The organism is Mangrovibacter sp. MFB070 (genome assembly GCF_000705335.1).
GTDB lineage: Bacteria > Pseudomonadota > Gammaproteobacteria > Enterobacterales > Enterobacteriaceae > Mangrovibacter > Mangrovibacter plantisponsor.
Map to the genome: position 1 here is coordinate 173015 of NZ_JJMI01000053.1, position 104239 is coordinate 277253.

94 protein-coding genes (1 of these 94 only partly in view) are annotated in these 104239 nt (G+C 50.5%); 28 read left to right on the forward strand and 66 right to left on the reverse strand.

What is annotated here, in order from left to right; all coding sequences use genetic code 11:
* The 3 genes in view from DT73_RS23920 to DT73_RS23930 are tightly spaced (at most 29 nt apart) and all read left to right on the forward strand, a layout consistent with a single transcriptional unit that may run on beyond the window.
* Positions 1-103, forward strand: partial view of an ArsC family reductase gene (locus DT73_RS23920; RefSeq protein ID WP_036116278.1) — the end only. The gene continues 278 nt to the left of window position 1, outside the view; the window shows 103 of its 381 coding nt (coding positions 279-381); its start codon lies beyond the left edge, outside the window; its stop codon occupies positions 101-103.
* Between the two features lie 3 nt (positions 104-106).
* On the forward strand, positions 107-1234 hold the full coding sequence (dapE, locus tag DT73_RS23925; protein ID WP_036116280.1) for a succinyl-diaminopimelate desuccinylase: 1128 nt from the start codon (positions 107-109) through the stop codon (positions 1232-1234).
* A 29-nt stretch (positions 1235-1263) separates the two neighbouring features.
* The gene (locus tag DT73_RS23930) at positions 1264-1458 is read left to right on the forward strand and encodes a YpfN family protein (protein WP_036116284.1); all 195 of its coding nucleotides are present in this window, start codon (positions 1264-1266) and stop codon (positions 1456-1458) included.
* Between the two features lie 57 nt (positions 1459-1515).
* On the opposite strand, the gene ypfH is transcribed toward DT73_RS23930, so the two are convergent.
* The 6 genes from ypfH to dapA form a co-directional block, all read right to left on the reverse strand.
* Positions 1516-2223, reverse strand: a complete 708-nt coding sequence (gene ypfH, locus DT73_RS23935; protein ID WP_036116290.1) for an esterase — start codon at positions 2221-2223, stop codon at positions 1516-1518.
* 72 nt (positions 2224-2295) lie between these two features.
* On the reverse strand, positions 2296-4287 hold the full coding sequence (locus DT73_RS23940) for a tRNA(Met) cytidine acetyltransferase TmcA (RefSeq protein ID WP_036116467.1): 1992 nt from the start codon (positions 4285-4287) through the stop codon (positions 2296-2298).
* Positions 4288-4341: 54 nt separating this feature from the next.
* Positions 4342-5214 (reverse strand): neutral zinc metallopeptidase, encoded by an 873-nt coding sequence (locus DT73_RS23945; RefSeq protein ID WP_036116293.1) that lies wholly within the window; start codon positions 5212-5214, stop codon positions 4342-4344.
* Between the two features lie 167 nt (positions 5215-5381).
* Positions 5382-6095, reverse strand: a complete 714-nt coding sequence (gene purC, locus DT73_RS23950) for a phosphoribosylaminoimidazolesuccinocarboxamide synthase (protein WP_036116295.1) — start codon at positions 6093-6095, stop codon at positions 5382-5384.
* Positions 6096-6209: 114 nt separating this feature from the next.
* Positions 6210-7241, reverse strand: coding sequence for an outer membrane protein assembly factor BamC (bamC, locus tag DT73_RS23955; protein ID WP_036116296.1), 1032 nt, complete (start codon positions 7239-7241; stop codon positions 6210-6212).
* Positions 7242-7256: 15 nt separating this feature from the next.
* A complete protein-coding gene (gene dapA, locus DT73_RS23960; protein ID WP_036116298.1) occupies positions 7257-8135 on the reverse strand; it encodes a 4-hydroxy-tetrahydrodipicolinate synthase in 879 nt (292 codons plus the stop codon).
* A 145-nt stretch (positions 8136-8280) separates the two neighbouring features.
* Here dapA and DT73_RS23965 point away from each other — a divergent pair, with 145 nt between their 5' ends.
* Together DT73_RS23965 and bcp are read left to right on the forward strand one after the other, a co-directional pair.
* Positions 8281-8838 carry a glycine cleavage system transcriptional repressor gene (locus DT73_RS23965; protein WP_036116300.1) on the forward strand — a complete coding sequence of 186 codons (558 nt, stop codon included), beginning with the start codon at positions 8281-8283 and terminating at the stop codon, positions 8836-8838.
* A gap of 15 nt (positions 8839-8853) precedes the next feature.
* Positions 8854-9324 (forward strand): thioredoxin-dependent thiol peroxidase, encoded by a 471-nt coding sequence (bcp, locus tag DT73_RS23970; protein ID WP_036116302.1) that lies wholly within the window; start codon positions 8854-8856, stop codon positions 9322-9324.
* 104 nt (positions 9325-9428) lie between these two features.
* Here bcp and DT73_RS23975 read toward each other — a convergent pair whose 3' ends face one another.
* Complete coding sequence (locus DT73_RS23975) at positions 9429-10499, reverse strand: AI-2E family transporter (protein WP_036116305.1); 1071 nt, start codon at positions 10497-10499, stop codon at positions 9429-9431.
* A gap of 236 nt (positions 10500-10735) precedes the next feature.
* On the opposite strand from DT73_RS23975, the gene bepA reads away from it, so the two are divergent.
* On the forward strand, positions 10736-12199 hold the full coding sequence (bepA, locus tag DT73_RS23980; protein WP_036116307.1) for a beta-barrel assembly-enhancing protease: 1464 nt from the start codon (positions 10736-10738) through the stop codon (positions 12197-12199).
* Between the two features lie 9 nt (positions 12200-12208).
* The gene (gene arsC / locus DT73_RS23985) at positions 12209-12562 is read left to right on the forward strand and encodes an arsenate reductase (glutaredoxin) (RefSeq protein WP_036116309.1); all 354 of its coding nucleotides are present in this window, start codon (positions 12209-12211) and stop codon (positions 12560-12562) included.
* Between the two features lie 169 nt (positions 12563-12731).
* Here arsC and DT73_RS23990 read toward each other — a convergent pair whose 3' ends face one another.
* The 3 genes from DT73_RS23990 to upp form a co-directional block, all read right to left on the reverse strand.
* Positions 12732-13433: a DnaA inactivator Hda gene (locus tag DT73_RS23990; protein ID WP_072007010.1), complete on the reverse strand. Its 702-nt coding sequence runs from the start codon at positions 13431-13433 to the stop codon at positions 12732-12734.
* A gap of 96 nt (positions 13434-13529) precedes the next feature.
* The gene (uraA, locus tag DT73_RS23995) at positions 13530-14825 is read right to left on the reverse strand and encodes a uracil permease (protein ID WP_036116313.1); all 1296 of its coding nucleotides are present in this window, start codon (positions 14823-14825) and stop codon (positions 13530-13532) included.
* An 87-nt stretch (positions 14826-14912) separates the two neighbouring features.
* Positions 14913-15539 carry a uracil phosphoribosyltransferase gene (gene upp / locus DT73_RS24000; protein WP_036116314.1) on the reverse strand — a complete coding sequence of 209 codons (627 nt, stop codon included), beginning with the start codon at positions 15537-15539 and terminating at the stop codon, positions 14913-14915.
* A 302-nt stretch (positions 15540-15841) separates the two neighbouring features.
* Here upp and purM point away from each other — a divergent pair, with 302 nt between their 5' ends.
* The 4 genes from purM (at position 15842) to ppx (ending at position 21374) form a co-directional block, all read left to right on the forward strand.
* Positions 15842-16879 (forward strand): phosphoribosylformylglycinamidine cyclo-ligase, encoded by a 1038-nt coding sequence (gene purM, locus DT73_RS24005; RefSeq protein ID WP_036116470.1) that lies wholly within the window; start codon positions 15842-15844, stop codon positions 16877-16879.
* Complete coding sequence (purN, locus tag DT73_RS24010) at positions 16879-17520, forward strand: phosphoribosylglycinamide formyltransferase (RefSeq protein ID WP_036116316.1); 642 nt, start codon at positions 16879-16881, stop codon at positions 17518-17520. The genes purM and purN overlap by 1 nt, the downstream gene beginning before the upstream one ends.
* A 245-nt stretch (positions 17521-17765) precedes the next feature.
* Positions 17766-19826 (forward strand): polyphosphate kinase 1, encoded by a 2061-nt coding sequence (gene ppk1, locus DT73_RS24015; RefSeq protein WP_036116317.1) that lies wholly within the window; start codon positions 17766-17768, stop codon positions 19824-19826.
* A 3-nt stretch (positions 19827-19829) separates the two neighbouring features.
* Entirely contained in the window at positions 19830-21374 is a 1545-nt protein-coding gene (gene ppx, locus DT73_RS24020; protein ID WP_036116318.1) for an exopolyphosphatase, read from the forward strand.
* 74 nt (positions 21375-21448) lie between these two features.
* Here the strand turns inward: ppx and DT73_RS26895 are convergent, their stop codons facing one another.
* Together DT73_RS26895 and DT73_RS26900 are read right to left on the reverse strand one after the other, a co-directional pair.
* Positions 21449-22483 carry an EAL domain-containing protein gene (locus tag DT73_RS26895; protein WP_235234589.1) on the reverse strand — a complete coding sequence of 345 codons (1035 nt, stop codon included), beginning with the start codon at positions 22481-22483 and terminating at the stop codon, positions 21449-21451.
* A gap of 28 nt (positions 22484-22511) precedes the next feature.
* Complete coding sequence (locus DT73_RS26900) at positions 22512-23702, reverse strand: MASE1 domain-containing protein (protein WP_235234593.1); 1191 nt, start codon at positions 23700-23702, stop codon at positions 22512-22514.
* A gap of 343 nt (positions 23703-24045) precedes the next feature.
* Here DT73_RS26900 and DT73_RS25755 point away from each other — a divergent pair, with 343 nt between their 5' ends.
* Positions 24046-24231: a YfgG family protein gene (locus tag DT73_RS25755; RefSeq protein ID WP_369792679.1), complete on the forward strand. Its 186-nt coding sequence runs from the start codon at positions 24046-24048 to the stop codon at positions 24229-24231.
* Here DT73_RS25755 and DT73_RS24030 read toward each other — a convergent pair.
* Both DT73_RS24030 and DT73_RS24035 read right to left on the reverse strand, forming a co-directional pair.
* Positions 24220-24444: a hypothetical protein gene (locus tag DT73_RS24030; protein WP_152552563.1), complete on the reverse strand. Its 225-nt coding sequence runs from the start codon at positions 24442-24444 to the stop codon at positions 24220-24222. The genes DT73_RS25755 and DT73_RS24030 overlap by 12 nt on opposite strands.
* 185 nt (positions 24445-24629) lie before the next feature.
* Positions 24630-25862, reverse strand: a complete 1233-nt coding sequence (locus tag DT73_RS24035; RefSeq protein ID WP_036116320.1) for a DUF711 family protein — start codon at positions 25860-25862, stop codon at positions 24630-24632.
* Positions 25863-26464: 602 nt separating this feature from the next.
* On the opposite strand from DT73_RS24035, the gene DT73_RS24040 reads away from it, so the two are divergent.
* A complete protein-coding gene (locus DT73_RS24040; protein WP_036116322.1) occupies positions 26465-27154 on the forward strand; it encodes a hypothetical protein in 690 nt (229 codons plus the stop codon).
* A gap of 666 nt (positions 27155-27820) precedes the next feature.
* Here the strand turns inward: DT73_RS24040 and DT73_RS24050 are convergent.
* The 4 genes from DT73_RS24050 to guaB all read right to left on the reverse strand — a co-directional run bounded on the left by DT73_RS24050 (position 27821) and on the right by guaB (position 31783).
* On the reverse strand, positions 27821-28153 hold the full coding sequence (locus DT73_RS24050) for a hypothetical protein (RefSeq protein WP_036116323.1): 333 nt from the start codon (positions 28151-28153) through the stop codon (positions 27821-27823).
* 30 nt (positions 28154-28183) lie between these two features.
* Positions 28184-28417 carry a type II toxin-antitoxin system Phd/YefM family antitoxin gene (locus tag DT73_RS24055; RefSeq protein ID WP_036116324.1) on the reverse strand — a complete coding sequence of 78 codons (234 nt, stop codon included), beginning with the start codon at positions 28415-28417 and terminating at the stop codon, positions 28184-28186.
* Between the two features lie 260 nt (positions 28418-28677).
* Positions 28678-30255, reverse strand: a complete 1578-nt coding sequence (gene guaA / locus DT73_RS24060) for a glutamine-hydrolyzing GMP synthase (RefSeq protein ID WP_036116326.1) — start codon at positions 30253-30255, stop codon at positions 28678-28680.
* A gap of 61 nt (positions 30256-30316) precedes the next feature.
* Positions 30317-31783, reverse strand: coding sequence for an IMP dehydrogenase (gene guaB, locus DT73_RS24065; RefSeq protein WP_036116328.1), 1467 nt, complete (start codon positions 31781-31783; stop codon positions 30317-30319).
* Between the two features lie 169 nt (positions 31784-31952).
* Between guaB and xseA the strand changes: the two genes are divergently transcribed.
* Entirely contained in the window at positions 31953-33338 is a 1386-nt protein-coding gene (gene xseA / locus DT73_RS24070; RefSeq protein ID WP_036116330.1) for an exodeoxyribonuclease VII large subunit, read from the forward strand.
* Here the strand turns inward: xseA and DT73_RS24075 are convergent.
* The 11 genes from DT73_RS24075 to DT73_RS24130 form a co-directional block, all read right to left on the reverse strand.
* The gene (locus tag DT73_RS24075; protein ID WP_036116474.1) at positions 33335-33556 is read right to left on the reverse strand and encodes a zinc ribbon domain-containing protein; all 222 of its coding nucleotides are present in this window, start codon (positions 33554-33556) and stop codon (positions 33335-33337) included. The genes xseA and DT73_RS24075 overlap by 4 nt on opposite strands.
* Positions 33557-33703: 147 nt before the next feature.
* Positions 33704-35182, reverse strand: coding sequence for a ribosome biogenesis GTPase Der (der, locus tag DT73_RS24080; protein WP_036116476.1), 1479 nt, complete (start codon positions 35180-35182; stop codon positions 33704-33706).
* Between the two features lie 124 nt (positions 35183-35306).
* Positions 35307-36488: an outer membrane protein assembly factor BamB gene (gene bamB / locus DT73_RS24085; RefSeq protein WP_036116332.1), complete on the reverse strand. Its 1182-nt coding sequence runs from the start codon at positions 36486-36488 to the stop codon at positions 35307-35309.
* A gap of 10 nt (positions 36489-36498) precedes the next feature.
* Positions 36499-37122 (reverse strand): YfgM family protein, encoded by a 624-nt coding sequence (locus DT73_RS24090; protein ID WP_036116333.1) that lies wholly within the window; start codon positions 37120-37122, stop codon positions 36499-36501.
* Between the two features lie 24 nt (positions 37123-37146).
* Complete coding sequence (gene hisS, locus DT73_RS24095; protein WP_036116335.1) at positions 37147-38430, reverse strand: histidine--tRNA ligase; 1284 nt, start codon at positions 38428-38430, stop codon at positions 37147-37149.
* Between the two features lie 114 nt (positions 38431-38544).
* The gene (gene ispG / locus DT73_RS24100; protein ID WP_036116336.1) at positions 38545-39663 is read right to left on the reverse strand and encodes a flavodoxin-dependent (E)-4-hydroxy-3-methylbut-2-enyl-diphosphate synthase; all 1119 of its coding nucleotides are present in this window, start codon (positions 39661-39663) and stop codon (positions 38545-38547) included.
* 22 nt (positions 39664-39685) lie between these two features.
* Complete coding sequence (gene rodZ, locus DT73_RS24105) at positions 39686-40708, reverse strand: cytoskeleton protein RodZ (RefSeq protein ID WP_036116338.1); 1023 nt, start codon at positions 40706-40708, stop codon at positions 39686-39688.
* Between the two features lie 404 nt (positions 40709-41112).
* Positions 41113-42285 carry a bifunctional tRNA (adenosine(37)-C2)-methyltransferase TrmG/ribosomal RNA large subunit methyltransferase RlmN gene (locus tag DT73_RS24115; RefSeq protein ID WP_036116343.1) on the reverse strand — a complete coding sequence of 391 codons (1173 nt, stop codon included), beginning with the start codon at positions 42283-42285 and terminating at the stop codon, positions 41113-41115.
* A gap of 161 nt (positions 42286-42446) precedes the next feature.
* Positions 42447-42878, reverse strand: a complete 432-nt coding sequence (gene ndk, locus DT73_RS24120; RefSeq protein ID WP_036116345.1) for a nucleoside-diphosphate kinase — start codon at positions 42876-42878, stop codon at positions 42447-42449.
* Positions 42879-43039: 161 nt separating this feature from the next.
* On the reverse strand, positions 43040-45376 hold the full coding sequence (gene pbpC / locus DT73_RS24125; RefSeq protein ID WP_036116346.1) for a peptidoglycan glycosyltransferase PbpC: 2337 nt from the start codon (positions 45374-45376) through the stop codon (positions 43040-43042).
* 3 nt (positions 45377-45379) lie between these two features.
* Positions 45380-50320 (reverse strand): alpha-2-macroglobulin, encoded by a 4941-nt coding sequence (locus DT73_RS24130; protein WP_036116348.1) that lies wholly within the window; start codon positions 50318-50320, stop codon positions 45380-45382.
* Between the two features lie 179 nt (positions 50321-50499).
* Here DT73_RS24130 and sseA point away from each other — a divergent pair, with 179 nt between their 5' ends.
* Positions 50500-51339: a 3-mercaptopyruvate sulfurtransferase gene (gene sseA, locus DT73_RS24135; RefSeq protein WP_036116350.1), complete on the forward strand. Its 840-nt coding sequence runs from the start codon at positions 50500-50502 to the stop codon at positions 51337-51339.
* Between the two features lie 41 nt (positions 51340-51380).
* Here sseA and sseB read toward each other — a convergent pair whose 3' ends face one another.
* The 11 genes from sseB to trmJ form a co-directional block, all read right to left on the reverse strand.
* Positions 51381-52175, reverse strand: a complete 795-nt coding sequence (gene sseB, locus DT73_RS24140; protein WP_036116352.1) for an enhanced serine sensitivity protein SseB — start codon at positions 52173-52175, stop codon at positions 51381-51383.
* Between the two features lie 71 nt (positions 52176-52246).
* Positions 52247-53536: an aminopeptidase PepB gene (pepB, locus tag DT73_RS24145; RefSeq protein ID WP_036116354.1), complete on the reverse strand. Its 1290-nt coding sequence runs from the start codon at positions 53534-53536 to the stop codon at positions 52247-52249.
* Positions 53537-53631: 95 nt separating this feature from the next.
* On the reverse strand, positions 53632-53832 hold the full coding sequence (gene iscX / locus DT73_RS24150) for a Fe-S cluster assembly protein IscX (RefSeq protein WP_036116357.1): 201 nt from the start codon (positions 53830-53832) through the stop codon (positions 53632-53634).
* Between the two features lie 12 nt (positions 53833-53844).
* The gene (gene fdx / locus DT73_RS24155; protein WP_036116360.1) at positions 53845-54180 is read right to left on the reverse strand and encodes an ISC system 2Fe-2S type ferredoxin; all 336 of its coding nucleotides are present in this window, start codon (positions 54178-54180) and stop codon (positions 53845-53847) included.
* Between the two features lies 1 nt (position 54181).
* Positions 54182-56032: a Fe-S protein assembly chaperone HscA gene (hscA, locus tag DT73_RS24160; protein WP_036116363.1), complete on the reverse strand. Its 1851-nt coding sequence runs from the start codon at positions 56030-56032 to the stop codon at positions 54182-54184.
* A gap of 64 nt (positions 56033-56096) precedes the next feature.
* On the reverse strand, positions 56097-56612 hold the full coding sequence (gene hscB / locus DT73_RS24165; RefSeq protein WP_036116365.1) for a co-chaperone HscB: 516 nt from the start codon (positions 56610-56612) through the stop codon (positions 56097-56099).
* A 78-nt stretch (positions 56613-56690) separates the two neighbouring features.
* Positions 56691-57014 (reverse strand): iron-sulfur cluster assembly protein IscA, encoded by a 324-nt coding sequence (gene iscA / locus DT73_RS24170; protein WP_036116367.1) that lies wholly within the window; start codon positions 57012-57014, stop codon positions 56691-56693.
* A gap of 48 nt (positions 57015-57062) precedes the next feature.
* The gene (gene iscU, locus DT73_RS24175) at positions 57063-57449 is read right to left on the reverse strand and encodes a Fe-S cluster assembly scaffold IscU (protein ID WP_036116369.1); all 387 of its coding nucleotides are present in this window, start codon (positions 57447-57449) and stop codon (positions 57063-57065) included.
* 30 nt (positions 57450-57479) lie between these two features.
* Positions 57480-58694 carry an IscS subfamily cysteine desulfurase gene (locus tag DT73_RS24180; RefSeq protein WP_036116372.1) on the reverse strand — a complete coding sequence of 405 codons (1215 nt, stop codon included), beginning with the start codon at positions 58692-58694 and terminating at the stop codon, positions 57480-57482.
* Between the two features lie 111 nt (positions 58695-58805).
* Complete coding sequence (gene iscR, locus DT73_RS24185; RefSeq protein WP_036116374.1) at positions 58806-59297, reverse strand: Fe-S cluster assembly transcriptional regulator IscR; 492 nt, start codon at positions 59295-59297, stop codon at positions 58806-58808.
* Positions 59298-59422: 125 nt separating this feature from the next.
* Entirely contained in the window at positions 59423-60157 is a 735-nt protein-coding gene (gene trmJ / locus DT73_RS24190; RefSeq protein ID WP_036116376.1) for a tRNA (cytosine(32)/uridine(32)-2'-O)-methyltransferase TrmJ, read from the reverse strand.
* 119 nt (positions 60158-60276) lie between these two features.
* Between trmJ and suhB the strand changes: the two genes are divergently transcribed.
* Entirely contained in the window at positions 60277-61080 is an 804-nt protein-coding gene (gene suhB, locus DT73_RS24195; RefSeq protein WP_036116379.1) for an inositol-1-monophosphatase, read from the forward strand.
* Between the two features lie 46 nt (positions 61081-61126).
* Here suhB and DT73_RS24200 read toward each other — a convergent pair whose 3' ends face one another.
* Both DT73_RS24200 and DT73_RS24205 read right to left on the reverse strand, forming a co-directional pair.
* Positions 61127-62131, reverse strand: a complete 1005-nt coding sequence (locus DT73_RS24200) for a nickel/cobalt transporter (protein ID WP_036116381.1) — start codon at positions 62129-62131, stop codon at positions 61127-61129.
* Positions 62122-62712, reverse strand: coding sequence for a DUF1007 family protein (locus DT73_RS24205; protein WP_036116478.1), 591 nt, complete (start codon positions 62710-62712; stop codon positions 62122-62124). The genes DT73_RS24200 and DT73_RS24205 overlap by 10 nt, the downstream gene beginning before the upstream one ends.
* 156 nt (positions 62713-62868) lie before the next feature.
* Between DT73_RS24205 and csiE the strand changes: the two genes are divergently transcribed.
* Positions 62869-64152, forward strand: coding sequence for a stationary phase inducible protein CsiE (gene csiE / locus DT73_RS24210; RefSeq protein WP_036116384.1), 1284 nt, complete (start codon positions 62869-62871; stop codon positions 64150-64152).
* Here the strand turns inward: csiE and DT73_RS24215 are convergent.
* Positions 64149-65294, reverse strand: a complete 1146-nt coding sequence (locus DT73_RS24215; protein WP_036116386.1) for a 3-phenylpropionate MFS transporter — start codon at positions 65292-65294, stop codon at positions 64149-64151. The two genes, csiE and DT73_RS24215, sit on opposite strands and share 4 nt — an antisense overlap.
* Before the next feature lie 137 nt (positions 65295-65431).
* Entirely contained in the window at positions 65432-66685 is a 1254-nt protein-coding gene (glyA, locus tag DT73_RS24220) for a serine hydroxymethyltransferase (protein ID WP_036116387.1), read from the reverse strand.
* Between the two features lie 319 nt (positions 66686-67004).
* Here glyA and hmpA point away from each other — a divergent pair, with 319 nt between their 5' ends.
* Positions 67005-68195: an NO-inducible flavohemoprotein gene (gene hmpA / locus DT73_RS24225; protein WP_036116388.1), complete on the forward strand. Its 1191-nt coding sequence runs from the start codon at positions 67005-67007 to the stop codon at positions 68193-68195.
* A gap of 72 nt (positions 68196-68267) precedes the next feature.
* Here the strand turns inward: hmpA and glnB are convergent, their stop codons facing one another.
* From glnB to purL, 5 genes are all read right to left on the reverse strand, one after another.
* Complete coding sequence (glnB, locus tag DT73_RS24230) at positions 68268-68606, reverse strand: nitrogen regulatory protein P-II (protein ID WP_036116390.1); 339 nt, start codon at positions 68604-68606, stop codon at positions 68268-68270.
* Between the two features lie 108 nt (positions 68607-68714).
* Complete coding sequence (gene glrR, locus DT73_RS24235) at positions 68715-70055, reverse strand: two-component system response regulator GlrR (protein WP_036116392.1); 1341 nt, start codon at positions 70053-70055, stop codon at positions 68715-68717.
* Positions 70052-70768, reverse strand: coding sequence for a hypothetical protein (locus tag DT73_RS24240; RefSeq protein WP_051691531.1), 717 nt, complete (start codon positions 70766-70768; stop codon positions 70052-70054). Before DT73_RS24240 ends, glrR begins: the two co-directional genes overlap by 4 nt.
* Positions 70769-70817: 49 nt before the next feature.
* On the reverse strand, positions 70818-72272 hold the full coding sequence (locus DT73_RS24245; protein ID WP_036116394.1) for a HAMP domain-containing sensor histidine kinase: 1455 nt from the start codon (positions 72270-72272) through the stop codon (positions 70818-70820).
* A 741-nt stretch (positions 72273-73013) separates the two neighbouring features.
* Entirely contained in the window at positions 73014-76895 is a 3882-nt protein-coding gene (gene purL / locus DT73_RS24250) for a phosphoribosylformylglycinamidine synthase (protein ID WP_036116395.1), read from the reverse strand.
* Between the two features lie 268 nt (positions 76896-77163).
* Here purL and mltF point away from each other — a divergent pair, with 268 nt between their 5' ends.
* Positions 77164-78609: a membrane-bound lytic murein transglycosylase MltF gene (gene mltF, locus DT73_RS24255; RefSeq protein WP_084172353.1), complete on the forward strand. Its 1446-nt coding sequence runs from the start codon at positions 77164-77166 to the stop codon at positions 78607-78609.
* 3 nt (positions 78610-78612) lie between these two features.
* Here mltF and tadA read toward each other — a convergent pair whose 3' ends face one another.
* From tadA to murQ, 3 genes are all read right to left on the reverse strand, one after another.
* A complete protein-coding gene (gene tadA / locus DT73_RS24260; RefSeq protein WP_036116397.1) occupies positions 78613-79125 on the reverse strand; it encodes a tRNA adenosine(34) deaminase TadA in 513 nt (170 codons plus the stop codon).
* Between the two features lie 218 nt (positions 79126-79343).
* Positions 79344-80015, reverse strand: coding sequence for a phosphatidylglycerophosphatase C (yfhb, locus tag DT73_RS24265; protein WP_051691532.1), 672 nt, complete (start codon positions 80013-80015; stop codon positions 79344-79346).
* Positions 80002-80901, reverse strand: a complete 900-nt coding sequence (gene murQ / locus DT73_RS24270) for an N-acetylmuramic acid 6-phosphate etherase (protein WP_036116399.1) — start codon at positions 80899-80901, stop codon at positions 80002-80004. Before murQ ends, yfhb begins: the two co-directional genes overlap by 14 nt.
* Before the next feature lie 122 nt (positions 80902-81023).
* Between murQ and DT73_RS24275 the strand changes: the two genes are divergently transcribed.
* Entirely contained in the window at positions 81024-81872 is an 849-nt protein-coding gene (locus tag DT73_RS24275) for a MurR/RpiR family transcriptional regulator (protein ID WP_036116400.1), read from the forward strand.
* A gap of 46 nt (positions 81873-81918) precedes the next feature.
* Positions 81919-82179: a YfhL family 4Fe-4S dicluster ferredoxin gene (locus tag DT73_RS24280; RefSeq protein ID WP_036116401.1), complete on the forward strand. Its 261-nt coding sequence runs from the start codon at positions 81919-81921 to the stop codon at positions 82177-82179.
* Here the strand turns inward: DT73_RS24280 and acpS are convergent.
* From acpS to rpoE, 11 genes are all read right to left on the reverse strand, one after another.
* Positions 82176-82556 (reverse strand): holo-ACP synthase, encoded by a 381-nt coding sequence (gene acpS / locus DT73_RS24285; protein WP_036116404.1) that lies wholly within the window; start codon positions 82554-82556, stop codon positions 82176-82178. The genes DT73_RS24280 and acpS overlap by 4 nt on opposite strands.
* Positions 82556-83287 (reverse strand): pyridoxine 5'-phosphate synthase, encoded by a 732-nt coding sequence (gene pdxJ, locus DT73_RS24290; RefSeq protein ID WP_036116406.1) that lies wholly within the window; start codon positions 83285-83287, stop codon positions 82556-82558. Before pdxJ ends, acpS begins: the two co-directional genes overlap by 1 nt.
* A 70-nt stretch (positions 83288-83357) precedes the next feature.
* Positions 83358-84098 carry a DNA repair protein RecO gene (recO, locus tag DT73_RS24295; protein ID WP_036116408.1) on the reverse strand — a complete coding sequence of 247 codons (741 nt, stop codon included), beginning with the start codon at positions 84096-84098 and terminating at the stop codon, positions 83358-83360.
* Positions 84099-84109: 11 nt separating this feature from the next.
* Positions 84110-85015 carry a GTPase Era gene (gene era, locus DT73_RS24300; protein ID WP_036116411.1) on the reverse strand — a complete coding sequence of 302 codons (906 nt, stop codon included), beginning with the start codon at positions 85013-85015 and terminating at the stop codon, positions 84110-84112.
* A complete protein-coding gene (gene rnc, locus DT73_RS24305; protein ID WP_036116412.1) occupies positions 85012-85692 on the reverse strand; it encodes a ribonuclease III in 681 nt (226 codons plus the stop codon). The genes era and rnc overlap by 4 nt, the downstream gene beginning before the upstream one ends.
* A 166-nt stretch (positions 85693-85858) precedes the next feature.
* Positions 85859-86833: a signal peptidase I gene (gene lepB / locus DT73_RS24310; protein ID WP_036116414.1), complete on the reverse strand. Its 975-nt coding sequence runs from the start codon at positions 86831-86833 to the stop codon at positions 85859-85861.
* Between the two features lie 12 nt (positions 86834-86845).
* A complete protein-coding gene (gene lepA / locus DT73_RS24315) occupies positions 86846-88645 on the reverse strand; it encodes a translation elongation factor 4 (RefSeq protein ID WP_036116416.1) in 1800 nt (599 codons plus the stop codon).
* A 202-nt stretch (positions 88646-88847) separates the two neighbouring features.
* Entirely contained in the window at positions 88848-89327 is a 480-nt protein-coding gene (rseC, locus tag DT73_RS24320) for a SoxR-reducing system protein RseC (protein ID WP_036116418.1), read from the reverse strand.
* Positions 89324-90280 carry a sigma-E factor regulatory protein RseB gene (gene rseB, locus DT73_RS24325; RefSeq protein WP_036116421.1) on the reverse strand — a complete coding sequence of 319 codons (957 nt, stop codon included), beginning with the start codon at positions 90278-90280 and terminating at the stop codon, positions 89324-89326. Before rseB ends, rseC begins: the two co-directional genes overlap by 4 nt.
* On the reverse strand, positions 90280-90939 hold the full coding sequence (gene rseA, locus DT73_RS24330) for an anti-sigma-E factor RseA (RefSeq protein WP_036116423.1): 660 nt from the start codon (positions 90937-90939) through the stop codon (positions 90280-90282). Before rseA ends, rseB begins: the two co-directional genes overlap by 1 nt.
* Positions 90940-90972: 33 nt before the next feature.
* Positions 90973-91548, reverse strand: a complete 576-nt coding sequence (gene rpoE / locus DT73_RS24335; RefSeq protein WP_036116426.1) for an RNA polymerase sigma factor RpoE — start codon at positions 91546-91548, stop codon at positions 90973-90975.
* Between the two features lie 424 nt (positions 91549-91972).
* On the opposite strand from rpoE, the gene nadB reads away from it, so the two are divergent.
* Positions 91973-93592, forward strand: coding sequence for an L-aspartate oxidase (gene nadB, locus DT73_RS24340; RefSeq protein WP_036116427.1), 1620 nt, complete (start codon positions 91973-91975; stop codon positions 93590-93592).
* On the opposite strand, the gene DT73_RS24345 is transcribed toward nadB, so the two are convergent.
* Positions 93577-94314, reverse strand: a complete 738-nt coding sequence (locus DT73_RS24345) for a tRNA1(Val) (adenine(37)-N6)-methyltransferase (protein ID WP_036116429.1) — start codon at positions 94312-94314, stop codon at positions 93577-93579. The two genes, nadB and DT73_RS24345, sit on opposite strands and share 16 nt — an antisense overlap.
* A 129-nt stretch (positions 94315-94443) precedes the next feature.
* Here DT73_RS24345 and srmB point away from each other — a divergent pair, with 129 nt between their 5' ends.
* A complete protein-coding gene (gene srmB / locus DT73_RS24350; protein ID WP_036116430.1) occupies positions 94444-95793 on the forward strand; it encodes an ATP-dependent RNA helicase SrmB in 1350 nt (449 codons plus the stop codon).
* 135 nt (positions 95794-95928) lie between these two features.
* On the opposite strand, the gene grcA is transcribed toward srmB, so the two are convergent.
* Positions 95929-96312: an autonomous glycyl radical cofactor GrcA gene (gene grcA / locus DT73_RS24355; RefSeq protein ID WP_036116431.1), complete on the reverse strand. Its 384-nt coding sequence runs from the start codon at positions 96310-96312 to the stop codon at positions 95929-95931.
* A 316-nt stretch (positions 96313-96628) separates the two neighbouring features.
* Here grcA and ung point away from each other — a divergent pair, with 316 nt between their 5' ends.
* Complete coding sequence (ung, locus tag DT73_RS24360) at positions 96629-97321, forward strand: uracil-DNA glycosylase (protein ID WP_036116432.1); 693 nt, start codon at positions 96629-96631, stop codon at positions 97319-97321.
* 61 nt (positions 97322-97382) lie between these two features.
* Here the strand turns inward: ung and DT73_RS24365 are convergent, their stop codons facing one another.
* Positions 97383-98405 carry a tRNA/rRNA methyltransferase gene (locus tag DT73_RS24365; RefSeq protein WP_036116433.1) on the reverse strand — a complete coding sequence of 341 codons (1023 nt, stop codon included), beginning with the start codon at positions 98403-98405 and terminating at the stop codon, positions 97383-97385.
* A 204-nt stretch (positions 98406-98609) separates the two neighbouring features.
* On the opposite strand from DT73_RS24365, the gene trxC reads away from it, so the two are divergent.
* The 4 genes from trxC to pssA all read left to right on the forward strand — a co-directional run bounded on the left by trxC (position 98610) and on the right by pssA (position 103954).
* Positions 98610-99041 carry a thioredoxin TrxC gene (gene trxC, locus DT73_RS24370; RefSeq protein WP_036116436.1) on the forward strand — a complete coding sequence of 144 codons (432 nt, stop codon included), beginning with the start codon at positions 98610-98612 and terminating at the stop codon, positions 99039-99041.
* 59 nt (positions 99042-99100) lie between these two features.
* Positions 99101-99802, forward strand: coding sequence for a tRNA-uridine aminocarboxypropyltransferase (locus DT73_RS24375; RefSeq protein WP_036116438.1), 702 nt, complete (start codon positions 99101-99103; stop codon positions 99800-99802).
* A 33-nt stretch (positions 99803-99835) separates the two neighbouring features.
* A complete protein-coding gene (locus DT73_RS24380; RefSeq protein ID WP_036116439.1) occupies positions 99836-102496 on the forward strand; it encodes a bifunctional acetate--CoA ligase family protein/GNAT family N-acetyltransferase in 2661 nt (886 codons plus the stop codon).
* Positions 102497-102598: 102 nt separating this feature from the next.
* On the forward strand, positions 102599-103954 hold the full coding sequence (gene pssA, locus DT73_RS24385) for a CDP-diacylglycerol--serine O-phosphatidyltransferase (protein WP_036116441.1): 1356 nt from the start codon (positions 102599-102601) through the stop codon (positions 103952-103954).
* Positions 103955-104239: the final 285 nt, after the last annotated feature.

Sequence of the window (104239 nt, forward strand, 5' to 3'; positions counted from 1 at the left end):
AATGCCTGCCATCATTAAACGCCCATTGCTCTGCGCCCCCGGTAAGCCTATGCTGCTGGGCTTTAGTGAAGAAAAATATCAGCAGTTTGTGAGTGAGGTGTAGTGTATGTCCTGCCCGGTTATTGAACTGACTCAGCAACTTATTCGTCGCCCTTCCCTGAGCCCGGATGATGCCGGTTGCCAGGCGCTACTGACGGAAAGGTTGCGGGCAATTGGTTTTACAGTTGAGCCTATGAATTTTGGCGATACCGAGAATTTTTGGGCCTGGCGTGGCGAAGGTGAAACGCTGGCTTTTGCAGGGCACACCGATGTAGTGCCAGCAGGCGATTATGACCGCTGGATTAACCCACCGTTCGAACCAACCATTCGTGATGGCATGCTGTTTGGCCGCGGTGCGGCAGATATGAAAGGCTCACTGGCGGCAATGGTTGTTGCGGCTGAACGTTTTGTCGCCCAGCACCCCAATCATAAGGGCCGCCTGGCATTTATGATTACATCTGATGAAGAAGCCAGTGCCACAAATGGCACAGTGAAAGTTGTTGAGGCACTAATGGCGCGTAATGAGCGCCTGGATTACTGCCTGGTCGGTGAACCCTCAAGTAGCGAAGTGGTTGGTGACGTCGTTAAAAATGGCCGCCGTGGTTCCCTGACCTGTAACCTGACAATCCATGGCGTTCAGGGCCATGTTGCCTATCCGCATCTTGCGGACAACCCGGTACACCGAGCTGCGCCCATGCTCAATGAGCTGGTGAACATTCGCTGGGATGAAGGTAATGCGTTTTTTCCGCCCACCAGTATGCAGATTGCCAATATTCAGGCTGGTACAGGCAGTAACAACGTTATTCCGGGCGATTTGTTCGTGCAGTTCAACTTCCGTTTCAGCACTGAACTGACAGATGAAGACATCAGGCAACAAGTAACAGCACTGCTGGATAAACACCAGTTGCGCTACACCACGGATTGGTGGCTGTCCGGGCAACCGTTCCTTACCTCACGCGGTAAACTGGTGGATGCAGTAGTTAATGCAGTTGAACACTATAATGAAATTAAACCGCAATTGCTGACCAATGGCGGTACATCTGACGGGCGTTTTATTGCACGTATGGGTGCCCAGGTTGTTGAACTGGGGCCGGTCAACGCGACCATTCATAAAATTAATGAATGTGTAAAAGCTTCAGACCTGCAGCTTCTTGCCCGCATGTATCAACGCATTATGGAACACCTGGTTGCCTGACCGCGCCAGCACTGAAAGAGGAACAAGCAATGGAATGGTTATCAAAATACTGGTGGATACTGGTACTGGTATTTTTACTTGGAGTGTTCATCAACGTTATCAAAGATTTGATGCGTGTTGATCACAAAAAATTCCTCGCCAATAAGCCTGATTTGCCACCACATCGTGATTGCAATGACAAGTGGGACGATGACGATAACTGGCCGGGTAAAAAAAGCAAATAACGTTATCAGCCCCTGTTCCGGCAGGGGCTGATGTTTTTTGCAGGCAACAATTTTGTGTCAACGCAACCCAATAACATCACTTTTACCGGGCGAAACGCTTAACGCATCGTCAAAGTAGCGGCGTGGGATGGTATAACGCAAATGATCCAGCGCGAACTTCATACTGCGTTCATCAATAGCGTGCCCAAGGTCATCAACAATATCCAGCGTCACATCGCCACCAGCATGCAGCAATGCGACATAGCCTTGCTGTGCGGTACGGACTTCAACCACATCATCATATTCCCCATGAATAAGGTGGATGGTAGCCTGCGTCGTTGCATGTTCAGGAAGTGAAGCGAAGCGCCCACTGAAACTGATAACCCGGCTGGCAAGCCCCGGGCTCGCCTTAATAGCTTCCAGTGCTATGGTTGCGCCCTGGGAAAAACCAATCAGGGCTGTTGCTCCCGCATCCACACCACTTTCACGTTGCCAGTATTTCACTTCGTCAACCACACCAGGCATCACTGCATCAATCTTGCCCTGTAGTTCCTGTTCATCGGGTTCATTTGGCTCACCCGTTGGTACGAACCATGCTCTGCCTGGCGCAGGGCCACTGGCTAACGGACCGGCAAGGCTGACGACCAGGGCATCCGGAAAGACAGGAGCGAACCAGCGGCCAATTTCCGCCATAGAGACCGGGTTATCGCCCGCCGTGTGAAACAACAGCAACAGTTGCTTTGCCGGTAACGCGGGGCTTTGTACAACGACATGTTGGTGTCTCATCAGGTCCTCCTTCGTCAATATGCTGAGTTTACGCCACTCTCAGACGATAACCATGGCTCTCTCTTGAAGGACTTAGTCGAAAAATTGCAATTGCGCCAGCCAGGCTTTCAGAGTGTGGGCCTGGTTTTCGTCATGCCAGACGAGTATTTGCCCGGCCTCCAGCCGCTGCCGGGACAGCAAAGCTTTGCGCCCGGCCAACCCCAGGTTACCGCACAGCACAGCAGTTGGCTGGCGCGACTGCAACTCACCTCGCAAAGCGGGCAATTCTAACGGGCAGATAGCAAGCACCCGCACCAGGCTCGCAAGGCAGGACATTAACGGCCGGTATCCCCAGGCAAAGCCAGCAAGCTCGCGCCAGTCACCAGGTAACAGGTTGCGACCGGTATCCGGCTCACCGGGTAGCGGAAATGGCAGCCAGGGCTGCAAACAGGATAAATTGCGCGACAAGTGCCGGGCTTCATTTGCGGCCAGTGCTTCTCCTTCCTGCGTGAGCGGCAAAAGCGCCATTGCCGTATAACACCCACTACTGGCTTCAAGACTGGTTCCCATCCGCACCAGCCGGAAACCACAACGTTCCCAAAAGCGCCACAACGCCTGGGTATACCCAAAGCTGACAGACAGGTAATCACAACCGGCAGGTGCCTGGCGTTTTACTTCAGCAATCAATGCCTGCCCTACACCTTTACGCTGAGCACCGGGATAAACAGCGATACGAGATACCCGCCAGCCCGTTAACATTGCAGCCCGGGGAGAGCCACCATGTGCCGCCAGAGACTGCGCGACCAGGTTCCCGCGTGGGCGGCGGAATCCGGCCCATACCGCTTCACTTAGTTTTTGAGTTAACCCCCCTTCTGTAACCAGCCAGGCTGCTGCAATGGGTTTACCACCAATTTTTGCGGCAACCACGTGCTGGCCCGGTGCATCCAGTAACCGGCGTAAATCGAGGGGGGAAGTGCGGTAATGCGCACTGGACAATAACCGGTATACATCTGTCAGCTCGCCGGGTAAAACAGTGCCAAAAGCTGGCGCAGGAAGCATCTCGCCAGAAACTGGCGTTGTACCTGTGCCCGATTCATCAAACAGCAACAGGCTGGAGACAAACAGCTCCAGGGGGCAATCAGGAGCCCAGCGTACCGGCGTGTTCAGCACATAGCGGCGAGATACCGGCAACTGGCTACAGAGTTTGAGGATAAAGCCCTGCCCGGTTCCTTCGTACCCCTGAACCGTACTGATTAGTAATACCCGTGAAAAACCGTCAATCATGGCGGCCAGTTGAGGCAAGGGAATGGCTGCGGCTTCATCCACCACCAGCCAGTCGGCATGCGGAGTTTTACCAGAATGCATTTGTTCCAGTAAGGCATCCGGGGCAATAAACGCCAGTGGTTTATGAGCGTGCTCAGCCATAACATCCGTTGCCACCCGCGCCGGGGCAGTAACTAACACCGTGCCATTCCAGGCACGAATCAGCATACCGGCAAGTGCCGATTTTCCCCGCCCCCGCCCGGCGGTCACAACAGCGATACCTGATGCCATCGCCAGTAATTCATCACGAATAGCCGCCTGCTCTTGCAGAGGCTCACCCTGTACAGGGTGCCAGCAGGCCTGCGGGAACTGAGCCGGGAACGCAGGAGCCTTCCCCTGCTGCCACACCAGCATCTCTGCCGACTGGCTTTGCAGCGCAGCAAGAAAACGGGCAACAAACTGTGGCGAAGCGGTGGGCTGCTGTTGGTCGTTCCAGCGCAGGCTGTCACAGTCAGGCCGGTTTGGCCAATCAGCAAAAGGTGGGGTCATCATGACCAGCCAACTGCCTGCACGCAAAGTACCGGCAAGAATAGCGAAGGCTTCGGCATCGAAACCCAAACGGGCGTCAAAGACCGCATGGTGAAATTCCCGCCCTAATAACGCCCGGGCATTACGGGGGGTACAGGCCTGCGCCTGATTAGCTTTATCACTCACCCATAGCCAGTCACCCGGAAGGCAATGTTGCAGGTGAGCCGCCTGGCTTTCACTCCAGGCATTATCTCCTGCCAGCAACAGTAAACGGCGCTGGCCAGCACGCGCCATATGTTGTGTCAAAGCCAGCCAGTTATCTGTGGGAAAAAGATGTGCCACGAGCGATTATATCCGGGTGTTGCCGAATGTATTACATGTCGCGGGGTCACCACTTTTAAAACCGCGGTTAAACCAGGTATAACGCTGCTCAGAAGTACCATGAGTGAAGCTGTCAGGAATTACTCGCCCCTGGCTTTGCTGCTGCAGGCGATCATCACCAATAGCTTCGGCTGCGTTCAGCGCTTCCTGGAGGTCTCCGGCTTCCAGAACACCTTCTTTTTGCATCGCATGGCCCCAAACGCCTGCAAAGCAGTCTGCCTGCAACTCCATTTTCACCGACAGGCGGTTTGCCTCAACTTTTGTGGCGTGCTGCTGCAACTGGCGCACTTTAGCTTCCACACCCAGTAGTTTCTGCACATGGTGGCCTACTTCATGAGCAATAACATACCCCTGAGCAAAATCCCCTCCGGCACCCAGTTTATGTTTCATATCGTCATAAAACGAGAGATCGATATAAACAGTGGTATCTGCCGGGCAGTAAAACGGCCCCATAACTGACTGCCCGGTCCCACAACCAGTGTGTGTGGCCCCCCGGTACATCACCAGGCGCGGCGGTTGCCAGTTTTTACCCATTTGTTTGAACAGGCCTTGCCATGTATCTTCTGTGGTAGCCAGAATAACCGAAGTAAATTTTGCGGCTTCATCCTGTTTGGCACTGGGGCGTGTTGTTTGCTGTTGAGCCGGTTGATACACCGGTTCACCGGTTATCAATGCAGTAAGATCGACACCGTAATACCCTGCAACACCGACCAGTACCAAAATAACCAGGCCGCTTTTCCCCCGGGGCAAACGCATGCCCCTGCGCTGATATGCAGAACTGCGTTGTTGATTACGCCTGTCTTCTACGTTATCGCTCTCGCGACGCCCTTGCCAACGCATAACATCTCCTTTTGGTGCGTGTGAGATAACAAGATCCTGGATTATTTGGCCGGTGATTACCACTGAAAATAGACCAGGAAAAGGAAATGAACGGAGGGAAGAGCGCGGCAGGCAAAGCAGGCCAGTACAAAACGGTGTACCAGCCTGCAACGGAAACGATTGCGTGGTTAGTCTAAATTAACACCCAGACGGTGTGCGACTTCTTCATACGCTTCAATCAAACCACCCAGGCTTTGGCGGAAACGGTCTTTATCCATTTTGTCCAGAGTATTTTTGTCCCACAGACGGCTACCATCTGGTGAAAACTCATCACCCAGTACAACCTGGCCTTTGAACAAACCGAATTCCAGTTTGAAATCGACCAGAATCAGCCCGGCGTCATCAAACAGCTTTTTCAGGACGTCGTTAGCTTTGTAAGTCAACGCTTTCATCTGAGCCAGATGTTCTTTGCTCACCCAACCAAATGTTTCGCAATAAGATTCGTTCACCATCGGGTCATGCATGGCGTCATTCTTAAGAAACATGTCGAACAGCGGTGGGTTCAGTTCAATGCCTTCTTCAATCCCAAGGCGTTTTACCAGAGAGCCAGCGGCACGGTTACGCACAACACATTCAACAGGAACCATATCCAGTTTTTTCACCAAACACTCAGTGTCGGACAACAGCGCTTCCATCTGGGTTGGAATGCCCGCTTCTGCCAGTTTGGTCATAATGAAATGGTTGAATTTGTTATTCACCATACCTTTACGATCAAACTGTTCAATACGCGCGCCATCCCCTGCTGACGTATCATTGCGGAACTCGAGTACCAACAGATCCGGATTCTCGGTGCTGTATACGGTCTTCGCTTTGCCACGATACAACTCAGCTTGCTTTTGCATCTTTAATTACTCCAGGTTTAACGACCACTGAGTGGCCTGATGATGTTGAGCCAGGTAGCCAGACTCTTAACGCGAAATCAAGATACAAAGGGCCGGATAAACCGGCCCTGTGAATTACTTATTAAATGCGGCCTGGAAAACCGCCACCAACGCATCGTTTTGCGACTGCGTAAGTATGTGCCCTTTCGGGTCAGTAAACTGCAGGCTGCTGCGGTTATCTAAATCACCCACCTGGAGTTTGTAATCCCCGGAAGGCAAGTTTGGATCCCGTGCACCCAGTTCACTCCATGCGCTGTCAGAAACAGGTTTATACGTCACAGACAGGTTCCCCTGGGAACGCGTTCTGTCTGTTACTTTCATCCCTATTTTTTCCAGTGCGGCGGGCAGTTTATCCCAGACCATGTTGAATGGCGCACGTACCACCAGCATCGGTAACCCGGTATCATCGGCGCCGCTCTGGACATCGATTTCCCGAATCCCATGGTTGTTGGCATCCAATTGCGCATTCTGAGATTTATCAACACCTTCAGCGATATTGTTCAGCATTTCAGTGCTGTAACGCTGCATAGATGCGGCATCTGCAACTGGCTTTTCATTTTGCTCAAGGCTAAGCAGGCGGACAACAACAGCCTGTTGGTAACCTTGTGGTTTCACGCTGATTTGATAGCGACCACGATATTGTTCGTCTTCATCGGCACGATTCCACTGAACCCAGTCAGTAGTCAGGGTCTTGCTCGCATCATCACGCTTCATAACCGGGTAATTATGAGCCTGAACCGCGCTGACTACCTGCGCCCACAGTGCGTTATCGCTACCACGTTCCACTAATAATGTGGCTGTATCACCCGTAAACTGAGTACGCGCACCATTCACCAGCGCCAGTGGCTGTGCCGGTGGGCGAATATCCAGAGCCAGGCCTACGGCCCCTTTGCCACCACCTGGAGGAATGGTGTAATCACCGCTTTCAATCGGCAAAATCATGCCCGATGGCGCGTGCAATTCAGCAAGTGGCGTGGCGGAGAGGTAAGCCTCATTGCCATTTACCTGGCGTTTATAACGGGAATCGGAACTACAGGCTGCCAACAGCATAACCAGCGAAAGGCTGACAACTTTGGCGACCTGCGATTTCTGTACTGAATAAGCCATCAAATCTCCCTAACGTTACAGCAAACCGGCATGTTTGAGTGCGTTGGTAATGACCGGGACACTGGCATCTGTCAGTGGTGTCATTGGCAAACGCATCGTGTCGGTTGCTACAAGCCCCAACTCCTTACAGGCCCATTTCACCGGGATTGGATTGGGTTCTACAAATAATTTATGGTGCAACGGCATTAAACGTTTATTGATTTCGCGCGCCTGCGCAAAATGACCTTCGGCAGCCAGACGGCAAACATCCGCCATCTCGCGCGCCGCAACGTTAGCTGTTACGGAAATCACACCATCACCACCAAGTTGCATAAAATCCAGTGCGCTGGCGTCATCACCACTTAACAGGATGAAATCATCCCGAACCAGGTCTTTGATCTGGTTAACGCGACTTAAGTTCCCGGTTGCTTCTTTAATCCCGATGATATTTTTTATTTTAGACAAACGCGCTACCGTCTCTGGCAACATGTCGCTCCCGGTACGGGACGGCACATTATACAGAATTTGCGGCAAACTCGTATTTTCAGCGATAGCTTTAAAATGCTGGTACATACCTTCCTGAGTAGGACGGTTGTAATAAGGCGTGACTGTCAGGCAGCCAACAACGCCAGAATCGTTAAAGCGTTGCGTTAAAGAGATGGCTTCAGAAGTGGCATTGGCACCTGTACCTGCAATAACCGGTATACGGCCATCAGCCAGTTCCAGTGTCAACATGACGACATCACCATGCTCATCATGACTCAGTGTGGCAGATTCGCCAGTCGTCCCTACTGAAACAATCGCCGACGTTCCGTTATCGACATGATAATCAACCAGTTTTTTCAGGCTTGACCGACAGACATTACCTTTAGCATCCATCGGTGTAATAAGCGCAACAAGACTTCCCGTGAACATTGCCCATCCTCTCCGCAAACAAGTGCGTCAATGGTACGTTTTGTAATGTCAGAAAAGCAAGCGCACAAAGGCTTATGCGCGGTTGTACACAGGTTTTTTTTGTGCTTTCCTAATGTAACTCCATCGTTTCGCAGGAAGATTCCGTTTGACGCCTTCATCACAACATTATCTGGTCATCACAGCATTGGGTACGGATCGCCCAGGGATCGTGAACACAATCACCCGCCATGTCAGCAGTTGCGGCTGTAATATTGAAGACAGCCGGCTGGCAATGCTGGGCGAAGAGTTCACTTTTATCATGCTGCTTTCTGGCTCCTGGAACGCCATTACGCTCATTGAGTCAACCCTGCCGTTGAAAGGGGCCGAGCTGGATTTACTGATTGTGATGAAGCGAACGGTCGCTCACGACCGCGAAGCGATGCCATCAACCGTGTGGGTTCAGGTGGAAGTAGAAGACTCACCGCATATTATTGAGCGCTTCACCGCTTTATTTGATGAATGGCACATGAATATTGCTGAACTGGTCTCCCGCACCCAACCTGCACAGGATAATTTGCCGCCACAGTTATATATTCAAATTACGGCGCACAGTCCGGCGTCGCAAAATGCATCAGAAATCGAGCAGGCATTCAAAGACCTGTGTACAGAACTCGATGCACAAGGCACTATTAACGTGGTGAATTACCAACAGCAAGATGAATAAAGACGGAGAGTCGTAATGAACCCACTGAAAGCCGGTGATACCGCACCGAAATTTAGTTTGCCTGATCAGGATGGCGAACAAGTAAATTTGACCGACTTCCAGGGACAGCGTGTTCTGGTCTACTTCTACCCCAAAGCAATGACACCAGGATGCACCGTTCAGGCCTGTGGCCTGCGCGATAACATGGATGAATTAAAACAATTCAATGTTGAAATTTTGGGCATCAGTACAGATAAACCAGAGAAGCTTTCACGCTTCGCAGAGAAAGAACTTCTGAACTTTACGCTGCTCTCTGATGAAGACCACCAGGTTTGTGAGCAATTTGGCATCTGGGGAGAAAAGAGTTTCATGGGGAAAACCTATGACGGCATACATCGCACCAGTTTCCTGGTTAATGCCGACGGTATTATTGAGCATGTATTTGATGATTTTAAAACCAGTAATCACCACGACATCGTGCTGGGCTGGTTGAAAGCCAATAGCTGATAGCTGCCTTCGGGCTCTGAATAATATAAAGCCGGCGGTATGCCGGCTTTTATCATAGTTAGGCGAACGTGCAGCTATGCGAGCCCTGCTCACCCGTTGCTGTTTCAGGACAACCTGTCCTCACGGCTGACACTTTCCGGCCACGCATGGACAACCGCTTTAATTAACGTTGCCAGCGGAATGGCGAAAAATACGCCCCAGAAGCCCCACAACCCACCAAAAATAACCACCGAAAGAATAATAACCAGTGGATGTAAGTTCACCGCTTCTGAAAATAATACCGGCACCAGTAAATTACCATCGAGCGCCTGAATAATCAGGTAAGCAACGAAACAACTCCAGAACTCTGTGCCCAGGCCAAACTGGAACATCGCCACCCCAACCACTGGCACAGTAACAACAAACGCGCCGATATAAGGGATCAGCACAGATACCCCAACCAACACAGCGAGGAGCAGCGAATAATTCAGCCCAAATAACAGGAAGCAAATATAAGACACCACCCCGACAATCACCATTTCCACCACTTTACCGCGAATGTAATTGGTGATTTGCTGGTTCATTTCTATCCATACCTGGCCTGCCAGCCCACGGTTTTTTGGCAGAACCCGGCGTACCGCGTTAATCATCTGGTCTTTATCTTTCAACAGGAAAAAAACCATTAACGGCACCAGTACCAGATAAATGGATAATGTGAGTAACCCCACTAATGAAGCCAGCGAAAATTTCACGACAGAATCGCCCACCGTAATCATCCTGGCTCGCAAGTTTTCCGCCATCGCATCAATAATACCGGCATCCATTAACGCCGGATAACGCTTGGGCAATGTCGCCGCGTAGTCCGACAACTTATTGAGCATGCCAGGCATGTCGCGGATCAGGTTTATACCTTGCTGCCATGCCACCGGCCCAACAAAAAAGACCATCAGCAGCAAAATCCCGGCAAAGAGAATCAGCACCACAGAGGTAGCCAAACGGCGTGAACACCCCATGCGTTCAAGGCGTGTTGTGGGCCACTCCAATAAATAGGCGAGCACAATGGCAACCAGTAGAGGTGCCAGCAAACTATGAAAAAAGAATAAGATCCCAAAACCGAAAACCAGAATTACCAGCAATGCAATCGCTTCCGGGTCACTGAACCGGCGCCGATACCACTGCATTAACATTTCGAGCATAGTTTTCTTCCCTGTCCTCATTAGCAAAGCATCTGGCGAATTGTATCTAAATGTCACAAAAAAGACTTCGTTTTTTGTTTCTTTGCGCGGCGCGATATTCTTTATATATCGATACAGTAGTGTTATGTAATTGCTCTTGTTACCGTGGATGACTGTGCGATACTGCAGGCGCCATCTGTAAGGTGGCACAGGTAAAGCAGAAGACCTGATTACACCATAACAACAGGAAGAGAGTTATGTTCAGTGTGTTAAAAAAATCATTGGTTGCATCGCTGATGCTCAGCACGCTTGCCGGGCAGGTTGCTCCGGCATTTGCCAGTGGTACCGATGATTTGCCAGATATGGGCACCTCAGCGGGCAGCACATTATCAATCGGCCAGGAAATGGAGATGGGGGATTACTATGTCCGCCAGTTGCGAGGCAGTGCACCGCTTATCAACGATCCGCTATTAAGCCAGTACATTAACAAGCTGGGGATGCGTCTGGTTTCACATGCAAACTCAGTAAGAACGCCATTCCACTTCTACTTAATTAACAGCGATGAACTCAACGCCTTCGCATTTTTCGGCGGCAACGTTGTTCTGCATTCTGCCTTATTCCGTTTTTCAGATAACGAAAGCCAGTTAGCCTCTGTCATGGCGCATGAAATTTCCCACGTCACACAACGCCACCTGGCGCGTGCCATGGAAGACCAGAAACGCAATGCTCCTCTCACCTGGGTGGGAGCATTGGGCTCTATTCTGCTGGCAATGGCGAACCCTCAGGCAGGTATGGCAGCACTGACCGGTACCCTGGCTGGCGCTCAGCAGGGCATTATCAGCTTCACACAACAAAATGAACAGGAAGCTGACCGTATTGGTATTCAGGTGCTGCAACGCTCAGGTTTCGACCCACAGGCAATGCCTGCTTTTATGGAAAAATTGCTCGACCAGTCGCGTTATGCATCACGCCCGCCTGAAATTTTACTGACTCACCCATTACCGGAAAGCCGCCTGGCCGATGCGCGTAACCGTGCTAACCAAATGCCTCATGTCGTGGTGCAGTCATCAGAAGATTTCTACATGGCGAAAGCACGTGTATTAGGCATGTATAATTCCGGGCAAAATCAGCTAACCAGTGACCTGCTGGATACCTGGTCAAAAGGGAATATTCGCCAGCAACATGCGGCGCAGTATGGGCGTGCAATTCTGGCACTGGAAGCCAGTAAATATGCTGATGCCAATAAACTTCTGCAGCCGCTATTGTCTGCTCAACCAAACGACCCCTGGTATCTTGATCTCGCGACCGATATAGACCTTGGCCTGAAAAAAAATACCGAAGCCATAGCCAGGTTACAAAAAGCACCCGATTTACGTAACAACCCGGTGCTCCAGCTCAACCTGGCAAACGCGCTTATTCAGGCCGGGCAGAATGAGCAGGCCGCGCAAATGTTGAACCGCTATACCTTCAGCAACCCCGACGACACCAATGGCTGGGATTTGCTGGCTCAGGCAGAAGCGGCGCTTGGTCACCGTGACCAGGAACTGGCTGCGCGGGCAGAAAACCTGGCTCTCACTGGAAAAATAGACCAGGCCATCACAACTCTTAGCTCAGCGAGCTCACAAGTAAAACTGGGTAGCCTGCAACAACAACGCTACGACGCGCGTATTGACCAGTTGCGCCAGTTGCAACAACGTTTTCGGACATATGAAAAGAGGTAACACAGCACAATGAAACCGGCAGTCACTATTTATCACAACCCGCGTTGCTCCAAAAGCCGTGAAACTCTGGCATTGCTGAAAGAAAAACAGATTGAACCAGAAGTGGTGTTTTATCTGGATACACCGCCTTCTGCCAGCACAATAAAAACGCTGCTAAGCCAGTTAGGTATGGACAGTGCCCGCCAGTTAATGCGCACGAAAGAAGCACTGTATAAAGAACTTAATCTTGCTGATGAAACCAGTGAAGATGCGTTGATTGACGCCATGACCAGGCACCCGAAGTTAATTGAGCGCCCTATTGTAATTAGCAACGGGAAAGCCCGGCTGGGCAGGCCGCCTGAACAAGTGCTGGATATTATTTAACAGAGAGTAACGCAGCGCCTGGCGCTGCGTTTTCACACTGGTGCAGCCGTGCGCAGTGCTGGGGTTCCTGTTCGAAGTACAACCGTTCGAAGCGCGACAGCTCGCAATACTTCGGCTTGAAGTACTACGGTTTGAAATACCACGGTTCTAAATATTATGGTTAGTAATACTACAGATTGAGAATTTCTTTAACGAAAGGAATTGTCAGCTTTCTCTGTGCGGTAATAGAGGCTTTATCCAGATGATCCAGCGTCTGGAACAGCGTTCGCATTTCCCGGTCAAGGCGTTTAAGCAGAAAACGGCCTACGTCTTCGGGTAATTCAAAACCACGCAACCGCGCCCGCAATTGCAAAGCCTGTAGTTTATCTTCATCAGAAAGTGGTTGAAGCTTGTAGATTTGCCCCCAGTCCAGGCGTGAGGCAAGGTCGGCAAGTTGCAGGTTCAGCTGTCGTGGAGGGCGGTCACCCGTAATAAATAAACGCGTTTTGCCAGATTCCAGAATGCGGTTATACAGGTTGAAAATCGCCATTTCCCACAATGCATCACCGGCTATACACTCAATATTATCTATGCAGACCAGTGAAAGTTGCTCCATGCCGTCCAGTACTTCCGGCACAAACCAGGTGCGTTTATCCAGCGGGACATACCCAACCGCTTCACCACGCTGAGAAAGCTCAGCACATGCAGCGTGCAGCAAATGGCTGCGCCCGCCCCCTTCTCGTGACCAAAAATAGATATACCCGCTATGTTCCTGCCGCAGCACATTTTGTACTGCTGCTAACAAAGAAGGATTATCACCCGGCCAAAAACTCGCGAAAGTTTCATCGTCAGGAAGATAGAGAGGCAAAGAGAGCTGTGCCGGCGTGTTCAGAAGGACCTCAGTTTGGGCTTACCAAAAAACAGATGTAGTGTAACACAGAAACACATGGTGAATGAACCGGGCAGCACAGGGCTGCCCGTTATCATATCAGGACTTCGCCGGGGCGTTATCATCGCCACTTTCGTCTTCAATAACTTCTTCCGGGCGTAACACAGAGATTACTTTAAAAATCAGGCTCAGGCAGACACCAACAATCGTTGCCAGCGCCATCCCTTTTAGTTCAGCCGCACCAATGTGCACTTTCGCGCCACTCACCCCGATAATCAAAATCACCGCAGTCAGAATAAGGTTTTGCGCTTTACTGTAATCCACTTTAGATTCAATCAGCACACGGATACCGGATGCGCCGATTACGCCGTACAACAGCAGTGAAACACCCCCCATTACGGGAACAGGTATGATTTGAATCGCTGCCGCCAGTTTACCCACGCAGGACAGCAGAATCGCGAACACAGCAGCACCGCCAATAACCCAGGTGCTGTAAACACGGGTGATAGCCATCACACCAATGTTTTCACCATAAGTGGTGTTAGGTGTGGAGCCAAAGAACCCGGAAAGGATGGTGGATAACCCATTTGCCAGCATTGAACGGTGCAGGCCCGGGTCACGAATCAAATCTTTTTTGACGATATTCGCAGTCACGACCAGGTGCCCGACATGCTCAGCAATAACTACCAGCGCAGCAGGTAAAATGGTGAAAATCGCAAACCACTCAAACTTGGGAGTATAAAAAGTTGGTAAGGCAAACCAGTGGGCTTCACGAATTGCAGTGGTATCCACAACCCCCATAGCAAATGAAAGTGCGTAACCCGCAAGCACACCAATCAGAATTGGGATAATGGCGAGAAAACCGCGAAACAGCACTGACCCAAGGATAGTTACCGCCAGAGTTGTGACAGAAATAATCACAGTGGTGCTGTCTGCGGGTTTACCATCTGCAGGTAATAACCCGGCCATGTTGGCTGCCACACCAGCAAGCTCCAGCCCGATAACGGCAACAATTGCCCCCATCGCAGCGGGTGGGAACATCACATCCAGCCACCCTGTCCCGGCTTGTTTCACAATCAGCGCGACAATACAAAACAACACGCCGCACATAATGAAGCCACCCAGAGCCACTTCATAGCCTAAAGGTAACAACAGCAGGACGGGGGAAATAAATGCAAAGCTAGAACCCAGATATGCCGGGATTTTTCCTTTACAGATAAATATATAGAGCAGTGTCCCCACGCCATTGAACAGCAAAACGGTTGCCGGGTTAATATGAAACAGAATAGGCACCAGCACGGTTGCGCCGAACATGGCGAACAAGTGCTGTAAACTAAGGGGGATGGTCTGCAACAACGGTGGTCTTTCGCTCACCCCGATAGCGCGGCGCGTCATAGTGTGTTCCTCAGTGATGTTATGTTGTGTAATAGCGTGGTGATTTCACCAAAAAAAAGCCGACTCATTAGTCGGCTTATTGAATAATTATTTCGTTCCAAAAATCTTATCGCCCGCGTCACCAAGACCGGGAATAATGTAACCGTGCTCGTTGAGCCCCTTGTCAATGGATGCGGTGTAAAGCTCAACATCCGGATGCGCTTTCTCCAGCGCCGCAAGGCCTTCTGGCGCAGCCACCAGCACCAGCACTTTAATACTGTGGCAACCTGCTTTCTTCAACAGGTCAATTGTGGCAATCATCGAACCACCCGTTGCCAGCATCGGGTCAACCACCAGCGCCATACGTTCGTCAATGTTAGACACCAGCTTCTGGAAATAAGGAACCGGCTCCAGTGTTTCTTCATTACGGTAGATACCGACAACACTGATTCGGGCACTGGGCACATGCTCAAGCACGCCTTCCATCATGCCAAGGCCTGCACGCAAAATAGGTACAACGGTGATTTTCTTACCTTTGATTTGCTCAACAGCCACCGGGCCATTCCAGCCTTCAATGGTAACTTTCTCTGTCTCTAAATCGGCTGTTGCTTCGTAAGTCAGCAAACTACCCACCTCAGAGGCCAACTCCCGAAAGCGCTTGGTGCTAATATCATGCTCACGCATCAGACCCAGCTTATGTTTGACGAGTGGGTGTTTCACTTCCACAATCTTCATACTCTTTCTCCCCCAGACAGGTAGCAGCCACAAAAAAAATCGCCGGATTATACCGCTTTTTCTGAACGGTTCCACCTTTCACTCCCAGTTAAGGCTTGATCGGGATCAACTGCGGTGGAATTGCCCGGCAGCAAAGATTTCTGCGTTCAGGTTTCAGAATAGGCTCGCAAACGTTTGCCTGCACTGTTAGAATTGCCGCGATTTTTAGCGCACTACCCGGAACACGCCACATTTGTACGCGCAAGCTTGCCTGAATGCTGGCCTGGGTAGCGCACCAACCGCAACCGCGTGGGGACTTAGCAGTGACCGACAAAACCTCTCTCAGCTATAAAGATGCCGGTGTTGATATTGACGCAGGTAACGCTCTGGTCGACCGAATCAAAGGTGTCGTAAAAAAAACCCGCCGTCCTGAAGTTATGGGTGGTTTGGGCGGATTCGGCGCACTGTGCGCTTTGCCACAGAAATATCGTGAGCCTGTACTGGTTTCCGGGACTGATGGTGTTGGCACCAAACTGCGTCTGGCGATGGATCTTAAACGCCACGATGCCATTGGTATCGATTTGGTTGCTATGTGTGTCAATGACCTGGTAGTACAAGGTGCAGAACCCCTGTTCTTCCTTGATTACTACGCTACAGGTAAGCTGGATGTAGATACAGCTTCTTCCGTTATCACAGGTATCGCTGAAGGTTGTCTGCAATCTGGCTGTGCACTGGTTGGTGGCGAAACGGCAGAAATGCCGGGTATGTACCACGGTGAAGATTACGATGTCGCTGGTTTCTGTGTTGGTGTGGTAGAAAAATCAGAAATCATTGATGGCAGTAAAGTGGCTGACGGCGATGTGCTGATAGCGCTGGGTTCCAGCGGCCCGCACTCCAATGGCTACTCACTGGTACGTAAAATTGTTGAAGTCAGTGGTTGCGACCCGTTAACCACTCAACTGGAAGGCAAACCTCTGGCCGACCATTTACTGGAACCAACACGCATCTACGTTAAACAAGTACTGGAATTAATCAGCAAAGTTGACGTGCATGCCATTGCCCACTTAACAGGTGGCGGGTTCTGGGAAAATATCCCTCGCGTACTGCCCGACAACACTCAGGCGGTTATCAATGAAGCCTCCTGGCAGTGGCCTGCTGTGTTCAGTTGGTTGCAACAGGCTGGTAATGTCAGCCGCCATGAAATGTACCGCACCTTTAACTGTGGTGTGGGAATGGTGATTGCCGTTGCTGCCGCAGATGCCGCGAAATCCCTGGAACTGCTGCGCAACCTTGGTGAAAACGCCTGGGAGCTTGGTGCAATTAAAGCATCCAGTGATGAACAGCGTGTGGTCATTGCGTAATGAAAAAGATTGTGGTGCTGATTTCCGGTAATGGCAGTAACCTGCAGGCTATTATTGATGCCTGTAACCAGAACAAAATCAACGGCACCCTTTCTGCTGTTTTCAGTAATAAAGCCAGTGCGTACGGGCTAACCCGTGCCAGTGAAGCGGGCATTCCGGCTTTTTCTCTCGACCCAAAATCGTTTGAAAGCCGGGAAGCTTTTGATAACGCTTTGATGGCGCAAATTGATGCTTACCAGCCTGATGTCGTTGTGCTGGCCGGGTATATGCGTATTTTGAGCCCGGCCTTTGTAAGCCACTATCTGGGCAAAATGGTCAACATCCATCCGTCATTACTGCCTAAGTACCCGGGGCTGCACACTCACCGCCAGGTACTGGAGAATGGTGATAAAGAGCACGGAACTTCCGTGCATTTTGTCACCGAGCAGCTTGATGGTGGCCCGGTTATTTTGCAGGCGAAAGTTCCGGTTTTCGATGGCGATGATGAAGAGATTATTGCCGCGCGGGTTCAGGTTCAGGAACATGCTATTTACCCACTGGTCATTAACTGGTTTCTTTCAGAACGCCTGGTGATGCACAGTAACCATGCCTGGCTCGATGGCCAGCGCCTGCCTGCTCAAGGCTATGCAGGTGACGAATAATTATCTGGCAGAGGTGCAGCTTTTGCCCTCTGCTTAATTTACAAAAGCCCGTCAGTTACTTTTTCTCTGCTTACCTTCACCCACTCTGTTAGTTGTTTTTGCGCTTTTATTAGTCAATCAAGTCGCTCGCTTTCTTGTCATACTGTTATGACATTATTGGACATTCCCGGACAAAGCTCGCCATAATAGTTATTGCAGGATGGTCAGGCGTGTCCTCTGTTTTATTTACCGGAGTTGAAGGATTCATGGGTCTGGATAAGTTATATATAGATAAAGAACTGAGCTGGCTGGCTTTCAATGAACGCGTACTCCAGGAAGCCGCAGACAAAAACAACCCACTCATTGAGCGTATGCGCTTTCTTGGCATCTACTCCAACAACCTCGACGAATTTTACAAAGTACGTTTCGCGGAGTTAAAACGGCGCATTCTTATCAGTGAAGAGCAAGGCAGTAATGCTCACTATCGCCACCTGATGGGCAAGATTCAGTCCAAGGTATTAAAGACCGATCAGGAGTTTGATGGGCTGTACAATGAGCTTCTGCTGGAGCTGGCGCGCAACCAAATATTTCTCATTAACGAGCGCCAGTTGTCAGATAACCAGCAAGTCTGGTTAAGAGAATACTTCAGGCAACATTTGCGCCCCTATATCGCGCCTATTCTTATCACCCGCGAAACCGACCTGGTGCAATTTCTTAAAGATGATTTCACCTACCTGGCAGTCGAAATAATCAATGGCGATGTGGTGAACTATGCGCTGCTGGAGATACCATCCGATAAAGCGCCCCGCTTCGTTAACCTGCCACCAGAAACACCTCGTCGGCGCAAGCCAATGATCTTACTGGATAACATTCTTCGTTATTGTCTGGATGATATTTTTAAAGGCTTTTTTGATTATGACGAACTGAATGCCTACTCCATGAAGATGACCCGTGACGCAGAATATGACCTGGTCACAGAAATGGAATCCAGCCTGCTGGAACTGATGTCCTCCAGCCTGAAACAACGCTTAACCGCAGAGCCGGTGCGTTTTGTTTACCAGCGCGATATGCCGGCAGAAATGGTGGAATTGTTGCGCGAAAAACTCTCTATCTCACGCTACGACTCCATTATTCCTGGTGGGCGCTACCACAACTTTAAAGACTTTATCGGCTTCCCGAATATTGGCAAACCCAACCTGCTCAATAAACCCCTGCCGCGCCTGCGCCATTTGTGGTTCGATAAATTCCGTAACGGCTTTGATGCTATTCGTGAACGGGACGTACTGCTTTACTACCCTTACCACACCTTTGAGCATGTGCTTGAACTGTTCCGCCAGGCATCGTTTGACCCGAATGTACTGGCTATCAAGATAAACATTTACCGGGTTGCCAAAGATTCGCGCCTGATTGACTCAATGATTCACGCGGCGCATAACGGCAAAAAAGTCACAGTGGTCGTGGAATTGCAGGCGCGTTTTGACGAAGCCGCCAATATTCACTGGGCAAAACGGCTTACTGAAGCCGGCGTTCATGTTATTTTCTCGGCGCCCGGGTTAAAAATTCACTCCAAACTGTTCCTGATTTCTCGCCGTGAAGGTGATGAAGTGGTGCGCTATGCCCATATTGGTACAGGTAACTTCAACGAAAAAACCGCCCGGTTGTATACCGATTATGCGTTACTCACCGCCGACCAGCGGATAACCAATGAAGTACGGCGCGTGTTTAATTTTATTGAAAACCCCTATCGCCCGGTGAATTTCGACCACCTGATTGTGTCACCGCAAAACTCCAGGAATATGCTTTACAAACTGGTTGACCAGGAAATTGCGAATGCTCAGCAAGGTATCCCTGCGGCTATTACACTGAAAATCAACAACCTGGTTGATAAAGGCCTGGTAGACCGGTTGTATGCTGCTTCTTCTGCCGGTGTTAAAGTCAACCTGCTCATTCGCGGCATGTGTTCATTAATACCTGATTTAGAAGGGATTAGTGAAAATATTCGGGTTATCAGTATTATTGACCGCTACCTTGAGCACGACAGGGTCTATATTTTTGAGAATGGCGGCGACAAAAAAGTCTATTTGTCTTCTGCCGACTGGATGACGCGCAATATCGACTACCGTATCGAAGTGGCTGTCGCGTTGTTGGACCCGGTGTTGAAACAGCGCGTTCTGGATATTATTGAGATACTATTTAGTGATACAGTGAAGGCGCGTTTTATTGATAAAGAACTGAGCAATCGTTATGTGCCCCGCGGTAACCGCCGCAAGGTACAGGCGCAACTGGCGATTTACGATTATCTCAAATCCCTGGAACAACCTGATTAATCTATGCCAATAACCAAACATACTCCCCGCCCTGAAGAATTTGCGGCGGTCGACCTCGGCTCCAACAGCTTCCATATGGTCATAGCGCGTGTGGTCGATGGTGCGATGCAAATTATCGGTCGCTTAAAACAACGTGTGCATCTGGCCGATGGGCTGGATGATAACAGCATGCTGAACGAAGAAGCGATGGAGCGCGGGTTATCCTGCCTGGCGCTGTTCGCCGAGCGCCTGCAGGGGTTCAGCCCGGACAATGTTTGTATCGTCGGCACGCATACCTTACGTCAGGCACGTAATGCCACGGAATTTCTCAAACGTGCGGAAAAAGTTATCCCCTTCCCGATTGAAATTATCCCGGGTAATGAAGAAGCCCGCCTGATATTTATGGGCGTGGAGCATACTCAGCCGGAAAAAGGCCGCAAGCTGGTTGTGGATATTGGTGGTGGGTCAACTGAACTGGTTATTGGTGAAAACTTCGATCCTGTTCTGGTGGAAAGCCGCCGGATGGGGTGTGTGAGCTTTGGTCAAACCTTCTTTCCCAACGGGGTTATCAGCCCGGTAGCATTTAACCGGGCAAGGCTCGCCGCAGTACAGAAACTGGAAACACTGGCGTGGCAGTACCGCCTGAAAGGTTGGGATGTGGCAATGGGGGCATCGGGCACAATTAAAGCTGCCTGTGAAGTCTTGCTTGCCATGGGGGAGAAAGACGGCATGATCACCCCGGAACGCCTGGATAAACTGACCACTGAAGTGCTGAAATATAACCATGTGCTCAACCTTTCATTACCTGGTCTTTCTGATGAGCGCAGGGAAGTCTTCCTGCCAGGCCTCGCCATTCTGTGCGGGGTGTTTGATGCACTGAAGATCAAAGAACTACGTTTATCTGACGGGGCACTGCGCGAAGGTGTGCTGTATGAAATGGAAGGCCGTTTCCGCCACCAGGATATTCGTATCCGCACTGCGCAGAGCCTGGCGAACCAATACAATATTGATGATGATCAGGCGCGTCGTGTACTGGAAACAACCACATATTTGTTTGATCAATGGCAGGCTGCTAACCCAAAACTATCTAACCCACAACTGGCCGCACTCCTGAAATGGGCCTCCATGCTACATGAGATAGGGCTTAATATTAACCATAGTGGTATGCACCGCCATTCTGCTTATATTCTGCAAAACAGCAACCTGCCTGGTTTTAACCAGGAACAACAAACGCTGATGGCGCTGTTGGTGCGTTTTCATCGTAAGGCCATCAAACTGGATGAGCTACCGCGGTTTACACTGTTTAAAAAGAAACAGTACCTGCCATTGATTCAGCTACTACGCCTTGGCGTGTTACTGAATAACCAGCGCCAGGCGACTACCACGCCGCCATCGCTGGTGCTGACAACAGACGAGAACCACTGGACACTGTGCTTCCCCCATGACTGGTTCAGCCAGAATGCGCTGGTATTACTGGATTTAGAAAAAGAACAGCAATATTGGGAAGCCGTGACTGGCTGGAAACTGACTATAGAAGAGGCTCAGCCGGAAGAGGCATCTGCGGCCTGATTCCCTCTGGTTACAGTTCTTACCTGGTGGCGGGCAAACAGGCTATTTGCCCGACATTATTTTGCCCCAGGGGATTAAGCAGGCTCCACTACACGGCTGTGAGCCGGGTTACCATGGTCAAATAATTTTTCGATAGGCTCCGGGTGGCCAATATAATACCCTTGCAGGTAATCAACCCCCATCTGTTTAACCGCTTCGCAAATAGCTTCGTTTTCAATATATTCCACGACAACTTTCATCCTCTTCACCCGAGCTAACTGGCAAATGGACTCAACGATTTGGTAGTCCAGGCTACTGGTCAGTATGTTGCGCACAAAGCTGCCGTCAATTTTAAGAATATCGGCTTCCATTTTTTTCAGGCGCGCATAACTTGCATATCCAGAACCGAAATCATCAATCGCGATACTGCACCCCAGTGCCTGCAACCCGGCAAGATTATGCCTTGCCTGTTCTACATTGGTTAATTCATCTGTCTCCGTCACTTCAAGCACCAGTTGCCAGGGTTCCACTTCGAAACGCGCCAGTTGATGGGAAACCTCACGCACCAGCCCATTATGGCAAACAGAGGCGGGAGATAAATTGACAGACAACCTGATGCCACGCTGGCGCTCTTTATGGCGCTGTATAAATGCCAGGCTATGTTCCAGTACCCAAAAGTCCAGGCGAGAAGACAAGCCGAATTCGCAGGCTACTGGGAAAAATACTTCCGGAGATATCACTTTGCCACCAGGCCCGGACATACGCAGTAGCACTTCATACCAGGTATCCCCACGAACACCCTGAATAGGCTGCGCCAGCAAACGGAAATGATCATGTTCCAGCGCTTCCTGCAGCATATTCATCATCGCTACTTTTTTTCGCATATCTTCCTGCAACGGGTGAAGCTGGCTGTCCAGTAAGCCTTCCACGCGGCGAGTGGTCAGCGAAAACTCGGCCATAGTGCTCAACTCACCCAGCAGCAAAGGCAGGTGATTTACTGGCGGCAAAGCAACACAGTAACTAATACCGGTTTGCGGTTGAAAAACCATGCCATCCCATAAGAAGCGAAACTGTTGAATTGCCTCACTCAAATGATTAAGGCGCTGCTCATCATCGTCGCTGTTATTCAAACGCAATACCAGGTCATGCCCGGAGAGGTTATACAGATTTTCTGTTTTCCCTCAGGCTTTGGCTCAAATACATGCCCAAATGTTGTTTATAGTGAATGCGAAACAACAGACCATAGTTGCGGCCCAGAATTTCCAGTTCCGGTATGCGGATAAAACATAGCAGTGAGCTGGCATATTTACTGGTATCGCGTGTCAGAGCCCGTAAATTATGGAGTTGGAAAACGGGGTCAATTAATGCCAACTGGCGCACATGAAAAAATACTGCACGCTGGCGAGTGGTCATCGCCGCCATTAGCGCAATAGTGAAAGAAAAAACCATCCAGCAAGAAGATGTTATTGCCAGTTGCAGAGCAAAATCTTCGCCATCAGGTACATAGTTACCAAAGTAGCGGCACAGGACAATAAGGGAAATACCCCACACCGTGGTGATAAACAAATAACCAAAACGCATAGCCGCCCACAGCATTAGCGGTAATAGCAACGTAAAGGTATAGCTGGTATTAAAAATCGTACTGGAAGGCCCCGGTTTGGAGACCATCAAAGCCACCAGCACCCCGGTGAGAAAAAACCAGGTCAGTATTTCAGGCAGATGTACATGCGGGTGAAACTGTTTTTTTAGCCGCAACCAAAAAATACGGCAAAAAGACGGGTTGCGAATGGCGCGGATAATGAAATAGCACAAGGGCATTCCGGAGATTGTGCCAACCATTAATGACTGGAAATTAATCAACGTGCGAATATTCAGTGGTTCAGCACCGTTAAGGCTGTAATAACCATCAAGAAAACCAAGGAAAACAGCCAACTGATACCAGACAAGAAAGATAGAGGAATAAATTAACACCAGCCACATGCAACGCGAGAAAGTGAGGCTCAGTGAGCCAAAGATGACCCGGTAGCGCCGCCAGACAAACACCCGGTAACCAAACCAGCACAGCGCCAGAGGCCCCACCATCAGCAAGATGGCATTCAGGGTATAGCTAAGACCATAACCGGGGAAGTAACGCACAAAGATAGCCAGCGCGATACCCGGCAACGCCGCCCAGTCGAAAATCAGCATGAGCGCCATGAACAATGCATGAGGCAGGTAATAGAGCACAGTACGCCCGTCATCAAGAACGGTAAAAGTGTTGCACCATGCTGCGAGTGGCAATAAAAACAATGGCAGCAAACCCGGTAATGCCCACCACTGATTTTTATTACGTTGATACCAGCTCTTCATATTGCCCGCTTAACCTCACCCAAAAATCTGTGGCGGTGAATGCTCCCTTCGTTGCGCCAGGAGCCTGACTGAAATGGCGTGCAATTTTAGTGCCCTCCCACCCTTTTAATTTGATGCAGATCAATCCATGCTGAATTGTTAACCAGCGCAGGCGCTGAATGCACGGTTTTAGCGAAAATACAGATATTTCCCTTTTGAATTATCTGAACAGCACACCACATATCGAGTGCAGGCATGCCTTTTTAGTGATTAAGAATTGACCTTATAACAGAGCTGTGCCTAAATAAGCGTATCGCCCATTTGGGTTTACTACAGGTTCCATTTCGTGACAAACGCCACCACTATGCGCAGACGACACCGATTTAACAGCCGAATAGCACGAACAGTGTTGTTAATCAGCTTTTTATTCTTCTTTGGTCGTTTTGTTTATTCCGCCATTGGCGCATGGTATCACCACCAGAACAAAATCCAGTCTCAGCAATCCAGCCTGAGTATCGATGCCACCTCTCAGCAACAATCACAACAGTAGCACGCAATGATTTAAAAATTTTGCCGGGTAAACAGCCCCGTTTGCCGGTACTGGCTGGCAGACAGAACCCTCTGCATCTGTGCTGTAAGGCTCAGCCAGTAAAGTGAAGGCCACAATCCAGACACACGCCCTGGCGGCTTGCTTGCGCCCTATTAACAACCCATGCCCGGTAATGAAGATGCTGGAATAGCCGTCGGGTTCGAGTGCAAACACACAAAGCACAGGTTGCCTGTGGTTAAGAGCGGCTGTTTTACTGTCATTCCCTCAGACCATTAGCTGGTGAATTTACGCATAAAAATAATTGCTACTTTTCAGGCCACTACTTTTAAACAGATCTGTATTAAATACCAGTATCAATAGCGGTATTAATTACCGCCATTGATATTTCTTGAATAACATTATGGAACAGCAAGCACCGCACAATTACACAGGTCATCACTTTCAAACTGCGTAATATCACCAGCCTGCAATCCAGGAACCGGAAATACACGCACAGTAAGTGGCTTATTTAAACGAAAAGCCATCGTCCCGGTATCTCTCATTAAAGCAGCCAGTTTTTCAACAGAGACATCACCAGGTACAGGAACGGTATCCAGGCCAATGCCACAAACAGCGCTGTATGTCAGTAAAGCACGAATATCAAAGTTTGCTTTTACAGAGCCATCCGCTAATCCTTTATCTTCAGTTAACGCAAGCATTAATCCGGAAAAACCCACTAACTCGGTTTCTTTGACTGATTTGAATACCTTCGTCAATAAAGCAGATACTTCGACAGTACCTGCTGCGCCAAAGTATTCCACGCCCATTTGTTCATAGACTTCGGCCATACTGGCACAGTTTTTTGATGGTGCGGCTGAGCTATCAAAACCGGAGAATTTGAAAGGGAATTCCATTTCTGCATCAGCCATAATCTGTTGAATTGCAGAGATATGATACTGAAGAGCTGTATGCAGTATTTTATAATAACTGCTGAACCGTTCATTATGGCTGGTGGCTTTTGTTTCGGCATTAAAAGCTTTCAGTGTGCTGACCAGCAAATCGGGTGTTTCCAGGCCAATGACAAAACAATCCCCTAACTCTTTCTGATGGTACCCGGCCGGGAAATATGGAATGAGCGGTTTACAGTTGAAGTTAACGGTGAAATTAAAATTACCTTCCCCACGAGGCGTTATCGCACTGATTTTTTTCACGCATATAGCAGCGTTGTTTATGAGTTCATTATCGAGAACACCAAACTCATCCTGGGGAACATTCACACATGCATTGCATAAATCCCCAAACTCACTAATGAGTTCAGGAAGCAACTCAACCTCTCTTGCGGTTTTTGCTTCGCCAACAGCAAACCTGACCCTTACTCCTGACTGGCTATGTTCAGCGAGTAAATCACTAATGTAACGTAAATCAGCCCGGGCGCTCTCTAAACTGCTTAAATTGAGATATTCCCCAAATGGATTGGTCACCACCCGAACAGACTGTACCGTATAGTGATGTTTTTTAAACTCAGCAATTAACTCTGATAAAAATTTTGAAGCCCGGTTAACTTCACCTTTCCAACTTTCTTTATCACTATTTAAAGATAAAAATGCCGTTACCGTCCGTATTTTACACAGTGCTTTATCTTTATAATCCACCCGACACTCCCTATATATTTTCACCATAACTGAAAGGGCTAACGAAACAATGACTGACACACAAAACCATATCAAACCTGAGGCAATCAGAGCTAAATTATACTGATAACAACAGGTTTTGCATTCTCCTGGCCAGTAGATTCATACAAATACAGTGGCTTTTAGCATACTGGTAATATGTAGCATGCTGGTTGGGCGTTGCAGTTGCGGCTTACTGGATTACCCCACTGCTGATCTCATGATTACTGCAGGCCAATGTTGTAAGTGGTAAGCAATCAGCCCCGGCCACCACACTTATACAGTTCATCAACAATGCACTGGTTTTTGTTGCCAAAAAACCAGCTTGCTTCTGCCCCAAATTCATCCAACACCTGGTATCCAGGCTTCTTTGTCTTGTCAGTCCTTGACCCACATACGTTAATAATAGATTATGACAGTGATTGTGAATTTGTGGTTATACAGACATGCTCTGTAATTTTTTCGATTCTCAATCGAATAAGCCGGTGATAGCTGTGTATTACGTTCCCAGCGTCAGTATTTTATGAGAGTTCCATAAAAATACGCCTACTGAGAAGACACTGTTATACATACAGGAAACATAGATGATTTTAACTATAGATGATAAAAGAAATCGAGATTTCATAGAACCAGAACATTATGAGGAAATATTTAATTCACAAAGAACAATATCATTTACTGGCACTGCGCTCAGTGTTTTTAGCTCGGCAGATATAGAAAAGAGAATTGCAGAGCTGGAACAATTAGAGCAGGATAAGAAGTTCGTTTTTGTAGGTGAAAAACACTGGCTTAAAAAATTCCTTGAAGAAAGCAGAAATATTAAATTCTCCAGATATCACCAATGGGTGAAATTTCAATTAATTGACGTACTGGGAATCAAGTTCTCTCTTTCTCCATTCAGTATTAAAGATGATTTTCCTAAAGAGTGTTGGCTCGCTACAGTTGATGTATCAACATACTTAATCAAATCAGATAAACTGGACAGCAAACAGTTTGAAATAGATACCCCCGAGGAACTGGAGCTCATGGTGTGCGGTAACAACGATGGAATTTCCCCTGCTCACTTAATAAAACTCTACGAATATCTTCACGACTATGAATATATTATAGGCAGAGACGTTTTTAAAAACCGGAATGCTGATTTTTTGTATGTTGGTGGGTTTGGAGTAACAAATATTGAAGAGCCTAACAAATGGGACCTGTATGTAGATGATAGTTCAGGTTCCGGTGGTACAAATCTTAATATTCAATATCGACAATTATGGAGATCATAATTGCGTGTAACCACTCATGTGAATAGACGCATGTACATTCGTCAATTGCAGTTTTAATTTATAGGCTTGAGGTATCTTCCATGGGGCACAATTGAGCTTAACATTAAGCACCATGGTGAGAAGGAGGGATTTATGGGCTTGTTCTCTAAACCTAAAAGTACCGGGGTATTAAAGTGGGAGCGTATTGACAATGAAGGAGGCCCCAGAGACTCCTGGAGAGCCAAAGTACATGGCGGATGGCTATTTATTACATGGTGGGGGGCGAACTATGATGGAAGTGGAACCACATTTATACCAGACCCTAAGCATGAGTGGCATGCTTGATTCGAAAGACTAGTACTACATACCATGGTCAAACCATGCCTGGTGTTGCCAGATATTGCCAAAAATGACTAATCCAAAAATAAAAAAAGTCCGCAATTACGTGGACTTAAGTATTATTTAGTGACTGTTAATGCCAGACCTTTCTTAAAGGAGCCCCACTCAATGGTTTAGAAACCATCCAACATCTTGTTATCACAGAGTTTTACGAAAATCATTTTCAGACGATACCGTAATCAATACCGTCAAAATGATGGAATTCGTGATATTAATCATATTGTTATGATGATTTACAAACACGCTCTTTAGACTCGAATTATTGCCGTACAACACGCATTAGGGCTATCAGGCCATGATCAGACGCTTAAACAGCAGCTGCTGGACGTCCTGCCGATGTGCCAGGATCGCATGCGCGGTCACTAACGTTCCGTCTACGGAATACAAAACCCGGTAGCCTTCAGCGTGGTTAAACTCCCGGTATTTGGCGCAGCCAATTTTCAGCAATTCGGGGCAAATCTGGCAGTCCAGGGGGAACTGGCCTACGGTACTCTCAAACTGTGTGAGAATATCTGCGATAACCGGACGCGGCTCAACATCAACGCGCTTCAGGAAACTGGCTATTGTGCCGATGCAGTGCTTTACCGTCAGCGTGTACTCAAAAGTCACCTGCTGTTCCATGAAAATCCTTTAACGTTGAGCGCGCTGCGTTTAATCCGCAATTCCATCCAGCAACTCGTCTTTCGAGAACACGCGCCCTTCCGCTTTATCTTTCTCTGACAGGGTAAGCAGCTTCAGCAAAGCAATGGCGTTCTCCCGTTCCTGCTGCTGGTCATAAGACTCTATAACGTAAGCAGGCACACCATTTTGTGTGACCAGGATGGGTTCTGACAGATCAAGCGTTGCTGCGTTCTTTTTAACGTAGCTGATTGTCTCTACTTTCATATTGGTCCGCCTAATGGTCATGTCTCGGTTTTAATATAGACTATATTTAGACCACCAACAAGGTCTCATGCCCCCCTGCTCTTCTAAGAAATAGGCCCAGATTAAGTACAGAGTTCAATTTGTTCCTGCCGGAAGCTGATTTCTTCCACTCACTGAAAGTGGAATGTATCCACAGGTGCACATAAATAAAAACCCCCTGTAAAAACAGAGGGTTGATTGCAGTTTTATCTATTCATGAATACTTAGGAAGGGTTATCGGCTTATTCCCACTCAATCGTAGCTGGCGGTTTACCGGAAATATCATAAACCACCCGGGAAATACCGTTCACTTCGTTAATAATCCGGTTGGAAACGCGGCCAAGGAAGTCATACGGCAGGTGCGCCCAGTGAGCGGTCATGAAGTCGATAGTTTCGACAGCGCGCAGGGAAACCACCCAGTCGTACTTACGGCCATCGCCCATCACGCCAACAGAACGTACCGGCAGGAATACAGTGAACGCCTGGCTCACTTTATCGTAGAGATCGGCTTTACGCAGTTCTTCAATAAAAATGGCATCAGCACTACGCAGCAGATCACAGTATTCTTTCTTCACTTCGCCCAGTACGCGAACACCAAGGCCCGGCCCCGGGAACGGGTGACGGTAGAGCATATCGTATGGCAGGCCAAGCTCCAGGCCAATTTTGCGAACTTCATCTTTAAAGAGTTCTTTGAGCGGTTCAACCAGGCCCATTTTCATCTCTTTCGGTAAGCCGCCCACATTGTGGTGTGATTTAATCACATGGGCTTTACCGGTAGCAGAAGCAGCAGACTCGATAACATCAGGGTAGATAGTGCCCTGAGCCAGCCATTTCACGTCTTCCAGGCGCAGTGCTTCTTCATCAAAAACTTCAACGAACACACGGCCAATGGTTTTACGTTTGGCTTCCGGGTCATCAATACCAGCCAGAGCAGTCAGGAAGCGCTCTTCTGCATTCACATGAACAATGTTGAGACCAAAACGGTCGCCGAACATTTCCATCACCTGGTCGGCTTCGTTAAGGCGCAGCAGACCGTTATCTACAAACACGCAAGTCAGGTTCTCACCAATAGCGCGGTGCAGCAGCATTGCCGTTACAGATGAATCCACCCCACCAGACAGGCCAAGGATTACTTTATCAGAACCTACCTGATCGCGAATGCGGGATACCGCATCATCAATAATTCGCGCTGGCGTCCACAAAGCTTCGCATTTGCAGATATCGCGAATGAAACGTTCCAGAATACGCTGCCCCTGGCGGGTGTGCGTTACTTCCGGGTGGAACTGCACGCCATAAAAACGCTTTTCTTCGTTAGCCATAATGGCGAACGGGCAAGTCTCTGTGCTGGCGACAGTCACAAAGTCAGACGGGATTGCAGTGACTTTATCGCCATGGCTCATCCAGACATCCAGCAACGGGCGATTTTCGCCGCTCAGGCTGTCTTCGATGCCGTGAATCAGGGCAGAATCCGTCATCACTTCAACCTGAGCATAACCAAACTCACGCTGATTAGAACCTTCAACATGGCCACCTAACTGCATTGCCATGGTTTGCATGCCGTAGCACACGCCCAGTACCGGTACGCCTGCAGTGAAGACATATTCCGGCGCACGAGGGCTGTTTTCTTCTGTGGTGCTCTCCGGGCCGCCAGACAGGATTATCCCGTTCGGATTAAAGGCACGGATTTGTTCTTCTGTTACATCCCAGGCCCACAGTTCACAGTAAACGCCCAGCTCACGCACGCGGCGCGCAACCAGCTGAGTGTACTGAGAACCGAAATCAAGAATGAGGATGCGATGGTTATGGATATTTTCCGTCATTGACGCTAATTCCGAGGCAGAGAATAAAGAATCGCCCGGCACGACTGCCGGGCGTGAATAATCATGAGCCCAGACGGTAGTTCGGAGACTCTTTGGTGATGGTCACATCGTGAACGTGACTTTCCTGAATCCCGGCACCGCTGATACGTACAAATTCCGCTTTAGTGCGCAATTCATCAATAGTACCACAGCCGGTCAGGCCCATACAGGAACGCAGGCCGCCCATTTGCTGATGAACGATTTCTTTCAGGCGGCCTTTATAGGCAACGCGGCCTTCAATCCCTTCAGGTACCAGTTTGTCTGCTGCGTTGTCGCTTTGGAAATAGCGGTCTGAAGAGCCTTTGGACATAGCGCCCAGAGAACCCATACCACGGTAGGATTTAAAAGAACGGCCCTGATAGAGTTCAATTTCACCTGGGGATTCTTCAGTACCTGCCAGCATGGAACCAACCATTACAGCACTCGCACCAGCAGCCAGTGCTTTCGCGATGTCACCAGAGAAGCGAATACCGCCATCAGCGATAACAGGAATACCAGTACCTTCCAGCGCTTCTACTGCGTCGGAAACAGCGGTAATTTGCGGTACACCCACACCTGTTACGATACGGGTAGTACAGATGGAGCCCGGGCCAATCCCTACTTTCACTGCGCTGCAACCGGCATCGGCCAGTGCACGGGCACCCGCAGCTGTTGCCACGTTACCACCAATGATTTGCAGGTTAGGGTATTTAGCGCGAGTTTCACGAATACGCTGCAATACACCTTCAGAATGGCCATGAGAGGAGTCAATCAGCAGGATATCAACACCAGCAGCAACCAGGGCATCCACACGCTCTTCGTTGCCGGCACCAGCACCTACTGCAGCACCAACACGCAGACGGCCATGTTCGTCTTTACAGGCGTTCGGTTTACGTTCTGCCTTCTGGAAGTCTTTAACGGTGATCATGCCGCGCAGATGGAAGCTTTCGTCCACAACCAGCGCTTTCTCAACACGTTTTTCATGCATTTTAGACAACACTACGTCACGGGATTCGCCTTCACGAACCGTAACCAGGCGATCTTTCGGCGTCATATAAACGCTGACAGCCTGGTTCAGGTCAGTCACAAAGCGAACGTCACGACCAGTGATGATCCCAACCAGTTCATTGTCGGTAGCCACCACCGGGTAGCCAGCGAAACCATTACGTTCGGTCAGTTCTTTTACTTCACGCAATGTGGTGGTTGGCAGTACGGTTTGTGGGTCAGTAACAATGCCGCTTTCGTGTTTTTTCACCCGGCGAACTTCTTCTGCCTGGCGTTCAATGGACATGTTCTTGTGGATAAAGCCAATCCCGCCTTCCTGAGCCAGTGCAATAGCAAGGCGTGCTTCTGTCACGGTGTCCATGGCAGCAGACAGCATAGGAATGTTCAGGCGAATGGTTTTCGTCAATTGAGTACTGAGATCTGCAGTATTCGGCAGAACAGTAGAATGAGCGGGAACGAGGAGAACGTCGTCAAACGTCAGTGCTTCTTTAGCGATACGTAGCATGGCAATATCTCAACCTGGGATGAATGAGAACAGATAAAATATTGCCGCGGCATTATACAGAGCATAAAGGGTGGCGGCTACATTTTTTTACTAAAAAGTCTTGCCTTCACTGACAGGCGGGTTACTATCGACTGATTAACTTGCTGATTTAGAATTTGATCCAGGTCACATGTCACAGTTTAATTCTCCATCAATTTTTTCTGTTAGCCGGCTGAATCAGGCAGTGCGTACGTTGCTGGAGCAAGACCTTGGGCAAATTTGGGTCAGTGGTGAAATATCCAACCTTTCGCAGCCCTCTTCCGGGCACTGGTACTTCACTCTCAAAGATGACAATGCTCAGGTGCGTTGCGCTATGTTTCGCAACAGCAACCGTCGTGTCACTTTCCGCCCACAACACGGGCAACAAGTATTAGTGCGAGCCAGTGTCACGCTCTATGAACCGCGTGGAGACTACCAGCTTATTGCCGAAAGCATGCAGCCTGCCGGTGAAGGTTTGCTGCAGCAAAAATTTGCTCAGCTTAAACAACGCCTGGCCGATGAAGGCCTGTTTGACCCGGCACTCAAAAAACCGCTTCCTGCACCGGCAACTTGTGTTGGCATTGTCACCTCTGCAACCGGGGCGGCATTGCAGGATATTCTGCACATTTTAAAACGGCGGGATCCGGCATTACCGGTAGTCATTTACCCCACAGCCGTTCAGGGGGCAGATGCAACCGGGCAAATAGTGCGGATGATAGCACTGGCCAATAAACGGGCCGAATGTGATGTTCTGATTGTTGGCCGTGGCGGTGGTTCACTGGAAGATTTGTGGTGTTTTAACGAAGAAGCGGTAGCGCGGGCTATTGTGGCAAGCAGCATCCCGGTCGTTAGTGCAGTCGGCCATGAAACTGACGTCACCATTGCAGATTTCGTCGCCGATTTACGCGCCCCTACCCCTTCTGCAGCCGCCGAAGTTGTCAGCCGTAACCAAGAAGAACTGGTGCGCCAGCTTACCAGCCAGCAACAACGGCTGGAAATGGCAATGGATTACTATATTGCCCAGCGCCAGCAGCGTTTCAGACAGTTGCGCCACCGCCTGGAGCAACAGCACCCACAGTTGCGCCTGGCTCGCCAGCAAACACGGCTGCTGGCTCTGCGCCAGCGCCTGTCTTCTGCGCTGGAAACTCGCCTGAAACGCGGTCAGTTGCAACAACAGCGCCTTAACCAGCGCTTACAGCAGCAACACCCTGGCATGCGCATCCAGCGCGCCAGCGCTACACTGCAGCAAGCAAGCTTCCGTATGACCCAGGCAATCCGCGGCCAGTTAGGGCAAACCCGTGAGCGGTTTGGTCTGGCGGTGACCCACCTGGAGGCTGTCAGCCCGTTAGCAACGCTTGCCCGCGGCTACAGCGTAACAGTCACCGGGAAAGGTGAAGTGGTTAAAGCGGTTACCCAAATTCAGGCAGGTGAAACCTTAACTACCCGGCTCAAAGATGGCGTGGTACAAAGCCAGGTTACTGCGATTTCCCCGGTCAAAAAAGGCCGCCAGCGGGTACGTAAAACACCGCAGGATTAACCGGCTGCAGGTTGCCACTCCACGCGCTTTTTGGAAACCAGCCCATGGCCGTTCTGGCAGAAATAATCTACTGCGCCGCAAGCTTTTAGTACTTCCAGCGGTTTATGGCATTCAGGGCACAGAGGCTGTAACACCATAGTTTTATGGCATTTCTCACACACCCAGTGTTCACCCTGTTGAGTGCATTCACCCTGGCATTCGGGGCAACGGTATTCCATTTTTACTCCCTGGTTATTCTGTATTTCTGGTGATAGTTTACGCGCCACAGCCTGCCTGTTCAGTAACATTTTGCGCTGCAAAAGCTTAAAAAAATACAGCACCCGCGGGCGCTGTATTTTCTGGTTCAATAAACGATATTCGGCCGCTTATTTACTTTTCTTAATATGCTTAATCAGGCGCTTACGCTTACGCATCTGCGTTGGGGTCAGCGTATTGCGCTTATTCGCATACGGGTTATCGCCTTCTTTAAACTGAATACGAATCGGCGTGCCCATTACTTCCAGCGACTTGCGGAAGTAGTTCATCAGGTAGCGTTTGTAGGAATCCGGCAGGTCTTTCACCTGGTTGCCGTGAATTACCACGATAGGCGGGTTGTAACCACCTGCGTGGGCATATTTCAGTTTCACACGGCGACCACGCACCAGAGGTGGCTGATGATCGTCTACTGCCATCGTCATAATACGGGTCAGCATGGCAGTGCTCACACGTTTTGTGGCGCTGTCATAGGCTTCGCGTACTGATTCAAACAAGTTACCCACACCACTGCCATGCAGAGCGGAAATAAAGTGAACCCGGGCGAAGTCAATAAAGCCCAGGCGGTAATCCAGAGTTTCTTTTACCTGCTCACGTACTTCCTGGCTCAGGCCATCCCACTTGTTCACGACAATTACCAGTGAGCGCCCACTATTGAGGATAAAGCCCAGCAGGGAAAGATCCTGGTCTGAAATTCCTTCGCGGGCATCAATAACCAGCAGCACTACGTTCGCGTCTTCAATCGCCTGCAGGGTTTTAATAACTGAGAATTTCTCAACGGTGTCGGTGATTTTGCCGCGTTTACGCACACCCGCGGTGTCTATCAACACGTATTCACGCTCGTCACGTTGCATCGGGATATAAATACTGTCACGCGTGGTGCCTGGCATGTCGTAAACCACAACCCGGTCTTCACCGAGAATACGGTTAGTTAGTGTTGACTTACCCACATTAGGGCGGCCCACAATTGCCAGTTTGATAGGTAAAGACTGCGGGTCAAAATCATCCTCTGGCTCTTCTTCCGGTTCACCGGCTTCTTTTGCCGCCAGTGCAGCCCAATACTCCGCATCTTCATCAACAGGCTCAGATGGGCTGATATCTTCCATCCAGGGCAGGAGAACCTGTTCGAGCAGGCTGGTAACACCACGGCCATGGGCTGCAGCAATAGGGACAATTTCCCCCATGCCCAAAGCATAGAAATCCGTAACAGCATGGTCCGGATCAATACCGTCAGTTTTGTTTGCGACAACAAAGGTAGGCTTTTCACGGCTACGCAGGTGTTTGGCGATGGCTTTATCGGCAGGCATCAATCCCGCGCGAGCATCTACCATGAATAACACAACATCCGCTTCTTCAATTGCCTGAAGTGATTGTTCTGCCATCAGCGTTTCTACGCCGTCTTCAGTGCCGTCGATGCCGCCAGTATCAATCACAATGTACTCGCGGCCTTCAATTTCAGCGCGACCATATTTACGGTCCCGGGTTAATCCAGGGAAATCCGCCACCAGTGCATCGCGGGTGCGCGTTAAACGGTTAAATAATGTAGATTTACCCACATTCGGGCGCCCGACCAGCGCGACCACAGGTATCATTTTCAAAGCCTCATAACTTAAAAAAAACCAGCCAGGCACCACCAATAAAGTGCGCCTGACTATAAACAGGAAACGGCCCCTGGCGAAATCAGGAGCCGTTTAGCTGATATCACACCCGGATAGTTTAGCGGGTTATGGCATATAACGTGCCATCTTTAGCCTGAATCAGCAATTTACCATCCGCGACAATCGGGTTGGTCAGGAAGCCTGAGCTGTCCACTTTCTGTTGTGCAACGAAGTGACCGTTGTCTGGGTCTATCCAGTGCATATACCCTTCGCTATCGCCAACAACCAGGTAACCATTATACAGCACTGGCGCAGTCAACAGGCGGTGCAGTAAATCACTCTGGGTCCACTGGGTAACACCACCGTCAGTACTCAACGCCAGTACACGGTCATTCTGGTCAACCATGTAGATACGACCAGCATCAACTACCATGTCATTCACTGAACCCAGGTCGCGTTTCCAGATTATCTGGCCTGAACGCAGGTCAAGTGCTGTCAGGTTACCGTTATATGCCAGCGCATAGACAACCCCGTTGACAATAACTGGTGTGGTATCAACATCGCTCAGGCGATCGATCTCAGTCGGACCGGTCGCCTGGGAGATACGTTGTTGCCAAATCATCTGACCGGGTTGCAATAATACCGCAGTCACACGGCCATTATCGCCACCAACAATCGCAGCACCGTAAGCTGTAGCAGGTGCAGACTCGCCACGCAGTGTCAGTGACGGCATATCCAGGTTCACTGTCCATTTGATGGCACCCGTGTTTTCATCCAGTGCCTGCAACTGACCGTTACCAGTATGAACCAGTACCACGCCGTCACTTACAACCGGGCGGGATAAAGCTTCACCAGCCACAGTCGTCTGCCAGGCAACGCTGCCATCGGAAGTATTCAGCGCATAAACTTTGGCTTTCTCACTTCCCACATAAACGTGGCCACCAGCAACAGTCAGGCCACCAGAAAGCAAGGCTGGCAGGTTGCTGGAGAAAAAGCCGGTTTTTTCTGACAAATCAACCGACCAGACTTCTTTGCCATCAGATTCACTGAGCGCTTTTACACGACCATGACGGTCTGCGGCATAAACCACACCGGCATCTGCTGTCGGGTGGAGATTCGAATAATACTTGCCAATACCGCTTCCCACTGAAACATCCCACGCAGTAGATGGCGTGAACTGGTTTTCAACGGTGGGCAGTGGAGACATTTTTACTACGTCTTCTTCGCCGCTAAACAGTGAGCACCCACTAAGCAAAGTAACAGACAGCAGCCCTGGCAAAACTAATTTACGCAATTGCATTGGTGCCCTCTCAGCTGGACAAATTATTCATTTTCATTTGCATCATATTACGCAGTGCTGGCGAGGCATCGGCAATGCCCACACCTTTGCTCCACGCTTCGCGGGCAGATTTGGTATCGCCTTTACTTAACAGCGCATCGCCTTTGATGTCAGCAACCATGGCACTCCAGCCATCACCTTTAATGCTGCCAAGCGTTGCCAGTGCATCATCAGCCTGTTTTAACTCCACCTGGATACGCGCCAGACGCAAGCCAATCAGTGCCTTAAGGTTTTCATCAGAGGTATCAGCCAGGCCAGCCTTCAGTTGCGCGGCAGCATTGGCAAAATCCTTTTTGTTGACGAGTTGTTCTGCTACATCAAGCGATGCCAGAGCACCATAAGTACCTTTATTATCAGCGATAAATTTTTCCGCGGCAGCAAGGCTGCCTGGTTTATCCGCTTTCAATGCCTGAACCGTGTTCTGATACACCATAGATGACTCGCGAGATGAGTCCACCTGGTGGCTTGCCCAGTAACGCCAGCCTACCAGTGCACCAATACCTAACACGACGCCGACAGCCAGCGCTTTGCCGTTCTCGATGAAGAAGCGTTTGACTGCTTCAACTTGTTCGTTCTCGTTGTCGTAAATCTCCACGCAATCCTTCTCCTTAACGATAAGTTACCGGGATTCGCCCAGCAGCGTTTTCAAATGGCCAGCTACGTCACGTTGAGAAACGGTTTCCTGCTCGCCTGAACGCAAATCTTTCACCACGACTTGCTGGTTTGCGACTTCATTTTCACCCAGCACCAGCGCAACACGTGCGCCCCATTTATCTGCCCGGGCAAACTGCTTTTTGAAGTTCCCGCCGCCATAGTTCGTCATCAGTTTACAGCCAGGCAAGCTGTCACGTACCTGCTCCGCCAGTTGCATTGCAGGAGACTGGGTACCGTTGCCAGATGCCACCAGGTAAATATCGACAACAGAATCTGCAGTAAATTCCGGGTTAACTGCCTGAACCAGCAAAACAAGACGTTCCAGCCCCATGGCAAAACCAACAGCTGGCGTCGCACGCCCACCGAGTTGTTCAACCAGGCCATCGTAACGCCCACCAGCACAGACGGTCCCCTGAGCACCAAGACTATTGGTTACCCATTCAAAGACAGTGCGGTTGTAGTAATCAAGGCCGCGCACCAGGCGCTGATTGACGGTGTAGCTGATACCGGCGTCGTCAAGGAACGCGCACAAACCGGCGAAATGCTCACGAGATTCTTCATCCAGATAGTCGCCCAGTGCAGGCGCATAGTTCAACAGCGCCTGAACTTCCGGGTTTTTGGAATCAAGAACGCGCAACGGGTTGGTATACATGCGGCGCTTGCAGTCTTCATCCAGCTTATCTTTATACTGTTCCAGGTAAGCAATCAGCGCATCACGGTAATTTGCCCGGGCTTCCAGCGAACCAATGGAGTTCAGCTCAAGGCTGACATGCTGGTCGATACCCAGTGCACGCCACCAGCGCGCCGTCAGCATAATCAGCTCAGCGTCAATATCCGGCCCCTGAAGACCAAACACCTCAGCACCTAACTGATGAAACTGGCGATAACGCCCTTTTTGCGGACGCTCATGGCGGAACATCGGCCCGATGTACCACAAGCGCTGTTCCTGATTGTACAGCAGACCATGCTCGATACCGGCACGCACACAGCCCGCCGTGCCTTCCGGACGCAGTGTCAGGCTGTCGCCATTGCGGTCCTCGAAGGTATACATCTCTTTTTCAACCACGTCGGTCACTTCACCAATCGCGCGTTTGAATAGCGGTGTCTGCTCTACAATCGGCAAACGGATTTCACTATAACCGTAGCTGCCGAGCACCTGCTTTAATGTGCGTTCAATACGCTGCCAGATGGCCGTTTCGCCAGGCAGATAATCGTTCATGCCGCGAATGGCTTGAATATTCTTTGCCACGTTATCTCTGTTCCTGAATACAAAAAAATGAACCCGAATCAACCCGGTTATATGTTGCCAGGCTGCTTTGTGGGTTCAATCATACACGGGAAGCATCAGGCTTCCCATGTTTTGTTATTTCTCAACTTGCTGCACGTCAATACGACGGCTTTCGTCCAGAACCGATGCTCTGGCGCGAATTTTCGCTTCGAGCTGGTCTATCATATTGTCGTTATCCAGGCGGTCTTTACGGACGCCATCTTCGTAGAAGCCACTTTTGCGGCTACCACCTGCAACACCCATCGTTGAAGCCAGCGCTTCGCCAGGCCCGTTCACCACACAACCAATAATAGAAACATCCATCGGTGTGATGATATCTTCCAGGCGTTGTTCCAGCGCATTCACTGTGCCGATAACATCAAACTCCTGGCGTGAGCAGGTTGGGCAGGCAATGAAGTTGATCCCACGCGAGCGAATGCGCAGGGATTTCAGTATATCGAAGCCAACTTTGATCTCTTCGACAGGATCCGCTGCCAGCGAAACACGCAACGTATCGCCAATCCCTTCAGAAAGCAGTAACCCGAGCCCAATAGCCGACTTAACCGCACCACTTCTCGCACCACCTGCTTCGGTTATCCCAAGGTGCAGAGGTTGATCAATGGCCTTTGCCAGCAAGCGGTAAGCTTCTACAGCCAGAAAAACATCAGAGGCTTTCACACTGACTTTGAACTGATCAAAATTGAGCCTGTCCAGATAATCAACATGGCGCATGGCGGATTCAAGCAACGCCTGCGGAGTTGGCTCACCGTATTTTTCCTGTAGATCCTTTTCAAGGGATCCGGCATTCACCCCAATACGAATCGGAATGTTTTTATCTTTCGCGCAATCCACCACCTGGCGAATACGCTCTTCATTGCCGATATTACCGGGGTTAATGCGCAGACAATCCACACCATATTCGGCAACTTTCAGCGCTATGCGGTAATCGAAATGAATATCGGCAACCAGAGGAACGGCAACCTGTTGCTTGATAAGCCGGAAGGCTTCTGCGGCATCCATGGTGGGAACAGATACACGGACGATATCCGCACCAACACGCTCCAGGGCCTTAATTTGCTGCACTGTGGCGTCAACATCTGTGGTGCGGGTATTTGTCATGGACTGAACGGCGATGGGCGCACCATCGCCGACTGGCACATTCCCTACGTAAATCCGTTTAGATTTACGGCGTTGAATGGGCGCTTCGTTATGCATAAAAATCTCCGAAAACGCGTCGTTACTGCACCTGAGTAGCAGAAGGCTCTGCATTTAGCGTCAGGCGGGCAACCTGGTTAGACCGGGCATAGCGGCTCATATCAACGGGTTTACCCTGGAACTGAATAGTGACTGCACGGGGTGCGCCAATTTTCAGTTTATATGGCGCCTGGCCTGACAGGTTTAAGGTACTGTCTTTGTGTTGCAGGCCGCTGAACAATTTTTTGCCCGTAGAATCGGACACTTCCAGCCAGCAGTCAGCAGAGAAATTCATGACCAAATCACCACTGGCTGCAGGAGCCGTGGTTGCCTGTTCTGCCGGTAATGACCCAGAGTCCTGAGTCGTTGCGGCAGGTGCTGTATTAGTTAAGGAATCGGTGTTCGCCTGACCCGGAGAAACCACTGCAGCCGAATTATCTGCCGGTGCTGCGCTGTTATCTGCCGTTGGAGCTGGCGTATTCGCCTGTGCAGAATCTGTGGCACTGTTATCAGAAGGGGCCGGGTTATCCTGCACAGCAGCGGAGTTGTCATCGCTACTGGTATTATGCAAAGGCACAAACTGCCCATTATCAGCAGGCGTATCACCAGGTGTGGCGGACTGATCTGCCATTGAATTAATTTCTGCCTGTTGCGCTTTATGGTTTTGCCACCACCAGGCACCAGTCAGACCAATAACAACCAGCAATACCAGCCAGGTAAAGCCCATCAGCCAGCCGTCGCGCTTTTTGCGGCTCTTCCCAATGGCATAACCTTTCATTGGCTGAACTTTAGCGGTTCTGACAGGAGCTTGTTTTGCCAGCGCAGGCAAAAGTTCTTCTTCGGGAACATGGACGAGGCGAGCATAGGAGCGGATATAGCCACGGAGAAAGGTCGCAGCCAGATCCGAAGGCGCTTTATCGTCTTCGATATCCCGAACTGTGGAGACTTTCAAACACAGGCGTTCAGCCACAATCTGCTGGCTGAGTCCAAGTTGCTCACGTGCGGCCCGGAGGCGTTCGCCCGTGGTTTGTGCGATATTTTGTTCGTGAGTGGCTTCAGTATTCATTAGCTACAACTGCTGGTACTGTTTGAATGAAAAAATTGGCTCCGGCCAGCACTGTCACCAATAGCGACCTCACTGACCCGCGCCGCGAAATAACCTGTTGCGAAGTATGGCACCCCGCTCGCCCGAAACACCCAGCATACCCAGCACCAGAAAACTTTCTGGCAAATTGCAACGGCCTTGGGCATATGCCCACACCCTCACCTGGATACTTTCTCACCAAATAACGCCTGTCTGGTGAGCTACGCGGCTAAACTGTTGTTGTGCCGCTACATACTGCCTCAAAGTGCAAAAAAACGCACCGTAATTATTGCGCCAACAGAGACTTTCGTTGTCACAATTGATGACACATCACAAGCGGTGGACGAAAACCTGAATATTCAGGCCTTCGCCCACAGGTCTGCCTGTCAGACACTTTTCACTGCAATCGGTTCACCCTGCATACGTTTACGCATTGTACGCTTGGTCCGGTCAATAACATCACCGGCTAACTGACCACAGGCGGCGTCAATATCATCACCACGTGTTTTACGCACGATGGTGGTAAAACCATACTCCATTAACACCTTGGAAAAACGGTCAATTCGGCTGTTGGAGCTACGGTCATAAGGTGCCCCCGGGAACGGGTTCCAGGGAATAAGGTTAATTTTACATGGCGTGTCTTTCAAACACTCCGCCAGTTGATGTGCATGTTCAGTGCCGTCATTCACATGATCGAGCATGACATACTCAACCGTGACACGCCCCTGGTTGGCATTTGATTTTTCCAGGTAACGGCGCACACCTGCCAGAAATGTCTCAATATTGTATTTTTTATTAATCGGGACAATTTCATCACGGATTTCATCTGTTGGCGCATGCAGAGATATCGCCAGAGCCACATCAATCATGTCGCCCAGTTTATCCAGAGCAGGTACTACGCCTGATGTGGATAATGTTACCCGGCGCTTGGATAAGCCAAAGCCAAAGTCATCCAGCATGATTTCCATGGCCGGAACCACGTTGGTCAGGTTGAGCAATGGCTCACCCATTCCCATCATTACCACGTTGGTAATTGGGCGCTGGCCGGTGACTTTCGCCGCACCAATAATTTTAGCGGCACGCCACACCTGCCCGATAATTTCAGACACCCGTAAATTACGGTTAAAGCCTTGCTGAGCGGTAGAACAGAATTTACATTCCAGTGCGCACCCAACCTGTGATGAAACACACAGTGTAGCCCGGTCATCTTCAGGGATATACACGGTCTCAACGCGCTGACTGCCAACCTGAATTGCCCATTTAATTGTGCCATCAGAAGAGCGTTGTTCTTCAGCCACTTCTGGTGCGCGAATTTCGGCGACAGCTTTCAGACGGCCACGTAACACTTTGTTGATGTCAGTCATTTCGTCAAAATCATCACAGCAATAGTGATAGATCCACTTCATGACTTGATCGGCGCGAAACGGTTTTTCACCCATGTCAGTGAAAAAGGCGCGCATTTGTTGGCGGTTAAGATCCAGCAGGTTGATTTTGCCGGTATTTGAATTTGACGAGTCAGAAACGGTGACGGACTCAGGTGCGGTAATCTGTTGTGACATAAAGTTTTCCGGCCTCGTTGTTACACGTTATGGCCCCAGGTAAATGAGTAAATAGATACGCCCCGGGTGAGCAGGCTCGCTCATCCGGGGCGCAGCATTGTACAAATTCTCTGCCAGTGATGCTACGCCTTAACGCATCACAGCACAAATAAAGGCAGCAATTAGCGGGTGCGCGGGCACACTTCGCCTTCAGCAAAGAAAAATGCGATTTCACGGGCCGCAGACTCAACAGAATCTGAACCGTGGGTACCGTTTTCAGTCAGGCTGTCTGCGTAATCAGCACGCAGTGTACCTGCCAGTGCGTTCGCCGGGTTAGTGGCACCCAGGATTTCACGATGACGGCGTACTGCGTCTTCACCTTCCAGTGCAGAAACAACGATAGGGCCAGAAGTCATGAACTCAACCAGGCCATCAAAGAACGGCTTACCATCATGCTCAGCATAGAAACCACGCGCCTGCTCTTGAGTCAGGTGCACCATTTTAGTGGCAACAATTTTCAGCCCTGCGGTTTCAAAACGCGCAAAAATACTGCCAATTACATTCTTTGCAACAGCGTTTGGTTTGATGATAGAAAAAGTACGTTCAATTGCCATGATTACCTCTGTTTGCTCTCTAAAAATGCCAGGGGAACCCGGCAACAAAGTGGCGCAGATTATAATGACCTGTTACCGCCTTGCCTATGGACAAAGGTAACATTTTTTTAAAATAAGCTGCGTTTTAGCAACAACCCCATACAAAGTGATGACTTCGCGAGTTATTTGGGCAGCAAAGTAAAGTGCGCTGCAGCAATTTGCCCGCTGTCATCCATTACCAGCACCTGGTATTCCCCTGAATGCGTCAAGGACAACGTCACATGATTACCCTGTTGTGGCAGGGCATCGCCATTCAAAAACCACCACTGGTCATGCCCACCACCCTGCGTGGAAAGTGGCATATTCAGTACCGCCTGCCCGGCAGGTGGTTTCACCATAGCGCCATCACGCACACCGAGCAATAACAGCGGGCTAAGGTTTGCCTGCACCATAGGCGGGCACTGGGTGGATACAGCAGGTAACCGCGTGTCACGCCGCTCCTTCTCAGGTAGCCAGGGCTCCAGTGGCAAGGGCCACAACAGTAATGTTGCCGGGTGTGCATCTTTGCAATCAGCACCAACACGCAACCCTTTTGAGTTCAGCCAAAGGCGCTGCACTATACCGGAAGGGCCTTCCTGCCCTGGAGCCAGTAATGTTGGCGGCTGGCTGTCATTCAGTAACCAGGTAAATACCCGCCGACGGCAATTACTGTCGCCTTCAGGCAGGCTCTGGCCTCCAGGCCAACAAATCGTACCGGATGTCACACTGCCAGGTCTTGGGTCTGCTGGCTCACGGTTTTGTGCCAGGCCGGTGTTTGCCCTGAGCAGCGTGTTAACCTGGTTCATCACCGGTACTGCACTGGCAAAACCATACTGCCCGGCAACCGGTGTCGCATCTGGCCTCCCGGTCCAGACGCCAATCAGGTAACGGGGTGAAACACCAATTGCCCAGGCATCACGGTAGCCATAACTGGTACCCGTTTTCCAGGCAAAAGGCGCAACGGCAGGGAGTGCGCCATCCGGCAATGGTTGTTCCTCACCACCCAGAACACGGCGAATTATCCAGGCTGAACCGGGTGACAGTAACCGCCGTTCAACCAATGGTTGTTGTGGTTGCAGGCGTAACCTGGCAACCTTCCCTTCCCGGGCAAACGCACTGTAAGCAGAGACCAGTTCATCCAGTCGGGTTCCTGCCCCGCCCAAAATTAATGACAAATTAGGTTCCGCCGCAGCAGGCAGGCGCAGGTTTAACCCTATATTACGCAAATGACCGGCGAAATTTTTCGGCCCCAGCGCATCCAGAACCTGTACCGCGGGCAAGTTAAGCGAGCGCACAAGTGCTTCACTCATGCTTACTGGCCCATTAAAGTCGCTGTCAAAATTCCCCGGGCGATAATCGCCAAAGCGCCGGGGTACATCCTGAAGTAATGAACCGGGGTGTATTAACCCTTCATCCAGCGCCAGGCCATACAGAAAAGGTTTCAGTAATGAACCTGGAGATCTGACAGCCCGAACCATATCAACATGGCCAAACCGGCTGTCATCGTTTAAATCGACCGACCCCACCCAGCCACGCACCTTCATGGTCTGGTGGTCAACGACCAGTATCGCCAGCGATGTTTTCGGTGGCAGGCGGTGTTTCCAGTTAAGTGCCAGGGTTTCCAGTTGGCTCTGCAGGGTGGCATCAATCGTGGTGACAATCCGCTGGTGATTATCCTGAGTCAGCAGGTAACGTGCCAGTAACGGTGCCAGTTGTGGGCTTTGCCGGGGAGCAAGCCATACAGGTTCCTGCATGGCTTCACGCACCCGCCGGGCAGACCAGATATGCTCTTCCTGCATCCGGGCCAGCACTTTATCGCGTGCTTTTTGTGCCCTTTCTGACCAACGGTCCGGGCGTAACCGGCTGGGAGCCTGTGGCAATACAGCCAGTAGTGCGGCTTCCGCATCTGTCAGGTGTGCAGGCGATTTACCAAGGTACGCCCAACTGGCTGCGCCCACCCCTTCCAGCGTGCCGCCAAAAGGTGCCCTGTTAAGGTAAAGCGTCAGAATCTGCTGTTTGGAAAGGTGCCATTCCAGTTGCAGCGCCCGGGCAGTTTGAATCAATTTACCCGTGATTGTACGGGGTTGTGGGTCAATCAGGCGAGCCACCTGCATGGTCAGCGTGCTTCCACCCGACACCACTTCACCATTGCGAACCCACTGCCAGGCTGCGCGAACCAGGCTGAGCGGGTTCACTCCCGGATGATGCCAGAACCAGCGGTCTTCATAATTGATTAACGCTTCCAGATAACGTGGGGAAACTTCATCGGGCTCAACCGGATAGCGCCAGACGCCGTTTTCATCCGCAAAGCGCCACAGCGGTGTACCGTCTTCTGTCACCACAATACGGGCAGGGTGAACATTATGTAATGGCAAAGGACAAAGCCTGTCCGCAAGCAACAAGCCAGCAATTAGCAAGAAAAAGGCGGCCAGGCAGCCGCCCCACAATTTCCAGCAAATTTTATATTTCCCCGGTTGCATTAATCAGGGCGCCACATGTAACAAGCCCATCGCATTTCCTGTACTGCGCCACTGTGGCACATACATAGATTCAACCTGAGGAACGGGCACCTGGTAAACCCCCGGCGTCACCGCACGGGCGAGATAAACCAGTGTTGAATGCTGCCCTTCATTAAGTGTCATTGCCGCAACAAAGCGGTCATCACGGAACTCAATATGCTGAATATCTTCCTGTTGCATCTGGTTAATCAGGTTTTGCACCTCTGAACCATTCTCACTGAGCGAGGCCGAACTGCTTGCCAGGTTCTGGTTTTCCAGCTCCAGCCCGGCGGGGAGTAAATCAACCACCAGTGCGTCAGGAACACGTTTATCTGCCCAGACATCGAGCCATACCAACACCAATTCACCACTGTGCAGGTTACTGAGTGAGCGTGTGTTGCCCTGAGTATCCAGGTAATGGCGCTCAATGTGCACCACATTGCTGTAAGGTGCAGGTGGCTGTTCCGGGTAGCCAGTACTATCCAAACGTACCCACAAGGGGCCCGTTCCCGTATTGGTGAGACTCAGAGCAGATTGCTGCGCGGCAGACAGCACTGAAACCTGGTCAGTTTTGCCCGACAGGGTTTCGCCGTTCTGGTTTTGTACCTGCCATTCTGCCCCTTGCAGTGCGGTATTATGGGCCGCGAGGAACAGCGCATTATTTTCCTGAGTTGATAGCCAGGCCTCGCCCCATACTGCCTGGGAAAGGGCAGCCAACAAGGCCGGCTGCTGGTTTTGCATCAGGTTATTTTCTTCCAGCAGGCTTAATACCAGGGCTTCGTCGCGCACCGGGCTGCCGTAATCACCTAACCAGGCATGCGTCTTACGGGGCATTGCTATACCGCTTAACAATGCCTGCTGGCCGCGCTCTGTATCCCCCATGCGTTTAAGTGCAATGCCCAACTGCACCAGCGACAAGCCGGATGGCGCTGCAGCATGTTTATCCCACAGAGTCCGCAGAGCACCCAACGGCGCTTTTTGCTGGCGGGACAACACCAGAGCCGCATAGCTTTGCACCACGAAACGGCTGGCTGCCGGGTTATCACTGTAGCGCACACTAATCATGCCCGGGTCTTGCAGGTAACGTAACAACCGGTTATTGGCTTTATCCAGAGCGGCGACTGGCACACTGTAACCTTGCTCGCTGGCGCGAATCAGGAAATCAGTAGCATAAGCAGTAAGCCAGTATTCCTCTGCACTGTCTTTGCTCCACAGGCCAAAACCGCCATTTTCCAGCTGCATTTCGAGCAAATGAGCAATACCGCTTTCTACTGCCTCCCGGCGTTTTTCGTCACTTGACGTTTTGATTCCCAGAGCCTGTAACTGCGCCCGGTTGGTATACAGTGACGGGAACAACCCACTGGTGGTTTGTTCAAGGCAGCCGTATGGCCAGGCATATAATTCGCTGATATAACGGGCCAGATTCAGTGGTGGCCGCCCACTTATCAGCAGCTTACCTTCCAGTGTCGACGCCGATAGCCCGTCCAGCCAGCCTGCTGGCAAGCGCCACAGTTCACCCGGCATCAACTGGGTTCCGGCACTGATAGTTTGTGCAGGAAAAGCAGGACGCACACCAATTTTCCACTGTTTGTTCAGCGGATTGAATGTTTCACCAGGCAGGGAAATGCCGTTAATCGTAACGTCCAGTACTCCATCGCCATAACCTTGCCCGGCCTGAACCGGAATCGACAGCGCGGTACGTTGCTGTGGAGCCAGCGCCACACTTTGTGTATTGCCGGCATCAAGGCTCAGCAGCCCACTGGCAGCCATGGAAATAGTCAGATGCTGAGGTTTATCCGTCAGGTTAGAGAGATCCAGCACCAGGCGAGAGTGATCGCCTCCGGCCAAAAAGCGCGGTGTACTGAGCTCAGCCACCAGCGGTGCGGCAACAACGACTTTGCTTTCACTACTGCCAAAACGGTCTGCTGACCACACCTGTGCCATCAGGCGCAGTTCCCCATTAAAATCACCAATGGGCAATGTGACCGTACCTTCCCCCTGGGCATTCAGCGCCACTGGTTGAGCCTGCATGGCAATAATGTTGACGTGATTCACTGGCGGCTTACCACCACGCTTCAGGTCGTCGCCGTCACCACCAAATTTCAGTGCAGCCATCCGCCCCTGGCCTTCAATCACATTGCCGTAGATATCATAAATATCGGCACCATAGCGTTTACGCCCCAGGAACGCCTGCCACGGGTCCGGCGTAACATAGTCAGTGATATTCAGCACACCACTGTCTACAGCTGAGAGCAACACGTAGACTTTATCCGGCAAAGCACCGTTGGCAGCTTTAGCCTGTACCTTCACAGTAAGCGGCTGGTTGGGGCGCATTTTAACCGGTGCCTGCAATGCCACATCCAGGCGACGGCTTTGGTCACCTAATGGCAGATGAAGCAGGCCAACAGCCCGTTTCGGGGTAAGCGCCTGTGTTTTGTCACCAGGGCGGACAACCAGAGCGCTGAGGTAGAGGTCGTGGCGATGCCAGGTTTTGTCTACCGGAATACTCAGGTCCATGCCATCAGCGGGAACATCAATAGCCTGCCACCATAGTGGGCCATCACTGGATTCCACCATGATATACCCCTTACCGGCTTGCGGTGCCGCCAGATGCAACTGAATAGTGTCGCCTGGTTGATAAGAGGGTTTATCGATTTTCATCGTCACGCGGTCCGGGCGCTGGGCACCGGTGCCGTCACTGTTATCCTGCCAACTGTAACCGGCCCAGAAACGAACACTACTGAGGTTCCCCTCCGGGTCTTTCACTTCAAGGCGGTAAGATCCCCAGCTTACCGGGAAGCTCACTTTGCCGGTTTCACCAGCAGCAAGATTGAGGGTTTGTTCCCCTTCTACCAGGTCTTTCTGATCGTAGCGCGATGTCCATCCATCATCTTCAGACCAGTTCCAGTAATAATCGCGCCGTTCCCGAATGAGCCGCGCAGTAAGCCCATTAACTGCCACTCGTGAACCATCCGGGCGGGCATAAACAATATCGAACCCGGCCTGGCTATTTTCATCAACCACCGCCTGGCTGGATTCACTCCCCGTGCGGTAATCGTAAGTGCTTTTTTTAGCAAACTGCGGGCGAATACCCGGTAACACTTCTGCCGGCCAGACAGCCTGTTCACGCTGGCGCGTAACCGGGCGACCACCTGATTCGAGTAAACTTGCCTGGAAAATCACTTTTACTGGCGAAGTGGTATCACTCCACTGGCTGGTTTCGGAAATATCTACCCGGCCAGTATCATCCAGCGTGGTCTGGACTTCATCAAGGCTGCGGCTAAGATTTGCTTCACTGATGTTGCCGAACTCGAAGCCAGGCAGTGCAGGAACAGCATCCCTTAATGGGCGCAAGAAAAGTTTCCCTTGCAGGGTGTTACCCGAAGCCGGAGCACCATACAGATAGCGCCCCTGAACGCGGAATACCGCATCAGCTCCCGGAGCCAGAGGCTGCGGCTGAACATCGACACGTAACGCCATGCGTTCAGGCATAAAATCTTCAACCTGGAAATCCCAGCTCCGCGCCTGGTTATCGCCCACATTGGCGCGCAGATGCCACTGGCCGGTTAATGCATTTTTATCCAGAGTGACATGGTACTGGTACAAGCCGTTTTGCGGCTGCAAAACAGTGGTGCGTGCTACCTGCCCGTCAGGGCGAACCACGTCCAGTTTTACCGGCTGGTCTGCCACGGGTTTACCATCACTGTCACGCAGTAACCCATTGATGACAACAGTCTCTCCTGGGCGGTAAAGATCCCGTGGGCCAAACATGAAAAACTGTTTGCTGTAACCAGGTTGACCACCAATATCGAACTCTGCCAGGTCCAGTGCTGGCTGGCTTAAATCCAGCATTGTGGTTTGCCCGTCATGTTTTGCCAGTAACAGTGCAGCACCCTCTGGGGTTTTCAGGCTGGCATGGCCCTGGTTGTCCGTTGTGGCATTCGCCAGCACCTGGCCTTTATCGTTGAGCAACTGAATATCAACGGACTGTTGCCCGCTACCGTTTTCCAGGCTTTGCGTGAAAATATCCATTTGCTGGTGATAGCGGTGCAGTGACAGCCCGATATCACTCAGGGTAAATAACGTTGCCGGGTTACTGTAGTTGTAATGCCCCGCCTGGTTCATTACTGCAAGGTAAACACCGGGCTGCTGTAGCGGAGTGATATCCCCAAGCGGCAGCAGCAGTTTTTCCCGGGTATTAGCTGCCGGGTTGAGTTCAAACCGCCCGGTATACACCAGGTCTGCCATTTTCAGCAGGGTGTCTGATTCCCAGTTACTCAGGCTGTTACGGTATTCCCACTGGCTGATAAACGCCGCCAGAGACTCGGGTTTTACCCGGTAGAAATTGACGTCTACCTGGCTGATATTAAGTGCCATGACTGGCAGGCCTTTTACCACTTTTGTCGGGAGCAGTGAGCCTCGGCTGGCAAAACCTACTACCGGCTCAATATCACGCGTGGTCAGTGAAGATTGCCAGGTTTTCCCAAAGGCCTGGCCATTAATGTCTTTCAGACCCGGGTCGAGAGTAATCGTTAACTCACGGCGAGGTTCAAGGTGACGCAGGCGCAATTCGGTTAAATTGTCTGATAACTCCCAGGCGCCATCCACTTTGCCTTTTTCTTTATCCACTACATGTGCAAACCGGGAGAAATCCTGGTCAGGGTCGAGGGGAACCGAGAATGTCAGTGCCAACGTGCTGGCACCGTCGAGCTGAATTTCAGAGGAATCCTGGAGTGTAAACGGCTTTCCTGCACTCGCTTTCGCCAGTTTTTCCCGTTGTGCGGCATCCGTTTTTTGTTCTTGAGGGGCAGAAGCCTGTGACTGCGGCGCTGAACCTGACGCAGGCGTTGTATTATCATCGCAGCCACTCAGTGCGCTGAGGGCGCAGAATAAGGCTGCCACACAAGCATAGCGGGCATATTTCATGGCGGTATCCCTGGCCGAAAAAGGCCGGTAAAAAGATAAACCAGTATTATGCTAAAGATTCGCTTTTTGCCATATCCCTGGATTCGGTATGTTAGCCCGGTCAATGTCATGCGCGTGTTGGTTGTAATTACATACGTAAACACCGAGAATTAACCAATAAATGATTAAAGGAGGCCAACATGAGTACTGCTTTTTTTGTCACCCCTGAGTGGCTTCTTGAGCACCTGAGCGACCCGGAAGTCCAGGTCATTGATGCCCGCATGGCAGCTGTGGGCAATGAAAATTTCGATATGCAGCAAGAGTATCTGGCGGGCCATCTCCCCAGTGCGCCTTTTTTTGATATTGAAGCATTATCTGACCACAGCAGCCCGTTGCCACACACTATGCCGCGCCCGGAAACCTTTGCGGTTGCAATGCGTGAGCTGGGCATTCATCAGGATAAACATCTGGTCGTTTATGATGACGGCAGCCTGTTCTCTGCCCCACGCGCCTGGTGGATGTTGCGGGCTTTTGGCGTGGAAACCGTTTCGATTTTGTCTGGTGGTCTGGCCGCATGGCGCAAACAAAACCTGCCACTGGAAACGGGTACTCCTTCCCTACCGGAAAGCGATTTTGACGTCCATTTCGACCCACTGGTAATAAAAAACGTCACGGATGTGTTACTGGTCAGCCATGAAGGTACTGCCCAAATTGTTGATGCCCGGGCCGCTTCGCGTTTCAACGCAGAAGTTGATGAACCCCGTGCGGGTTTACGCCGTGGGCATATACCGGGCTCGCTAAATGTGCCCTGGGCAACACTGGTTGAGAATGGCACATTAAAAACTCCGGAAGAGTTAACCGCAGTGTTCACTCGCGCTGGTGTGGATTTTGGCAAGCCGATTATTGCCAGTTGTGGCTCTGGCGTCACTGCCGCGGTGGTTGTGCTGGCACTCACTTCACTGGATGTGAACGGTGTATCGCTGTATGACGGTTCATGGAGTGAATGGGGAAGCCGAACCGATTTACCGGTTGAACCCTGAGTTAACAGATTACCCCGGCAGTTTCCCCTGCCGGGGTAATTTTACAGAATGCGCTGTGTCTTCAAATCACGCAGAAAACTGCCCCAGCGCCGTTCATAAAAAGGCGTCAGGTGGGCCAGCATAAAGTGGCTGATTCCCGCTTCTCCTTCTGCGACCAGGCAAATGTCTACCGGTTCATCGCCCGTAAGCGTATCGGCAGCCACATTCCCGGCTTCATAGATAAGAGGTTCAATATCCCCTTCGGCTTCAATACCAATCAGGTAATTACCCGCCTCTTCAGGTGACTCTTTCAGCGTGCACAGAAACGCGCGTTTTACCCGGTTGTGGTTTTTAAATAACGTAGTCAGTGACTCAACTAATTGTGCCGGTGGGTTTTCCACAGCAGAGAGTTGCAACTGGCTGCCACCTTCCAGCACCGTGTGCTCTGCCAGTGGTGAACCCTGCTCACTCAGCAAGTGGCGTATTTCACCGGGCAGGAACTCTTTCCCGGTTGGTAAACGGGCATTCAGAAACAGGGTTTCCCCCAGAGTCATCTCAAACAGCACTCTGGCAGGCATAACAATGAAAGCCTGCTCGTGAGCCACGACCTGTTCGAGCGCCTGCACAGAAGTAAAAAACGGAATCACGGATGTGCCGTCTTCTTTTTCCCAGTGCTGCAGGTCAACTACAGAATCTGCCGTAATCACGGCTTCATCAGGCGAAGAGCCCGGCACCCAAACGCTGGCATCAAGTAATTCGCGGAAAAATGCCGGGCGCCATGCAGGTTCAGTCGCAGCCTGTTCCAGCAGTGTTTCCAGTTGATTTTGAGAAGTAGGTTGAGATTGGTTATCGGCCATCTTGCTTTCATCAAGTACAGGTAAGAAAAGAGCCTGAGGTAGCCCCCCAGGCTCCGGATTACACAGGCAACTCAGTCGTTGGTCAGCAGATTAGCCAGTGTGCGCACACCAATCCCGGTCGCACCAGCAGACCACAGATCAACAGCAGACTTACGGTATGTCGCTGAGCAGTCGATATGCAACCAACCCTGTTGGTAGTTTTCGACAAAATGCGACAGGAAGCCCGCAGCTGTGCTGGCACCAGCCGGGGAAACAGCTCCGGCAGTGTTATTCAGCTCAGCAAAGTTTGATGGCAACTGATGGCGGTGGATCTCCGCAAGCGGCAGACGCCAGAAGGCTTCATTTTCCGCAGTTGCACTGGTCATCAATTTACTGACCAGTGCATCATCAAAGCTCAGCAGCGCATGGTAGTCGTTACCCAACGCAGTTTTCGCCGCACCGGTTAATGTCGCACAATCAATAATCAACTCTGGCTTTAATGCGCTGGCATCAATCAGGCCATCGGCCAGCACCAGGCGGCCTTCGGCGTCAGTGTTCATCACTTCAACGGTTTTGCCGTTGCGGTAGCGAATGATGTCACCCAGTTTAAACGCGTTACCACTCACCATGTTATCGGCACAGCATAACAGCAGTTTGACGCGCTTTTGCAGGCCACGAGTAATCGCGAAAGCGAGTGAGCCCGCCACCAGCGCAGCCCCACCCATGTCAGACTTCATGGAATCCATAAAGCTGCTTTGTTTCAGGCTGTAGCCACCAGAATCAAAGGTGATACCTTTACCCACCAGGCAGGCATATACCGGAGCATCTGCATCGCCCGTGGGGTTAAAATCCAGGGACAGCAACACGGGTGAACGCGCAGAACCACGCCCAACGGTATGGATACCGGCATAGTTTTGTTCACGTAAATCTTCACCCTTAGTGATGCGGTAACTCACCTGGTCACCCGCGACATCCACTAATAAATCAATAGCACGGGTTGCCAGTTGTTCCGGGCTCAAGTCTTCTGCCGGCAGGTTAATAGTGTCACGCACCCAGTCAATAATCTTGAGGCGGTTATTGAGCTCCTGCTGCTCTGACTCAGGAAGCACCGGCCATTCAACATTGCGCACACCTTTTGGCGCACGGTAGCCCATCCAGAATGCCCAGCTTTTTTCAACATCCCAACCTTCGCCAGCCAGAGCGACCTGTTTGAACCCCAGGCCATCAATTTTGCGGCCAGCACGTTGGATCAACGCATTATCATTGTTGCCGGTTAAATGCAGGGTAATCCCTTCATTATTGATGCTGTACAGTGCTTTTTCGCCCCAGCGCGCATCGGCGGGTGTGCTGGACAGCGTGATGTTCATCACTTCAGTTGTCATTGTTGGTATCCTTAAACTGTGTGTAACGATTCACACAAAAAATATGCCGCGGACAGACGCAAAAACGGGCCGCTAAATGCAGCCCGTACCTGGTATCAATCCGCTTCATCCAGCCAAACCAGCAGGATGGCTTCAAGAATTTTTTCATTGGATGCACTGGGATCATCGTCGAATTCATCCAGTTCGCAAATCCACTGATGCATATCGGTAAAGCGCACCGTCTTCGGATCAACATCCGGGCGGCTGTCGTACAGCGCTTCACCTATTTCACGGCTATCGGTCCATTTTAACCCCATGTCGCTCTCCTGTTAGTGTTCACGTGCATGGTTAATGGTATAGCGCGGGATCTCAACCACCAGGTCTTCATCCGTAACTTTCGCCTGGCAACCCAGGCGGCTTTCTGGTTCCAGCCCCCAGGCCTTATCCAGCATATCGTCTTCATCTTCGCTGCTTTCTTGCAGGGAATCAAAACCTTCACGCACAATGCAGTGGCACGTAGTGCAGGCGCAGGATTTCTCACAGGCATGTTCGATTTCGATGCCGTTGCGCAGAGCAACGTCAAGAATCGTCTCACCCGTCTGTGCTTCCAAAACTGCGCCATCCGGGCAAAGATCCTGGTGGGGCAGAAAAACAATCTTAGGCATATTAAACCTCGTCGACGGAATGGCCTTTCAACGCCCGACGAATGGAGGCATCCATCCGGCGCGCAGCGAATTCCTGGGTTTGCTTATCAACATTTTTTATTGCATTTTCAATGGAGTCAGGGGAGTTTCCCTGAGCGGCATCCTGCAGTTGTGCTGCTGCAGTATCTATCGCCTGGCGTTCTTCTTCGTCCAGCAAGGCACCATCTGCATCAAGAGCTCCGGCCAGGCTTTCCAGAACACGGGCAGCTTCAACCTTTTGTTCTGCCAGCATACGAGCGCTGACATCCTGCTCAGCAAAGCTGATGGAATCCTGGATCATGGACGCAATTTCGCCATCCGACAGACCGTAAGACGGTTTGACCTGAATCGACGCTTCTACTCCGGTCGATTTTTCCATTGCTGTTACACTCAACAGCCCGTCCGCATCCACCTGGAAAGTGACACGGATATGCGCACCACCAGCCGGCATTGCCGGGATACCACGCAAGGTAAAACGAGCCAGTGAACGGCAATCAGTTACCAGCTCACGTTCCCCCTGCAAGACATGAATCGCCATTGCAGTCTGGCCATCTTTAAAGGTGGTGAACTCCTGGGCGCGGGCCACTGGGATCGTGGTGTTACGCGGAATGACTTTTTCCACCAGGCCACCCATCGTTTCCAGGCCCAGTGACAAGGGGATGACATCCAGCAACAGCATTTCGCTGTCAGGTTTGTTACCCACCAGAATATCTGCCTGAATCGCCGCGCCAACTGCCACAACTTTATCCGGGTCGATTGACGTCAGCGGGGTACGGCCAAAAAACTCACCTACCCGTTCACGCACCAGTGGTACACGAGTAGAGCCCCCCACCATCACGACTTCCAGCACTTCACTGGCATCGATACCGGCATCTTTCAACGTACGGCGGCAGGAGAGTAAAGTCCGTTTAACCAGAGCGCCAATCAGTTCGTTAAATTGTGAACGCGTAACTGTGCCCTGCCAGTCGCCAATACGCACTTCAGTTTGTTGTGCGTCGCTCAGCGCAATTTTAGTGGCAATTGCTGTATCCAGCACCTGGCGTTGCAGGCGGCTATCCAGCGGAGTATTCAGCTCTGCCTGCTCACACAGCCAGTCTGCCAACAAATGGTCGAAGTCATCACCACCCAGCGCGGAATCCCCACCGGTTGCCAGCACTTCAAACACACCGCGATTCAGGCGCAGAACAGAAATATCAAAAGTACCACCGCCCAGGTCATACACGGCAATCACGCCTTCCTGGCCGGAGTCCAGGCCATACGCAATCGCCGCAGCAGTAGGTTCATTCAGCAAACGCAGTACATGCAAACCCGCCAGACGGGCTGCATCTTTGGTTGCCTGGCGCTGAGCATCATCAAAATAAGCCGGTACAGTAATAACCACACCGTCCAGGTCGCCATTGAGTGTTTCAACCGCTCTTGCCGCCAGCGCTTTGAGAATATCTGCTGAAACCCGTACCGGGTTCAGTGCGCCAGCCGGAGTAACGATAAGCGGCAGGCCATTTTCACTGGACTGGAATTGGTAGGGTAAATGCGGGTAGCGAGCCTGAATATCACTCAGTGAACGGCCCATCAGGCGTTTTACTGAGCTGATGGTATTGGCAGGATCCTGGGCGGCATTGGTACGCGCTTCCCAACCGACCAAATGTTGCGTGGCACTATAGTGCACCACTGATGGCAGCAAATGACGCCCTTCATGGTCAGCCAGGGTTTCAGTTTGCCCACTACGGACCGTCGCCACCAGCGAGTTTGTGGTCCCCAGGTCAATCCCCGCCGCCAGCTTGCGCTGATGCGGCGCAGCACTCATGCCGGGCTCACTGATTTGTAATAAGGCCATGTTAAGCTTCCAAATTCATCACCTGGGTTACCAGGTGGTTGATGGTTGCCGGAAAACACCAGCATCAAATATCGAGCAATTTTTCTTCGAGTTGTTCTGCCTGCGAGCGTAATTTGTCCAGAAAACGCAACTTACGCACACTGTCTGCGGCGCTTTCCCACTGTTCGGCATCGAGCAGCAACACCATATCTTTATGGCGCGAATTATACATTTGCGTGACGCGTGCTAAAAACGCTTCCAGACGAACCTCATCACGTTTTTGCTCAATGCCATCCAGTTCTTCACGTAATTCCAGTTGCTCCATCAGAAATGCGGTATCACGCACCGTATGTTGTTCACTTGCCAGGTCAAAGCCATGCAAGGACAAAATATATTCTGCACGAGAAAGAGGATGACGCAGGGTCTGCCACGCCTGATTGATGTTGGCGGACTGCTGAACCGCCAGTAATTGTTCCGCTTGTGGGCAGCTGGCGAATTTATCGGGGTGAAACTGACGCTGCAGTTCCTGGTACCGGTCCGCCAGTTGACTGCTGTCGAGCGAATAACTTACCGGCACCCCAAACAGGGTAAAGTAATCCATAAACGTTCCGGAGTTTGCAGACTAAAAGCAATACCCCACAGCAAACATGTTGCTATGGGGTCGGTGGAGGGTGTGCTGTCAGACGTTAAAACTTTCGCCGCAGCCACACTCATTTTTCACGTTAGGGTTAGTGAATTTAAACCCTTCGTTCAGGCCTTCTTTTACGAAGTCCAACTGAGTGCCATCAAGAAAACGCAGGCTTTTCTCGTCGACAACCACTTTGACGCCTTTGTCTTCGAACACCACATCTTCTGCGGCCGCCTCGTCAACAAACTCCAGTACATAAGCCATGCCGGAGCAACCCGAGGTACGCACCCCAAGGCGCAAGCCAAAACCTTTTCCGCGGTTAGCTAAAAAAGTGTTAACTCGAGTAGCAGCACTGTCGCTAAGGGTAATCGACATACAACAACCTCAATAAGCTTTCAGATTTCCGGGCAAGCCCGGAAGACATTATTTTGATTCGCGTTTACTTTTGTAATCAGCAATTGCGGCTTTAATAGCATCTTCTGCCAGAATGGAGCAGTGAATTTTCACTGGCGGCAATTCAAGCTCTTCAGCGATGTCAGTATTTTTAATCGCCTGTGCTTCATCCAGGGATTTCCCTTTTACCCACTCAGTAACCAGTGAGCTGGATGCAATTGCGGAACCGCAACCATAGGTTTTAAAACGTGCGTCTTCAATCACGCCGTTATCATTTACTTTGATCTGCAGTTTCATGACGTCGCCACATGCCGGGGCGCCAACCATACCGCTACCAACGTTTTCGTCGTTGTTATCAAAGGAACCCACGTTACGGGGATTCTCGTAGTGATCAATCACTTTTTCGCTATATGCCATGGTGAATTCTCCTTATGTCCTGCTTATTGATTAATGTTCAGCCCATTCGATGGTCGTCAGATCGATACCCTGTTTAAACATTTCCCACAGCGGAGAAAGTTCACGCAGACGACCGATAGATTTACGAACCAGTTCGATGGTGTAATCAATTTCTTCTTCTGTCGTAAAACGCCCTAATGAGAAACGAATAGAGCTGTGAGCCAGCTCATCGCTCATACCAAGAGCACGCAGCACATAAGAAGGTTCAAGGCTTGCTGACGTACAGGCGGAACCGGAAGAAACCGCAAGGTCTTTCAGTGCCATAATCAGTGACTCACCTTCAACATAGTTAAAGCTGACGTTCAGGATGTTTGGTGCGGTGTGTTCCGGGCAACCATTGAGGTAGACTTCTTCAATGTCTTTAATGCCATTCCACAGGCGTTCACGCAGTGCACCAAGGCGAGCAGATTCACTTGCCATTTCTTGTTTGGCAATGTGGTAGGCTTCACCCATACCAACAATCTGGTGAACCGGCAGCGTACCTGAACGCATACCACGTTCATGACCACCACCATGCATTTGCGCTTCAATACGCACACGCGGTTTACGGCGAACATACAACGCGCCAATACCTTTCGGGCCATAGATTTTGTGGCCAGAGAAAGACATCAGGTCAACTTTCAGGTTGCTCAGATCGATAGGTAATTTACCTACGCTCTGGGTCGCATCAACATGGTAGATAATGCCACGCGCACGGCATAACTCGCCGATAGCTTCGATATCCTGAACCACGCCGATTTCGTTATTCACATGCATGACAGAAACCAGAATGGTGTCATCACGCATTGCTGCTTCAAGAACTTTTAAGTCAATAATACCGTTGCTTTGCGGTGCCAGGTAAGTCACTTCAAAACCTTCACGCTCTAGCTGGCGGCAAGTATCCAGAACTGCTTTGTGTTCTGTTTTACTGGTAATAATGTGCTTGCCTTTTTTCTGATAGAAGTTTGCAGCACCTTTAATTGCCAGGTTGTCGGATTCTGTTGCGCCAGAGGTGAAGACGATTTCGCGCGGGTCTGCACCAACCAGTTCAGCAATCTGGTTACGAGCCACATCCACAGCTTCTTCTGCCTGCCAGCCAAAACGGTGAGAACGGGAGGCCGGGTTGCCGAAAGTCCCATCCATTGTCATAAACTGCATCATCTTCTCAGCAACACGCGGGTCAACCGGCGTTGTGGCTGAGTAATCAAGATAAATCGGTAATTTCATCGCTCTTAAGCTCCGTACATCACTTCAATGCGGCGAACCAGGCCAATAACGGCGTAATATCAGCGGCCAGGAAACCCTGGCCTGATTCGAAATAACTATATTATTACGTTTTTATGCGCGTAATTTAACATTGATGGCGTCTTGCGGACGCGAACTGCGAAGAGTGTTATCGCCGTGCTGGCGGTCAGCAACATCCAGCACTTCCTGGTTATTCACCAGTTCACCCAGCGTAATACCATTGAGGAATTCACTCAGGCGGTCACTCAGATCACGCCATAAAGCATGAGTGAGGCATTTATCTCCGCCCTGGCAGCCGCCTTTACCCTGACAACGGGTGGCATCTACCGATTCGTCTACTGCACTAATCACTTCACCCACAGCGATGGATGTGGCATCTTTACCCAGCAGGTATCCGCCGCCAGGACCGCGAACACTGGAAACCAGGCCGTTTTTACGCAGGCGGGAGAATAACTGCTCCAGATAAGAGAGCGAAATTCCCTGGCGTTCAGAGATATCAGCCAACGGAACCGGGCCCGCTTCGGAGTTAAGTGCAACGTCCAGCATTGCGGTGACGGCATAGCGCCCTTTTGATGTCAGTCTCATGTCTTACTTAACCTCAAAAATGCCCCTCGAGCCGGGGGTTTATCATAGAATAGTTTTGCACAGCGAAGACAAGTCTGACATTCCTGAGTAAATTGGTCAACTATTTACCTGACTATTTTAGTCAACTATTTTTCGTGCGGGCGTTCACCCTGATCAATCGACGCCAGAATGCCACGCAGAATGTTCAATTCCTGGCTCTCCGGGCGTGCCCGGGTAAACAAACGGCGCAGTTTATTCATGACCTGGCCGGGGTGGTTGGCGCGAATAAACCCGGTATTCAGCAACACCTGTTCCAGGTGCGTATAAAAACGTTCCAGGTCATCCACAAGGGGATAAGGAGCAGGTTCAGACTCACTTTTATGAGCGTCGCTCTGGCCCAAAAATGCCATACGCACTTCATAGGCAATTACCTGCACAGCCATAGCCAGATTAAGGGAGCTGTAATCCGGATTTGCTGCAATAGCAACATGGTAGTGGCATTTTTGCAGTTCATCGTTCGTCAGGCCAACACGCTCACGGCCAAAGACAATAGCGACAGGCGCATGTTGCGCTTCTTCTATTGCTTTCAGACCACATTCACGCGGATCCAGCATTGGCCAGGGTAAAGTACGGGAACGTGCGCTGGTGCCCACCACCAGGCTGCATCCTGCCAGAGCTTCATCCAGTGTATCTACAATCTGTGCATCACCAATGACATCACTGGCGCCCGCAGCAAGTGCAATTGCCTGTGAGTCAGGTTTTACCAATGGATTCACCAGCCAAAGATTGGTTAACCCCATGGTTTTCATGGCACGGGCAACAGAACCCATGTTGCCGGTATGAGACGTTTCAACCAGTACTACGCGTATGTTTTGCAGCATAATGTTCACAGCAGATTAAGAATATCGCGCCATATTAGCATAAACCTGAGACATATTCCGAACCCTCTGCTATACTCCGCCCGTTTTCCTGTTCTTTAACATCCAGCGAGAGAAACCTGATGCATCCAATGCTCAATATCGCCGTGCGCGCTGCACGCAAGGCGGGTAACCTAATTGCCAAAAATTACGAAACCCCGGATAGCGTTGAAACAAGCCAGAAAGGCACCAACGACTTCGTGACTAACGTGGACAAAGCCGCCGAAAGTCTGATTATTGAGGTTATTCAAAAGTCTTACCCTCAGCACACTATTATTACTGAAGAAAGTGGTGAACTGGCCGGTACTGACCAGGATGTACAATGGGTTATCGATCCGCTGGATGGCACGACCAACTTCGTTAAGCGTTTACCGCACTTCTCTGTTTCTATTGCTGTTCGTATCAAAGGCCGCACCGAAGTGGCTGTTGTTTACGATCCAATGCGCAATGAACTTTTCACTGCCGTTCGTGGCCAGGGCGCACAGCTCAATGGCTACCGTCTGCGTGGCAGCACTGCCCGTGATCTGGACGGAACCATTCTGGCAACCGGCTTCCCATTCAAGGCCAAACAGTACGCCACTACCTATATGAATATTATGGGCAAACTGTTCATTGAATGTGCTGACTTCCGCCGTACCGGTTCTGCTGCACTGGATCTCGCATACGTTGCCGCTGGCCGCGTGGATGGCTACTTTGAAATTGGCCTGCGCCCGTGGGATTTCGCGGCTGGTGAATTACTGGTGCGTGAAGCTGGCGGCCTGGTTTGCGACTTTGTTGGTGGCCACAACTACCTGACCACCGGTAACATCGTTGCTGGTAACCCGCGTGTAGTAAAAAACATGCTGTCTACCATGCGTGATGAGCTGAGCGAAGCACTGAAACGCTAAGTTACGCTTTTCCCTTCTCTGCCATGCGGAGAAGGGAACTGTGGATTTACCCCCTTCCCCGTAAGCCAGGCAAGACCAGTTCAGTACTTTGCCACAACACAATGCCGCAGACACAAAGCACCACTCCTCCAGCAAGAGCAAGAGTTGCCCAGGCAGTTTGTTGCCAGTAAACCACCCCACGTTCCCGTACCAGGCGTTGCGCCAGGGCCCGGCAGCCGTGCGTTAAAAAAGCTAACAATGAAATAGTAAGCGCTGTGCCCGCCGCCATAGCCATCGCCGCAACAATTCCCCAGAAAAATACGCCAGCCACTTTGCTGAACAGCAGAACCATGATTGCGCCGGAGCAAGGCCTCATCCCCATAGAACCAATAACTAAAGCTTTCTCGCGCCAGGTGGTTGCCTGCGAAACCTGTTCAGGTAAAGGCATATGCTGGTGCCCACAACCACAATGAGCAGAATGGATATGAGCCGGAGTTGTGCTGCCTGCAGGGTACAGGCGCTTAAAACGTAGTGGATGTTTTAGTGTGCGCCACAGTTGGCGTACAGCCCGCAAACAGAGCATAACACCCAGCAAAGTCACCACTATAAAGCTCGCTTTTTCCAGCAAATAGTGGCTGTAATGAAGCTGGCGCGATGGCAGCCCCAACAAATAGAGAACCACAAAAACCAGCATCACAGCGACCAGGCCCTGCAGCAAAGAAGCCGCCAGTGTCATACGCAGGCTGGTTTTTAGTTTTGCAGGGTTTGTTGCCAGCCATGTCGCAATAACCACTTTCCCATGCCCCGGCCCCAGCGCGTGCAAAACCCCATATAAGAAACTCACGCCAACCAGCATAACGCCGGACTTAACAGGCGTACTGGCGATACCCCGCAATAGTTGGCTCACCAGTTGATTCAGTTCCCGTTGCCAGGCAGCACTTTGCAACAACACTAGTGACCAGTTAGCCCACAACCAGGCGCAGGCAACCACCAGACCAATAACAAAGACGAATAACGGCCAGAGATCTCTGCCCCGGACCTTTTGGCTGCGTGGGGTGAAGATCAAGGACATGTCACCTCCACTTTTTGGGCAAAATGCTCGCCTAAAGCCAGGTCTTCGTCTGGTACAGACTGGTTATCCAGCGATAACGCCCAGGCCCGCATATCAGCATCGGGTTTGGGGGTTTTTACTGCAACTTTACACTCGCCAGGCCAGGTGACATCGCTGTCTTTCACCCAGGACATGTCTACATAGTAGGTTGGATCATAGGTTTGCAGGCGAAAGGTGTGCCCGGCAAGCGCTAAAGGTGTATCCGGCACGAGCGTGAAAGACAACACAGCTTTGTGCCCTGTTTTATACAGCTTCCCGCTATCTGGCCCGGCCTGCAATTTCACCGGTTTTTGGTCATACCACAACGTGGTGAAATAGTGCTGCTGGCGAATCGTGTCCATAACTTCCTGCGCCAGTTTCTGCCACACTGCATCACCTTCAGGTGCTTCGCCTGCGTCGTATAGCAAGTCGGCCGATGTTACTTCATCCATCTCCCAGCGCATTTGCAGACTGGATAACTGTGTGTCGCCCACCGCATGAGTTTGAATATCAATAAAACTATGGGGATGAGCCAGAAGCGGGCCAGTACAGGTCAACGTCATAAGTAAAATCCATTTATATTTCATGGCGTTTCTCAAAACAGAGTTCCTCAACATAAAATTTTGTGAGCCAGTCAAAATTCCGCGGATAAAAACGTATCTGGCTGCCTGACAGCGTATATGCTTAAGTTTACTTAATGTATCTTCAGGAGAGGCAGCATGACAACAACGACGCCAGCGCCAGCAAAAACAGTGCTTACGCGTCAGCAACGCCAGTGCCAATTGTTGTTATTGCTACTGCTCTCAGAACAACATTTCACAGCGGAATTACTTAGTACCATTAATGATACTGATATAGAAACACTGCATAGCGATATTGCTGATACACATGAAGAAATTCATGCCTGCCACCGGTTAGCTATCCGCCCGCAAACTACAGGCGGCTACATTATTGAAGGAACCAGCCTCGACAAACAACTGTGCCTGTTCCACTGGTTAAGGCGTGCATTGCGTATCTCACCGGGCTTCGTCGAAAACCAGATTATTCCCCGTGTTAAAGCAGGCCTCAAACAGCAAGGCATCACACGCGCTTTATACGATGAAATGAATCTGCATGCATTAGTCTCGCTAAGTGCCCGCCGCCTGAACCGGCAGTTCAGCGAGCGTGATGAGCGTTTTTTGCGATTCTGGCTACTCTACAGCCTGCATCACCAGTTGGCAGCCTGTTTACCTGAATTTAATCGCCTCCAGCGTGAATGGATTGAAAGCCGTAGTGAGTTTTCAGCAGCCAGTGAAGTATTCGAACATATCAGCCGGCAATTATCAGTTCCACTGCACAGCGGCCATTCTCACCTGCTGGGTTTTATCTTTTCTTTACTGAAAATCCCCGATCCGGTCTGCATAACAGGCCAACATGAAGAGCAATTACATTTCGCAATCCGGCGGATGATCCATGATTTTCGCACCCAAACAGGCCTGCACTTTAGTGATGAAGAAGGCCTGCACCGGCAGTTGTATATTCACCTGTTTCAGGCACTGGAACGAGTGATACTGGGAATTGGTATTGAAACCAACCTGCCTGACGAGATTGTGCGCCTGTACCCACGGTTAATTGGAACAACACAACAAGTGCTGCAACCGTTATCCGGGCAGTACCAACTGCATTTCTCCGCCCAGGAAACAGGGTTGATTGCCGTGATTTTTGGGGCATGGCTCATGCAGGCTGATGCATTACATGAGAAACAAGTACTGTTACTGACGGGTGATAACCCACCACGCGAAAAAGAGCTGGAAAAACAGGTGCGGGGACTAACGCTGTTACCGTTAAATATCCAGTACCAGACGGTTCAGGCCTTTCACCACGAGGGCACACCAGGGGAAATTGACCTGGTGATAAGCCCATATGAAACACATTTTCCGCTGGTATCGCCCCCGCTGATTCACGCGGTGGAACCTTTAACACTCCACCAGCAGCAACGTATCCGCGCGATTCTCGAAGGTTAAGGCTGGTTAGCTACCGGGCGTGCCGGGCGGATAAATATTGCCGGGAAGGCGACAGCCGCCATTACCCAGAACATCCCCGCGCCCAAATGCTGGTACAGGAAACCGGCAAACAACGTCATTAGCGCGATACTTCCCCCCATTGCCACTGCCGAATAAATAGCCTGCAGGCGAATTACTTCTGCGCCCTGACGTGCCGAAATATACCGCATAGCCGCCAGGTGGCAGACGGTAAAGCTGCCGCAATGCAGTACCTGCGCCACCAGTAAAAAAGGCAAAGCGGTAGTTTCAGCAATAATTGACCAGCGAATGACACCACAGAATGCCGAAAGTAGTAACAACTGGCTGGCACTCCAGCGGCGAAATAGGCGATTGCTTAATGCAAAGATGACAATTTCCGCCACCACGCCCAGCGACCACAAATACCCGACAGTCGCGGCAGAATAACCGGCATCTTTCCAGTAAATAGCACTGAAACCGTAATAAGCGGCATGTGCGCCCTGCAACAGTGACACACAGGCAATAAAACGCCATGAGCGTACAACCAGGGCCCACCACCCGGCAAAGCCAGTATGATCCTGCTGGCGTAACGCCCCCTGAGGCATGACAGACGGGCGAAGCATCATCCCAGCCACCATTGCTCCGGTACCTGACATCAGCAGTACCAGAATCACATCTGACTGATACAAACTAACCAGTTTTCCTGTCAGTGCAGAGCCAATAACAAATGCCAGAGACCCCCACAGGCGTACCCGGCCATAATCCAGAGGGAACTGCCGTTGCCATGTTCCGGCGAGGGAGTCAGTCAGGGGAACCAGTGGCGAGAAGAAAACGTTGAACCCGACCATGACCAGTAACAACCAAACCACCTGGTTTCCTGCCCAAAAACCGAGTGCACAGAAGAAGGTCAGAGAGGCCAGCAGGCGCAGAGCAAAAACCAGACGGGAAGGATCGTTAACACGCGGAGCCAGCAACAGGCTTCCCAGAAAGCGGGCAACCAGCCCACACCCCAATAATAAACCTATGGTGTCGGGCTTCAGCCCGCGGCCTTCAAGCCAGACACTCCAGAAGGGGAGGAAAATACCGTAACTGAAAAAATAGGTGAAATAACTGAGCGCCAGCCAGCGCGTAGACTGCATAACCATTCTGCCTCCCTGTGCAAGGGCGATAGTTTCGCTGAGGGGCACCTGGCATGCAAGTAGTAATTAACAGCGTGATAACACATAAAAAAACAGGCCGACTGTGCGGCCTGTTGTATGCATTTTAACAAGGTAATACGGAATTATGCGTAAACCGGGAAACGTGCGCAGATTGCCAGTACGTTTTGTTTGATACGCTCAATGGTGGCTTCATCGTTAAGATTATCCAGCACATCACACATCCAGCCTGCCAGTTCACGCACTTCGGCTTCTTTAAAGCCACGGCGAGTCACCGCAGGTGTACCAACACGGATACCGGAAGTCACGAACGGGCTCTTCGGATCGTTCGGCACACTGTTTTTGTTTACGGTGATATTGGCACGGCCCAGAGCAGCATCGGCATCTTTACCAGTGATCTCTTTATCGACCAGATCCAGCAGGAACAGATGGTTATCTGTGCCACCAGAAACCACTTTATAGCCACGAGACAGGAATACAGACACCATCTCTTTCGCGTTTTTAGCAACCTGTTGCTGGTAAGTTTTGAACGCAGGTTCCATGGCTTCTTTCAGCGCCACGGCTTTACCGGCAATCACATGCATCAACGGACCGCCCTGCCCACCCGGGAACACAGCAGAGTTGAGTTTTTTATACAGCTCTTCGCTGCCGTCTTTCGCCAGAATCAAACCACCGCGCGGGCCAGCCAGCGTTTTGTGGGTAGTGGTTGTTACGACGTGTGCGTGAGGAACCGGGTTCGGGTAAACGCCTGCAGCGACCAGGCCTGCTACGTGTGCCATATCAACAAACAGATAAGCACCAATGCTGTCAGCGATTTCACGCATTTTCGCCCAGTCAACCACACCGGAGTAAGCGGAGAAGCCACCGATGATCATTTTGGGTTTATGGGTTTCTGCCTGTTTGGCTAAATCAGCGTAGTCAATATGGCCGGTTTCATCGATGCCATAAGGCACGATATTGTACAGTTTGCCCGAAAAGTTAACCGGTGAACCATGAGTCAGGTGACCACCGTGAGCCAGGTTCATACCCAGCACTGTGTCGCCCGGTTGCAGCAATGCGGTGTAAACGGCAAAGTTTGCCTGAGAACCTGAATGAGGCTGAACGTTAGCGTAGTCCGCGCCGAACAGTTCTTTAGCACGGTCAATGGCCAGTTGTTCTACGATATCTACGTATTCACAACCACCGTAGTAACGTTTGCCAGGGTAGCCTTCTGCATATTTGTTGGTTAACTGGGAACCTTGTGCCTGCATAACGCGCGGGCTGGTGTAGTTTTCGGAGGCGATCAGCTCAATGTGTTCTTCCTGACGCACTTTCTCTTGCTCCATCGCCTGCCAAAGTTCGGCATCATAATCGGCAATGTTCATTTCTCGCTTTAACATCCGCATCTCCTGACTCAGCTAACGGTAAAAAATATACTGCTTTAGGGGACCCTTGTGGGCAACGGGCAACAGTTTAAACCGATTCACAGAGGGAAGATAGAGGCTTACGGAGGTTTTTACGCAAACGTTTGGCATCGCGCCACACAAGGCTTTCAACAAAACAATTACATGCATAAAGAACAGGATATTTTCTCAACATGTCGTGCATGTTATTTCATCTTCGCCCTCGCTTTGTCCAGCAAAAAATAGCCATTTACAACATCACGGCTTATTTTATAAGATGCATATAAAATACATGTTATAAAAAAGAGACAATCTTATGATCGACGCAAAAACCATCGCGATTGTGAAATCCACCATTCCAGCTGTTGTTGAAACCGGACCGGCGCTGACAGCTCACTTTTACCAGCGCATGTTCAACCATAACCCTGAACTCAAAGAAATATTCAATATGAGCAATCAGCGTAATGGGGACCAGCGTGAAGCGCTGTTCAATGCAATTTGCGCCTGGGCCAGCCACCTGGAAACACCGGAGGTTCTGGCCAGCGCTGTTGAGAAAATCGCCCAAAAACACACCAGTTTCAGTATTCAGCCTGCGCAATATGACATCGTGGGTTATCACTTACTGGCAACACTCAAAGAAATGCTCAACCCGGGGCAGGATGTGCTGGATGCATGGGGAAAGGCTTACCAGGCGCTGGCCGGGATATTTATTCGCCGCGAAGCTGCAATCTACCAAAGTAACCAGAATCAGGATGGCGGTTGGCAAGGTACACGCCCTTTCCGCCTTGTCGCCAAAATACGTGAAAGTGAAACCATTACCGGTTTTAAATTTGCCGCCGCAGATGGTGGCCCCGTAATGCCTTACCTGCCGGGCCAATATACGGCGGTATGGATCAAACCTGCTGGTTTTGAGAACCAGGAAATCCGCCAGTATTCCCTGACCCACCAGCCTGACGGGCAACACTACAGTATTGCTGTTAAGCGTGACGATAAAGGGCTGGTTTCTCGCTGGCTACATGATTGCGCTGAGCCCGGTGATATTATCCACCTGGCTCCTCCGGCTGGCGATTTTTACCTTGATGTTACCCCCCAGACCCCGGTGAGCTTAATTTCAGCGGGTACCGGGCAGACCCCATTGCTCTCCATGCTGGGCTCACTGGCCCGGGGCGAACACCAGGCCCAGGTTAACTGGTTTCATGCGGCAGAAAATGGGCGCCGGCATGCATTTGCGGGCCAGGTAAACCATACCGGTGCACAGTTGCGCCACTTTACGCAGCAGGTATGGTACAGCAAACCTGAGCAGACAGATGCCATAGAGACAGGCAGCATTAAAGCAGGCCATATGGACCTGACCCCGTACATCTCCAGCCTGAACGACCCACAAATGACCTGGTGGTTGTGCGGCCCGGTTGGGTTTATGCAATTTATTGCCCGGCAGTTAGTGGATAACGGTGTTAATGCCGAACGCATTCACTACGAATGCTTTGGCCCGCATAAAGTGCTGTAAATACAAAAAGCCCTCGCACATTGCGAGGGCTCAGAACAGCGGTGATTCAGTAAATGCCGGCGCTGATGATTATCAGATTGCAGCGTCGTCTTCTTCACCAGTACGGATACGTACTACGCGTGCCACGTCGAACACAAAAATCTTGCCATCACCAATTTTACCGGTCTGAGCAGTGCGTGTAATGGTATCAACACACATATCAACCAGGTCGTCAGTCACGACAATTTCAATTTTAACTTTCGGCAGGAAATCCACCATGTATTCAGCGCCACGGTAGAGCTCTGTATGGCCTTTTTGGCGGCCAAAACCCTTCACTTCGGTGACCGTCATCCCTGTGATGCCCACTTCAGCCAGAGCTTCACGCACATCATCCAGTTTGAACGGTTTAATAATCGCATCAATCTTTTTCATGGTGGTTCCTTAAAACGCCACGCAGGGGAGGCAACAACGAACAGCATAAGCGGGCGCTAACGGTAACACATACCGGGTAGGCAGCGGTACGTAAATGCGCCAAAAAAATCATGCACCTTTAAAATCGCTGGCGTCCAGTTCGTGGCGGGCCAGTAACTTATAAAACTCAGTACGGTTACGCCCGGCCATTCGCGCAGCCTGAGTAACATTCCCTTTGGTTATTTGCAGTAACTTGCGCAAGTAATTGAGTTCAAACTGGCTACGGGCATCTGCAAATGTTGGCAGTGCTGTATTTTCCCCTTCCAGCGCCTGAGCGACAAGTGCTTCATTAATCACCGGCGCGGCCGTCAGCGCCACGCACTGCTCAATCACATTCACCAACTGCCGCACATTCCCCGGCCATGCAGCCGCAACCAGCAATTTCATGGCTTCGGTTGAGAAACGGCGAACAAAAGGTTTATTACGGCCAGCAGCCTGGCGCAGCAGGTGGTTTGCCAACAAGGGAATATCTTCAGGGCGGGCCTGTAGCGGCGGTATTTTCAGGCTGACAACATTCAGCCGGTAGAACAAATCTTCCCGGAACTCACCCAGCTCCATCGCTTTAGGCAAGTCACGGTGTGTGGCAGAAATAATACGCACATCTACAGCAATATCGCTGTTGCTGCCTAACGGGCGCACCTGGCGCTCCTGAAGCACCCGCAGTAATTTAACCTGCAATGCCAGTGGCATATCGCCTATTTCATCAAGAAACAGTGAACCACCCTGAGCCGCCTGAAATAACCCTTCCCGGGAACTTACAGCCCCTGTAAATGCGCCTCTGGCATGACCAAACAGTTCCGACTCAAGGAGTTGTTCTGGTAACGCACCACAATTGATAGCGACAAAAGGCTTTCCTGACCGGGGGCTGGCAGCATGAATGGCCCGGGCGAGCACTTCTTTACCGGTACCACTTTGCCCCTGAATCAAAATACTGACATCAGACTGCGCAACCATTCGGGCCTGTTCCAGCAGGCGTTGCATCAGCGGACTGCGGGTAACAATGTTTTCACGCCACGCTTCATCCACAGCACTCCCGCTTTGGGATAACGCTTCGTCAATTGCTTTGTAGAGTGCTTCTCTGTCAACCGGCTTGGTCAGAAAGCTGAAGACCCCCTGGCGGGTAGCGGAAACGGCATCAGGTATCGATCCATGAGCAGTCAGAATGATCACTGGCAAACCGGGGCTGCGTTTCTGGATCTCACTGAATAATTGCAGACCATCCATTTCGTCCATGCGCAGATCGCTTATCACCAGATCAATTTTCTCACGCGACAGTACCCGTAGCCCTTCCTGCCCGCTTTCTGCTGTTGAAACCTGGTAACCTTCGCTGGCAAGCCGCATTCCCAGGAGTTTCAATAATCCCGGGTCATCATCCACTAATAATAAATGTGCGTTGACCACTAATGTCATGGTGTTTCCTCTCCACCAGAGCCTGCCTGCCCTGATGCACTGCCTGATGATTGCGTAGTACCTGAATGGCCCGCACCTGTATCAGGGGTATAGGCACCACCCGCTTTACGTGTTGAAAGTTGGCGCTCAATATCCGTTAAATTTTCCAACTTGCGCGTTGTGGTTTCCAGTTGCTGGTGCAGGAGTTGCTGCTGCTGGCGCAACGTTTCAAGCTCCTGGTCAGTGTTACTCTTCAACAACGCATACTGGCTTTGTTGTTCTGCCAGTTTAAGAGCCAGTTGTTCATTGTCCCACCACATGTTGAATAAAGGAGTGACGCTGGCAGGGATCTGTTCATGTACCAACGATACCTGGTTAAGGTAATTCTGGCGTACTGTGTTTTCCGGCAAAGAGCGGGACAACACAATAGCGGTACGCAAAGTGTTATACCACCCAGACTCAGCCCAGCGGCTTGCAATCACTCGGGCAGTATTCGGTTCAGTCTGGCGCGCACAGGAAATGAAAGCCGCCCAGTAAAGCGGATTCTCAATGATATTCGTTTCCCGGGTACGCATTTGCAGTAAATCAGAGCAACGCATTGCCAGGTAATCCGTCAGTTCAGTTTGCGGTACCGGTGGCGCTTTGAATGTGCCGGATGATGAGGTATTTTCTCCCCCAGACTGGCAACCTGCCAGTACCAGCAAGACTCCCCCCGATAAAACCCGGTATAACATAGCCCGCAAAGAAAACCTGCGTACAGGTGCACTACAGGTACTAAAAGGATTAGGCATTTTTTAAGTGTTCCGTCTCAACTTCCGTTTTAACTACAGGCAACGTAATGCGAAAACAGACATCACCTTTTTCGTGTTCAACTATGCTCAGTTCCCCCTGCATACGATGTACACAGTCGCGAGCAATACTGAGGCCAAGCCCACTACCTTTCACGGCACCTTTGCGTTGCTGGCGCCCCTGAAAGAAGGGTTCAAAAATCATATTCTTTTCAGAATCAGGAATGGGCGTACCGGTATTCACTATATCAATGCTGATGTACTGACCAGAGCGGGCTGAATGCAGGTAAATACTACCGGATTCATTACCATAGTGCACGGCGTTGGAGTAGAGATTATCCAGCGCGGTGGTGAGCTGAGCCGGGTCTGCCAGACAATATGGCACTTCCAGTTCAATCACGGTATGCATCATTTTCGCTCTTGCGGGCAACACATTAGCACTGACAACCTGATTGATTAATACTCCCAGATCTACCGGCATAAGTTCGACTGCGCTCTCCGCTATTTTCCGGTTGTAATCCAGCAATTGCTCAATCAACTTTTGTAACTGGATACTACTTGAATCCAGTATTTGTACGATATCCTGCTGGTCAGTATTGAGCGGCCCGGCGATTTCATCGGCCAGCAATTCAGTGCCTTCACGCAGGCTCGCAAGAGGTGTTTTTAATTCATGAGAAATATGGCGCAGAAACTCATGCCTTTGAGATTCCAGCCAGGCCAGACGCTCACTTAACCAGACTATACGCTGGCTGATTACCTGGAGTTCTTTCGGTCCTTTGACACTTTCTTCACTGGAGAGAAATTGCCCTTCTCCCAGCCGATTGATCATTGCTTCTATTGCTTTTACCGGGCCGATGATGGTGCGGGTAAACAGCATCACCAGCACCAGAGTGACAATAAATAAAATTAAAGCCTGCCAGCCAAAGAACTGCCCCCGTTCAGCAATCTCTTGCTGGAGTTGCTGGCCGCGGGAATAAACCATTGCCCTTGTCGCCTGAACCAGTGATGCATTGTTATCGGCAAAGATCTCCAGATTCCGGGCAGACCGTTTCTCCGGCACGCTGTTGGTACACTGCAGGTGTGAAAGGGCATCCAGATTCGCCCGCAGTTGCTGCAAAATTGTGCTGTCTGGCAACCCGCTGTTCCACGCATCCAGCAACGCCAGGTATCGGCTGTGCTGGGTCTGGTAAACATTGCGTAATGTATTATCGTCCAGCACACAAAACTGGCGGTAGCTGCGCTCCATTTCCAGCGCCAGGCTGGTCATGGCTTCACTTCGGCGGGCATCCACCAAAGTATTGCGGTTGGTTTGCGCGGCCTGGTCGCTCAGAGCATTCAGGCTCTGCCAGGCTTGCCAGGCCAGAACCAACAGAGGAACCAGAACTAACAAGAACGCCATAATAACCAGTTGGCGAAGTGAGCGGGGAATAAGCTGGCGGGGTAGTAACATGGTTGTCTCACATCATCCTGAATCATTCGATGCTAACTGACCAGTAAGCCGGTGAAAAGCACCAGACGGAGAAACAACAAAGGCAGGGAATAAAACCCTGCCTTTGTTCAGAATTCAGGCGGTGCCTAACTCAACGTTTCGCCCTGAGCCTGATAAAGCAATGCAATAATCAGTAGTTGGACGGCAGGCACCTTTTTGTGCGTCATTCGGTTTTTATGTAGCGCGGCCAAATGGGGCTGACATAAACAGGTGAATGAGCCACTGCATAAATATATGCACAGAGTGTGCCAGGTATAAAAATAAAACATAACACATTGATTATTATAATATTAACCTCATCTGATCAGTAAAAAGCTGAGTAACCGCACAATCAAAATGTCGCCAAAAAGAGACAGCATAAATTAAATACAATAAATACAAATATAATCAATTAATTAAGTGTCACCAAATGGCGACAGGGTAGTAATCATTCTGTTGGCAAATAGAGACACCCAGCCACACAACAAGCCAGATAGTGCCTGAAAAACAAAAAAGCCTTCCCGAAGGAAGGCTGAGCCTGATAACAAACCTCATGCCTGCACAGAACGAGAGAATGTCACCCAATAAAAAACATGGAAAATCAATTCATTGATTTTCGCCCGCTAACTAAAAAGAAGGAAAAAACACGTTTTTTCCTTCTTTTTCATCAATCTGAGCCTTCCCGAAGGAAGGCTTTGTGAAATGATTCTGCCTGAAACAATATCACCCCAACTGCTTACGGGCATTACGGAAAATCCGCATCCAGGGGCTGTCTTCACCCCAGTTTTCCGGGTGCCATGAGTTACTGACGGTACGGAATACACGCTCCGGGTGTGGCATCATGATTGTCGCACGGCCACTTTCACTGGTAACCGCTGTAATACCATTAGGGGAACCATTCGGGTTAGCCGGGTAGTTTTCAGTGACGCCACCTGCGTTATCAATAAAGCGCAACGCCACCAGCCCTTTGCTTTCCAGTGCTGCCAAATGGGCAGCATCACGCACTTCCACACGGCCTTCACCATGGGAAACGGCAACCGGCATATGTGAACCTGCCATGCCATCAAGCAACAATGACGGGCTCTGCGCCACTTCAACCAGGCTGAAACGAGCTTCAAAGCGGTCTGAATGGTTACGAACAAAACGCGGCCACAATTCACTGCCAGGAATTAATTCCTTCAGGTTGGACATCATCTGGCACCCGTTACACACCCCCAAAGCCAGGGTTTGTGGACGGTGGAAGAAAGTCTGGAAAGTGTCACGAACGCGTTCATTAAACAGAATGGATTTTGCCCAGCCTTCCCCGGCGCCTAACACATCACCATAAGAGAACCCACCACAGGCAACCAGCGCCTGGAAGGCTTCCAGGTCTCGCTTGCCAGAGAGTAAGTCACTCATATGGACATCGATAGCGTCAAAACCAGCACGATGAAATGCCGCAGCCATTTCCACATGTGAGTTGACACCCTGCTCACGCAGTACTGCCACTTTTGGACGAGCGCCAGTAGCAATATATGGGGCGGCAACATCTTCGTTAATATCGAAGGTCAACGCTACATTCAGACCGGGGTCCTGCTCGTTGGCTTTCGCGTTATGTTCCTGATCAGCACAATCCGGGTTATCACGCAGGCGCTGCATCTGCCAGGTTGTTTCCGCCCACCACATGCGCAGTTGAGAGCGTTTTTCGCTATAAACCGTGTCACCGTTGGCTGTCAGGGTAAAGCTGTCCCCTTCGACGGCCTGGCCGAGATAGTGAACGCAGGCTCCAAGGCCATAGCTTTGCAGGCATTGTTCAACAACAGCACGGTCGGCTTCGGCAACCTGAATAACTGCGCCCAGTTCTTCAGTGAACAGAGCAGGCAATGTGTCACCCAGCCCAGAAATATCCGCCTGAACACCGCAGTGCCCTGTAAAGGCCATTTCCGCCAGAGTCACCAGCAAACCACCATCAGAACGGTCGTGGTAAGCCAGCAATTTACCTTCGGCTACCAGTGCCTGCATTGCATCGTAAAAGCCTTTCAGCTTCGCGGCATCGCGGACATCAGCTGGTTTATCCCCCAGGTCGCGGTAAACCTGAGCCAGTGCAGTTGCACCCAGCGTGTTTGCCCCTTCACCCAAGTCAACCAGATACAGTGCGTTGGCACCAGTGCGTAATTGTGGTGTTACGGTACTGCGCACGTCTTCCACACGCGCAAAGGCCGAAATAACCAGCGACAACGGAGAAGTCATTTCGCGCTGTTCGTTGCCTTCTTGCCAGCGGGTCTTCATTGACATGGAGTCTTTACCCACCGGGATGGTCAGACCCAATTGCGGGCACAGTGTTTCGCCAACGGCTTTCACTGCTTCGTATAACCCGGCGTCTTCACCCGGGTGCCCGGCTGCTGCCATCCAGTTTGCAGACAATTTAATACGCTTGATATCACCAATGTGTGTGGCTGCGATATTGGTCAGCGCTTCGCCAACAGCCAGGCGTGCAGAGGCGCCGAAGTCCAGCAGTGCTACCGGAGCACGCTCGCCCATGGACATTGCTTCACCATAGTAGCTGTCCAGGCTGGCGGTGGTAACAGCGCAGTTTGCCACCGGAACCTGCCACGGGCCAACCATCTGATCCCGCGCAACCATCCCGGTTACAGTACGGTCACCAATCGTGACCAGGAAGGTTTTCTCCGCAACCACCGGCAAATGCATTACGCGTTTTACCGCATCGGCAAGATTAATCGCTGAACATGCCAGCGCCTTACCTTCGGCTTTAAGGCGGGTTACATTGCGGGTCATCTTCGGTGTTTTGCCCAGCAACACATCCAGCGGCATATCAATTGGCTGGTTATCAAAGTGCCGGTCATTCAGGGTCAGATGTTGTTCCTGAGTGGCTTCGCCAATGACCGCATAAGGCGCACGCTCACGGCGGCACAATTCATCAAACAAGGCCAGTTGTTCTGGAGCCACGGCCAGGACATAACGCTCCTGGGACTCGTTACACCACACTTCCAGCGGGCTCATACCGGGTTCATCATTCAGGATATCGCGCAATTCAAAGCGCCCGCCACGCCCGCCGTCACTGACCAGCTCAGGCATCGCATTTGACAAACCACCCGCGCCAACATCATGAATAAACAGAATCGGGTTGTCAGAACCCAACTGCCAGCAGCGGTCAATAACTTCCTGGCAACGGCGTTCCATTTCCGGGTTATCACGCTGCACAGAGGCAAAATCCAGGTCGGCATCAGACTGGCCGGAAGTCATGGAAGATGCAGCGCCACCACCCAGACCGATGTTCATCGCCGGGCCACCCAGCACAATCAATTTGGCACCAGGGGGGATTTCCCCTTTCTGAACGTGATCGGCACGAATATTACCGATACCACCCGCCAGCATAATCGGTTTGTGGTAACCACGCAGTTCTTCGCCGTTGTGGCTGGTCACCCGCTCTTCATAAGTACGGAAATAGCCATTCAGTGCCGGGCGGCCAAATTCGTTGTTAAACGCCGCACCACCCAGTGGGCCTTCCAGCATGATATCCAGTGCTGAAACAATCCGGTCAGGCTTACCAAAGTCTTCTTCCCATGGCTGTTCAAAACCCGGAATGCGCAGGTTAGATACCGAGAACCCAACCAGACCAGCTTTAGGTTTTGCACCACGCCCGGTTGCGCCTTCATCACGAATTTCCCCGCCGGACCCCGTTGCAGCACCCGGCCATGGTGAAATTGCCGTTGGGTGGTTATGGGTTTCAACTTTCATCAGGATATGAGCTTCTTCCTGGTGAAAATCATAATGATCAGAGCCGCGCTCAGCGAAGAAACGCCCAACCGTTGAACCTTCCATAACAGCAGCGTTGTCTTTGTAGGCTGACAACACATGGTCTGGCGTGGTTTCGAATGTATTTTTAATCATTTTAAACAGCGACTTAGGCTGTTCTTCACCATCAATAACCCAGTCGGCGTTAAAGATTTTATGGCGGCAGTGCTCTGAGTTCGCCTGAGCGAACATATACAGTTCGATGTCGTTCGGGTTACGACCAAGCTGAGTAAACGCATCCTGCAGGTAATCAATTTCATCTTCAGCCAGTGCCAGACCAAGACGAATATTGGCATCAACTAACGCCTGACGCCCCTGATTAAGGATATCGACCGACTGAACGGGTGCAGGTTCGTGGTGAGCAAACAGACGCTCAGCATCATTCATATTGCTGAACACGGTTTCCATCATGCGGTCATGCAGTAGCTCAGCCACCTGCTGCCACTGTTGCTCTGACAGTGAGCCCTGAACATAGTAAGCAACACCACGTTCCAGACGACTGACTTGATCCAGAGCGCAGTTATGTGCGATATCGGTCGCTTTAGAAGACCATGGAGAAATGGTGCCAGGACGCGGCGTGACAAGTATTAACTGCCCAACCGGTGCGTTTTCCGCCAGCGTCGGGCCATATTTCAGCAAGCGTTGCAGGCGGGCGAGTTCATCGGCACTGAGTGGTGCTTTGAGGTCAGCAAAGTGAACATACTCGGCGTAAATATTGCTCACTGGCAGATGAGCATCCTTAAAGCGGGACAGCAGTTTGTTAATACGAAATGCCGACAATGCAGGCGAACCACGCAGAATTTCCATCATTAAATCTCTCGTCTTCGAAGGGCCAATAGACGCTTAGCCAGGTATTTCGGGGGAAAACGGGCGTCATTATAGAGAATACCGGCCTCTGACGAAACCGTTTGCGCAGAAATAAAATCCCTCACCAGCAATGTCTGTTATTGTGGCAATTTGTGCGGACGGGTTGCCAACTGGCGTTTTGTTAAGCAAAATGCCGCTCAGTTCCTCACTGGATACCACTATTGAATGACTATTGTTAGCTGACTGTTTTACACCGTAAAGATTTAACTAATTGAAAAAGTTAAAAATTAATTATCTTCTCATCGGTGTCGTAACCTTGTTGCTTGCAGTGGCATTGTGGCCCTCAATTTCCTGGTTAGGCAAAGCCGAAAATGAAATCGCCGGAATTCAGTCCCGGGGGGTTTTACGCGTCAGCACAATCAGCTCACCTCTTACCTGGAACTCAGTCAATGGCAAACCCGATGGGCTGGATTACCAACTTGCCAGTGAGTTTGCCGATTACCTGGGTGTTAAACTCGAAGTCACCGTTCGCCAGAACGTGAACCAACTGTTCGATGACCTGGACAGTGGTAAAGCAGACATTCTTGCTGCCGGGCTTATCTACAGCCCGCAACGCACTAAAAATTACCAGGCCGGGCCAACCTACTATTCAGTATCACAACAAATGGTGTATCGCATGGGTAGCCCGCACCCACGTTCTCTGGGGGGTGTCAAACCCGGTGAACTGGTGCTCTCCCCAGGCCAGGCTGTTATTGATGATCTGAAAGCACTGAAAGAAACCCACTACCCGGATCTGACCTGGCAAACCGATGCCCGGCACAACATGACAACGCTGATGGAGCAAGTGGTTGAAGGGAAAATTAACTTTACTATTGCCGATTCCGTCGCAATCAGTGTATTTCAGCGCGTCCATCCACAACTGGCGATTGTGCAGGATGTCACCGATGAACAACCCGTTACCTGGTTCAGCCGCAAAGAAAATGATGGCAGCCTGCCTGCTGCGATGCTGGATTTTTTTAACCGCATGGGAGAAGACGGTACCCTTGCACGGCTGGAAGAAAAATACCTGGGGCACGTTGGTGATTTTGACTATGTCGACACACGAACTTTTTTGCGCGCAATTGACAACATATTGCCCGATTTACGCCCCCTGTTTGAGAAATATGCCACAGGTATGAACTGGGAGTTACTGGCAGCGATTTCCTACCAGGAATCCCACTGGGATCCACTGGCAACTTCACCGACAGGTGTTCGCGGGTTGATGATGTTAACCCGCAACACAGCGCAAAGCATGGGCCTGTCTGACCGGCTCGACCCGGAGCAGAGTATCAGCGGTGGTGCACGTTACCTGTCAAGGCTGATGGACAAAATTCCACAAACCATTCCGGAAGATGAGCGGATTTGGTTTGCGCTGGCCGCCTACAATATGGGATATGCGCATATGATGGATGCCAGAGCACTTACTGCCCGCCAGAAAGGTAACCCTGACAGCTGGTCTGATGTTAAACAGCGTTTGCCACTGCTTAGCCAGAAGCGCTATTACAGTAAAACGACATACGGCTATGCGCGTGGTAATGAAGCTTATAAATATGTTGAAAATATCCGGCGCTATCAGTTGAGCCTTGCCGGATACCTGCGTGAAAAAGAGAAAGTGGCACAAAGCGACCAGAACAAAACACAACTGGCGGAATTGATGCCTGATATAAGGTTGCGCTGATAATCACTGCTCTTCAGATTGTTGCCTGGTTGCCTGTTTATTAGCCTTGTGCACCTGGCGGCGCATACGAAAGAAATCGCTCAGTAAACCAGCACACTCTTGCGCCAACACACCGCCAGCCACCGATACTTTATGATTCATGCCAGGATGCCCGAGAACATCCATCAGCGAGCCCGCAGCCCCTGTCTTGACATCACTGGCTCCGTATATTAACTGCCCTATTCTGCTGTGTACCATAGCCCCGGCACACATCACGCAGGGTTCCAGCGTAACATATAGCGTGGTATCAAGCAGGCGGTAGTTTTGCAGCACTATTCCCCCCTGGCGCAGAGCCATCATTTCAGCATGCGCTGTTGGGTCATGGTGACCAATAGGCCGGTTCCAGCCCTCACCAATCACCTGGCCCTGGTAAACCAGCACAGCTCCAACCGGAACCTCGCCCTCATCCCAGGCGCGCTGAGCAAGGGTAAGCGCATGGCGCATCCAGCGGATATGGTCAGTTTCACTTCCGGTCACAATTCTCTCCAGTGAGTAGCAAAAGGATTGGCATAGCTGGTGCCTCCTCATAATGGTTCTGGCGGGCAGAGTTGCACAAGCAGCCTGATACCCGGCACCGGGGCACCGGCCTGAACATGGCGAACAACGCAGTTACACCTGAGATACCAGGCTAAAGGCTAAATTAACCAGGCGCCGCGCATTATACACAGACAGCACATAAGAAGAAGCGGGCAAGTTCAGCGCCATTGTTCCAGTTCACCACCCGGTGTAACACGCCAGCGATGCTGGCAGAAAGCCAGCAAAGGGTTATCCTGGACACTGTCACTGTAACCGCTGTATAGCGACAGTGGCTCGCCAATACGCAACCTGAGCTGCGCTACTTTTTCTTTACCAAAACAGCGCCGTGACAGGCACCAGGCGCCACGCCCCCGGGTTATCTTGCTGCCTATCAGGTTTACGGATGCAAACCAGGGGGCCTGGCCATACACTTTGCGCACCAGGCTTTCCGGTGAACCAGTAATTAACCAGATATCGACATTTTCCTGACGGGCGTAATCTTCGAGCCTTGCCTGAACTCTCTCAAATATTGTCGCCCGTTCACGAAACGCCAGCGTGAATTCCTGCTCCAGCGCTAACAACCGCGACTGCCTGCGCCCAAAAGTTAAACTCCATAGCAGCAGGCTCACTGGCCAGCGCACAGCCCTACCCTGCAACAAAAACCCCACCACCACCAGCGGCAATACCATGAGCAATAAAAGAACATTCAATGGCTGGCGGCGGAGTAAAAAAAGCATAAATTCACCGAATAAATCTTCCCGGTGCAATGTACCGTCCAGGTCAAAAAAGACAATGCGCCGCTCTGCAGATTGCTGTGTTACCGCTGGCTGATTTTCCTCAGGTTTTATCATTCAGCGCCTCACGCAGAAAACCGTTATGGCGAGCCAGCCTGTCTTTTGCTGCAGGAGCATTGAGCCCGGAGAGCGCCATCAGAATAGCGGGTTTCGCTTCATACCCTGTTTGCTCCAGTAAGGCTTTTGCCGCCTCATAACTCAGGCCTGTCGCCTCGGTAACAATGCGGCAGGTACGGTCGACAAGTTTCACGTTAGTGGCTTTCACATCCACCATTAAGTTTTGCCAGACCTTGCCAAACCGAACCATTGCACCGGTAGAGATCATGTTCAGTACCAGTTTCTGCGCGGTGCCGGATTTCAGGCGAGTCGACCCGGTAAGTGCTTCTGGCCCAACGACAGGTGAAATAGCGATGTCCGCCACCCGCGCAATAGGGGAATCCGGGTTGCATGAAATTGCCACCGCGCAACACCCCAGGCTACGGGCATACTTCAGGCCGCCAATCACGTAAGGCGTGCGGCCGGAAGCCGCCAGCCCGATAACAATGTCGTTTTCAGCCAAATTAAGGTTTTTCAGGTCAGTTTCGCCCAGCTCCGGGGAGTCTTCTGCACCTTCTACCGCTTTCAGTAACGCAGAGGGGCCACCCGCAATCAGGCCAATAACCAAACCGTGAGGTACCCCAAAAGTAGGCGGGCATTCAGATGCATCCAGCACTCCCAGGCGGCCACTTGTTCCCGCCCCCATATAGATGATTCGCCCACCGGACTTTAATGCTGTTGCCGCAGCATCAACCGCCTTCGCCACTTCTGGCAATGTAAGCTGAACTGCCGGAGCAACACGCTCATCCTGCTGGTTAAAGCGTGTCACCATCTCCAGTGTAGAGAGTGCGTCTAAATCCATAGTTTCGGGATTGCGGCTTTCTGATACCAGAGCACCAAGATTCATTTCTTTTCCTCAGAATATTTAATTCACAACAATCGCGTTATAATGGAATATTAAATTCTTTTCTGCGAGATTTCTGGCCGCATGCTACCCAACCGGCCCGCATACTGACAAATGGAATGACCATGAACTGCCTGATTCGCATTCGCCAGCGTTACCCTGTACTGGCTCAGAGTGACCGTAAACTTGCTGATTTCATCCTGGCTAATCCTGATCATGCCCGCCATTTAAGCTCACAGCAACTGGCGCAAGAATCCGGTGTCAGCCAGTCCAGTGTGGTAAAGTTTGCGCAGAAGCTCGGATATAAAGGTTTTCCCGCCCTGAAACTGGCAATCAGCGATGCGCTTGCCAATTCGCCTAACCCCCATTCCGTGCCGGTTCATAACCAGATTCTGGGCGATGACCCTTTACGCCTGGTGGGTGAAAAACTCATAAAAGATAACGTCGCGGCGATGCATGCTTCGCTGGATGTCAACACCGAAGAAAAACTGGTCAGCAGTGTTACCTTATTGCGCCGTGCGCGGCAAATCATTCTTACCGGGATTGGCGCATCCGGGTTAGTGGCGCAGAACATGGCCTGGAAGATGATGAAAATTGGCCTGCGCGCCGCCCCCGTATTAGATACCCACGCATTATTATCCAGTGTGCAGGCAATGAACCAGGAAGATGTATTTCTGGCTATTTCCTATACGGGAGAGCGGCGCGAGATTAATCTTGCCGCAGATGAAGCACTACGGGTGGGAGCAAAAGTGCTGGCGATTACCGGTTTTACACCGAATAGCCTGCAACAACGGGCAACACACTGCCTGTATACCATTGCCGAAGAGCAGGCGACACGCAGTGCGTCTATATCCGCAAATTCAGCTCAAATGATGCTGGCTGACCTCTTATTCATGGGGTTGGTACAGCAGGATATCGATAATGCCCCGGGTCGCATCCGCCACAGTGAGGAACTGGTAAAAAAACTCAGTTAAAGCGTATAATGCCAGCCCATTTTTTCTGCGTTACCGAGACTGCATCATGGCACTACTGATCACTAAAAAATGTATTAACTGCGATATGTGTGAGCCAGAGTGCCCGAACCAGGCTATCTCCATGGGCGCGGATATCTACCAGATTGACGCAGACCGGTGCACAGAATGTATCGGCCACTACGAAACGCCAACCTGCCAGAAAGTGTGCCCCATTCCCAATACCATTATTACGGACCCGGCACACCAGGAAAATGAGGAGCAGTTATGGGATAAATTCGTCCTGCTCCATCATGCGGATAAAATCTAACGCTCAAATATCACTGAAGCACAGGCGTAATGCCGTTCATCGGCAATAGAAACATGCATGAAGTTCACTCCCAACTTTTCAGCCAGTGCTGCTGCTTCACCATGTAAGCAGAGTTGAGGTTTGCCAAGCGCGTCGTTCACCACCTCAAACTGCTCAAATGCCAGGCCATTGCGAATACCTGTCCCCATGGCTTTCGATGCAGCTTCTTTCACTGCAAAACGCTTTGCCAGGAAACGTGCTGGCTGCTGGTGAGCGGCAAACTGTTGCCATTCGTTTGCATGAAGAATTCGCTTTGCAAAACGTTCACCAGTGCGCGCCATCACAGCTTCGATACGGGCAATTTCAACGATATCCGTACCAATACCAACAATAGCCATCAGCCACGGGCTTCCAGCATCAGGCGTTTCATTTCACTGACAGCTTCTTTCAGCCCGGACATTACCGCACGGCCAATAATCGCATGGCCAATGTTCAGTTCATGCATTTCCGGAATGGCTGCTATTGCCTGGACATTGTGGTAAGTCAGACCGTGCCCTGCATTCACTTTCAGACCTTTGCTTGCTGCATATTGAGCAGCCTCTTTAATACGGGCCAGCTCTTTCGCCTGCGAGACTTCATCTTCTGCATCAGCATAGCAACCGGTATGCAGTTCGATATAGGGGGCACCAGCCGCCACTGCGGCATCAATTTGGGCATGTTCAGGGTCGATAAACAAAGAAACCTGAATGCCTGCCGCAGCCAGGCGTTTGCAGGCGTCTGCCAGTTTTTCAGGTTGCCCGGCGACATCCAACCCACCTTCCGTCGTTACTTCCTGGCGTTTTTCTGGCACCAGGCAGCAAAAATGCGGGCGGGTTTCACAGGCAATGCCAACCATCTCTTCTGTAACTGCCATTTCGAGGTTCATTCGGGTATGCAGTGTCTGGCGTAAAATACGCACATCACGATCAGTAATGTGGCGGCGATCCTCACGTAAATGCACCGTGATGCCATCAGCTCCTGCCTGCTCTGCAATAAACGCAGCCTGAACGGGATCCGGGTATGCGGTTCCGCGTGCATTACGCAACGTCGCAATGTGATCAATGTTAACGCCTAACAACAAATCAGCCATGACAGCTCTCCGTTATGAATACGATATTAGCGGAGTGTACACCGCGCAACGAAAGCCTGGCTACGTTCGCTTAATGTTCACTACCGCCATCGGGAGTAAGCGGTGATTTTTTCGGCAGGAACTGGCGGAAAAGTTCCCGGCTTTTCAGCGGTTTTCCACCCAGATAAGGTTTGAGGGCGATACGGGTAAACCGTTTGGCGGCACGAAGGGTATCAGCATCAGGAAACTCACGGCTGGCGAGCGCTTTGAGTTGGCGGCCAGTAAAACTGGTGTTATCGATGACCAGGCTGGCAATAAAGCCTTTTTCTTCGCGGTAACGATAAGTCATGGTGTCATCCACCTGCGCTCCTGAGCCAGCACAGTGCAGAAAATCAACGCCATAACCCAGGCAGGACAACAGCGCCAGTTCAAACTGGCGTAACGCAGGTTCCGGGGAACCGGTGGCACCAGCCAGATTCTGGATGCAGTGCAGATAGTCGAAAAACAGTGCGGAATAGCGGGTTTCTTGCTCAAGTACCCGGGAAAGCAGTTCATTGATATACAGACCGCTGTACAGTGCAATGCCAGTAAGGGGTAATGCCAGTGAGACGGCTTCAGCACTGCGCAGAGTTTTCACCTCACCCCGACCACCCCAACGAACCAGAAGTGGAGTGAAGGGCTGGAGAGTGCCTTTAAGGTGGGAACGGCGGGAACGGGCACCTTTAGCAATTACGCGTATGCGCCCTTGTTCTTCAGTGAACAAATCCAGAAGAAGGCTGGTTTCGCTCCAGGGGCGACCATGCAAAACAAAAGCCCGCTGCCAGCCTTCCACTGTATCAGACCTTAAAGATCATCGACATAACCCAGGCTACGCAGCGCCCGTTCGTCATCAGCCCAGCCTGATTTCACCTTCACCCACAGTTCAAGATGCACTTTGGCTTCGAACATGTCTTCCATGTCTTTGCGGGCTTCAATACCAATGGTTTTTATTTTGGCGCCTTTGTTGCCAATAACCATTTTTTTCTGGCCTTCTCTCTCCACCAGAATCAGGCCATTGATATCGTATCCACCACGTTCGTTAGTAACAAAACGCTCAATTTCGACGGTAACGGAATACGGTAATTCGGCACCCAGGAAACGCATCAGTTTTTCACGAATGATTTCTGAGGCCATAAAGCGCTGTGAGCGATCCGTAATATAGTCTTCCGGGAAATGGTGAATAGCTTCCGGCAGATGTTTACGGACAATGCTCGCGATGGTGTCAACATTAGTACCGTCTTCTGCGGAAATCGGCACAATATCGAGGAAGTTCATCTGCTGGCCCAGGAACTGTAAATGGGGTAACAGGTCGGCTTTGTCTGCCACGTTATCCACTTTATTCACAGCAAGAATGACCGGGGCTTTGCCATCTTTTAGCTTGTTGAGCACCATTTCGTCATCTGGCGTCCAGCGAGTGCCTTCAACAACGAAAATGACCAGTTCTACATCGCCAATCGAGCTACTTGCAGCACGGTTCATCAGGCGGTTAATCGCCCGTTTTTCTTCCATATGTAAGCCTGGGGTATCAACATAAATTGCCTGATACGGGCCTTCAGTATGGATGCCGACGATACGGTGACGTGTCGTCTGCGCTTTGCGCGAGGTGATGGAAATCTTTTGCCCCAGCAGTTTGTTCAACAACGTGGATTTACCCACGTTCGGACGCCCTACTATTGCAATAAACCCGCAGTAAGTATTTTCTTCGCTCATTCCAGCTCCAGCTGTTTTAGCGCCTGTTCAGCGGCTGCCTGCTCCGCTTTGCGGCGGCTGGAACCAGTGCCAACCACGGGTTCGTTCAGGCCACTAACCTGGCAGTGAATCGTGAATTCCTGGTCATGGGCTTCGCCCCGTACCTGAACAACCAGATAACCAGGCAACGGTAAATGACGCCCTTGCAGAAATTCTTGTAAACGCGTTTTCGGATCTTTTTGTTTATCACCCGGGCTGATTTCATCCAGGCGCGTTTGATACCAACTAAGGATCAAACGTTCAACCGTTTGGATATCACTGTCGAGAAAAACACCGCCAATCAGTGCTTCTACTGTGTCCGCCAGAATAGACTCCCGACGGAACCCCCCACTTTTCAATTCGCCCGGCCCCAAACGCAGGCATTCACCCAATTCAAATTCACGGGCAATTTCCGCCAGTGTATTACCCCGCACCAATGTGGCACGCATACGGCTCATATCCCCTTCGTCCACCCGAGGGAAACGGTGATAGAGCGCATTAGCAATAACATAGCTAAGAATAGAGTCACCAAGAAACTCCAGACGTTCATTATGCTTGCTACTGGCACTACGGTGGGTTAATGCCTGCTGCAAAAGATCCTGATGATGAAAAGTGTAGCCCAGCTTCCGCTGAAGCCGATTAATTAAGATGGGGTTCATGTGATACCAATTAATGAATGCGTCAACAATTCAGCACACGGAACAGAGCTGATTTCCAAACCTGTTTCGTGTGCTGTGGCTCCCATTTAAGGGAGCCAACCTAAAAACACGGGGGGATATTCTATACACAACGACAAGGGATGTCGTTATCTGATTAATCTTTTAATTAATGAATTCCACCTATTCGGCTAAATCTAATGCCAGTCGGCCACTCACCTTCCTGTTTTTCGAAACTCATCCAGATTGCAGTAGCTTTACCAACCAAATTAGCCTCAGGTACAAAACCCCAATAACGGCTGTCTGCGCTGTTATCACGGTTGTCACCCATCATAAAATATTCACCAGGTGGCACAACCCAGGTCGCCAGTGGCTGGCCTGGTTGCTGGTAATACATCCCCAGTTGATCCTGAGCAATAGGCACCGTGAGGATACGGTGAGTTACGTTACCCAGGCTCTCTTGACGCTCAGCAAGGCGGATACCGCCATCTTTTGTCTGGTTTTGCGGTAATTGCCAGAAACCACTTGAAGCCTCACCACCGCTGGTACGTTCAAATGTCTGAACGAAATCACTGGCTTCAACGTTTGAATAAGTAATCGGCAACGCGCTGCCACATGCCTGGCCTGAACTGCAATTCGGCTGAATAGTCAGTTCCTTGGTTGATGGATCATAAGTAATGCGATCACCGGGCAGACCAATAACACGTTTAATGTAATCAAGACTCGGGTCTTTGGGATATTTGAATACTGCAATATCGCCACGTTTAGGGTGCCCGGTTTCAATCAGTGTTTTTTGGAAAATAGGATCTTTAATGCCATAGGCGAATTTCTCTACCAGAATAAAATCGCCTATCAACAACGTCGGCATCATAGAACCCGATGGAATTTGGAAGGGTTCGAAGATAAATGAACGGACAATCAAAACAATGGCAAGAACCGGAAAAATTGATGCGCCGGTTTCCATCCAGCCAGGCTTAGGCCCAACTTTCTTCAATGTTTTTGCATCAAGTGTACCGTCTGTGGCCGCCTGTGCGGCGGCCTGCTTCTCACGTCGTTTTGGTGCAAAGATAAACTTGTCAATGCACCATAATACGCCCGTCACCAGTGTTGCAATGACAAGGACCAGGGCAAACATATTTGCCATGCCAACTCCTTATTATTTGCTATCTTTACCCACATGCAGAATTGCAAGGAAGGCTTCCTGAGGCAGTTCTACGTTACCGATCTGCTTCATGCGTTTTTTACCTTCTTTCTGTTTCTGCAGCAGTTTCTTCTTACGGCTGACGTCACCACCATAACATTTTGCCAGTACGTTTTTACGTAACTGTTTCACCGTAGAACGGGCAATAATGTGGTTACCAATCGCGGCCTGAATTGCAATGTCGAATTGCTGACGCGGAATCAACTCTTTCATTTTCTCAACCAGGTCACGGCCACGATAAGGTGCGTTATCCCGGTGAGTAATGATTGCCAGGGCATCCACGCGCTCACCATTGATTAATACATCTACACGCACCATGTCGGAAGTCTGGAAACGTTTGAAGTTGTAATCAAGCGAAGCATATCCACGCGAGGTTGATTTCAGGCGGTCGAAGAAATCCAGAACCACTTCGGCCATTGGAATTTCGTAAGTCAGCGCGACCTGGTTGCCGTGGTAGACCATGTTTGTCTGCACACCACGTTTCTCAATGCACAGCGTGATCACGTTGCCCAGATATTCCTGCGGCAACAGCATGTTACATTCAGCAATGGGTTCGCGTAATTCCGCAATATTATTGATAGCAGGTAATTTGGAGGGGCTGTCAACATACAGCTCTTCACCTGCCGTGGTTTCAATTTGATATACCACTGTTGGCGCTGTTGTTATCAGGTCCAGATCGTATTCACGCTCCAGACGCTCCTGGATAATCTCCATATGGAGCAGGCCAAGGAAGCCGCAGCGGAAACCAAAGCCCAGTGCACTGGACGTTTCCGGCTCATAGAACAAAGACGCATCGTTCAGGCTGAGTTTACCCAGCGCATCACGAAACGCTTCATAGTCATCGGAACTGACCGGGAATAACCCTGCGTATACCTGCGGCTTCACTTTTTTGAAACCGGGCAGAGCTTTGTCTGCTGGTGCCCGAGCCAAAGTCAGCGTATCGCCCACTGGCGCGCCATGGATATCTTTAATCGCGCAAACTAACCAACCCACCTCGCCGCAATTAAGGACATCGCGATCAATTTGTTTTGGCGTAAAGATACCCAAACGGTCTGCGTTGTAGGTTTGCCCGGTACTCATCACCTTGACTTTATCGCCTTTGCGCAGGCTACCGTTTTTAATACGAATCAAAGAGACAACGCCCAGGTAGTTATCGAACCATGAGTCGATAATCAGAGCCTGCAACGGTGCTTCAGGGCTGCCTTCCGGAGCCGGAATATCCCGGACCAGGCGTTCCAGCACATCAGGTACACCGACACCGGTTTTAGCCGAGCAACGCACAGCATCAGCGGCATCAATACCGACGATGTCTTCAATTTCTTCTGCGACACGCTCAGGGTCTGCAGCCGGTAAGTCAATTTTGTTCAGTACGGGCACCACTTCAAGATTCATCTCAATAGCGGTGTAGCAGTTTGCCAGGGTCTGCGCTTCAACCCCTTGCCCGGCGTCCACCACCAGCAGAGCCCCTTCACAAGCGGCCAGCGAGCGTGAAACTTCATAGGAGAAGTCAACATGCCCCGGGGTATCGATAAAGTTTAACTGATAAACCTGGCCATCAGTTGCTTTGTAGTCGAGTGTCACGCTTTGCGCTTTAATGGTAATACCGCGCTCACGTTCAAGATCCATGGAATCCAGCACCTGCGCGGCCATTTCCCGGTCACTCAAACCGCCACAAATCTGGATAATTCGGTCCGACAGAGTCGACTTACCGTGGTCGATATGGGCGATGATAGAAAAGTTGCGTATGTTCTTCATATGTGGAGATTTATGCCTTTCAAATCCTGGGAGGCTCCGCGCTATGCGCAGTATAAGCCTGCTATCTTTATGGCCGACTGGTGCCTGAAACGCTGCATTCTACACTACAACCAGAAAGCGAGGAAATGCTCATGCACTCCAGCATCAAGGTTGCTTCATTTATTGAGAGGCAGCAGCGGGCACCCGTTGTGTTTGGGAGGGATTACCTGGGGGTGGCAGGGGATGAATCAACAGTACGCCAGGCGTCTGGTGGCAACCCAATGCTCAAAATAACCGGGTGCATTGAAGCGCGTGCACTCAGGCGGGAGGCGCCCCAGCGCGCAACATAAAACCCCAGCAGGCCACCAGCCAGTGCACCAATGCCTGTCCAGAGGTTGCTGGCAAAAACACCCTGGCAGATACCGGCCACCATAAACAGGCCAATCAGTGGCACCATATAAACCAGTAAAGCAGAGCCCAGCAAACTGCTTTCAGCAATACCCAGTTCCACTTTTTGCCCGGCGCTGAGTGGCTCTGTCGAGTGAACCGAAATTTGGTGTACCGTTTCTGGCCCAAGTTTGTTTAATACCCGGCTACCACAACCTTTGCGCGATGAACACTGGCTACAGCCACTTTGCACATCGCACTGCACTGTCGCAGTGCCATCTTGCCAGGATATTACGGTTGCCCACTCTTTAATCATTGTGTAGCCCTGAATTTTACGCTGTCTGCAATACGTTTTGCTGTTTGTGGAGGCAACTCACCCACAACAGTAATTTCCATACTGTTACGCACTTCACTGCTGACAGTTCGCCGGCCAGTTCGTAATACCTGATCACCTGTAACACCTTCAGCACGGTTAATATTAATTGAAAAACTGAACAGGCCATCAGAATAGAGACGAGACTCTACGGGAACACTAAGAGTTGGTATCGGGCGACGGCTACTGGATACTTCAGTAAACCCCTGTGGCAACCAGGTAGGAGCCCAGGTGAAGTTGTTTTTTTCCGTATCTGGCATAGAAAGCAGAGGCGGTAAACTGGCCTTTTCAAGTTTCTTGATTTTGTCCGGTACCTGCTGCTCAACGGTAAAGGAGATAACCCGGAACTGCTCCAGTGTTTCGCCATCGCGGTCAAGTAAATCAACCCGTAACGGAAGGTGTGTTTCGCTGTCCAGCCAGACAATGTAGCTGTAGCGAGTACCATCGCGGGCAACAATACGCACCACTTCGCACAGCCTGTCAGCAACCCGGGTACGGCCTACCGGAATAAAATCATAATAGGGCGCAAGACGCTTGAAGTCGCTGTAGACCAGAGAGGGTAATGAATCGACGATATAATCGCCGTTAAGCGTGAAAGGATCCAGACCAGGCTCAAAATAGCTGATTTCATTGCCGCGCTGAACGACTTCACGGCGTGGGCCATCCATCTGAAGGAGTTGAGCCAGAGTTTCATTGTTCAGCCGGGCATGAGAATAACGTAGTGATTCCACACCCTGTTTATTGATGCTGATAAAAGAAAGCTCATAGTTCAGAGACTGACTGGCCTGGTTCATTTCCTGCAACAACGCCCCGGGCGATGTAGTATCTGCCGAGGCGTTATGCGTAAAAAAAACACTACCAGCCAGTAAAGAGACAACGCACAAAAGCTGCTTCATTACTGCGATTGCGTTCCTAAAGTTTGATTGCCGGGAACTTCAATACCCGCCTGCTTAGTTTGTGCCTGTTCAAATTGCAGTTTTTCTGCGTGCAACCGGCGCTGCAGTTCATAGTCCTGCAACATGGCATTAATGCGACGGCGCTGTTCCTGCATTTGTTGCTGGCCACCATCAACACTCATGCTGTCAGATGGCACACCAAGGCTAACCGGGCTGGCTTTCCCCATCATGGGTAAGGTATTAAACACCGGAGTTTCAGGCTGAGCAACTGAATCGGCTGCTCTGCCACCGGTATTATATTGCTGCACGCCGACTATCACGGCAAGCGATACACACGCGGCAACACCAATTTGGGTAAGCTGGCTCGCCCAGGGGCGAAGCTTTTTCCAAAATGGCATTTTTTGCCATTGGTGAGGCGTTGGCTGAGATTCTGTAATAAGAGGCGACGGATTACGTGCGGGCTCTTTTTCAATGGCTTCCATAACACGGGCGGAAATATCAAAATCCAGGACGGGTCCTGTATCGCCACGAAGAGTGTCACGGATAAGGTGATAGCTTTCCCACGTCTGTAACAGTGATTTATCGCGCGATAACTCGCTGATAGTTTCACTGTCCAGTGTTTCACCATCCATAAGAGCGGAAAGTTTTTCTTTCTGCATGCCTAGATACCTTTTTCCAGTATGCCGCTATCGTCAACGCCGGATAAGCGGTTGAACTTTATTATCAATTGCTTCCCTGGCCCGGAAGATACGAGAACGAACCGTACCCACAGGGCAGTCCATGATGGCAGCTATTTCTTCATAGCTCAGCCCTTCAATCTCCCGCAATGTAATAGCCATGCGCAAATCTTCCGGGAGGGACTCAATTGTCCGGAAAACAATCTGTCTCAGTTCCTCAGACAACATTAAGTTCTCAGGGTTCGAAATTTCTTTCAATGCCCCACCAGTTTCGAAATTTTCAGCATCATTTGCATCAACATCGCTGGATGGCGGGCGGCGCCCCTGAGCAACCAAATAATTTTTCGCGGTATTCACCGCAATACGATATAGCCAGGTATAAAAAGCACTTTCACCCCGGAAAGAATCCAGTGCGCGATATGCTTTAATGAAAGATTCCTGAACCACATCAGGTACATCACCTGAAGGAACATAACGGGAAACCAGACTCGCAACCTTATGCTGGTAGCGAACAACCAGTAAGTTGAATGATTTTTGATCTCCCTTCTGGACCCGTTCGACAAGAACCTGATCCGCTAACTGCTCGCTCATCCGAGGTAATTTCTCCCCAAACCCAAATTTCCACGCGTAACCAAACTGCCACTCTGTCTTCGCACAATGAGCAAGCACCAGCTAAGACACGCAGAAACAACCAGAGTTCCATTACGCTATTGTTTTTGTTCATTGATTACGGACAAATATCATTTTCATTCTTTTTTGCCGCAGCTGAACGCAAATATTAGCAACCGAAATTTGCGTTCAGGCTTGTGCAGGGTATCTCATGCATCATGTTTTTTCACCTCAAAATCACAGACTAAGGACAAGCCTCGCAAATATTTACTTAAATTTGCGCTTTATCCCCGTCTGCGCCACCTTACCTGTTTAGTCTTTGCTACGAAAATAAAAAAATTGTGCATTTTTTCACAACCTGGTGCTATGCTCAGCAAATCTTGTTTAGTAAATTAAACACAACATCATGACAACTTCATCTGATTATATTAGTGACGTACTGATTATAGGGAGTGGTGCTGCTGGTTTGTCTTTGGCGTTACGCCTTGCCAGTAACCACAAGGTGATTGTACTGAGTAAAGGCCCCATCAGCGAAGGCTCCACCTTTTATGCGCAAGGCGGAATTGCTGCTGTTTTTGATGAAACAGACAGTGTCACTGCACATGTGGAAGATACGCTGGTAGCCGGAGCGGGCATTTGCGAACAGAGTGCTGTTGAGTTTGTTGCCAGCAATGCCCGTCATTGCGTTCAGTGGCTGATAGACCAGGGCGTAATGTTCGATACTGAAACTCAGCCAAACGGTGAAGCTGGCTATCACCTGACTCGTGAAGGGGGACACAGCCATCGCCGAATTCTGCACTCTGCAGATGCCACCGGTAAAGCTGTCGAAACCACGCTTGTCAGCCAGGCGTTAAGCCACCCCAATATTCGCGTTCTCGAACGGTTTAATGCCGTCGACCTTATCATTTCCGACAAGATTGGCTTATCCGGCACCCGACGAGTGGTCGGCGCGTGGATTTGGAACCGTGAAAAAGAGAAAGTGGAAACCTGCAAGGCGCGTTCTGTGGTACTGGCTACCGGAGGTGCATCAAAGGTCTACCAGTATACGACAAACCCGGATATTGCTTCCGGTGATGGCGTAGCTATGGCCTGGCGCGCAGGTTGCCGGGTGGCAAACCTTGAGTTTAACCAGTTCCATCCCACTGCGTTATTTCACCCACAGGCACGCAACTTCTTATTAACGGAAGCACTCCGGGGCGAAGGCGCATATCTTACCCGCGCAGATGGTTCCCGTTTCATGCCAGAGATCGATCCGCGTGCAGAGCTTGCTCCCCGGGATGTAGTTGCCAGGGCAATTGACCATGAAATGAAACGCCTTGGCGCAGATTGCATGTACCTCAATATTAGCCATAAACCCGCACCTTTCATTCGCCAGCACTTCCCCATGATTTACGAGAAGCTGTTAACGCTGGGTATTGATTTAACTACTGACCCTGTTCCCGTTGTTCCCGCTGCGCATTACACCTGCGGCGGTGTGATGATTGATGAACACGGGAGAACCGATATTGACGGGTTATATGCCATTGGTGAAGTAAGCTATACCGGGCTGCATGGTGCTAACCGCATGGCATCGAATTCATTGCTGGAATGCCTGGTATATGGCTGGTCTGCAGCAGAAGATATTAACAAACGGCTGCCTGCAACCAAACATGTCCAACACCTGCCAGTCTGGGATGAAAGCCGGGTTGATGATGCCGATGAGCGGGTGGTCATTCAGCATAACTGGCATGAACTTCGCCTGTTGATGTGGGATTACGTGGGGATTGTTCGAACCAATAAACGCCTTGAGCGGGCGTTACGGCGTATCATGATGCTGCAGCAAGAAATCCATGAGTATTATGCCAATTTCCGCGTTTCCAATAATTTACTGGAACTGCGTAACCTGGTTCAGGTTGCTGAACTAATTGTCCGTTGCGCTCTGATGCGTAAAGAGAGCCGTGGGCTTCATTACACGCTGGATTACCCGGATACGTTGCCTGAATCCGGGCCAACCATTCTTTCGCCCACCAGCTACATAAATAAATAGAAATCCTGGGTCAGGCCGGTGTAAGCCTCTGAGTAATGCTGGTCTGGCCCGCGGATAACTATTCGCTCTGCAAAAAATTCCCCGGCAGTTGGCGATAAACCAAGCAACACACGGTGTGGTGGCTTGCCTTCATGCTCAGTGATATCTGCACGAAAACGGCAATGCCAGCCTTGTTGTTCTGCCTGCGACACAAAAGCCTGCCCTATTGATTCTGGCAACACAACACAAAAAAAGCCCTGTTCAGTAATGCGGTCTGCCGCGCACTGCAAAAGAGAGCTATGATCGAGTTGCGTAGTGTAACGGGCATGCTCGCGCTGAGGTGTTGCGCAGGATACACCTTTGTCGAAATACGGCGGGTTACTGACAATAAGTTCATAACGTTCAGTGTGCTGCAAATGCCACTGTTTAATATCAGACTGGTGAACCGTAATTTTATCGGCCCATGGCGAAGCTGCAGCATTTTCCCGGGCCTGAACAGCTGCTTCATTATCAATCTCAACAGCATCAATGGACGCATGCCCATGGGTACGCTGAGCCAGCATCAATGCCAGTAAGCCACTTCCCGTGCCAATATCCAGGATGCGCTTCACGCCGGCCACAGGTGCCCAGGCACCCAGGAGTACACCATCAGTTCCGACTTTCATCGCACAACGGTCATGCGCCACAAAAAATTGTTTGAAGGTGAACCCACCCCGACGAAGTACTGCTTTATGCCCGGTCATACTTGCTACCTTTACCTGAATCCGTTGTAGCATAGGAGAAAGGGCGTTACGGGGAAAGGGGTTCATGATATTAGAGATGAACATATTAGCCTAAACGTCTATAATCGCCCCCCCACTCAGAGGTAGATGATGACTGTAACCACTTTTTCCGAACTCGAACTTGATGAAAGCCTGCTGGATGCACTCCAGGATAAAGGCTTTACTCGCCCAACAGCTATTCAGGCTGAGGCAATTCCTCCTGCATTGGAGGGCCGCGATATCCTGGGCTCCGCACCAACCGGAACCGGGAAGACTGCGGCTTACTTACTGCCGGTGATGCAACATCTGCTCGATTTCCCGCGTAAAAAGTCAGGGCCTCCTCGGGTGTTGATCCTAACGCCAACTCGCGAGCTGGCAATGCAGGTTGCAGAGCATGCCAAAGAGCTGGCTGCCCATACAAAGCTGGATATTGCCACCATTACTGGCGGCGTCGCTTACATGAACCATGCGGAAGTATTCAGTGAAAACCAGGACATTGTTGTTGCAACAACTGGTCGCCTGCTGCAATACATTAAAGAAGAGAATTTCGACTGCCGCGCCGTTGAAATGCTGATTCTCGATGAAGCAGACCGGATGCTGGATATGGGTTTTGCCCAGGATATTGAGCATATTTCAGGGGAAACTCGCTGGCGTAAACAAACCATGTTGTTTTCCGCCACTCTTGAAGGGCAGGCGATAAAAGATTTTGCTGAACGTTTACTTGAAGACCCGGCTGAAGTGTCTGCCACGCCATCCGTTCGTGAGCGAAAAAAAATACACCAGTGGTATTACCGTGCTGACAACGTTGAGCATAAAACTGCGTTGCTGGTAAACCTGCTGGGTCAGCCTGATGTTACTCGTTCCATTGTTTTTGTGCGTAAGCGTGAACGTGTGCATGAGTTAGCCGGGTGGCTGCGCGATGCAGGAATTCAAACCTGTTATCTCGAAGGTGAAATGGTTCAGGCTAAACGTAATGAAGCAATCAAACGCCTGACCGATGGCCGGGTTAATGTGCTTATTGCTACGGATGTTGCCGCTCGTGGTATTGATATTCCTGATGTCAGCCATGTATTTAACTTCGACTTGCCGCGTGGGAGCGACACTTACCTTCACCGCATTGGCAGAACCGGCCGCGCCGGACGCAAAGGGACAGCCATTTCGTTAGTTGAAGCGCACGACCATTTATTGCTGGGTAAAATTGAGCGTTATATTCAGGAGCCACTCAAATCGCGTGTCATTGAGGAGCTTCGGCCCACCACGCGAACCCCGAGTGACAAATTGAAAGGGAAACCGTCCAAAAAGGTTAAAGCTCGCCGTGAAGAGAAGAAAAAAGAGCAGGATAAAACCAAAGGGCGAGTGAAGCAGCGCCACCGTGACACCAAAAATGTAGGTAAAAGGCGCCAGCCAGCCGCTGCTAAACAGACTTCACCAGAAGCAGAAGGCACGGACAAACAGTCATAATTGCCCCAGACACGTTATTTCACACGATAAGCCTGTGCTCATGCACGGGCTTATTTATTTGTATTGACCGGCCATGAACACAAAAAAAACGCCACACCCGCAGGTATGGCGCTGAAAAAAACGGTTAGCGTACTATTACAGACTTTCAGTGAAAGTACGGGCAATAACATCACGCTGCTGTTCTGGCGTCAGTGAGTTAAAACGCACTGCGTAACCAGAAACACGGATAGTCAGCTGCGGGTATTTTTCCGGGTGTTTCACTGCGTCTTCCAGTGTTTCACGGCGCAGTACGTTCACGTTCAGGTGCTGACCACCTTCAACACGAACTTCTGGTTTAACTTCCATTGGGATTTCGCGATATTCGATTTCACCCAGTTTGCTAACTGAAACCACTTCATCTTCGGCAAAGCCTGCTTTCGCACAAACACAACGTGCTTCACCTTTTTCGCTGTCCAGCAGCCAGAAAGAGTTCATCAAATCGTCATTTGCAGCTTTTGTAATCTGAATACCAGTAATCATGCTATGTCTCCCTAAGAGCAGTTCTTCGTGATTTTAATGGCCAGTGTCTGGCCAATTGGTAAAACCATTGTTGCGATATTGTTTATATACCAGTCGCCAGGTTTGCATTCTTTGATTTTAATCAAAAAAAACCATGCGGTGAAAATGGTCATTAATGGTTCTATTTGTTTTACATCAACTTATGCATTTCATTGATGGATAAAAGTTTTGTAAATTTTCAAAAAAATTTGAATGAAATAGACAAAAATGAAGGTGCCATTTTGCTTCGCAGGGGGAACACGGTAAGCTAGCTCCAGAAAAATTGTGGGAGAGAGGCATGGCAGGAAAACTAACCTGGCACGATGTGCTGGCTGAGGAAAAACAGCAACCTTATTTCATCGAAACACTGCAAAGAGTGGCAGATGTTCGCCGGTCTGGTATTACAGTCTACCCACCAGCAAAAGATGTGTTTAATGCATTTCGTTATACAGAATTAAGTGATATCAAAGTCGTGATTCTGGGTCAGGACCCTTATCATGGCCCGGGGCAAGCCCATGGTCTGGCTTTCTCTGTGCTGCCAGGCATTGCCCCGCCACCATCACTGGTGAATATGTATAAAGAGCTGGAAGGTTCGTTACCCGGTTTTCAACGCCCAAACCATGGCTATCTTGAAAGCTGGGCACGCCAGGGGGTATTACTGCTCAACACAGTGCTAACCGTTGAGGCAGGAAAAGCACATTCTCACGCCAGTTTTGGCTGGGAAACATTCACAGATAAAGTGATTTCATTGATTAATGAGCACTGTGAAGGTGTCGTTTTTCTGTTATGGGGCGCTCATGCCCAGAAAAAAGGCAGTATAATCGACCGGCAAAAACATTTCGTTTTACAGGCTCCTCACCCGTCGCCGTTATCTGCTCACCGTGGTTTCTTTGGGTGTGGGCATTTTATTAAGGCCAATGAGTATTTAGCTGAACGTGGTCTGCCTCCCATCGACTGGGTACCTCATTTACCTGAAGCACCACAAGCGTAACACCTGTAAAAAAGCCGGCGCAAAATCAATGCACCGGCTTGTTCATTACACCTGAGAAAACTTAGTGATTCTGGCGCCACCATTCAGCAAGAATAATCCCGCTGGCTACGGAAACGTTCAGGCTGCTGGCGCTGCCGGTCCCATCAATTGAGACATGCAAATCGGAATTGAGCAGAGCTTCATGTTTCTCATCGCTGCCTTCACGGCCAATCAGCAAAACAACCTTTTTCGGCAACTCTGCTGAAAATAAAGGTGTACCACCTTTCCCGGAAGTGCCAACAATGGTGTAGCCTGCAGCCCTGAACTGGCGCAGCGCTTCCTCAACACTACTGGAGGTAATCGCGCTAACATGCTCGGCTCCACCTTCTGCTGTTCTCACCGCAGCGCCAGACTCCAGTAACCCGGCATCATTCACCAGAACCCCGTTCACACCAAAGTGCGCACAGGAGCGGACGATCCCCCCCAGGTTATGAGGGTTACTGACATCTTCAAGCGCGAGAACACAATCTGTTTCGCCCGCCTGGCTTACCCAAGTATCCACTTCAATACCACGGCGTTTTTTAATCAGGAAACACACGCCGCCATGATGTTCAGTACCTGACGCTTTCGCCAGTTCTTCATCATCAACCACGTGATACGCTTTGCGGTTAGCTGCCATCCAGCGCAAAGCTTCTTTAAAGCGTGGGGTTACGCTCTGAACAAACCAACCACGGACAATCGCTTCAGGGCGGTTCTGGAATAATGCCAGACAGGCATTGATGCCATATACGCGCGTTTCTTCTGCACGCTGCCGACGCAAAACTTCCGGGTCGATAAAGCTCTTACCACTAATGCCGCCATGATCGGCTTCAGGCTGTTCTGCTTCGCCGGGCGCTCTGGACACAGTACGCCATGGAGAACGTTCGCGCGACGCATTGCTGTCTGTGTCTTTACGTGGACCTTTCCACTGCCCCCGGGATGGTTTATCCGGACGACCGCCGCCCTTGCCTGTGCGAGGATTACGCCCACGTTCACCAGAGGCATCATCCGAACGAACATACATCACCTTAACTTTACCGCTCTTACCTTTCATTTCGTCGCTCATTCTCTTTCTCCACCAGCGCTGCGCGAAGCGCGAAGATTACCTGATGTAGCAAGCGTTATCTATTTCCTTTACGCAAAAGCTAACAACTATTGTACCCATCGAATAAATCGCATTGCTGTTAGCAACCTTAACAATAATAATACGCAACATATATTAAACATTTATCCGTAACTTCACTGTGACGAATTATCGTTGAGGTTAGCTATGAAAACAGTATGTACCGCCTGCCAGTCCATCAATCGCCTTCCCGAAGAACGCCTCCAGGATGGCGCAAAATGTGGCCGGTGCGGTCACGCACTGTTCGATGGCAGTATCATCAATGCTACCAGTAAAACACTGGATACAATCCTCAAAGATGACCTGCCTGTGGTTATTGATTTTTGGGCTCCCTGGTGTGGCCCGTGCCGTAACTTCGCGCCTGTTTTTGAAGAAGTGGCGGAGGAACGCCGTGAACATATACGTTTCGTGAAAATCAACACCGAAGCCGAACAAGAACTGAGTGCGCGTTTTCGTATCCGCAGTATCCCCACCATCATGATGTTTAAACAAGGCGAACTGGTGGATATGCTCAATGGTGCTATGCCAAAAGCTCCGTTTGATGAATGGTTGAATGAATGCCTGGAACCACAATCCTGAATCACTTGTTCCAATATCTCCACTCTGAGAGAATGGCGTTTTTCTTGTAAGCCACTTCCATGCACGATAACGCCGTTCTCCGCTTACGCGAGGCAAGACTTGCCCGTTCCACACGCCCATTTCTTGCCCGTGGCAACAAGGTGCGTCGCTGCCAGCGCTGCCTGCTTGCGCTGACGCAATGCTTGTGTGACACCCTGGTTACAGCACCTTCACGCAGCCAGTTCAGTTTGCTTATGTATGATACTGAACCATTGAAGCCGAGTAATACAGGCCGCCTGATTGCAGATATTCTGCCGGAAACAACCGCATTTCAGTGGTCACGCACCGAACCACCAGAACCGCTATTATCAGTAATTTCATCAGGTAACTGGCAACCTATGGTCGTGTTTCCAGCCAACGATACTGGTGAATCACGCAAGGTATATCATCGCCCCCCAACTACCGGGAAACCGCCACTGTTTATTATGCTGGATGGGACATGGAGCGAAGCCCGAAAAATGTTTCGTAAAAGCCCCTGGCTGGACACGCTACCGGTCATTTCTGTGGATTTGAATGCCACTTCCGCCTACCAGTTACGTGAAGCTCACGGTGAAGGGCAGTATTGCACAGCTGAAGTGGCAATTGCCTTACTGGAACTTGCTGGCGATGTTGTGGCATCCCGTCAATTAACCCGGCATTTCACGCTGTTCCGCGAACGTTATCTTGCCGGAAAAGCTCATCATTCACACAAGGTCACAGCAAAACTGGAAGAAAGCATTTAAACTCAGCGAGTCATATCTCTTAGGGAGAGGAAGATGAGCCAGAGAGGACTGGAAGCACTATTACGCCCTGCATCAATCGCCGTTATTGGCGCGTCAATGAAACCAGGGCGTGCGGGTTTTCTGATGATGCAAAACTTACTGGCCGGAGGGTTTAAAGGCCCAGTATTGCCCGTCACACCCGCATGGAAAGCTGTTTGTGGTGTTCTGGCATGGCCTGAAGTTAGTGCATTACCTTTTTCGCCAGATCTCGCGGTACTTTGCACTCATGCCAAACGCAATATTGAATTGCTGGCAGCCTTGGGTAAAAAAGGCTGCAAAACGTGCATTGTGCTTTCTTCTCCCCCGGAGCAACAGGCTGAGCTACTCGCCTGTGCTCAACAATGGCAAATGCGCATTCTTGGCCCTAATAGCCTCGGGTTACTTGCGCCATGGCAAGGGTTGAATGCCAGCTTTTCTCCTGTTCCTATTCGCAAGGGGAAACTGGCATTTATTTCCCAGTCGGCGGCTGTCTCCAACACTATCCTTGACTGGGCTCAACAGCGTGAAATGGGCTTTTCTTATTTTGTCGCGCTTGGTGACAGCCTGGACATCAGTGTAGATGAACTGCTCGACTTTTTAGCCCGGGACAGCAAGACCAGCGCTATTCTGTTGTATCTTGAACACCTCTCTGATGCCCGCCGTTTTGTATCTGCCGGCAGAAGTGCCTCCCGTAACAAACCTGTGGTTGTTATCAAAAGTGGGCGTAGTGAACAAGCCTGGAAGTTGCTCAAAACCCACGGTGGGCTGGATATTGCATGGGATGCGGCCATTCAGCGCGCGGGGATGCTCCGTGTTCAGGATACCCATGATCTCTTCTCTGCAGTAGAAACCCTCAGCCACATGCGCCCACTAAAGGGCGAGAAGATTATGATCATGAGCAATGGGGCGGCCCCTGCCGCACTGGCAATTGATGCTTTGTGGTTAAGAAACGGCAAGCTAAGTGAACTAACAGAAGAGACCTGCAGCCATCTGGCAAAGCTGCTTCCTGCCAGTGTGGAGGCCAGTAACCCGCTTGATTTACGGGATGATGCCACTCCTGAGCATTATTGCCAGGCATTAAGCTGTATGCTTGATGACAGCAATATTGATACGCTACTGATTATTCACGCCCCCAGTGCTGCAGCCCCGGCAACAGAATGTGCTCAGGCGATTATTCAGCAATTGAAACAGCACCCGCGTGGCAAACGCCTGACCATCCTGACTAACTGGTGTGGGGAGCATTCCTCGATTGAGGCCCGGCGGTTATTCAGTGACGCAGCCATCCCTACTTACCGGACGCCAGAAGGTGCCATCACCGCATTCATGCATATGGTTGAATACCGGCGCAACCAAAAGCAATTGCGTGAAACCCCAGCCTTGCCCGCAAACCTGCAACAGAATACAACAGAAGCGCACCGGAGATTACAGCAGGCATTAGAGCAAGGCGTCACCACCCTCGATACCCATGAGGTTCGCCCAATTCTGGAAGCTTACGGTCTGAAAACACTGCCAACATGGATTGCAGGTGACAGCGCTGAAGCCGTGCATATTGCAGAGCAAATTGGCTACCCGGTCGCCCTGAAATTACGTTCCCCAGACATTCCTCATAAATCTGAAGTTCAGGGGGTGATGTTGTACCTCAGGACTCCCGCCGAAGTTGAGCATGCGGCAGAAGCAATTATTGACCGTGTCAGGCTGACCTGGCCTCAGGCAAGTATTCATGGTCTGTTAGTTCAAAGCATGGCTAACCGGGCGGGAGCGCAGGAACTCCGTATTCAGGTGGATAACGACCCACTGTTTGGCCCGCTGATCATGCTGGGTGAAGGTGGCCGAGACTGGCAACCGGATAAACAAGCCGTTGTTGCCTTACCTCCCCTGAATATGAATCTGGCGCGCTATTTGATCATTCAGGCAATTAAATTAGGGAAGATTCGGGGGCAAAGTGCGCTATCACCACTCGATATTGCTGGCCTGAGCCACATTCTGGTGCAAGTATCCAACCTGATTATTGATTGCCCGGAAATCAGTAAGCTGGATATTCATCCGTTGCTGGTTTCTGGCAGTGATTTCAGTTTGCTGGATGTAACATTGCAACTGGCTTCTCCAGAAAATACAACACCGCACCAGCTTGTTATTCGCCCTTATCCCCATGAACTCGAAGAGCAAGTCGTACTGAAAAGTGGAGCTAACTGTTTATTTCGCCCCATTCTTCCAGAGGATGAACCCCTGCTGCAGCTGTTTATTAGCCAGGTGACAAGAGAAGATCTCTATTACCGCTATTTCAGCGAAATCAATGAATTTACCCATGATGATTTAGCTAACATGACGCAGATAGACTACGATCGAGAAATGGCTTTTGTCGCAGTTCGCTCAACATCCGGGGGCGATGAAATTATCGGTGTATCACGGGCAATATCAGATCCCGATAATGTCGATGCCGAATTTGCCGTATTGGTTCGTTCTGATCTTAAGGGCCTGGGGTTGGGAAGAAAATTGATGGAAAAACTCATCAGCTATACTCGGGATCATGGGCTCAATAACTTAAACGGTATCACCATGCCAGGAAATCAGGGGATGATAACACTGGCTAAAAAGTTGGGGTTTCGCATAGAGACGATGCTGGAAGATGGTATTGTCAGCCTGACCCTGCCACTATCAACAGAGTCTGAATTATGAATATGTTAGCTACATTCATGCCTTGTAGTGGTATCATCGACAGATTCTGTCGCCAGGCTTAAGCGCCTGGCTGCCCTAAATAGAGAGAAGATTAGCACTGTGATGTTGTCCAGACTTAAGCGAAATAAACATCAACAACACCTTGCCCAGTTACCCAAGCTTCCTCAGTCAGTTGATGATGTTGAGTTCTTTTTTTCCCCTGCAGATTTCAGGGAAACGCTGCTGGAAAAAATAGCGACGGCGACAAAGCGCATCTGTATTGTTGCGCTGTATTTGGAGCAGGACGATGGCGGACAGGCAGTGCTTGCGGCTCTGTATCAGGCTAAAAAGCTCCGTCCAGAATTAGAGGTAACGGTACTGGTTGACTGGCACCGTGCACAGCGCGGCCGCATAGGTGTTGCGGCATCTGATACAAACGCAGACTGGTACGCCAGAATGGCGTCTGAACATCCGGGTACGGTTATTCCCGTCTATGGCGTTCCTGTCAACACACGTGAAGCATTGGGCGTACTGCATTTTAAGGGGTTCATCATTGATAACGCTGTTTTGTACAGCGGGGCCAGTTTGAACGATGTATACCTTCATCAGCATGATAAATACCGCTACGACCGCTACCACTTAATCCGCAACGGCGCCTTGGCAGATACGCTGTATGTTTGGGTAAAACAAAATCTGGTAGCTGGCATGGCGGTAAACCGGCTCGATGCGCCAGAGCGGCCAAAAAGCCAGGATATCAAAAATGATATTCGCTTATACCGGCAGAAACTACGGGAAAGTAGCTACCACTATACCGGGCGGTCAGATAACGAAACATTATCGGTGACACCACTGGTTGGTCTCGGTAAATCCAGTTTACTGAACAGAACCATTTGCCATCTGATTCCGTGCACTGAACATAAGCTGACTATCTGCACACCTTATTTTAATTTACCCGCTATTTTAGTGCGTAATATCATTGGGCTACTACGAGCAGGTAAGCAAGTCGAAATTATTGTGGGCGATAAAACAGCCAATGATTTTTACATCCCCGAAGATCAGCCTTTTAAAATTATTGGTGCCCTGCCATATCTTTATGAGATCAATTTGCGCAGGTTTATTAGCCGGCTGCAATATTATGTCAACAGTGGCCAGTTAATTGTTCGTTTATGGAAAGATGCAGACAACAGCTATCACCTGAAAGGTATGTGGGTAGATACAGAATGGATTCTATTAACGGGCAACAACCTGAATCCCCGCGCGTGGCGGCTTGATCTTGAAAATGCCATTCTGGTGCACGACCCACTTAATGAACTGGAAGCTTCACGAGAGCACGAACTCCAGTTAATTCGCCAGCACACAACTATAGTTCAGCATTATCGTGACCTGCAAAGTATTGCAGACTACCCGGTTAAAGTGCGTAAACTCATTCGCCGTTTACGCCGAATCCGTATCGATAAGTTGATTAGCAGAATGTTGTAACCTGCCTTTATTTCCTTGTCTGGGTTCGCCAGGCAAGGTTTTATTCTCTCCAGCTATTCCTGTCTTATTAAGCCAGTTATTCCCACTCTTATTTGATACTGCTCGTATTTGTTTTCCATTGCGGCTTAACACATTTGTGGTGCTGTCTGTGTTCATGTACAGGCCGATTCTCTTCTGCCTGACTGTTAAAGTGTTTCCTGGTGTGAAACTGCAGGTAAGTGGCTGAACAGCTGAACAGCCTGAAGCACAAAAGCAAAAAACCCCCAGCTTTCGCTGAGGGTTCTT

Bases quoted from the DNA above. Each gene is read 5' to 3' on its own strand.
- dapE (WP_036116280.1), top strand. From the start codon at position 107: ATGTCCTGCCCGGTTATTGAACTGACTCAGCAACTTATTCGTCGCCCT.
- DT73_RS23930 (WP_036116284.1), top strand. From the start codon at position 1,264: ATGGAATGGTTATCAAAATACTGGTGGATACTGGTACTGGTATTTTTA.
- ypfH (WP_036116290.1), bottom strand. From the start codon at position 2,223: ATGAGACACCAACATGTCGTTGTACAAAGCCCCGCGTTACCGGCAAAG.
- DT73_RS23940 (WP_036116467.1), bottom strand. From the start codon at position 4,287: ATGGCGCGTGCTGGCCAGCGCCGTTTACTGTTGCTGGCAGGAGATAAT.
- DT73_RS23945 (WP_036116293.1), bottom strand. From the start codon at position 5,214: ATGCGTTGGCAAGGGCGTCGCGAGAGCGATAACGTAGAAGACAGGCGT.
- purC (WP_036116295.1), bottom strand. From the start codon at position 6,095: ATGCAAAAGCAAGCTGAGTTGTATCGTGGCAAAGCGAAGACCGTATAC.
- bamC (WP_036116296.1), bottom strand. From the start codon at position 7,241: ATGGCTTATTCAGTACAGAAATCGCAGGTCGCCAAAGTTGTCAGCCTT.
- dapA (WP_036116298.1), bottom strand. From the start codon at position 8,135: ATGTTCACGGGAAGTCTTGTTGCGCTTATTACACCGATGGATGCTAAA.
- bcp (WP_036116302.1), top strand. From the start codon at position 8,854: ATGAACCCACTGAAAGCCGGTGATACCGCACCGAAATTTAGTTTGCCT.
- DT73_RS23975 (WP_036116305.1), bottom strand. From the start codon at position 10,499: ATGCTCGAAATGTTAATGCAGTGGTATCGGCGCCGGTTCAGTGACCCG.
- bepA (WP_036116307.1), top strand. From the start codon at position 10,736: ATGTTCAGTGTGTTAAAAAAATCATTGGTTGCATCGCTGATGCTCAGC.
- arsC (WP_036116309.1), top strand. From the start codon at position 12,209: ATGAAACCGGCAGTCACTATTTATCACAACCCGCGTTGCTCCAAAAGC.
- uraA (WP_036116313.1), bottom strand. From the start codon at position 14,825: ATGACGCGCCGCGCTATCGGGGTGAGCGAAAGACCACCGTTGTTGCAG.
- upp (WP_036116314.1), bottom strand. From the start codon at position 15,539: ATGAAGATTGTGGAAGTGAAACACCCACTCGTCAAACATAAGCTGGGT.
- purN (WP_036116316.1), top strand. From the start codon at position 16,879: ATGAAAAAGATTGTGGTGCTGATTTCCGGTAATGGCAGTAACCTGCAG.
- ppk1 (WP_036116317.1), top strand. From the start codon at position 17,766: ATGGGTCTGGATAAGTTATATATAGATAAAGAACTGAGCTGGCTGGCT.
- ppx (WP_036116318.1), top strand. From the start codon at position 19,830: ATGCCAATAACCAAACATACTCCCCGCCCTGAAGAATTTGCGGCGGTC.
- DT73_RS26900 (WP_235234593.1), bottom strand. From the start codon at position 23,702: ATGAAGAGCTGGTATCAACGTAATAAAAATCAGTGGTGGGCATTACCG.
- DT73_RS25755 (WP_369792679.1), top strand. From the start codon at position 24,046: ATGCGCAGACGACACCGATTTAACAGCCGAATAGCACGAACAGTGTTG.
- DT73_RS24040 (WP_036116322.1), top strand. From the start codon at position 26,465: ATGATTTTAACTATAGATGATAAAAGAAATCGAGATTTCATAGAACCA.
- DT73_RS24050 (WP_036116323.1), bottom strand. From the start codon at position 28,153: ATGGAACAGCAGGTGACTTTTGAGTACACGCTGACGGTAAAGCACTGC.
- DT73_RS24055 (WP_036116324.1), bottom strand. From the start codon at position 28,417: ATGAAAGTAGAGACAATCAGCTACGTTAAAAAGAACGCAGCAACGCTT.
- guaA (WP_036116326.1), bottom strand. From the start codon at position 30,255: ATGACGGAAAATATCCATAACCATCGCATCCTCATTCTTGATTTCGGT.
- guaB (WP_036116328.1), bottom strand. From the start codon at position 31,783: ATGCTACGTATCGCTAAAGAAGCACTGACGTTTGACGACGTTCTCCTC.
- xseA (WP_036116330.1), top strand. From the start codon at position 31,953: ATGTCACAGTTTAATTCTCCATCAATTTTTTCTGTTAGCCGGCTGAAT.
- DT73_RS24075 (WP_036116474.1), bottom strand. From the start codon at position 33,556: ATGGAATACCGTTGCCCCGAATGCCAGGGTGAATGCACTCAACAGGGT.
- der (WP_036116476.1), bottom strand. From the start codon at position 35,182: ATGATACCTGTGGTCGCGCTGGTCGGGCGCCCGAATGTGGGTAAATCT.
- bamB (WP_036116332.1), bottom strand. From the start codon at position 36,488: ATGCAATTGCGTAAATTAGTTTTGCCAGGGCTGCTGTCTGTTACTTTG.
- ispG (WP_036116336.1), bottom strand. From the start codon at position 39,663: ATGCATAACGAAGCGCCCATTCAACGCCGTAAATCTAAACGGATTTAC.
- rodZ (WP_036116338.1), bottom strand. From the start codon at position 40,708: ATGAATACTGAAGCCACTCACGAACAAAATATCGCACAAACCACGGGC.
- DT73_RS24115 (WP_036116343.1), bottom strand. From the start codon at position 42,285: ATGTCACAACAGATTACCGCACCTGAGTCCGTCACCGTTTCTGACTCG.
- ndk (WP_036116345.1), bottom strand. From the start codon at position 42,878: ATGGCAATTGAACGTACTTTTTCTATCATCAAACCAAACGCTGTTGCA.
- pbpC (WP_036116346.1), bottom strand. From the start codon at position 45,376: ATGCAACCGGGGAAATATAAAATTTGCTGGAAATTGTGGGGCGGCTGC.
- DT73_RS24130 (WP_036116348.1), bottom strand. From the start codon at position 50,320: ATGAAATATGCCCGCTATGCTTGTGTGGCAGCCTTATTCTGCGCCCTC.
- sseA (WP_036116350.1), top strand. From the start codon at position 50,500: ATGAGTACTGCTTTTTTTGTCACCCCTGAGTGGCTTCTTGAGCACCTG.
- sseB (WP_036116352.1), bottom strand. From the start codon at position 52,175: ATGGCCGATAACCAATCTCAACCTACTTCTCAAAATCAACTGGAAACA.
- pepB (WP_036116354.1), bottom strand. From the start codon at position 53,536: ATGACAACTGAAGTGATGAACATCACGCTGTCCAGCACACCCGCCGAT.
- iscX (WP_036116357.1), bottom strand. From the start codon at position 53,832: ATGGGGTTAAAATGGACCGATAGCCGTGAAATAGGTGAAGCGCTGTAC.
- fdx (WP_036116360.1), bottom strand. From the start codon at position 54,180: ATGCCTAAGATTGTTTTTCTGCCCCACCAGGATCTTTGCCCGGATGGC.
- hscA (WP_036116363.1), bottom strand. From the start codon at position 56,032: ATGGCCTTATTACAAATCAGTGAGCCCGGCATGAGTGCTGCGCCGCAT.
- hscB (WP_036116365.1), bottom strand. From the start codon at position 56,612: ATGGATTACTTTACCCTGTTTGGGGTGCCGGTAAGTTATTCGCTCGAC.
- iscA (WP_036116367.1), bottom strand. From the start codon at position 57,014: ATGTCGATTACCCTTAGCGACAGTGCTGCTACTCGAGTTAACACTTTT.
- iscU (WP_036116369.1), bottom strand. From the start codon at position 57,449: ATGGCATATAGCGAAAAAGTGATTGATCACTACGAGAATCCCCGTAAC.
- DT73_RS24180 (WP_036116372.1), bottom strand. From the start codon at position 58,694: ATGAAATTACCGATTTATCTTGATTACTCAGCCACAACGCCGGTTGAC.
- iscR (WP_036116374.1), bottom strand. From the start codon at position 59,297: ATGAGACTGACATCAAAAGGGCGCTATGCCGTCACCGCAATGCTGGAC.
- trmJ (WP_036116376.1), bottom strand. From the start codon at position 60,157: ATGCTGCAAAACATACGCGTAGTACTGGTTGAAACGTCTCATACCGGC.
- suhB (WP_036116379.1), top strand. From the start codon at position 60,277: ATGCATCCAATGCTCAATATCGCCGTGCGCGCTGCACGCAAGGCGGGT.
- DT73_RS24200 (WP_036116381.1), bottom strand. From the start codon at position 62,131: ATGTCCTTGATCTTCACCCCACGCAGCCAAAAGGTCCGGGGCAGAGAT.
- DT73_RS24205 (WP_036116478.1), bottom strand. From the start codon at position 62,712: ATGACGTTGACCTGTACTGGCCCGCTTCTGGCTCATCCCCATAGTTTT.
- csiE (WP_036116384.1), top strand. From the start codon at position 62,869: ATGACAACAACGACGCCAGCGCCAGCAAAAACAGTGCTTACGCGTCAG.
- DT73_RS24215 (WP_036116386.1), bottom strand. From the start codon at position 65,294: ATGGTTATGCAGTCTACGCGCTGGCTGGCGCTCAGTTATTTCACCTAT.
- glyA (WP_036116387.1), bottom strand. From the start codon at position 66,685: ATGTTAAAGCGAGAAATGAACATTGCCGATTATGATGCCGAACTTTGG.
- hmpA (WP_036116388.1), top strand. From the start codon at position 67,005: ATGATCGACGCAAAAACCATCGCGATTGTGAAATCCACCATTCCAGCT.
- glnB (WP_036116390.1), bottom strand. From the start codon at position 68,606: ATGAAAAAGATTGATGCGATTATTAAACCGTTCAAACTGGATGATGTG.
- glrR (WP_036116392.1), bottom strand. From the start codon at position 70,055: ATGACATTAGTGGTCAACGCACATTTATTATTAGTGGATGATGACCCG.
- DT73_RS24240 (WP_051691531.1), bottom strand. From the start codon at position 70,768: ATGTTATACCGGGTTTTATCGGGGGGAGTCTTGCTGGTACTGGCAGGT.
- DT73_RS24245 (WP_036116394.1), bottom strand. From the start codon at position 72,272: ATGTTACTACCCCGCCAGCTTATTCCCCGCTCACTTCGCCAACTGGTT.
- purL (WP_036116395.1), bottom strand. From the start codon at position 76,895: ATGATGGAAATTCTGCGTGGTTCGCCTGCATTGTCGGCATTTCGTATT.
- yfhb (WP_051691532.1), bottom strand. From the start codon at position 80,015: ATGATAAAACCTGAGGAAAATCAGCCAGCGGTAACACAGCAATCTGCA.
- murQ (WP_036116399.1), bottom strand. From the start codon at position 80,901: ATGAATCTTGGTGCTCTGGTATCAGAAAGCCGCAATCCCGAAACTATG.
- DT73_RS24275 (WP_036116400.1), top strand. From the start codon at position 81,024: ATGAACTGCCTGATTCGCATTCGCCAGCGTTACCCTGTACTGGCTCAG.
- DT73_RS24280 (WP_036116401.1), top strand. From the start codon at position 81,919: ATGGCACTACTGATCACTAAAAAATGTATTAACTGCGATATGTGTGAG.
- acpS (WP_036116404.1), bottom strand. From the start codon at position 82,556: ATGGCTATTGTTGGTATTGGTACGGATATCGTTGAAATTGCCCGTATC.
- pdxJ (WP_036116406.1), bottom strand. From the start codon at position 83,287: ATGGCTGATTTGTTGTTAGGCGTTAACATTGATCACATTGCGACGTTG.
- era (WP_036116411.1), bottom strand. From the start codon at position 85,015: ATGAGCGAAGAAAATACTTACTGCGGGTTTATTGCAATAGTAGGGCGT.
- rnc (WP_036116412.1), bottom strand. From the start codon at position 85,692: ATGAACCCCATCTTAATTAATCGGCTTCAGCGGAAGCTGGGCTACACT.
- lepB (WP_036116414.1), bottom strand. From the start codon at position 86,833: ATGGCAAATATGTTTGCCCTGGTCCTTGTCATTGCAACACTGGTGACG.
- lepA (WP_036116416.1), bottom strand. From the start codon at position 88,645: ATGAAGAACATACGCAACTTTTCTATCATCGCCCATATCGACCACGGT.
- rseC (WP_036116418.1), bottom strand. From the start codon at position 89,327: ATGATTAAAGAGTGGGCAACCGTAATATCCTGGCAAGATGGCACTGCG.
- rseB (WP_036116421.1), bottom strand. From the start codon at position 90,280: ATGAAGCAGCTTTTGTGCGTTGTCTCTTTACTGGCTGGTAGTGTTTTT.
- rseA (WP_036116423.1), bottom strand. From the start codon at position 90,939: ATGCAGAAAGAAAAACTTTCCGCTCTTATGGATGGTGAAACACTGGAC.
- rpoE (WP_036116426.1), bottom strand. From the start codon at position 91,548: ATGAGCGAGCAGTTAGCGGATCAGGTTCTTGTCGAACGGGTCCAGAAG.
- nadB (WP_036116427.1), top strand. From the start codon at position 91,973: ATGACAACTTCATCTGATTATATTAGTGACGTACTGATTATAGGGAGT.
- DT73_RS24345 (WP_036116429.1), bottom strand. From the start codon at position 94,314: ATGACCGGGCATAAAGCAGTACTTCGTCGGGGTGGGTTCACCTTCAAA.
- srmB (WP_036116430.1), top strand. From the start codon at position 94,444: ATGACTGTAACCACTTTTTCCGAACTCGAACTTGATGAAAGCCTGCTG.
- grcA (WP_036116431.1), bottom strand. From the start codon at position 96,312: ATGATTACTGGTATTCAGATTACAAAAGCTGCAAATGACGATTTGATG.
- ung (WP_036116432.1), top strand. From the start codon at position 96,629: ATGGCAGGAAAACTAACCTGGCACGATGTGCTGGCTGAGGAAAAACAG.
- DT73_RS24365 (WP_036116433.1), bottom strand. From the start codon at position 98,405: ATGAGCGACGAAATGAAAGGTAAGAGCGGTAAAGTTAAGGTGATGTAT.
- trxC (WP_036116436.1), top strand. From the start codon at position 98,610: ATGAAAACAGTATGTACCGCCTGCCAGTCCATCAATCGCCTTCCCGAA.
- DT73_RS24375 (WP_036116438.1), top strand. From the start codon at position 99,101: ATGCACGATAACGCCGTTCTCCGCTTACGCGAGGCAAGACTTGCCCGT.
- DT73_RS24380 (WP_036116439.1), top strand. From the start codon at position 99,836: ATGAGCCAGAGAGGACTGGAAGCACTATTACGCCCTGCATCAATCGCC.
- pssA (WP_036116441.1), top strand. From the start codon at position 102,599: ATGTTGTCCAGACTTAAGCGAAATAAACATCAACAACACCTTGCCCAG.